Origin of the sequence: Amycolatopsis sp. NPDC049688, assembly GCF_040674975.1 — a bacterium.
GTDB lineage: Bacteria > Actinomycetota > Actinomycetes > Mycobacteriales > Pseudonocardiaceae > Amycolatopsis.
The window spans coordinates 64,350-177,443 of sequence record NZ_JBFANY010000020.1; the positions used below are offsets into that span (position 1 = coordinate 64,350).

At 71.9% G+C, this 113,094-nt stretch carries 105 protein-coding genes, 1 tRNA gene and 1 pseudogene (1 of these 107 cut by a window edge); 37 read left to right on the forward strand and 70 right to left on the reverse strand.

All coding sequences use genetic code 11. The features are described from left to right. Nucleotides 1-54: 54 nt before the first annotated feature. The gene (locus AB0J55_RS40105; protein WP_003080241.1) at nt 55-1,347 is read right to left on the reverse strand and encodes a PhoH family protein; all 1,293 of its coding nucleotides are present in this window, start codon (nt 1,345-1,347) and stop codon (nt 55-57) included. A 449-nt stretch (nt 1,348-1,796) separates the two neighbouring features. After that, nucleotides 1,797-2,573, reverse strand: coding sequence for an isoprenyl transferase (locus tag AB0J55_RS40110; RefSeq protein WP_033263568.1), 777 nt, complete (start codon nt 2,571-2,573; stop codon nt 1,797-1,799). Nucleotides 2,574-2,684: 111 nt separating this feature from the next. Between AB0J55_RS40110 and AB0J55_RS40115 the strand changes: the two genes are divergently transcribed. Further along, a complete protein-coding gene (locus tag AB0J55_RS40115) occupies nt 2,685-3,326 on the forward strand; it encodes a hemolysin III family protein (protein WP_364261669.1) in 642 nt (213 codons plus the stop codon). An 87-nt stretch (nt 3,327-3,413) separates the two neighbouring features. Here the strand turns inward: AB0J55_RS40115 and AB0J55_RS40120 are convergent, their stop codons facing one another. Continuing rightward, nucleotides 3,414-3,887, reverse strand: coding sequence for a carboxymuconolactone decarboxylase family protein (locus tag AB0J55_RS40120; protein ID WP_364261357.1), 474 nt, complete (start codon nt 3,885-3,887; stop codon nt 3,414-3,416). 305 nt (nt 3,888-4,192) lie between these two features. Here AB0J55_RS40120 and AB0J55_RS40125 point away from each other — a divergent pair, with 305 nt between their 5' ends. Continuing rightward, nucleotides 4,193-4,954 (forward strand): PRC and DUF2382 domain-containing protein, encoded by a 762-nt coding sequence (locus tag AB0J55_RS40125; protein ID WP_364261360.1) that lies wholly within the window; start codon nt 4,193-4,195, stop codon nt 4,952-4,954. A gap of 48 nt (nt 4,955-5,002) precedes the next feature. Here the strand turns inward: AB0J55_RS40125 and AB0J55_RS40130 are convergent, their stop codons facing one another. The 5 genes from AB0J55_RS40130 to AB0J55_RS40150 form a co-directional block, all read right to left on the reverse strand. Beyond that, nucleotides 5,003-5,461 (reverse strand): hypothetical protein, encoded by a 459-nt coding sequence (locus AB0J55_RS40130; protein ID WP_364261363.1) that lies wholly within the window; start codon nt 5,459-5,461, stop codon nt 5,003-5,005. 100 nt (nt 5,462-5,561) lie between these two features. Further along, nucleotides 5,562-7,451, reverse strand: a complete 1,890-nt coding sequence (locus AB0J55_RS40135; RefSeq protein ID WP_364261366.1) for an acyl-CoA dehydrogenase — start codon at nt 7,449-7,451, stop codon at nt 5,562-5,564. An 80-nt stretch (nt 7,452-7,531) separates the two neighbouring features. Next, nucleotides 7,532-8,905 carry a glycosyl hydrolase family 28 protein gene (locus AB0J55_RS40140; RefSeq protein ID WP_364261369.1) on the reverse strand — a complete coding sequence of 458 codons (1,374 nt, stop codon included), beginning with the start codon at nt 8,903-8,905 and terminating at the stop codon, nt 7,532-7,534. A gap of 233 nt (nt 8,906-9,138) precedes the next feature. Further along, nucleotides 9,139-9,696 carry a hypothetical protein gene (locus tag AB0J55_RS40145; protein WP_364261372.1) on the reverse strand — a complete coding sequence of 186 codons (558 nt, stop codon included), beginning with the start codon at nt 9,694-9,696 and terminating at the stop codon, nt 9,139-9,141. 85 nt (nt 9,697-9,781) lie between these two features. Then, nucleotides 9,782-11,749, reverse strand: coding sequence for a thioredoxin domain-containing protein (locus tag AB0J55_RS40150; RefSeq protein ID WP_364261375.1), 1,968 nt, complete (start codon nt 11,747-11,749; stop codon nt 9,782-9,784). 65 nt (nt 11,750-11,814) lie between these two features. On the opposite strand from AB0J55_RS40150, the gene AB0J55_RS40155 reads away from it, so the two are divergent. Together AB0J55_RS40155 and AB0J55_RS40160 are read left to right on the forward strand one after the other, a co-directional pair. After that, nucleotides 11,815-13,182: a 3' terminal RNA ribose 2'-O-methyltransferase Hen1 gene (locus tag AB0J55_RS40155; protein WP_364261378.1), complete on the forward strand. Its 1,368-nt coding sequence runs from the start codon at nt 11,815-11,817 to the stop codon at nt 13,180-13,182. Beyond that, nucleotides 13,179-15,671: a polynucleotide kinase-phosphatase gene (locus AB0J55_RS40160; protein ID WP_364261381.1), complete on the forward strand. Its 2,493-nt coding sequence runs from the start codon at nt 13,179-13,181 to the stop codon at nt 15,669-15,671. Before AB0J55_RS40155 ends, AB0J55_RS40160 begins: the two co-directional genes overlap by 4 nt. Before the next feature lie 66 nt (nt 15,672-15,737). On the opposite strand, the gene AB0J55_RS40165 is transcribed toward AB0J55_RS40160, so the two are convergent. Both AB0J55_RS40165 and mca read right to left on the reverse strand, forming a co-directional pair. Then, nucleotides 15,738-16,079: a hypothetical protein gene (locus AB0J55_RS40165; protein ID WP_364261384.1), complete on the reverse strand. Its 342-nt coding sequence runs from the start codon at nt 16,077-16,079 to the stop codon at nt 15,738-15,740. After that, nucleotides 16,076-16,993: a mycothiol conjugate amidase Mca gene (mca, locus tag AB0J55_RS40170; protein WP_364261387.1), complete on the reverse strand. Its 918-nt coding sequence runs from the start codon at nt 16,991-16,993 to the stop codon at nt 16,076-16,078. The genes AB0J55_RS40165 and mca overlap by 4 nt, the downstream gene beginning before the upstream one ends. A 134-nt stretch (nt 16,994-17,127) precedes the next feature. Between mca and AB0J55_RS40175 the strand changes: the two genes are divergently transcribed. The 3 genes from AB0J55_RS40175 to AB0J55_RS40185 all read left to right on the forward strand — a co-directional run bounded on the left by AB0J55_RS40175 (nt 17,128) and on the right by AB0J55_RS40185 (nt 19,136). Next, nucleotides 17,128-17,574, forward strand: coding sequence for a DUF4307 domain-containing protein (locus AB0J55_RS40175; protein ID WP_364261389.1), 447 nt, complete (start codon nt 17,128-17,130; stop codon nt 17,572-17,574). A 195-nt stretch (nt 17,575-17,769) separates the two neighbouring features. Then, nucleotides 17,770-18,273, forward strand: a complete 504-nt coding sequence (gene greA / locus AB0J55_RS40180) for a transcription elongation factor GreA (RefSeq protein WP_033263569.1) — start codon at nt 17,770-17,772, stop codon at nt 18,271-18,273. A gap of 50 nt (nt 18,274-18,323) precedes the next feature. Further along, a complete protein-coding gene (locus AB0J55_RS40185; protein ID WP_364261392.1) occupies nt 18,324-19,136 on the forward strand; it encodes an MBL fold metallo-hydrolase in 813 nt (270 codons plus the stop codon). Between the two features lie 4 nt (nt 19,137-19,140). On the opposite strand, the gene AB0J55_RS40190 is transcribed toward AB0J55_RS40185, so the two are convergent. Beyond that, entirely contained in the window at nt 19,141-19,614 is a 474-nt protein-coding gene (locus tag AB0J55_RS40190) for an Lrp/AsnC family transcriptional regulator (RefSeq protein WP_364261395.1), read from the reverse strand. A gap of 109 nt (nt 19,615-19,723) precedes the next feature. On the opposite strand from AB0J55_RS40190, the gene hppD reads away from it, so the two are divergent. From hppD to AB0J55_RS40220, 6 genes are all read left to right on the forward strand, one after another. Beyond that, nucleotides 19,724-20,923: a 4-hydroxyphenylpyruvate dioxygenase gene (gene hppD / locus AB0J55_RS40195; protein WP_364261398.1), complete on the forward strand. Its 1,200-nt coding sequence runs from the start codon at nt 19,724-19,726 to the stop codon at nt 20,921-20,923. Between the two features lie 122 nt (nt 20,924-21,045). Further along, complete coding sequence (locus tag AB0J55_RS40200) at nt 21,046-21,591, forward strand: YbaB/EbfC family nucleoid-associated protein (RefSeq protein WP_364261401.1); 546 nt, start codon at nt 21,046-21,048, stop codon at nt 21,589-21,591. 11 nt (nt 21,592-21,602) lie between these two features. Next, nucleotides 21,603-21,911 carry a type VII secretion target gene (locus tag AB0J55_RS40205; RefSeq protein ID WP_103337020.1) on the forward strand — a complete coding sequence of 103 codons (309 nt, stop codon included), beginning with the start codon at nt 21,603-21,605 and terminating at the stop codon, nt 21,909-21,911. Then, complete coding sequence (locus AB0J55_RS40210; RefSeq protein WP_364261406.1) at nt 21,911-26,584, forward strand: hypothetical protein; 4,674 nt, start codon at nt 21,911-21,913, stop codon at nt 26,582-26,584. Before AB0J55_RS40205 ends, AB0J55_RS40210 begins: the two co-directional genes overlap by 1 nt. A gap of 36 nt (nt 26,585-26,620) precedes the next feature. After that, nucleotides 26,621-28,189, forward strand: a complete 1,569-nt coding sequence (locus tag AB0J55_RS40215) for a TNT domain-containing protein (RefSeq protein WP_364261409.1) — start codon at nt 26,621-26,623, stop codon at nt 28,187-28,189. A gap of 3 nt (nt 28,190-28,192) precedes the next feature. Further along, entirely contained in the window at nt 28,193-29,026 is an 834-nt protein-coding gene (locus AB0J55_RS40220; protein ID WP_364261412.1) for a ferredoxin, read from the forward strand. Here the strand turns inward: AB0J55_RS40220 and ilvA are convergent. Then, the gene (gene ilvA / locus AB0J55_RS40225; protein ID WP_364261415.1) at nt 29,011-30,213 is read right to left on the reverse strand and encodes a threonine ammonia-lyase; all 1,203 of its coding nucleotides are present in this window, start codon (nt 30,211-30,213) and stop codon (nt 29,011-29,013) included. The genes AB0J55_RS40220 and ilvA overlap by 16 nt on opposite strands. Before the next feature lie 95 nt (nt 30,214-30,308). Here ilvA and AB0J55_RS40230 point away from each other — a divergent pair, with 95 nt between their 5' ends. Together AB0J55_RS40230 and AB0J55_RS40235 are read left to right on the forward strand one after the other, a co-directional pair. Beyond that, entirely contained in the window at nt 30,309-30,581 is a 273-nt protein-coding gene (locus tag AB0J55_RS40230; RefSeq protein WP_364261418.1) for a hypothetical protein, read from the forward strand. 81 nt (nt 30,582-30,662) lie between these two features. Further along, complete coding sequence (locus AB0J55_RS40235; protein ID WP_364261421.1) at nt 30,663-31,136, forward strand: TIGR03618 family F420-dependent PPOX class oxidoreductase; 474 nt, start codon at nt 30,663-30,665, stop codon at nt 31,134-31,136. An 8-nt stretch (nt 31,137-31,144) separates the two neighbouring features. Here AB0J55_RS40235 and AB0J55_RS40240 read toward each other — a convergent pair whose 3' ends face one another. The 7 genes from AB0J55_RS40240 to AB0J55_RS40270 all read right to left on the reverse strand — a co-directional run bounded on the left by AB0J55_RS40240 (nt 31,145) and on the right by AB0J55_RS40270 (nt 37,991). Next, entirely contained in the window at nt 31,145-32,302 is a 1,158-nt protein-coding gene (locus tag AB0J55_RS40240) for a cystathionine gamma-synthase (protein WP_364261424.1), read from the reverse strand. Nucleotides 32,303-32,352: 50 nt separating this feature from the next. Continuing rightward, nucleotides 32,353-32,781, reverse strand: a complete 429-nt coding sequence (locus tag AB0J55_RS40245) for a hypothetical protein (RefSeq protein ID WP_364261427.1) — start codon at nt 32,779-32,781, stop codon at nt 32,353-32,355. Further along, the gene (locus AB0J55_RS40250; RefSeq protein WP_364261430.1) at nt 32,782-33,234 is read right to left on the reverse strand and encodes a hypothetical protein; all 453 of its coding nucleotides are present in this window, start codon (nt 33,232-33,234) and stop codon (nt 32,782-32,784) included. 346 nt (nt 33,235-33,580) lie between these two features. Further along, the gene (locus AB0J55_RS40255; RefSeq protein ID WP_364261433.1) at nt 33,581-35,101 is read right to left on the reverse strand and encodes a hypothetical protein; all 1,521 of its coding nucleotides are present in this window, start codon (nt 35,099-35,101) and stop codon (nt 33,581-33,583) included. 128 nt (nt 35,102-35,229) lie between these two features. Next, the gene (locus tag AB0J55_RS40260; protein WP_364261436.1) at nt 35,230-36,600 is read right to left on the reverse strand and encodes a cystathionine beta-synthase; all 1,371 of its coding nucleotides are present in this window, start codon (nt 36,598-36,600) and stop codon (nt 35,230-35,232) included. Between the two features lie 228 nt (nt 36,601-36,828). Next, nucleotides 36,829-36,990 (reverse strand): hypothetical protein, encoded by a 162-nt coding sequence (locus AB0J55_RS40265; protein WP_364261439.1) that lies wholly within the window; start codon nt 36,988-36,990, stop codon nt 36,829-36,831. A gap of 53 nt (nt 36,991-37,043) precedes the next feature. After that, nucleotides 37,044-37,991: a pentapeptide repeat-containing protein gene (locus tag AB0J55_RS40270; RefSeq protein ID WP_364261442.1), complete on the reverse strand. Its 948-nt coding sequence runs from the start codon at nt 37,989-37,991 to the stop codon at nt 37,044-37,046. 113 nt (nt 37,992-38,104) lie between these two features. Between AB0J55_RS40270 and AB0J55_RS40275 the strand changes: the two genes are divergently transcribed. Then, entirely contained in the window at nt 38,105-39,325 is a 1,221-nt protein-coding gene (locus AB0J55_RS40275) for an acetyl-CoA C-acetyltransferase (RefSeq protein WP_364261445.1), read from the forward strand. Nucleotides 39,326-39,384: 59 nt separating this feature from the next. On the opposite strand, the gene AB0J55_RS40280 is transcribed toward AB0J55_RS40275, so the two are convergent. Together AB0J55_RS40280 and AB0J55_RS40285 are read right to left on the reverse strand one after the other, a co-directional pair. After that, entirely contained in the window at nt 39,385-40,140 is a 756-nt protein-coding gene (locus AB0J55_RS40280; RefSeq protein ID WP_364261448.1) for a hypothetical protein, read from the reverse strand. A gap of 155 nt (nt 40,141-40,295) precedes the next feature. Beyond that, nucleotides 40,296-41,129 (reverse strand): Bax inhibitor-1/YccA family protein, encoded by an 834-nt coding sequence (locus AB0J55_RS40285; protein WP_364261451.1) that lies wholly within the window; start codon nt 41,127-41,129, stop codon nt 40,296-40,298. A 316-nt stretch (nt 41,130-41,445) separates the two neighbouring features. Here AB0J55_RS40285 and AB0J55_RS40290 point away from each other — a divergent pair, with 316 nt between their 5' ends. From AB0J55_RS40290 to AB0J55_RS40305, 4 genes are all read left to right on the forward strand, one after another. Continuing rightward, complete coding sequence (locus AB0J55_RS40290; RefSeq protein WP_364261454.1) at nt 41,446-42,909, forward strand: hypothetical protein; 1,464 nt, start codon at nt 41,446-41,448, stop codon at nt 42,907-42,909. 4 nt (nt 42,910-42,913) lie between these two features. Next, the gene (locus AB0J55_RS40295) at nt 42,914-43,741 is read left to right on the forward strand and encodes a class F sortase (RefSeq protein WP_364261457.1); all 828 of its coding nucleotides are present in this window, start codon (nt 42,914-42,916) and stop codon (nt 43,739-43,741) included. Between the two features lie 101 nt (nt 43,742-43,842). After that, nucleotides 43,843-45,837: an SDR family oxidoreductase gene (locus AB0J55_RS40300; RefSeq protein ID WP_364261459.1), complete on the forward strand. Its 1,995-nt coding sequence runs from the start codon at nt 43,843-43,845 to the stop codon at nt 45,835-45,837. Nucleotides 45,838-45,942: 105 nt separating this feature from the next. After that, the gene (locus AB0J55_RS40305; RefSeq protein WP_364261462.1) at nt 45,943-47,343 is read left to right on the forward strand and encodes a cell division protein DivIVA; all 1,401 of its coding nucleotides are present in this window, start codon (nt 45,943-45,945) and stop codon (nt 47,341-47,343) included. A gap of 258 nt (nt 47,344-47,601) precedes the next feature. Here the strand turns inward: AB0J55_RS40305 and AB0J55_RS40310 are convergent, their stop codons facing one another. The 4 genes from AB0J55_RS40310 to AB0J55_RS40325 are packed head-to-tail and all read right to left on the reverse strand — an operon-like array spanning nt 47,602 to nt 50,113. Next, nucleotides 47,602-48,927, reverse strand: a complete 1,326-nt coding sequence (locus AB0J55_RS40310) for an amidase family protein (RefSeq protein WP_364261465.1) — start codon at nt 48,925-48,927, stop codon at nt 47,602-47,604. Between the two features lie 49 nt (nt 48,928-48,976). Beyond that, nucleotides 48,977-49,579: a response regulator transcription factor gene (locus AB0J55_RS40315; protein ID WP_004560905.1), complete on the reverse strand. Its 603-nt coding sequence runs from the start codon at nt 49,577-49,579 to the stop codon at nt 48,977-48,979. 46 nt (nt 49,580-49,625) lie between these two features. After that, entirely contained in the window at nt 49,626-49,871 is a 246-nt protein-coding gene (locus tag AB0J55_RS40320; RefSeq protein ID WP_364261468.1) for a hypothetical protein, read from the reverse strand. Further along, nucleotides 49,868-50,113 (reverse strand): WXG100 family type VII secretion target, encoded by a 246-nt coding sequence (locus AB0J55_RS40325; RefSeq protein ID WP_364261471.1) that lies wholly within the window; start codon nt 50,111-50,113, stop codon nt 49,868-49,870. The genes AB0J55_RS40320 and AB0J55_RS40325 overlap by 4 nt, the downstream gene beginning before the upstream one ends. A 221-nt stretch (nt 50,114-50,334) precedes the next feature. Between AB0J55_RS40325 and AB0J55_RS40330 the strand changes: the two genes are divergently transcribed. After that, nucleotides 50,335-53,532 (forward strand): BTAD domain-containing putative transcriptional regulator, encoded by a 3,198-nt coding sequence (locus tag AB0J55_RS40330; protein WP_364261474.1) that lies wholly within the window; start codon nt 50,335-50,337, stop codon nt 53,530-53,532. A gap of 141 nt (nt 53,533-53,673) precedes the next feature. After that, the gene (locus AB0J55_RS40335) at nt 53,674-57,303 is read left to right on the forward strand and encodes a BTAD domain-containing putative transcriptional regulator (RefSeq protein ID WP_364261477.1); all 3,630 of its coding nucleotides are present in this window, start codon (nt 53,674-53,676) and stop codon (nt 57,301-57,303) included. On the opposite strand, the gene AB0J55_RS40340 is transcribed toward AB0J55_RS40335, so the two are convergent. Genes AB0J55_RS40340 through AB0J55_RS40360 form a run of 5 tightly spaced genes read right to left on the reverse strand, consistent with a single transcriptional unit; the run spans nt 57,262 to nt 62,224 of the window. After that, on the reverse strand, nt 57,262-58,647 hold the full coding sequence (locus AB0J55_RS40340) for a GH1 family beta-glucosidase (protein ID WP_364261479.1): 1,386 nt from the start codon (nt 58,645-58,647) through the stop codon (nt 57,262-57,264). The two genes, AB0J55_RS40335 and AB0J55_RS40340, sit on opposite strands and share 42 nt — an antisense overlap. Further along, nucleotides 58,644-59,468 (reverse strand): carbohydrate ABC transporter permease, encoded by an 825-nt coding sequence (locus AB0J55_RS40345; RefSeq protein WP_364261482.1) that lies wholly within the window; start codon nt 59,466-59,468, stop codon nt 58,644-58,646. Before AB0J55_RS40345 ends, AB0J55_RS40340 begins: the two co-directional genes overlap by 4 nt. Next, a complete protein-coding gene (locus tag AB0J55_RS40350; RefSeq protein WP_364261485.1) occupies nt 59,465-60,370 on the reverse strand; it encodes a sugar ABC transporter permease in 906 nt (301 codons plus the stop codon). Before AB0J55_RS40350 ends, AB0J55_RS40345 begins: the two co-directional genes overlap by 4 nt. Before the next feature lie 6 nt (nt 60,371-60,376). Beyond that, nucleotides 60,377-61,636 carry an extracellular solute-binding protein gene (locus tag AB0J55_RS40355; RefSeq protein WP_364261488.1) on the reverse strand — a complete coding sequence of 420 codons (1,260 nt, stop codon included), beginning with the start codon at nt 61,634-61,636 and terminating at the stop codon, nt 60,377-60,379. Nucleotides 61,637-61,645: 9 nt separating this feature from the next. Further along, nucleotides 61,646-62,224 (reverse strand): LuxR C-terminal-related transcriptional regulator, encoded by a 579-nt coding sequence (locus AB0J55_RS40360; RefSeq protein ID WP_364261491.1) that lies wholly within the window; start codon nt 62,222-62,224, stop codon nt 61,646-61,648. Between the two features lie 181 nt (nt 62,225-62,405). Between AB0J55_RS40360 and AB0J55_RS40365 the strand changes: the two genes are divergently transcribed. The 3 genes from AB0J55_RS40365 (at nt 62,406) to AB0J55_RS40375 (ending at nt 65,137) form a co-directional block, all read left to right on the forward strand. Beyond that, complete coding sequence (locus tag AB0J55_RS40365; RefSeq protein WP_364261672.1) at nt 62,406-63,557, forward strand: glycoside hydrolase family 3 N-terminal domain-containing protein; 1,152 nt, start codon at nt 62,406-62,408, stop codon at nt 63,555-63,557. Nucleotides 63,558-63,815: 258 nt separating this feature from the next. Then, entirely contained in the window at nt 63,816-64,685 is an 870-nt protein-coding gene (locus AB0J55_RS40370) for an oxidoreductase (protein WP_364261494.1), read from the forward strand. A gap of 44 nt (nt 64,686-64,729) precedes the next feature. After that, nucleotides 64,730-65,137 carry a hypothetical protein gene (locus tag AB0J55_RS40375; protein ID WP_364261497.1) on the forward strand — a complete coding sequence of 136 codons (408 nt, stop codon included), beginning with the start codon at nt 64,730-64,732 and terminating at the stop codon, nt 65,135-65,137. Here AB0J55_RS40375 and AB0J55_RS40380 read toward each other — a convergent pair. Then, complete coding sequence (locus AB0J55_RS40380; RefSeq protein WP_364261500.1) at nt 65,115-66,491, reverse strand: MFS transporter; 1,377 nt, start codon at nt 66,489-66,491, stop codon at nt 65,115-65,117. The two genes, AB0J55_RS40375 and AB0J55_RS40380, sit on opposite strands and share 23 nt — an antisense overlap. A gap of 110 nt (nt 66,492-66,601) precedes the next feature. Here AB0J55_RS40380 and AB0J55_RS40385 point away from each other — a divergent pair, with 110 nt between their 5' ends. Next, nucleotides 66,602-67,555 (forward strand): AsnC family transcriptional regulator, encoded by a 954-nt coding sequence (locus AB0J55_RS40385; protein ID WP_364261503.1) that lies wholly within the window; start codon nt 66,602-66,604, stop codon nt 67,553-67,555. On the opposite strand, the gene AB0J55_RS40390 is transcribed toward AB0J55_RS40385, so the two are convergent. Next, complete coding sequence (locus tag AB0J55_RS40390; RefSeq protein WP_364261506.1) at nt 67,552-67,728, reverse strand: zf-HC2 domain-containing protein; 177 nt, start codon at nt 67,726-67,728, stop codon at nt 67,552-67,554. The genes AB0J55_RS40385 and AB0J55_RS40390 overlap by 4 nt on opposite strands. A 313-nt stretch (nt 67,729-68,041) precedes the next feature. Between AB0J55_RS40390 and AB0J55_RS40395 the strand changes: the two genes are divergently transcribed. Together AB0J55_RS40395 and AB0J55_RS40400 are read left to right on the forward strand one after the other, a co-directional pair. Next, nucleotides 68,042-68,290: a hypothetical protein gene (locus AB0J55_RS40395; RefSeq protein WP_364261509.1), complete on the forward strand. Its 249-nt coding sequence runs from the start codon at nt 68,042-68,044 to the stop codon at nt 68,288-68,290. Nucleotides 68,291-68,670: 380 nt separating this feature from the next. Further along, nucleotides 68,671-69,744, forward strand: a complete 1,074-nt coding sequence (locus AB0J55_RS40400) for a glycoside hydrolase family 19 protein (RefSeq protein ID WP_364261512.1) — start codon at nt 68,671-68,673, stop codon at nt 69,742-69,744. 51 nt (nt 69,745-69,795) lie between these two features. Here the strand turns inward: AB0J55_RS40400 and AB0J55_RS40405 are convergent, their stop codons facing one another. The 6 genes from AB0J55_RS40405 to AB0J55_RS40430 all read right to left on the reverse strand — a co-directional run bounded on the left by AB0J55_RS40405 (nt 69,796) and on the right by AB0J55_RS40430 (nt 76,419). After that, nucleotides 69,796-70,551, reverse strand: a complete 756-nt coding sequence (locus tag AB0J55_RS40405; protein ID WP_364261515.1) for an alpha/beta fold hydrolase — start codon at nt 70,549-70,551, stop codon at nt 69,796-69,798. Nucleotides 70,552-70,673: 122 nt separating this feature from the next. Continuing rightward, a complete protein-coding gene (locus AB0J55_RS40410) occupies nt 70,674-71,504 on the reverse strand; it encodes a carbohydrate-binding protein (protein WP_364261518.1) in 831 nt (276 codons plus the stop codon). Between the two features lie 78 nt (nt 71,505-71,582). Continuing rightward, nucleotides 71,583-72,410: an AraC family transcriptional regulator gene (locus AB0J55_RS40415; RefSeq protein WP_364261675.1), complete on the reverse strand. Its 828-nt coding sequence runs from the start codon at nt 72,408-72,410 to the stop codon at nt 71,583-71,585. 204 nt (nt 72,411-72,614) lie between these two features. Then, nucleotides 72,615-73,766 carry a Cys-Gln thioester bond-forming surface protein gene (locus AB0J55_RS40420; protein ID WP_364261521.1) on the reverse strand — a complete coding sequence of 384 codons (1,152 nt, stop codon included), beginning with the start codon at nt 73,764-73,766 and terminating at the stop codon, nt 72,615-72,617. A gap of 194 nt (nt 73,767-73,960) precedes the next feature. Further along, the gene (locus AB0J55_RS40425; protein WP_364261524.1) at nt 73,961-74,773 is read right to left on the reverse strand and encodes a serine hydrolase; all 813 of its coding nucleotides are present in this window, start codon (nt 74,771-74,773) and stop codon (nt 73,961-73,963) included. A 104-nt stretch (nt 74,774-74,877) separates the two neighbouring features. Continuing rightward, complete coding sequence (locus AB0J55_RS40430) at nt 74,878-76,419, reverse strand: cellulase family glycosylhydrolase (protein ID WP_364261527.1); 1,542 nt, start codon at nt 76,417-76,419, stop codon at nt 74,878-74,880. A gap of 234 nt (nt 76,420-76,653) precedes the next feature. Here AB0J55_RS40430 and AB0J55_RS40435 point away from each other — a divergent pair, with 234 nt between their 5' ends. After that, on the forward strand, nt 76,654-77,721 hold the full coding sequence (locus AB0J55_RS40435) for a HAMP domain-containing sensor histidine kinase (protein ID WP_364261530.1): 1,068 nt from the start codon (nt 76,654-76,656) through the stop codon (nt 77,719-77,721). Here AB0J55_RS40435 and AB0J55_RS40440 read toward each other — a convergent pair. Then, nucleotides 77,693-80,329 (reverse strand): LuxR C-terminal-related transcriptional regulator, encoded by a 2,637-nt coding sequence (locus tag AB0J55_RS40440; RefSeq protein ID WP_364261533.1) that lies wholly within the window; start codon nt 80,327-80,329, stop codon nt 77,693-77,695. The two genes, AB0J55_RS40435 and AB0J55_RS40440, sit on opposite strands and share 29 nt — an antisense overlap. Nucleotides 80,330-80,473: 144 nt before the next feature. Here AB0J55_RS40440 and AB0J55_RS40445 point away from each other — a divergent pair, with 144 nt between their 5' ends. Both AB0J55_RS40445 and AB0J55_RS40450 read left to right on the forward strand, forming a co-directional pair. Then, on the forward strand, nt 80,474-80,845 hold the full coding sequence (locus tag AB0J55_RS40445) for a cupin domain-containing protein (protein WP_364261536.1): 372 nt from the start codon (nt 80,474-80,476) through the stop codon (nt 80,843-80,845). Between the two features lie 25 nt (nt 80,846-80,870). Beyond that, nucleotides 80,871-81,506 (forward strand): DUF998 domain-containing protein, encoded by a 636-nt coding sequence (locus AB0J55_RS40450; RefSeq protein WP_364261539.1) that lies wholly within the window; start codon nt 80,871-80,873, stop codon nt 81,504-81,506. Here AB0J55_RS40450 and AB0J55_RS40455 read toward each other — a convergent pair. Further along, complete coding sequence (locus AB0J55_RS40455; RefSeq protein ID WP_364261542.1) at nt 81,484-82,422, reverse strand: NADP-dependent oxidoreductase; 939 nt, start codon at nt 82,420-82,422, stop codon at nt 81,484-81,486. The two genes, AB0J55_RS40450 and AB0J55_RS40455, sit on opposite strands and share 23 nt — an antisense overlap. 128 nt (nt 82,423-82,550) lie before the next feature. On the opposite strand from AB0J55_RS40455, the gene AB0J55_RS40460 reads away from it, so the two are divergent. Beyond that, nucleotides 82,551-83,054 (forward strand): MarR family transcriptional regulator, encoded by a 504-nt coding sequence (locus tag AB0J55_RS40460; protein ID WP_364261545.1) that lies wholly within the window; start codon nt 82,551-82,553, stop codon nt 83,052-83,054. Between the two features lie 38 nt (nt 83,055-83,092). Here the strand turns inward: AB0J55_RS40460 and AB0J55_RS40465 are convergent, their stop codons facing one another. From AB0J55_RS40465 to AB0J55_RS40530, 14 genes and pseudogenes are all read right to left on the reverse strand, one after another. Next, nucleotides 83,093-83,950 (reverse strand): helix-turn-helix domain-containing protein, encoded by an 858-nt coding sequence (locus tag AB0J55_RS40465; RefSeq protein ID WP_364261548.1) that lies wholly within the window; start codon nt 83,948-83,950, stop codon nt 83,093-83,095. A gap of 26 nt (nt 83,951-83,976) precedes the next feature. Continuing rightward, complete coding sequence (locus AB0J55_RS40470; RefSeq protein ID WP_364261551.1) at nt 83,977-84,642, reverse strand: OmpA family protein; 666 nt, start codon at nt 84,640-84,642, stop codon at nt 83,977-83,979. Continuing rightward, the gene (locus AB0J55_RS40475) at nt 84,639-85,151 is read right to left on the reverse strand and encodes a sigma-70 family RNA polymerase sigma factor (protein ID WP_364261554.1); all 513 of its coding nucleotides are present in this window, start codon (nt 85,149-85,151) and stop codon (nt 84,639-84,641) included. Before AB0J55_RS40475 ends, AB0J55_RS40470 begins: the two co-directional genes overlap by 4 nt. A 67-nt stretch (nt 85,152-85,218) precedes the next feature. After that, nucleotides 85,219-85,383, reverse strand: coding sequence for a hypothetical protein (locus tag AB0J55_RS40480; protein ID WP_364261557.1), 165 nt, complete (start codon nt 85,381-85,383; stop codon nt 85,219-85,221). A 126-nt stretch (nt 85,384-85,509) separates the two neighbouring features. Next, complete coding sequence (locus tag AB0J55_RS40485) at nt 85,510-86,265, reverse strand: PIG-L deacetylase family protein (RefSeq protein ID WP_364261560.1); 756 nt, start codon at nt 86,263-86,265, stop codon at nt 85,510-85,512. Nucleotides 86,266-86,308: 43 nt separating this feature from the next. Next, the gene (locus AB0J55_RS40490) at nt 86,309-86,998 is read right to left on the reverse strand and encodes a TIGR03943 family protein (RefSeq protein ID WP_364261678.1); all 690 of its coding nucleotides are present in this window, start codon (nt 86,996-86,998) and stop codon (nt 86,309-86,311) included. After that, nucleotides 86,995-87,465, reverse strand: coding sequence for a permease (locus AB0J55_RS40495; RefSeq protein WP_364261681.1), 471 nt, complete (start codon nt 87,463-87,465; stop codon nt 86,995-86,997). Before AB0J55_RS40495 ends, AB0J55_RS40490 begins: the two co-directional genes overlap by 4 nt. A 40-nt stretch (nt 87,466-87,505) precedes the next feature. Beyond that, nucleotides 87,506-87,853 (reverse strand): annotated as a pseudogene (locus tag AB0J55_RS40500) (permease); the annotation flags it as partial. Nucleotides 87,854-88,235: 382 nt separating this feature from the next. Next, nucleotides 88,236-88,382 (reverse strand): hypothetical protein, encoded by a 147-nt coding sequence (locus AB0J55_RS40505; RefSeq protein ID WP_364261563.1) that lies wholly within the window; start codon nt 88,380-88,382, stop codon nt 88,236-88,238. Between the two features lie 91 nt (nt 88,383-88,473). Then, nucleotides 88,474-88,550, reverse strand: a tRNA-Leu gene (locus AB0J55_RS40510). A gap of 93 nt (nt 88,551-88,643) precedes the next feature. Further along, on the reverse strand, nt 88,644-89,966 hold the full coding sequence (locus AB0J55_RS40515; protein WP_364261566.1) for a ricin-type beta-trefoil lectin domain protein: 1,323 nt from the start codon (nt 89,964-89,966) through the stop codon (nt 88,644-88,646). A gap of 195 nt (nt 89,967-90,161) precedes the next feature. Beyond that, nucleotides 90,162-91,496, reverse strand: coding sequence for an NAD(P)/FAD-dependent oxidoreductase (locus AB0J55_RS40520; protein ID WP_310973783.1), 1,335 nt, complete (start codon nt 91,494-91,496; stop codon nt 90,162-90,164). Between the two features lie 84 nt (nt 91,497-91,580). Beyond that, nucleotides 91,581-92,264 carry a uracil-DNA glycosylase gene (locus tag AB0J55_RS40525; RefSeq protein ID WP_364261569.1) on the reverse strand — a complete coding sequence of 228 codons (684 nt, stop codon included), beginning with the start codon at nt 92,262-92,264 and terminating at the stop codon, nt 91,581-91,583. After that, nucleotides 92,261-92,920, reverse strand: a complete 660-nt coding sequence (locus AB0J55_RS40530; RefSeq protein ID WP_364261572.1) for an endonuclease V — start codon at nt 92,918-92,920, stop codon at nt 92,261-92,263. Before AB0J55_RS40530 ends, AB0J55_RS40525 begins: the two co-directional genes overlap by 4 nt. A 48-nt stretch (nt 92,921-92,968) precedes the next feature. Between AB0J55_RS40530 and AB0J55_RS40535 the strand changes: the two genes are divergently transcribed. After that, the gene (locus AB0J55_RS40535; RefSeq protein WP_364261575.1) at nt 92,969-94,462 is read left to right on the forward strand and encodes a peptidase S10; all 1,494 of its coding nucleotides are present in this window, start codon (nt 92,969-92,971) and stop codon (nt 94,460-94,462) included. 3 nt (nt 94,463-94,465) lie between these two features. On the opposite strand, the gene AB0J55_RS40540 is transcribed toward AB0J55_RS40535, so the two are convergent. From AB0J55_RS40540 to AB0J55_RS40605, 14 genes are all read right to left on the reverse strand, one after another. Next, a complete protein-coding gene (locus AB0J55_RS40540; RefSeq protein ID WP_364261578.1) occupies nt 94,466-95,233 on the reverse strand; it encodes a hypothetical protein in 768 nt (255 codons plus the stop codon). Then, the gene (locus tag AB0J55_RS40545; protein WP_364261581.1) at nt 95,230-96,066 is read right to left on the reverse strand and encodes a hypothetical protein; all 837 of its coding nucleotides are present in this window, start codon (nt 96,064-96,066) and stop codon (nt 95,230-95,232) included. The genes AB0J55_RS40540 and AB0J55_RS40545 overlap by 4 nt, the downstream gene beginning before the upstream one ends. A 177-nt stretch (nt 96,067-96,243) precedes the next feature. Further along, nucleotides 96,244-97,965 (reverse strand): S8 family serine peptidase, encoded by a 1,722-nt coding sequence (locus AB0J55_RS40550; RefSeq protein ID WP_364261584.1) that lies wholly within the window; start codon nt 97,963-97,965, stop codon nt 96,244-96,246. Nucleotides 97,966-98,039: 74 nt separating this feature from the next. After that, nucleotides 98,040-99,038, reverse strand: coding sequence for a dipeptide ABC transporter ATP-binding protein (locus AB0J55_RS40555; protein ID WP_364261587.1), 999 nt, complete (start codon nt 99,036-99,038; stop codon nt 98,040-98,042). Further along, nucleotides 99,031-100,026, reverse strand: a complete 996-nt coding sequence (locus tag AB0J55_RS40560) for an ABC transporter ATP-binding protein (RefSeq protein WP_364261590.1) — start codon at nt 100,024-100,026, stop codon at nt 99,031-99,033. The genes AB0J55_RS40555 and AB0J55_RS40560 overlap by 8 nt, the downstream gene beginning before the upstream one ends. 5 nt (nt 100,027-100,031) lie before the next feature. Next, the gene (locus tag AB0J55_RS40565) at nt 100,032-100,985 is read right to left on the reverse strand and encodes an ABC transporter permease (protein ID WP_364261593.1); all 954 of its coding nucleotides are present in this window, start codon (nt 100,983-100,985) and stop codon (nt 100,032-100,034) included. Beyond that, nucleotides 100,978-101,907: an ABC transporter permease gene (locus tag AB0J55_RS40570; RefSeq protein ID WP_364261596.1), complete on the reverse strand. Its 930-nt coding sequence runs from the start codon at nt 101,905-101,907 to the stop codon at nt 100,978-100,980. Before AB0J55_RS40570 ends, AB0J55_RS40565 begins: the two co-directional genes overlap by 8 nt. 93 nt (nt 101,908-102,000) lie before the next feature. Continuing rightward, entirely contained in the window at nt 102,001-103,626 is a 1,626-nt protein-coding gene (locus AB0J55_RS40575; protein ID WP_364261599.1) for an ABC transporter substrate-binding protein, read from the reverse strand. Between the two features lie 265 nt (nt 103,627-103,891). After that, on the reverse strand, nt 103,892-104,845 hold the full coding sequence (locus AB0J55_RS40580; protein ID WP_364261601.1) for a Ppx/GppA phosphatase family protein: 954 nt from the start codon (nt 104,843-104,845) through the stop codon (nt 103,892-103,894). A 27-nt stretch (nt 104,846-104,872) separates the two neighbouring features. Further along, nucleotides 104,873-106,042, reverse strand: coding sequence for a lytic transglycosylase domain-containing protein (locus AB0J55_RS40585; RefSeq protein ID WP_364261604.1), 1,170 nt, complete (start codon nt 106,040-106,042; stop codon nt 104,873-104,875). Nucleotides 106,043-106,184: 142 nt separating this feature from the next. Then, nucleotides 106,185-106,694, reverse strand: coding sequence for a DUF501 domain-containing protein (locus tag AB0J55_RS40590; protein ID WP_364261607.1), 510 nt, complete (start codon nt 106,692-106,694; stop codon nt 106,185-106,187). Between the two features lie 27 nt (nt 106,695-106,721). Next, nucleotides 106,722-107,084: a septum formation initiator family protein gene (locus AB0J55_RS40595; protein WP_364261684.1), complete on the reverse strand. Its 363-nt coding sequence runs from the start codon at nt 107,082-107,084 to the stop codon at nt 106,722-106,724. A 236-nt stretch (nt 107,085-107,320) separates the two neighbouring features. Then, on the reverse strand, nt 107,321-108,607 hold the full coding sequence (gene eno / locus AB0J55_RS40600; protein WP_364261610.1) for a phosphopyruvate hydratase: 1,287 nt from the start codon (nt 108,605-108,607) through the stop codon (nt 107,321-107,323). A 64-nt stretch (nt 108,608-108,671) separates the two neighbouring features. Next, entirely contained in the window at nt 108,672-109,133 is a 462-nt protein-coding gene (locus AB0J55_RS40605; RefSeq protein WP_364261613.1) for a VOC family protein, read from the reverse strand. Between the two features lie 72 nt (nt 109,134-109,205). On the opposite strand from AB0J55_RS40605, the gene AB0J55_RS40610 reads away from it, so the two are divergent. Beyond that, complete coding sequence (locus AB0J55_RS40610; protein ID WP_364261616.1) at nt 109,206-109,610, forward strand: tetratricopeptide repeat protein; 405 nt, start codon at nt 109,206-109,208, stop codon at nt 109,608-109,610. 182 nt (nt 109,611-109,792) lie between these two features. On the opposite strand, the gene AB0J55_RS40615 is transcribed toward AB0J55_RS40610, so the two are convergent. Then, a complete protein-coding gene (locus AB0J55_RS40615) occupies nt 109,793-110,344 on the reverse strand; it encodes a TetR/AcrR family transcriptional regulator (protein ID WP_364261619.1) in 552 nt (183 codons plus the stop codon). A gap of 68 nt (nt 110,345-110,412) precedes the next feature. Here AB0J55_RS40615 and AB0J55_RS40620 point away from each other — a divergent pair, with 68 nt between their 5' ends. Next, entirely contained in the window at nt 110,413-110,727 is a 315-nt protein-coding gene (locus tag AB0J55_RS40620; protein WP_364261622.1) for an antibiotic biosynthesis monooxygenase family protein, read from the forward strand. On the opposite strand, the gene AB0J55_RS40625 is transcribed toward AB0J55_RS40620, so the two are convergent. Further along, on the reverse strand, nt 110,717-111,463 hold the full coding sequence (locus AB0J55_RS40625) for a murein transglycosylase (protein WP_364261687.1): 747 nt from the start codon (nt 111,461-111,463) through the stop codon (nt 110,717-110,719). The two genes, AB0J55_RS40620 and AB0J55_RS40625, sit on opposite strands and share 11 nt — an antisense overlap. A gap of 368 nt (nt 111,464-111,831) precedes the next feature. On the opposite strand from AB0J55_RS40625, the gene efeU reads away from it, so the two are divergent. Further along, a complete protein-coding gene (gene efeU / locus AB0J55_RS40630; protein ID WP_364261625.1) occupies nt 111,832-112,677 on the forward strand; it encodes an iron uptake transporter permease EfeU in 846 nt (281 codons plus the stop codon). After that, a protein-coding gene (efeO, locus tag AB0J55_RS40635; RefSeq protein ID WP_364261628.1) for an iron uptake system protein EfeO crosses the window boundary here: on the forward strand, nt 112,674-113,094 show its 5' end (the start). The gene runs 722 nt beyond the window's last position; only the first 421 of its 1,143 coding nucleotides appear in the window; it begins with the start codon at nt 112,674-112,676; its stop codon lies beyond the right edge, outside the window. Before efeU ends, efeO begins: the two co-directional genes overlap by 4 nt.

Here is a 113,094-nt window from a genome sequence, read left to right on the forward strand (position 1 = left end):
TGAGTGGTAAGGCGAGTTCCGACTCGCCTTACCACTCACGACCGGGCGCAGGGATCAGCCGTGGTCCTCCAGCATTTCGGTGACCAGGGCGGCGATCGGCGACCGCTCCGAGCGCGTCAGCGTGACGTGCGCGAACAGCGGGTGACCCTTCAGCTTCTCGATCACCGCCGAGACGCCGTCGTGCCGTCCGACGCGCAGGTTGTCACGCTGGGCGACGTCGTGCGTGAGCACCACCCGCGACGCCGTGCCGAGCCGCGAGAGCACCGTGAGCAGGACGTTCCGTTCCAGCGACTGCGCCTCGTCGACGATCACGAACGTGTCGTGCAGCGACCGGCCGCGGATGTGGGTCAGCGGGAGCACCTCGAGCATGCCGCGGTCGAAGACCTCGTCGAGGACGTCCTGGCTGACCAGCGCGCCGAGGGTGTCGAACACCGCCTGCGCCCATGGCTGCATCTTCTCGCTCTCGGACCCGGGCAGGTAGCCGAGGTCCTGGCCGCCGACCGCGTAGACCGGGCGGAACACCACGACCTTGCGGTGCTGACGGCGTTCCATGACGGCTTCCAGGCCGGCGCAGAGAGCGAGCGCCGACTTGCCCGTACCGGCGCGACCGCCCAGCGAGACGATCCCGACGTCGGAGTCGAGCAGCAGGTCCAGCGCGACGCGCTGCTCGGCGCTGCGGCCGTGCAGGCCGAACGCCTCGCGGTCGCCCCGGACCAGCCGGATGCGCTTGTCCGCCGTGATCCGCCCGAGCGCGCTGGAGCTGCCCGCGAGCAGCCGCAGCCCGGTGTGGCAGGGCAGCTCGGCGAGCTCGTCCATGCCCCACTCGACCGGGTCGACGGTGCTGCCGCCGAACAGCGCGTCCAGCACTTCCTGCTGGACGTCGACGTCCGCCATGCCGGTCCAGCCCGACGGCGTCACTTCCTGCGCGCGGTACTCGTCCGCCTCGAGACCGACGGCCCCGGCCTTGACCCGCAGCGGGATGTCCTTCGTCACCAGCGTGACCGCCTGGTTCTCGGCCGCGAGGTTGAGCGCGCAGGCGAGGATGCGGTGGTCGTTGGAGTCGGTCCGGAACCCGGACGGCAGCACCGACGGGTCCGAGTGGTTCAGCTCCACCTGCAGCGTGCCGCCGTGGTCCCCGATCGGGAGCGGTGCGTCGAGCCTGCCGTACTGCCGGCGCAGGTCGTCGAGCATGCGCAGGGATTCCCGGGCGAACCAGCCCAGCTCCGGGTGGTGGCGCTTCGCCTCCAGTTCACTGATGACGACCAGCGGAAGCACGACGGCGTGCTCGGCGAACCGAGTGACGGCCCACGGGTCCGAAAGGAGGACCGACGTGTCGAGCACGTACATGTGCTGCTGGGATACGGGCGCTTTCTCCGGGCCGGGAACGGCACCGGTCGAAGAGTGGCCAGAGGCCTTGCGGGGCAAACGCTGCGCAGTCACGACGGCATCTCCCTCGAGGGCGTGTGCACCTCACGCCCGCACTCGCTGGGCCGGGCACCTCCCTGGCTGGACCACTCCTCCTGACCGGGGTCAGGTGGCGCGGCCACGAGGGCCGGGTGCCGGCCCCCTCGAGCGTCTCGTGGGCGGCTGAGCCGCCCCCTCGATCACCGCCACGACCAGGGCCTCCCGCGAGGACCCGCACGGAACGCGCGCCCTCACCTCGGAAGGTACCCACGAATCCGGCGGCGCGCAGGGAGCCAACACGGTGATTCGCCAGATCGTCATCTCACCGTCGGTCGTCCGAAATCAACTCTCGGTGCGGTTCGATGCCTCTGACCAGCGGGTTTTCCGCCGCTTTACGAACCGAAGCGGCGGTGCCGCCAGGCGTAGTCACGCATGGCACGCAGGAAGTCGACCCGCCGGAACGCGGGCCAGTACGCCTCGGTGAACCAGAACTCCGAGTGCGCGGACTGCCACAGCAGGAAGCCGGAAAGCCGCTGCTCACCGGAGGTGCGGATGATGAGGTCCGGGTCCGGCTGGCCGGAGGTGTAGAGGTGCTCGGAGATGTGGTCGACGTCCAGGATCTTCGCGAGCTCCTGAATGGACGTCCCCTCGTCGGCGTGCTGGCGCAGCAGCTTGCGCACGGCGTCGGCGATCTCCTGCCGCCCGCCGTACCCGACGGCGATGTTGACCTCCATCCCGGTCCGCCCTTCGGTCCGGGCGGCGGCCTCGCTCAGGCGTTTCGCGACGTCGGCGGGCAGCAGGTCGAGCGCGCCGACGATCCGCAGCTGCCACGGCGTCCCGGGCGCGGCGAGCTCGTCGGTGACGTCGGTGATGATCTTCAGGAGCGGGGTGAGCTCGTCGGGGTCGCGGTTGAGGTTGTCGGTGGACAGCAGCCACATGGTGACGACCTCGACCTCGGCCTCCTGGCACCAGCTCAGGAAGTCCGCGATCTTCTTCGCACCGGCCCGGTGCCCGTCCGAAACGTCCGTGAAGCCCGCTTCCCGGGCCCAGCGGCGGTTGCCGTCGAGCATGATGGCGATGTGCCGCGGATGCCGGCCGGCGGCCTGCTGGATGAGGCGCCTGCCGTAGGCGCTGTACACGACGTCGGACAAGAACGAGCGAACACTCACGTCGAGTCAGCCTACGCACCTCGGTGTGAGGCGTGTGACTTGAGCACTGCCGGAGAACCTACGCTCCCGTAACCTGGAGGGGTGAGCGTGACGAAGGAACCCGAGCCGGTGGTGGACCTCCGCCCGCGGCTGCGCGGGCACATCCACTTCTGGACGTTCTTCGGCGCGGTGGCCGCGGCGGCGGTGCTGATCAGTTTGGCAGCGTCCACTGTGTCGCCTGTTGCTGCGCTGGCGACGTCGGTGTACGGGCTGACCGTGCTGGGGCTGTTCGGGGTCAGTGCGTTGTACCACCGGCGGTTCTGGAGCCCGCGGGCGTACAAGTGGATGAAACGCGCCGATCACTCGATGATCTTTTTGTTCATCGCCGGGACTTATACGCCGTTCACGTTGCTGGCGATGTCGAAGCCGACCGGGTACGTGATCTTGTCGATCGTCTGGGGCGGGGCGATCGCCGGGGTGGCTTTGAAGATGCTGTGGCCGAATGCTCCCCGGTGGCTGGGGGTGCCGATCTACATCGCCCTCGGGTGGGTTGCGGTGTTCGTCTTCCCTGAGCTGGCTTCGCATGCCGGGGTTGCCGCTCTGGTGCTGTTGTGTGTCGGCGGGTTGTTTTACACGCTGGGCGCGGTTTTTTACGCCGTGAAGTGGCCCAATCACTGGCCGGACACCTTCGGGTACCACGAGTATTTCCACGCTTGTACTGTTTTGGCCGCTGTTTCGCACTACATCGCGATCTGGCTGGCCATGTACGCCTAGGTTTCCCGGAACGGGGCCCCGCACTCTGTTCGAGTGCGGGGCCCCGGGCTACCACTCCGGGCAGTTTCACCATGAACGCGGGAAATCTCACCCGAACATCCCCGGCTGGTACTCGCCCGCCGGGTTGCGGACGATCACGTTCAGCCGGTTCCACGCGTTGATCGTCGCCACCAGGGCGATCAGCGCGCCGATCTGCTCGTCGTCGTAGTGCTTGCGGACCGCTGCCCACGTCTCGTCGGTCACGCCCGTGTGCGTGTCCGCCAAGCGGGTTCCCTCCTCCGCCAGCGCCAGCGCCGCGCGCTCCGCCTCGGTGAACACCACCGCTTCGCGCCACGCCGCCACCATCGCCAGGCGGACCGCCGTCTCGCCGGCCGCCGCCGCGTCCTTCGTGTGCATGTCCAGGCACATCCCGCAGCCGTTGATCTGGCTCGCGCGGATCTTCACCAGCTCCTGCGTCGCGTGCGGCAGCGACGACTCCTCGATCGGCCGCGACGCCGCGATCAGGCGCTTGACGAACTTGCCGGCGATCTCGTTCTCGAACATGTTGAGCCGCGCTTCCATGGTGTTCCCCTTTCATCGTCTGCTTCACCCCCTTGACGAGCCCGCCGACGGCGTTGTGACAGCCGCGCACGTGACGCCGGTCACCCGGTTCCAGGTCCACACCTTCGCGCCACGGCCGCGGCGGCCGGTCACCCGTGGGCACTGGGCTCCACCTGGGCCCCGGCCACCGCCTGACCAGCGGGGAACGCTTCAAACGCTCACGTTCAGGGGTCACCCACGGGGACACCACGACGGTTGCCGCCCGCACCGGGACGGCCGACCGTGGGCCGGACCAGGAACCGATGCGTGGAAGGAGTGCGACCGCGATGGCCAGCACCATGCAGCCGCAGGAACTCATCGACAGCGCCGTGGTCGATCCCGAAGGCAACAAGCTCGGGAAGGTCGGCAACGTCTACCTCGCCGACGCGACGCACCAGCCGGAGTGGATCACCGTCAGGACCGGGCTGTTCGGCACCAAGGAGAGCTTCGTCCCGCTCTCCGGCGCGCACACCGACCAGGACGGTGTGCACGTCCAAGTCGACAAGGAAAGCGTCTCCGACGCGCCGCGCATCGACGCCGACGGGCACCTCTCGCCCGAGGAGAGCGCCCAGCTCTACCGCCACTACGGCCTGCCGGTGCCGCGCAGCTCGGCGGACGGGCGGATGGACCGCGGCAAGAACACCGCGGGCCGGGACGCCATGGGCCGGCGGGACAAGCGCGACGACCGCAGCATGACGCGCTCCGAGGAGCGGCTGAACGTCGGGACCGAGCAGGTCGAGACCGGGCACGTGCGCCTGCGCAAGTACGTCGTCACCGAAGAGCAGCAGGTCACCGTGCCGGTGCGGCACGAGGAGGTGCGCATCGAACGGGAGCCGGTCACCCGCGGGGACGGCCGGGCGGAGATCGGCGAGGCCGAGCAGGACGTCGTCCTGCACGCCGAAAAGCCCGTGGTGCGCAAGGAAACCGTGCCGGTCGAGCGGGCGCGGCTGCGGACCGAGACGGTCACCGACGAGCAGACCGTGTCCGGCAAGGTGCGCAAGGAGCAGTTCGACGTCAGCGACGACGACCGCAAGCACCGGCGCTCCTGAAGGCTCCCGGGTGGGTGGCCGGTCCCCGATACCGGCCACCCACCCGGGTCACCCCACCTCGGGCTGCAGCCGCGGCAGGCCGGCGACCAGCTGCCGGCCCTTCTTCCGCAGCGACGGCGGGAACGGCGGCATCGACAACGTCATCGCCTGGTCCCAGCCGTGGACGTACAGCTCGAACTTCAGCAGGAAGCCGCCGCGGGGCTCGGTGATCGCCACGTGCGTCCGCGGGACGCCGAACAGCGCCTTGCCCGGGCCGCCGGTGTAGGCGTCGGCCTCGAAGAACAACAGCTGGCGATCGGTCAGCAGCAGGTAGAGCTCGCGCTGGGTGGTGATCGAGAACATCGTGCCGCCGCTCAGCACCGCGGTCGCGGCGGCGAGCGCGAAGTGCCGGCCCAGCACCTTCCGCAGCGAACCGACCTTGGCCATCGCGATCACTTCGGGCGTTTCGCCCGGTTGCATCATCGGTGCGGCGGTTTCGAGCAAGCGTCTTTCGCGGCGTGCGCCCATGGGGGTTCCTTCGGGGAGAGCGGTGCGGACGCGCAACGCTAGATGACGTGCGCGAGCCGCTTTACCGCGCCCCACCTGGGGAAACGCCCAAACCGGCCGATCAGGACACCAGCATCGGCGCGGCGAGGAACTGCTCCGGGATCGCGAAGGCGTCCACCAGCGTGCGCGCGTGCGGGCGCAGCTCCGAGCAGAGCCGGTTGACCGCCGATGTCACGGCCTTCCCGCGGGACGCCGTGAGGCGGCCGTGGCCCAGGAACCACGCCAGGTCCTCTTCGATCGCCGACAACGCGTACAGGTCGCAGACGCGCTCGAGCAGCGTCCGGGCGTCCGGGTCTTCGCAGCGCTCGACGGCCGCCGCGAACGCCTCCAGCACCAGCCGCTCGACGTGCACGCGGCCGGCGCGCAGCACGTGGTCCTGCGCCGAGTTGAACACGCCGAACGGGTCTTCGGCCGCCTTGCGCAGCCGCTTCGCCACGCCTTCGACGACGTGCTGCTCGCGGTCCTCGAACAGCCGAAGCTGCCACTCGCGGCGGAAGAAGACCTCCGAGTCGGATCCTTCGGTGAGCGACTCGAGCGCCTTGCGCACCGACGTCCGCTCCAGGAACGCGTTGACCACCTGGTCGGTGAAGAACCGGGCGGTCGCCAGCGGCGAGAGGTCCTCGAAGTCCTGCTTGTAGCTGGTCAGCAGGCCCTTCGCGACCAGCTGCAGCAGCACGGTGTTGTCGCCTTCGAACGTCGTGAAGACGTCGGTGTCGGCCTTCAGGCCCGGCAGGATGTTCTCCGCGAGGTACCCCGAGCCGCCGCACGCCTCGCGCGCGGCCTGGATCGTCGCCGTCGCGTGCCAGGTGTTGAGCGCCTTCAGTCCGGCCGCCCGCGACTCCAGCTCGCGCTGCTCCTCCTCGGGCGCCGAGGAGTCGATGTCGTGCAGCTTCGCCACGAGCTCTTCCTGCGCGAAGTGCAGCGCGTACGTCTTCGCCAGCGCCGGCAGCAGCTTCCGCTGGTGCCCGAGGTAGTCGAGGATGACGACCTCGTCGCCGTCCGGGGTCATGAACTGCCGCCGCTTCTCGCCGTAGCGGATCGCCAGGGCCAGTGCGCGTTTCGTCGCGCTCCCCGCGCTGCCGCCGACGCTCACCCGGCCGCGGATCAGCGTGCCCAGCATGGTGAAGAACCGGCGGCTGTCGCTTTCGATCGGGCTCGAGTACGTCCCGTCTTCGGCGACGTCGCCGAAGCGGTTCAGCAGGGCCTCGCGCGGAACCCGGACGTGGTCGAAGCTCAACCGTCCATTGTCGACACCGTTGAGGCCGGCCTTCGGGCCGCAGTCCTCGATGGACACTCCCGGCATCGGGGCGCCGCTCTCGTCCCGGATCGGCACCATGAACGCGTGCACGCCCCTGGACTCGCCGCCGGCGACCAGCTGCGCGAAGACGACTGCCATCCGGCCGTCGCGGGCCGCGTTGCCGATGTACTCCTTCTGTGCCATGGCGTCCGGCGTATCGATGACGAAGCCACCGTCCACGAAGGTCGCCGTGGTGCGCAGGTGCTGGACGTCGGAACCGTGGCCGTGCTCGGTCATCGCGAAGCAGCCCAGCAGGTCGAGGTCCATGATCGCGCGCAGGTACCGCTCGTGGTGCCGCTGCGTGCCGAGCAGCTGGACCGCGCCGCCGAACAGGCCCCACTGGACGCCGGCCTTCACCATCAGCGACAGGTCGCCGTAGCCGAGCATCTCGAACGACGTCACCGAGCCGCCGACGTCGCCACCGCCGCCGTACGCCGGGTCGAAGCCCAGGCCGGGCCGGTCGGTGGCGGCGAGCGCCCGCAGCTGGTCGAGCACCTGGGCGCGGTGCGCCTCGATCCCGAGGTCCACCGGGTCTTGGAACTTCGCCTCGGCCATCTGCGCGCGCACCCCGCGGCGCAGCTGCGCCCAGCGGCCGTCGAGGACGGCGGTCAGGGCGTCCGGATCCACCTTCGAGGGCACTTCGGGAACGTCCACGGCTACCTCCGGAAAGGACGAACGGCAGGCTTCCTACTCGTTGGTAGTAAGCCTGCCGCAGCCCCGCCGATCCCGCAGGTTCAGATCGGCTTCCCGTTCACCGTCACATTCGTGAAGCGGGCGTTGTCCACGTACTTCAGCGTGTTCGACGTGTCGGCCACGCCCTTAAACGTGGAGTTCGCCACGGCGAACCCGTGCACGTGGGCGTTCGAAAGCCCGCTGACGTCGAACGTCTTGCCGGCGATCTTCGTGCTCGAACAGTTGCTGATCGTGACCGGCCCGAACGACGGGACGTAGCTGCCGGTCTGGCTGTTGTAGGTAGACGTCACGTACACGAAGTTCCGCGCGAAGGTGCCGGAAACGCTGTCGAGGTTGATGTTTTCGGAGAACCCGCCACGCAGCGTGTTGGACTTCACGTACAGCGCGAACTTCGTGTCACCCTTCACGGTGAGCTTGTAGGCGTAGACGTTGCGGATCCCGCCGGTCTGCTCGCTGCCGCAGGTGATCGCGCCCCAGTTGCCGTTCATCACGCAGTTCACCACGACGAGGTTCTGGCACGGGATGTTCACCCGGCGCCCGTCGGCGTCGCGGCCGGACTTGATGGCGATGTTGTCGTCGTGCGCGCCGAGGGTGCAGTTGGCGATGACCACGTGGTCGCACGATTCCGGGTCACAGCCGTCGGTGTTGCTGTGCGCGGTGCTGGGGTCGGTGCTGACGCCGTCGACCGTGACGTTGCGGCACAGCGTCGGGTGCAGCTGCCAGAACATGGAGTTCTTCAGCGTGACGCCCTGGATCAGCACGTTCTCGCAGGCGTAGGGTTCGACGAACGCCGACCGCATGCTGTGGCCCGAGCCCGGCACGACCCGCTTCTCCGGCGGGGTTCCCTTGGCCACCAGCGTTTCCAGGTACGCCCGGTCGCTGCCCTTGTTCCACGACGACGTCGCCGCCGCGTCGAGCGTGCCGCTGCCGGTGAGGCCGATGTTCTTCTGCCCGTAGGCGTAGATCATCGGCGAGTGGTTGACGCACTCGATGCCTTCGTAGCGCGTCAGCACGTTCGGGAACTTCGAGGCGTCGCCGCTGAACTTCAGCACCGAGCCGGATTCGAGGTGCAGGTCGACGTTGCTCTTGAGCGCGATGGCCCCGGTGAGGAAGCTGCCGCCACCCGGCACGACCACGTGGCCGCCGCCGGCCGCGGCGCAGGCGTCGATCGCCTTCGCGATGGCCGCGGTGTTGTCGGTCTTGCCGTCGTTCTTCGCGCCGTAGCCGGTGATCGGGAAACTGCGGTCCGGGAAGAGGGGGATGGTCGTGTTCGCGACGATGTCGTTGGCCGCCGGCCACGGGAGCGCGGGAACATCGATGCGGGGCGCCGCCGACGCGACGGCGGGGAGCAGCGGCACCGCCGCCACCGCGAGCCCGCCCTTGATCAGCTGCCGCCGGGTGAACCTGCCGTCCATGGACACTTCCTTCACGGGGAAGACGTGGTGCGACGGCGGAACCGCGGTACGGACCGCGGGCACGACGAACTCTAGGCGCGGAAGTGGCTCCAGGTCCAGGGTTGCGTGATCGGCGAAACCGAACCCGCCGATCACGCCGCGGCGGCAGGGGCCATCACCGCAGCCCCGCCGCCGCAGCCCGGCTGCCGAGCGAACCGTGGGGTGCCGCCGAGGGGGCGGCACCCCGCCTCCGCTCAGGCCAGGTCCGGCCCCTTCGAACGCAGGTCGTCCACCTTGCTCATCGCCTCGCGCAGCTCGCCCAGCCAGCTGTCCGCGTGCTGGCCGACCAGCCGGACCGCCCACGCCAGGGCGTCCGACCGCGACCGCGCCACCCCCGCGTCCACCAACGTGTCCAGCACCAACCGCTCCGGCTGGCGCAAGCGCGTCATCACCGGGGCCGAGTGCGTCGTGAACAGCGCCGTCGTTCCGCCCAGCCGCGCACCCCAGGCCACCTTGCGCTGGTAGCGGTGCTCGGCCTGGCGGGCGATCTCGATGCGCTCGTCGCGCGTCTCCTCGCGGAACCGGCTGATGCGGCCGTCCTCGGCCGCCGCGCGGGCTGCGTCGTCCGCGTACTCCTCCGTCAGCGGCTGGAGCTCGCCCACCACGATGATCTCTTCGCGGTCGACCGTGACCTCCGGTGCGCCCGTGAACCAGCCGTCGGGCAGGCGGCCGCCGAACCAGGCCGCCGCGTCGTCCGCCGACGGGACCTCGGCCTGCTGCCAGCCCCGGCCTCCACGCCATCCTCGTCCCATGTCGCACCTCCGCGATTACATGATTACATCGCTACCGAAGCTACGCCGAAAACACGACCGCAGACACCGCGTTCTCCCAGGGCGATCAGAGCTGGGCGGCCAGCTCCTCGGCCGAGGTGACCGGGCGATCGCAGACGTAACCCCGGCAGACGTACGCCGCCGGGGCGCCGTCGACGAGGGGACGATCGGCCAGCAGCGGCACGCCCGGCGCGTCCGGCTCGCCGGCCAGCACGATGCCGCCGCCGTGCACGCCGCGGGCCGCGGCCAGCCGCAGCGACGCGTCCGCGCCCACCACCGCGACCTGCACCGGGCCCGCCTGCAGCGCCTCCGCCACCGACAGCCAGTGCCCGGCGAACCGCGGCACCCGCCCGGCCAGCACCCCGGCCCGGCGCAGCGCCTGCTCGGCCGCCTCCCGATACCGCGCCGCGCTGTCGTACCCCGCGAGCGCGGACGCTGTCAGCAGCGCCCCGGCCAGCGCGGACGCCCCCGACGGGCTCGCATTGTCGCCGGGGTCGGCCGGGCGCTGGACCAGCGTTTCGGCGTCGTCGGCCGTGTCGAAGTACGCGCCCGGGACGTCCGGGGACGCGAAGTGCGTCAGTGCCAGGTCGAGCAGCCGGGTCGCTTCGGTGAGCCACTTCGCCTCCCCCGTGGCCTGGTGCAGGGTCAGGAAGCCGTCGGCGACGCAGGCGTAGTCCTCCAGCACGCCGGCGGATTCGCCGACGACGCCGTCCCGCGAACTGCGCCGCAGTCGGCCGTCCACGACGTGCACGCGCAGCAGCAGCCCGGCCGCGGCGACCGCCCATTCGATCCACTGTGGACGATCCAGCGCCACGCCTGCCTCGGCCAGCGCCGTGATCGCCAGGCCGTTCCAGGACGCGATCACCTTGTCGTCCCGGCCCGGCTGCGGCCGCTTCGCGCGCGCCTCCAGGAGCTTGACGCGCATCGGCTCCGGCAGGTCGCCGAACAGCCGCAACGTCGACGCACCCTTCTCGAAGGTGCCTTCGGGAGTGACGCCGAACAGCTCGGCGGCGGAGTCGTCACCGAGCACCTCACGCAGCTGCGACGGCGTCCAGACGTACGTCAGGCCTTCGACACCTTCGGTGTCCGCGTCCAGCGAAGACGCGAAGCCGCCTTCGGACGTCCGCAGGCTCTCGAAGAGGAACTGCGCCGTTCCGGTGGCGACCCGCAGGGCGGTCGCCGAGCCGGTGCGCCGCCAGAGGTGAGCGTAGAAACGCAGCAGCAACGCGTTGTCGTACAACATCTTCTCAAAATGTGGCACGATCCATTCGGCGTCGACGGAGTAACGCGCGAAGCCGCCGGCCAGCTGGTCGTACAGGCCGCCGCGGGCCATCGCCTCGGCCGTCTTGTCCACAAGGGACAAGGCCACCGCGGAACCCGTGCGTTCGTGGTGGCGCAGCAGGAATTCCAGGACCATCGACGGCGGGAACTTCGGGGCGCGGCCGAACCCGCCGTTGACCGGATCCGCCTCCTGCTGGAGCTGGCCGACCGCCCCGGCGAGCACCGCTTCGTCCACAACGGACTCCTTGAGCGGCCCGCTCTGGCCGGCGAGGTGCGCCACGACCTGCTTGGCGCCGTCCAGGAGCTCGTCCGGCCGGCCCTGCCACGCCTCGGCGACGGCCGCCAGCAGCTGCCGGAACGACGGCATCCCCGGCCGCGGCGACGGCGGGTAGTAGGTGCCACAGTGGAACGGCTCGCCGTCCGGGGTCAGGAAGCAGGTCATCGGCCAGCCGCCCTGCCCGGTCATCGCCTGGGTGGCGGCCATGTACACGGCGTCGATGTCCGGCCGCTCCTCGCGGTCGACCTTGATGTTGACGAAGTGCGCGTTCATCAGGGCCGCGGTCCCGGCGTCCTCGAACGACTCGTGCGCCATGACGTGGCACCAGTGGCAGGCGGCGTAGCCGACGGAGAGCAGGATAGGCACGTTCCGCCGCCGCGCTTCGGCGAGCGCGTCGGGCCCCCACTGCCACCAATCGACCGGGTTTCCGGCGTGCTGGAGCAGGTACGGACTGGTCGCGCTGGCGAGGCGGTTCATGGATCCAGGGTCGCACCCGGGAAAACCGGGCGCGCGGTCACCGGCCGCTCCGCCACACTGATCCGGTGTTGCTGACCATCACCACGACCCGGAACCCCGCCACCGACCTGGGCTTCCTCCTGCACAAGCACCCGGAGAAGGCGCAGTCGGTCGTGCTGTCGGCCGGGACCGCGCACGTCTTCTACCCGGAGGCCGCGGCCGGCCGGTGCACCGTGGCGCTGTTCGTGGAGATCGATCCCGTCGAGCTCGTCCGCGGGGGCGGGACGTCGCTGACCCAGTACGTCAACGACCGGCCGTACGCCGGGGGCTCGTACCTCGCGGTCGCCCTGCGGGCCGCCTTCACGACGGCGCTCGCGGGCCGCTGTTCGGCGCGGCCGGAGCTGGTCGACGAGGCCTTCGACCTGGAGATCAAGCTGCCGTCGCTGTCCGCGCGCGGTGGGGCCGAGGTCGTGCACAAGCTGTTCGAGCCGCTCGGCTGGCGCGTTTCGGCGACGCCGATCCCGCTGGACCCGCAGTTCCCGCAGTGGGGCGACAGTCGCTATGTCGACTTGACGCTCACCGGCAGCCACCGGGTCGCCGACGCGCTGCGCCACCTGTACGTCCTGCTGCCCGCCCTCGACGGCGACAAGCACTACTGGGTCGGCCAGGACGAGGCCGACAAGCTGCTGCGCGCCGGCGACGGCTGGCTCGCCGGGCACCCCGAGCGGACGCTCATCACGAACCGCTACCTCGAGCGGCGCCGCCCGGTCGTCGCGTACGCGCTTTCTCGCTTGGCCGAGGCGAACGACGTCCCGGCGGAGGCCGAAGCGCTGGTCACGGAGGTGCCGGACAAGCCGGAGAGCCTCGCGTCGCAGCGTCACGGCAGCGTGCTCGCCGCGTTGCGGGCCACGGGCGCCCGGCGCGTGCTGGACCTCGGCTGCGGCTCCGGCGCACTGCTGCGCGTCCTCGAGCAGGAGCGGTCGTTCACCGAGATCGTCGGCGTCGACGTCTCGAGCAGCGCGTTGACCATCGCGGAGAAGCGGCTGAAGGACAATTCCCGCGTCACGCTGCGGCAGTCCGCCCTCACCTACGCCGATCCGGCGCTGGCCGGGTTCGACGCGGCCGTGCTCATGGAGGTCGTCGAACACGTCGACGAGGAGCGGCTGCCCGCGCTGGAACACGCCGTGTTCGGGGTCGCGGCGCCGCGCACGGTGCTCGTCACGACGCCCAACGCGGAGTACAACCGGCTGTTCGAGTTCCTGCCAACGGGGCATTTCCGGCACGCCGACCACCGGTTCGAATGGACCCGAGCCGAGTTCCGCGCCTGGGCGGACGGCGTCGCGACCCGGCGCGGCTACGACGTCCGGTACCTGCCGATCGGACCGGAGGACCAGGAATCGGGACCGCCGACCCAACTGGCGGTCTTCACCACCCAAAAGGAGGTGGCCGCGTGAAGCTGACCGTCCCCGACATGGCGCTCGTCGTGCTCGTCGGCGCTTCCGGCTCCGGCAAGTCGACGTTCGCGCGCACGCACTTCGCGCCGACGCAGGTGCTCTCCAGCGACTTCTTCCGCGGGCTCGTCGCCGACGACGAGAACGACCAGTCGGCCAGCGCCGACGCCTTCGACGCGCTGCACTACGTCGCGGCGAAGCGGCTCGCGGCCGGGCGGACGACCGTCATCGACGCGACGAACGTCCAGCGCGCGTCGCGGGCGAGCCTGGTGAAGCTGGCGAAGGAACACGACGTGCTGCCGACGGCGATCGTGCTCGACCTGCCGCTCGGCGTCTGCGTCGCGCGCAACGCCGGGCGGCCGGACCGCGACTTCGGCGACCACGTGGTCCGGCGGCAGCGCGGCGAGCTGCAGCGGTCGCTGAAGTCGCTGGAGCGCGAGGGTTTCCGGCGCGTGCACGTGCTGCGGTCCGAGGCCGAGGTGGCCGAGGCGGAGATCGTCGTCGAGCCGCTGCGCAACGACAAGCGCGAGCTGACCGGGCCGTTCGACGTGATCGGCGACGTCCACGGCTGCGCGGCCGAGCTCGAGGAGCTGCTGGCCGAGCTGGGGTACGCCGACGGCGTGCACCCGGACGGGCGGACCGCGGTGTTCGTCGGCGACCTCGTCGACCGCGGCCCGGACACCCCGGGCGTGCTGCGCCGGGTGATGGCGATGGCGTCGTCCGGCAACGCGCTGGTCGTGTGCGGGAACCACGAACAGAAGCTGGTGCGCGCGCTGCACGGGCGGAAGGTCAACGTCGCGCACGGGCTGGCCGAGTCGCTGGAGCAGCTCGGCGCCGAGAGCGAGGAGTTCCGCCGCCGGGTCCACGAGTTCTGCGACGGGCTGATCGCACACTACGTCCTCGACGGCGGCAAGCTCGTCGTCGCGCACGCGGGGCTGCCCGAGCGGTACCACGGGCGGGCGTCCGGGCGGGTGCGCAGCATGGCGCTGTACGGCGACACGACCGGCGAGACCGACGAGTACGGCCTGCCGGTGCGGCTGCCGTGGGCCCGCGACTACCGCGGCTCCGCGATGGTCCTCTACGGGCACACGCCGACGCTGGAGCCGGAGTGGGTCAACAACACGATGTGCCTCGACACCGGCGCGGTGTTCGGCGGGAAGCTGACCGCGCTGCGCTACCCGGAGCGTGAAGTCGTCTCGGTGAAGGCGCACCGGGTCTGGTACGAGCCTTCGCGCCCGCTCGATGCTTCACGGCCGTTGGGCGGGCGCGAGCCGGCGGTGCTGGAGCTGGCCGACGTCACCGGGAAGCGGATCGTGCAGACCGCGCACCACGGCCGCGTCGGCGTTTCGGCGGAGCAGTCGGCGGCGGCGCTGGAGGTGATGAGCCGGTTCGCGGTCGACCCGCGCTGGCTGGCGTACCTGCCGCCGACGATGGCGCCGTGCTCGACGTCGTCGCGGGCGGACTACCTGGAGCACCCGGAGGAGGCGTTCGCGGAGTACCGGGCGGCCGGCGTCGAAACCGTGCTGTGCGAAGAGAAGCACATGGGCTCGCGCGCCGTCGTGCTGGTCTGCCGGGACGAGGAGGTGGCGTACCGCCGCTTCGGCATCCGCGGCGGCGGCGCGGTGTACACGCGGACCGGCCGGCCGTTCTTCTCGGCCGCCCAGAACGCTTCGTTGCTGGCCGACGTCCGGACGGCGGCGGCCGGCCTGTTCGACGAGCTGGGTTCGGGCTGGCTGCTGCTCGACGCCGAGCTGCTGCCGTGGAGCGCGAAGGCCGGCTCGCTGATCGCGGACCAGTACGCGTCGGTGGGCGCGGCCGCCCAGGCGGTGCTGCCGTCCGCGGTCTCGGCGCTGACGACGGCGGCCGCGCGGGGCATCGACGTCTCGGACCTGCTGGCGCGGACGGCCATCCGTTCGTCCGCAGTGGACGCCTACCGGGCGGCGTACCGGCGCTACTGCTGGCCGACATCGGGGCTGGACGGCGTCCGGCTGGCACCGTTCCAGCTGCTGGCGTCCGAGGGGATGGCCTACCACGACCGGCCGCATGCGTGGCACCTGTCGATGTTGAAGCGGTTGCACGGACCGCGGTTCCAGCCGACCCGGACCCTCGAAGTGGACTTGACGGACACCGCGTCGATGGCACGGGGCGTCTCGTGGTGGGAGGAGCTGACGGCGGACGGCGGCGAGGGCATGGTCGTCAAGCCGGCGGGCAACCTGACGCGGGGGACGCGCGGGCTGGTCCAGCCGGGCGTGAAGGTGCGCGGGCGCGAGTACCTGCGGATCATCTACGGCCCGGACTACACGCTGCCGGAGAACCTGGAACGGCTGCGCAAGCGGGGGCTGAACCGCAAGCGCACGCTGGCGCTGCGTGAGTACGCGCTGGGGCTGGAGGCGTTGGAGCGTGTCGCGCGGGCCGAGCCGCTGTGGCGGGTGCACGAGTGCGTGTTCGCGGTGCTCGCGCTGGAGTCGGACCCGGTGGACCCGCGGCTCTGAAGCGCCCCGATGTGGCGTTCGGTGCGTTGGACGCAACCAACGCCACATGGGGGCGCTTGGGCCTGGCTAGTCGGACTTGGCCGAGGAGGCGCCGTTCGGCTGCTTCTTCTCCGGAGCCGGAGCCGGGGCCGGGGCCGGGGCGGAAGCCGGGGTCTCGGCCGCCTCGGGCTGCTCCTCGGCCGGCGGGTCGTCGAAGCTGGCCGGGACGCGCTTGAGGTGCTTGGTCATCGAGCGGACCAGGAAGGCCACCGCGATGAGGAACAGGATCAGCACCAGGAAGCCGACCGGGGAGGACTTGCCGAAGTCCTCCCCCTGCCCGCCGTTGTCGCCGTTGCCCGGCTGCTGCGCCCACACCAGGGCCGACGCGGTCACCGGGAGGGCCACGCCGGCCGGCAGCGTCAGACTCATGTGTTCACCTTCTCCTCGAGGCCGATGCCGGCGAACAGGTCGTCCTCCGGCAACGTGCTGTCGACCAGCGACTTGACCAGCTCGTACTCCTCGGTCGGCCAGGTCTCGCGCTGGATCTCCAACGGGACGAAGAACCAGCGGCTGTTCGGGTCGATCTGCGTGGCGTGCGCCTTGAGCGCCTCGTCCCGCACCTCGAAGTATTCACCGCACTCGACTCGGGTCGTCACCCGCTCCATCACATCGGCGCGATCCGGGTCCCACTTCGCCAGCCACTCGGTGTACGGCGACTCGAGCCCGGCCTCCTTCAGCGCCGCGTCGAAGGCCATCATCCGGGCCTTCGAGAAGCCGTGCATGTAGTACAGCTTCAGCGGCTGCCACGGCTCGCCGGCGTCGGGGAAGCGCTCCGGGTCCGGCGCCGCGTCCCACGCCGCCATCGTCACCTCGTGGGTGCGGATGTGGTCGGGGTGCGGGTAGCCGCCGTTCTCGTCGTAGGTGGTGATCACGTGCGGGCGGAACTCCCGGATCACGCGCACCAGCGCCTCGGTGGACTCCTCCAGCGGGACGACCGCGAACGACCCCTCGGGCACCGGCGGCAGCGGGTCGCCCTCCGGCAGGCCGGAGTCGACGAAGCCCAGCCAGCGCTGGCTCACCCCGAGGATCTTGGCCGCGCGGGCCATCTCCTCACGGCGGATCTCGGTCATGTTCGCCAGCACGTCGGGCCGGTCCATGGCCGGGTTCAGGATGCTGCCGGCTTCGCCCCCGGTGCAGGTGACGACCAGCACTTCGTGGCCCTCGGCGGCGTAGCGCGCCATCGTGGCGGCGCCCTTGCTCGACTCGTCGTCGGGGTGCGCGTGCACGGCCATCATGCGCAGGCGCGGGTTGGCGGTTTTCCTCAGCTCGTCGGCGTCCACCATGCTCCGAACGACTCCCCTTCTGCCCTTATTCCGCGACCCACCTGCGGGCCGCCCACCCAGCGGGCGGATACTCGGGTCGTACCCGCACCACCATTGTCCAGACGGGTACGACAAGAACGAGCAGGAGGCCCGGGTTGGCAGGCGGACCGGCGAAAACGGCCAGCGCCCCCGCGCTGCCCGAAGGCCGGTACGGCACCGGGCGCGCGACGGCGTCGCGGCGCTGGCGCCGCTGGCTCTTCCTGGCCATCGCCCTGCTGGTCAGCGGCCTGATCGCGTGGGTCGCGTACGTCAACCTCGGCTCGGCGCCGATCGACGCCGAGCGCATCGCGTTCAGCGCGAAACCGGGCAACGCGATGGAAATCACCCTGAACGTCACCCGAGACGACGACAGCAGGCCGGGCGTGTGCGTCGTCCGCGTCCGCGACAAGACCGGCGCCGAGAGCGGCCGCAAGGAACTCCTCATTCCCGCCGGCGCGAAGTACGACCGGATCAGCACGACGATCAAGAGCATCGGGGAACCGGTTACTGCAGACGTATTCGGCTGCTCGTACGACATACCACGCTATCTGTCAACCCCATAGCGGCCAACGGGGTGAACCGCGCGCTCAACGCCCAGGGCGCGGGGAAATAACGGGCGTCGACCTCTCGCGCCGTGATACTCTGAGCCCTCAGCACGGCCCGCGACGGGCCGTGTTTTTCCTTTATCTCAGCCACGCGGGCACCTACGCCCGCGTGGGCCGGCTTGAACACGCAAGCCTGGCAGGCCCGACGAGGAGATGGTGACCGTGAGCGACACCAAGGTGACCTGGCTCACCCAGGATGCCTACGACCGGCTCAAGCACGAGCTCGACGAAATGATCGAGAATCGTCCGGTCATCGCCGCGCGCATCAACGACAGCCGCGAAGAGGGCGACCTCAAGGAGAACGGCGGCTACCACGCCGCCCGCGAAGAACAGGGCCAGGCCGAGGCGCGCATCCGGCACCTGCAGGAGCTGCTGCGCTCGGCCAAGGTCGGCGAGGCGCCCGCGAACGACGGCACCGCCGGCCCCGGCAAGGTGCTCACCGTCCGCTACGAGGGTGACGACGAGGACGAGAAGTTCCTGCTCGCCACCCGCGAAGAGGGCGCCGAAGGCGAGCTCGACGTGTACTCCCCGGAGTCGCCGCTGGGCAAGGCCCTGCTCGGCGCCAAGGAGGGCGAGTCCCGCGAGTACGAGCTGCCCAACGGCAAGGTCCAGAAGGTGACGCTCGTCAAGGCGGTTCCGTACACCGACGAGAAGTGAGCACGGGCTAGCGTGTCCTCCCAGGATCCACATTCTGGGAGGACGAGACCGTGAGCACCGAACCGATGTGCCAGGCCTGCGGCATGCAGTACGCCGTGGCCCGCGACGACTGCCCGATCTGCGAGGACGAGCGCCAGTACGTCCCGCAGTCCGGGCAGCAGTGGACGAACCTGGCCACGCTCCGCGCGAGCGGCACGTACGCGCCGCGGATCGAGGAACAGGGCCCGGGCATCGTCGGCGTCGGCTCGAACCCCGGGTTCGCGATCGGGCAGCGCGCGCTGCTGGTGCGGGCCCGTTCCGGCAACTTCCTCTGGGACTGCGCGGCCTACCTCGACGACGCGCTGGTGGCACAGGTCCGCGAACTGGGCGGGATCACCGGCATCGCGATCAGCCACCCGCACTACTACACGACGATGGTGGAGTGGGCGCGCGCCTTCGACGTGCCGGTCTACCTGCACGAAGCCGACCAGCAGTGGATCGGGCGGCCCGACCCGGCGGTGAAGCTGTGGTCCGGCACCACGCTCGACGTGGCCGACGACCTGCGGCTGATCAACCTGGGCGTGCACTTCGACGGCGGCACGGTGCTGCACTGGCCGGACGGCGAGAACGGGCAGGGCGCGCTGCTGACCGGCGACATCGTGCAGGTCATCCCGGACCGGACGCACGTGGGCTTCATGTACAGCTACCCGAACCTGATCCCCGAGCGCCCGCACGTCGTCCGGCGCGCGGCGGAGCTGCTGGCGGGCTACCGCTTCGAGACGATCTACGGCGCGTGGTGGGACGCGATCGTGCGTTCCGACGGCTCCGAGGTCGTGCAGCGCTCGGCCAAGCGCTACCTGGCCCACGTCGCCGGCGAAGGCTGAGCCGTCAGCCCCGCGCGGTCCGCTCCAGCAGGGGGCGGACCCGCGGTGGCACCGGCGTCGACAACGCGATCGACGTCGACGTCCGCAGCACGTCCGGGACGCCGACCACCTCGTCGATCACCCGCTGCAGGTCGTCGTTGCCCCGGGCCACCATGCGGACGAACAGGTCGCCCTGGCCGGTCGTCGCGTGGACCTCGCACACCTCGTCGATCGCCGCCAGGGCCTCCGCGACCTCGGCGCGGCGGCCCTGCGCGATCTCCAGCACCGCGAACGCCGTCAGGCCGTAGCCCATCGCCGCCAGGTCGAGCTCCGGCGGGAAGCCGCCGAGGATGCCGCGCTCGGTCAGGCGGTCCAGGCGCGCCTGGACCGTGCCGCGGGCGACGCCCAGCCGGCGCGCGCACTCCAGCACCCCGAGGCGCGGTGAGTCCGTGAGCAGCAACAGCAGTCGCGCATCCAGCGCATCCAGGTTCTCGGACATGCACAGATTGTCCACGATGACCGCCGTCTCCGGGCAGACACTGGTCAGATTGTCCAGCAAAATCGGAGACCATTGCGCATCTTGACTCGAAGGGATGATCCTTCGAGGTATGACCCAGACTGCCGAACCCCAGGGTGCCCTCGACGACGTCAGCTACGACCAGCTGCGTCAGCTGGTCGGGCTCGTCGATCACGACGCCACGGCCGACCCGTTCCCGGTCAAGGCCATGGACGCGGTGGTGTTCATCGCCGGCAACGCCACCCAGACCGCCTGGTACTACCAGATCGCGTTCGGGATGCAGCTCGTCGCGTACTCCGGTCCCGAAACCGGGGTCTTCGAGCGCAAGTCCTACGTGCTGAAGTCCGGCTCGGCCCGGTTCGTCATCACCGGCGGCGTGAAGCCGGACTCGCCGCTGCTCGACCACCACCGCAAGCACGGCGACGGCGTCATCGACCTGGCGCTGGAGACCACCGACGTCGACAAGTGCGTCGAGCACGCCCGCGCGCAGGGCGCGACCATCCTCGAGGAGCCGCACGACGTCTCCGACGAGCACGGCACCGTCCGCATGGCGGCCATCGCGACCTACGGCGAAACCCGCCACTCGCTGGTCGACCGGTCGCGCTACACCGGTGTCTACCTGCCCGGCTACGAGCCGCGCGAGAGCACGGTCAAGCGGCCCGAGGGGGCGCCGAAGCGTCTGTTCCAGGCCGTCGACCACTGCGTCGGCAACGTCGAGCTCGGCAAGATGGACTACTGGGTCGACTGGTACCACCGCGTCATGGGCTTCGTGAACATGGCGGAGTTCGTCGGCGACGACATCGCGACCGAGTACTCGGCGCTGATGAGCAAGGTCGTCTCGAACGGCAACCACCGGGTGAAGTTCCCGCTGAACGAGCCGGCCGTGGCGAAGAAGAAGTCGCAGATCGACGAGTACCTCGAGTTCTACGACGGTGCCGGCTGCCAGCACATCGCGCTGGCCACCAACGACATCATCGCGACGGTGACGGCGATGCGCGCCGCCGGCGTCGAGTTCCTCGACACGCCGGACTCCTACTACGACGACCCGGAGCTGCGCGCCCGGATCGGCAACGTCCGCGTGCCGATCGAGACGCTCAAGGAGCACAGCATCCTGGTCGACCGCGACGAGGACGGCTACCTGCTGCAGATCTTCACCAAGCCGATCGGCGACCGGCCGACCGTGTTCTACGAGCTGATCGAGCGCCATGGCTCGCTCGGCTTCGGCAAGGGCAACTTCAAGGCGCTGTTCGAGGCGATCGAGCGTGAACAGGAGCGCCGCGGCAACCTCTGACCCATCTCGGCGAAGGCCACCATCGGGCACCTCCGGGTCCCCTATGGTGGCCTTTGGCGTTTCCCGGGAACCGATGGGCCCCGGGATCCGTCAGTGTGGGGAAGCAGAGAGAAGGGGCCGTGATGCCGGACAGCATCGACGCCAGCGACGCGATGATCGACAACTGGACCAAGCGGCTCGAGGAGAACGCCGCCCGGTACCAGGCGCTGGCCGATCGCATGCAGGGCCAGACGGTCACCGAGCGGTCGAAGGACGGCACCGTCCAGGTGACGATCGACTCGCGCGGGCTGCTGAAGAACCTCGTCATCGCCGAGACGGCGGCCGGGAAGCGGATGGCCGAGGTGTCGGCGCAGGTCATGCAGCTGGTGCAGCGGGCGCAGGCGCGGATCCCGGAGCTGCTGCAGCAGGCGATGACCGAGACCACCGGCACCGGCGACCAGGCCGCGGCGGAGATCGTCCGGGAGGCGCAGAGCACGTTCCCGGAGCCGCCGGCCGAGCCCGAGCCGGCGTTCCCGGAGCCCGACCGCGTCCGGCGGTTCCTGCCGGAGGACACCGAGGAGCCGCCGCGCACGCCGCCGGCCCCGCCCGCGCCGCCCGCGCAGCCGCCGCGGCGCCGCCGTCCGGTCGACGACGATGACGACGACTTCGGCGGGCCGATTCTTTCCTGAGGGGGAAACCGATGACGGATGTGGAACTCAGCACCGACCTGACGGCGCACGCGAAGCAGCTCGACGCCATCGGTGACGGGCTGCAGCAGGCCGTCGACGCGGCGAACCAGGTGAGCATGCCGACCGACGCGTACGGCATCCTCTGCCAGCCGTTCCGGATGCTGCTCGACCCGGTGGAGCAGTACGGGATCGACGCGCTCAAGGACGCCGTGCAGGCGATGACGGCGGTGTCGGGCAAGGTCCGCGAGGCCGCGGCGGCGTACCACAAGTACGAAGGCGGCGTCGCCGACGACCTGAACAAGTCCGTGGACGGTGCCTGATGCCCGAGGGGAACCCGCTCGTCGCGGAGGCCAAGAAGGACCCGGACGGGCCGGGCGCGTTCACGGCGGGCAACGGCGACTACGGCTGGGCCGGCGGCATCGGCATCGCCGAGTCGTCGATGGACGCGTTCAACGGCATCAAGGACGGCGACTGGGTTTCCGGCGGTCTCGGGATGCTTTCGCTGGCCGGGGAGATCGCCGGCGCGGCGATCGACCCGTTCGGGTACCTGATGTCGTCGGTGGCGTCGTTCCTGATGGAGCACGTGCAGCCGCTGAAGGACATGCTGGACTCGGTGGCGGGCAACCCCCCGGTGATCCAGTCCTATGCGGACACCTGGGGCAACGTCTCGAAGGCGCTCGGCGAGCGGAAAACGGACTTCGACAACGCGGTCAAGAACGGCACGACGGGCTGGACGGGGGCGGGCGCGGACGCTTATCGCGCCTTTGCCGCCGAGCATTCGGACGCATTGTCGGGCGCGGCGACCGTGGCCGGTGCGATCAGCACGGTCACGATGATCATGGGCCAGGTCGTGTCGTTCGTGCGGGAGACCGTGCGGCAGCTGATCGCGGACCTGGTCGGCAAGCTGATCGCGTGGGTGATGGAGGAGGTCTTCAGCCTCGGCTTCGGCACGCCGGTCGTGGTGGCGCAGGCGACGGCCGCGATCGCCAAGTGGGGCAAGAAGATCGGGGAGCTGCTCAAGAAGCTGACCGACACGATCCGGAAAGTGTCGCCGCTGCTGTCGAAGCTGGTGGACCTGTTCGAGAAGATCGCGAAGGTCTTCGGGAAGGTGCTGGGCAAGGTCAGCGGACTGGACGGGCTGAAGGTCAAGGAAGGCGGCTTCGTCCGGAAGATCCCGAAGGAGGGCGGCGGGGTCCATGCGCGCGCCCACGGGGAGGGCGGCTCGGGCGACGGCGGCCACGCGGACGGTGATTCGCCGAGTGCCGATCCGGCGGATTCCTCGCCGGACGGGGGTGCCGAGGCCGGTTCTCGCCGGGGGTCGGGCCGGGACGGATCGTCATCTCGCGCGGAGGACGGCCCGTCACCTGTGGGTGACGAGTCGCCGGACGGCAGTCCTTCGGCGGTTCGCTCGGGGGATGGCGGCGGGTCCGCGACACGGTCGGGGGACGGGAGTTCTTCGCCGGGGCGGGGCGGGGACGGCCCGTCGCACGTCGGCGAGAGTAATCCGGCTTCCACCGGGGATAGCTCACCGTCGCATGTCGGCGACGACAGTCCGGCGCCCACCAGGGGCGGGGACAACAGCCCGTCGCGCGTTGGCGACAACAGTCCTGCGCCGGCTAGGGGCGGGGATAACTCGCCGTCGCATGTGGGCGACAACAACCCAGCGCCTACGAGGGCTGGAGACAACACCCCGTCGCATGGTGGCGACAACAGCCCCGCCCCCACCAGGGCCGGGGACAACAGCCCGTCGCGCGTCGGCGACAGCAACCTCGCCCCCACCAGGAGCGGGGACAGCTCACCATCGCACGTCGGCGACAGCAACCCCGCCCCCACCAGGAGCGGGGATAACTCACCGTCGCATGTCAGCGACAGCAACCCCGCCCTGACCAGGAGCGGGGACAGCTCACCGTCGCACGTCGGCGACAACAGCCCTGCCCCGACCAGGAGCGGGGATAACTCGCCGTCGCACGTCGGCGACAACAACCCCGCCCCCACCAGGGCCGGGGACAGCTCACCGTCGCATGTCGGCGACAGCAGTGCGGCTCCCGCGCACTCCGGTTCGGCCGGTCGTGCCGATGGGGGTGCTCCGCCCGCCGCACGGACCGATGGGCCGGGGGCGCACTCCGGGGCCGATACGCCGAGCAGTGCCGCGCCACCGCGGGTCGATGGCTCCACCTCGGCCAGCGGGACCGCTCCCACCGCTCCGCGGACCGGTGAGCCCGGGACTTCGGTGCCGTCGCCGCGCGGTGGCGGGGACGGCCTTCCCCCGCAGGGTGGCCAGCCGGCCATGGGCGGCATGCCGCCCGGAGGTGGCGCGCCCGGCGGCGGTGGGCTCGGCGGCGGTTCGCCGCGTCCCGGCGGCGGTGGCGGCTGGACCGGCACCCCGGGCAGCCCCGGAGCCCCGCACGTCGACGCCCCGGCCCGCCCCCGCCCCGGCGGCGACCTGCCCGGCGGGCGCCCACGCACCCCCGACGCCCCGGCCCCCGCGGCCCGCGGGTTCGGCCCCGGCACCCACAGCCCGGAAACTCGCCCCGGCGGGCCCACGCCCGGCACTCGCGGACCGGAAACCCGGCCCGGCGGGCCCACGCCGGGCAGCCACGGCCCGGACACCCGCCCCAGCAGCCCCACACCCAACACCCGCGGCCCGGAGACCAGGCCAGGCAGCTCCGCACCCGCCACCCACGGCCCCGACACCCACCCCAGCAACCCCACGCCCAGCACCCAAGGCCCCGGCCACACCCACCCCGGCGATCCCCACGGCGGCGCCACCCCCGATCCCCACACCGACACCCCCCACCACCACGACAACCCACCCCCCGACCCCGACGCCCCGACCCCCCACGACCCGCTCCCCCCGGACGAGGTCAACGCCCGGCACGCCGAAAGCACCCCCTCCGGCAGCTCCTACCACGCCGGCGATCCCGACATGGGCGATCTGCCGCACCGCGTCCAACCCGATCCGGACGGCCGCTACACCGTCGACGTGCACGTCACGCCCGATGGCCACGCCCGGATCGGCGATCGCCTCTACACTCCCGAGGAATTCGCGGATGTCCTGCGCCGCAACGGGGACTACGACGGCCGGCCGATTCGGCTGATCGGGTGCGATGCGAGCTCGAACGACTTCGCGCACCGGCTTTCCCGTGAGCTCGACACCGAAGTTCTCGCGCCCAGCAAACCCGCGTGGACCGACTCGCACGGGCGAGTCTTCTCCTCCGACTACGAAATCGGACCCGATGGGCGAATGCGGCCGCGGATTCCGCCGGACGGGGAATGGAGCGTCCACCACCCCGACGGCACGACGCACGCCGCCGGGGACAGTGGGTTCGCGCCGGACACGCGGCACCACGAGCCGCACGACGTCGATGCCGATAGCGCCCGGCACCGCGGGGACGACGACACTCGCCAGCGCCAGAACCCCGCGCCGGACCACGACCCCGACGCCCCGGCGCCGCGGCACGTTCCCGAGGACCGGAACCCGCTGTCGCGGCAGCAGGAACACGACCTCACCGATCCGCAGCGGCAGGCCGAGGTCCGGCGGAACCCGCAGCACGGCACGGACTTCACCCCGACCGGCGGCGAGCACGTGCCGGTCGGGCCGGGCAGCACGCACCCGGACGCGCCGCGGCCGCCGCACGCCGGGGAGCCCTTCCCGGACGGCCAGCCGCTGCAGCCGAACCGGTCCTACCAGGTGGTCGACGCCGACGGGAACCCGCGCGGCACCTACCACACCGATGACACCGGCCGGGTCACGCACATCGACACGTCGCACCCGAACGTGCCGCCGCGGCTGGCCGACGGCAGCCCGAACCCGGCCTACCACCCCAACCCCGACGTCACCCACCCGCACCCGGACACGACCTACCGGGTGGAGATCGACGGCCACCACCAGACCTTCCACACCGACGCCGACGGCGTGCCGCACCCCTCGGTGCAGTACCACCGGCCGGACTTCGAGGGCCCGACGGTCGAGATCGACCGGAACCACCCGAACGCCCCGGGCCCGAAGCAGTCCTTCGCCGAGGGCGGGCCGTACGAACCGCACCGCCGGTACGACGTCACCGACTCCAACGGCGTCCACCGCGGCGCCTTCTACACCGACGCGAACGGCCACGTCCGGTGGGCAGAGGTCGACTCGGGCCGGATCGCCCGGACGAACCCGGACTGGCGCGGCATCGAAAACCTGCCGGGCAACCCCGAAGTCCACCTGCGGCAGCGGTTCGAGCCCGGCGGGGTGCCGAACGACTTCCACGACCCCGCCCGGTTCCAGGGCGCCCGGCAGCACGACGTCCGCCTGCCCAGCAGCAGGTCCTTTTTGGACAGCCACCCGGACCTCGAGCCGAACTCCCGGTACGTCGTGCACAGCAGCTACGGCAGCGGCCAGAACCGGTTCGAACAGATCCGGTCGGTGTACTGGACCGACGCCAACGGGAACGTCGCGGCGGTCGAAACCTTCCGGCCGCACCACCCGGACCTCAACAACCCGGCGCCCAACATGGTCTACGACGTCGACGGCGGCCGCTTCACCTACCAGACCGGCCCGCACGTCGACGGCGGCCCGTCCCAGACCGTGCACGGCCACTCGCAGCGGCCCGAGGTCGCGGACGAGTGGGAGCTCTCCCGGCGGGACGGCACGGCGCAGGGCGAGTCGGGCCGGCTCGGCGCGGGCATGGGGCTCTACGACGGCGGGCACATCGCCGGCAACCAGTTCCGCGGCCCCGGCGAGCTGATCAACATGATGTCCCAGTGGCGGCCGCAGAACCAGGGCTGGCCCAACCAGGCCGGGGCCGACCACTGGTACGCGTTCGAAACCGACCTGGCCAACCACCTCAAGAACGGGGGCACGATCGACGGCATCGACGTGTTCCCGCTGCGGCACGACGGCGAGCTGGTGCCCCACACCATCCAAGTACGGTGGGTCGAGGTCGGCGCCGACGGCAAGCCGATCGTCCACCTGCGCAGCTTCACCAACACCCCGCCCGGAGCGTCCTGATGCGACCGGCCGCGGCACCAGAAAGGACCGGCACACATGCCTCGTGACGCCTCGCAGTGGCGGGAGCAGTCGCACGAAGTGGGCAACGCCCTCGTCGACGTCGCGCCCGCGGGATGGCGGCGGATCGACCTGGTGAGCCGGGTCAACGTCGACGTCCAGGACTTCGTGCTGACCGTGCTGATGACCGACGGCAGGCAGGCGACCGTCCCGGTGCCGGACCGGGTCGTGCCCGCCGTGCGCCGCATGCGCGACGCCTACTACGTGCCGGGTGAAGGCACCTGGTTCTCGATGCGGTACATGATCGACGCGCCGGGGAGCGTCAAGACGCTGTTCAACCTGGACTGGGACCCGCACTGGGCGCCGTCGATCGACCCGGCCGGGTGGGTGCGCGACCTCGAGGCCTACCCGCGCGACCCGGAGCACATCCAGCCCTGGCTGCGCGCCCGGCTCGCCGAGGCGGGCCGGCCGGTGCCCGAGAACGCTCCGCCCGCGCGGCCGCAGCCGCCGCTGGACCCGGTGGGCCAGAACTGGTACTGGGACGCGGTCTCGAACATCGTCGCCCTGAACGCGCCGCCGGACTGGGCGCAGGTGCTGCTCACCTACCGGGCGATCGGCGGGTACACCGAGTTCCCGGTGATGGTCCGCCGGGCCACCGACGGCGGCCTGGCGCTGTGGCAGCCGCCACGGGAGGTCGCCGAGCTGCTCGCCGAGCTGCGGACGGCCATGTACGTCCCGGACCGGGGCACCTGGTTCCAGGCCGTCGCGCACGTCGCGCTCAACTCGAGCGTCGAGTACACATACACGTGGGACGACGAGCCGGCGTGGGACGGGTCCCGGCCGGTGGCCGAGTTCGCCCGTGAGCTCGCGCAGTTCCCGCGGCGGGGTGAGGCGCTGCCGGGCTGGCTCGCCGAAGCCGCCGGGGCCGCGGCGGCCCCGCCCGCTCCGGCGGATCCGGAAACGGCGGCGAAGGAAGCCCTGCGCGCGGCCGAGGACGCCGCGGCCGAGCTGGAGATCCCGTCGGCCGGCTACCGCATCGGCGAGGTCGCCGACGGCGCCTGGTGCCTGGTGCGCGAGGGCGACGGCTGGGCGGTCTTCCTGGCCCAGGGCGGCGAACGGCTCGACGCGGCGACGTTCCCGACGGCGGTGGCGGCCGTCCGCTACTTCGTGGGGCACCTCTACCTGAACCGCACGGCGTTGCGCGGCGAACTGCCCCCGGACGCCAAGCGCCCCACCGCGGACTGGCCGATCCAGCCCGTCGGCGGGGACGCGGGACTGCAGATGTACGGCGGGAAACGCCTGGTCACCCTGCCGCCGGGAACCGAGATGGACCGCTACGGCGACTCGAGCGGCAACACCGCGTACGTCGCGCGGACCGAGTGGCCCCACCGGTCGGAGCCCGACGAGGTCCAGGGGTGGGCCTACCACGTGTACCGGCTGCGCCGGCCCGTGCGGGCCGTCACCGGCACCGTCATCGCCTGGTACGACCAGCCCGGCGGCGGGACGGCGTACGTGCTGGAGCGGTCCTTCGCCGACCTGCTGGCCGACGGCGCCGCCGAGGAGATCCCGCAGGCGACCACGCGGCCGCCGTCGCCGGAACAGGGCTGAGCCATGACCACACCACCGGTGCCGCTGGGCCCGGAACAGCAGCAGCAGCTCGTCCACCGGATCGGGCACGGGCTGGCTTCGATGGCGCCGCCCGGCACGTGGCGGCAGATCCGGGCCGAATACCGGGCGGTCGGCAGGCACATCGAGGCCGACGTGGTCGTCACGGGCCAGGACGGCGTGCCCCGCCCGGTCCAGCCGCCCCCGGAGCTGCTCCAGCTCCTGGGCACGCTGCGCGCGGGCATGTACCGGCCGGGCATCGGGACCTGGCTGGGCGCGGTGCTGACCGTGGACCCCGTCCAGGGCGTCGGCGCGGACTTCGGGTCCGACCGCGAACCGCAGTGGCGGCGCACGCCGCCGCCGATCGGCTTCCAGGACGAGCTGCGTGCCTTCCCGCGCGCCGACCAGCACATCCCCGAGTGGCTGCGCCGGCGCGCCGCGGGCCCGGCGCCGTCGGAGGGGATCCGGACCCCGCGCATCCACGACGGCGTCGACGCGGCGGGCCGCCCGCTCGTCCGGCGGCCGCCGGTGCCGCCGGCCGAGGTCGAGCCGGTGCTCGCCTACCTCGACGCGGCCCCGGTGATCCTGGCGTCCCGCAGCAACGGGCCCGACGCGTTCGATCCCTCGCGCACGGACGCCGTGCCGCTGAACTTCCGCACGGACGGCGTGTGGGCGTGGCCCGGCGCGGTTGCGTACTACCTGCGTGAGCACGGTGTGCCGCCGGACCCGGACCTGCTCGCGCACCTGCGCGCCCGGCGGTTCGCCGCGCCGGCCGAGGTCGGTGCAGCGGCCAAGGACCTCGCCCTGGCCGCGATCACCGGTCCTCAGACCACGGTGTAACCCGCGTTGGTCAGCGCCACCTCGACCTCTTTGCAGTGCTCCGGGCCGCGGGTCTCCAGCGCGAGCACGACGTCGGCCTCGCCGAGGTCGAGGCTGCCGGAAATCCGCGAGTGCTCGACGTCGAGGACGTTCGCGCCCAGCTCGCTGACGCACGAGAGCACGCCGACCAGCGAGCCCGGGCGGTCCGGGACCCGCAGGTGCAGCCGCAGGTAGCGGCCGCCGGCCGTCATGCCGTGCTGGATGATCTGCAGCAGCAGCACCGGGTCGACGTTGCCGCCGGAGAGGACGGCCACCACCGGCGGCTCGAACACGCCGGGGTGCTGCAGGAGCGCGGCGACCGTTGCCGCGCCGGCCGGCTCGACCACCAGCTTCCGGCGTTCCAGGCAGAGCAGCACGGCCCGGGACAGCGACTGTTCGGTCACCGTGACGACGTCGTCGACCAGGGACTCGACGTGGGCGAAGCTGACCAGGCCGGGCTCGCCGACCGCGATGCCGTCGGCCATGGTCGAGGTCTGGCTGAGCCGCACCGGTGCGCCCGCGGCCAGCGACGGCGGGTACGCCGCGGCTTCCTCGGCCTGGACGCCGACGACCCGGACGTCCGGGCGCAGCGCCTTCACCGCCGACGCGACCCCGCCGACCAGCCCGCCGCCGCCGGTCGCGACCAGGACGGTCTTCACCCCCGGCACCTGTTCGAGGATCTCGAGGCCGACCGTGCCCTGGCCGGCGATGACGTCGGGGTGGTCGAAGGGGTGGATGAACACCGCGCCGGTCCGCTCGCCGAACTCGACGGCGGCCCGGAGCGTCTCCTCGAGGAGGGCGCCGTGGAGGTGGACCTCGGCGCCGTAACCGCGAGTGGCGGCCAGCTTCGGCAGCGGCGCCCGCAGCGGCATGAAGACGGTGGACTTGGCGCCGAGCAGCGACGACGCCAGCGCGACGCCCTGCGCGTGGTTGCCGGCGCTGGCCGCCACGACGCCCCGCTCGCGTTCGGCCTCGGTCAGGCCGTGGATACGGGTGTAGGCGCCGCGGATCTTGAACGACCCGGTCCGCTGCAGGTTTTCGCACTTCAGGTACACCGGACCGCCGTGGAGCCGGCGCAGGTCGCGCGCGTGCTCCATCGGCGTCACCCGGGTCACTCCTTTGAGGAGTTCCCGGGCGGCCTGGATCCGCTCGAGGGTGACGAGTTCCATGCGCCGGACTATGCCACTCAGGAACTCCACAGGTTGACCGGACCGAGAGCCGGGTACCCTGGGTCGCGTCAACACGCGGTAAACAAGGAGCAACCATGGCACCGGGGAACGACGCGAACACGGCCCGACGGGCTCGCGCCACCCGCTCCGCCGGCCTGCTCCCCCTGGTGATCGGCGTGGCCTCGGCGGCCGCGCTCACCGGAGCGGCGTACCTGACGGTGGACAGCGCCTCGTGCGGCGCGCCGGCCCAGTACATCCGGCACGACAGCCACGTCGAGCTGGTCGGCGGCTGTGTCGACGGTTCGAACCTGCCGGTCACCCGCGGGCCGGCCACCGGCGCCGTCGTGCACGGCAACTACAACCCCTGACCTGGTGGGTTACCCCGGTGTGCCCGGGGAACACGAAAGTGCCTTCTTCCGCGGTTCCGGCCGCTCCCCGATGATCATCGGGTGACCACCGTTTACGAGCCGGGCCGCGGTCCCGGACCCGCCCGGCCCACCGAAGAAGCGTCGAGCCGGCTGCTGAGCGCCCACAGCCTGGGTGCGCTGGCCACCGTCAACCGCGCGGGCCACCCGCACCTGTCGACCGTCGCCTACGCCTGGGATCCGGCAGAGCGCGTGGTGCGGATCGGGTCGGCCGCGGGGCGGGCGAAGGTCCGCCAGCTCGCGAACAACCCCCGTGCGTCGCTCTACGTCAGCAGCGAAGACCACCTGGCGTTCGCGGTCGCCGAGGGCGTGGCCGAAGTGTCACCGGTCAGCACGGTGCCCGGCGACGAGACCGGCCGGGCCCTGCTGGCCATGCAGGCGCCGTTCGACGACCCCGGGGACGAGGCCGCGTTCCTGCGGAACATGGTCGAGGACCGCCGCGTGGTCATCCGGCTCCGGGTGGACCGGCTCTACGGCGGCGGCCTCGACGTCGGCTGACGAACGGCTCAGTCCAGCGCGGCCAGCAGGTCCGCGACCAGGTCCCGGCCGTCCTCGATGCCGACCGAAAGGCGGAGCAGGTCGGCCGGGACCTGCAGCGTCGAGCCCGCCGTGCTGGCGTGGGTCATCTTGCCCGGGTGCTCGATCAGGGACTCGATGCCGCCGAGGGACTCCGCCAGGATGAACAGCTTCGTGCGCGAAGCCACCTCCAGGGCCGCCTGCTCGCCGTCCGCGTGGCTGAACGACACCATTCCGCCGAAGCGGCGCATCTGCTTCGCCGCCGTCTCGTGGCCCGGGTGCTCCGGCAGGCCCGGGTAGTAGACCTTCGCCACCTTCGGGTGCTTGACCAGCGCCTGCACGATCTTCTCGGCGTTGTCGCTATGCCGCTCCATGCGCAGGGCGAGGGTCTTGATGCCGCGCAGTGTCAGCCACGCGTCGAACGGGCCCGGCACCGCGCCGGCGGCGTTACGCAGGTAGAAGAACTGCTCGCGCAGCTCGTCTTCGTTCGTGATGATCGCGCCGCCGACGACGTCGGAGTGGCCGCCGAGGTACTTCGTCGTCGAGTGCAGGACGATGTCGGCCCCCAGGGCCAGGGGGTTCTGCAGGTACGGCGTGGCGAAGGTGTTGTCGACCACCAGGCGGGCGCCGGCGTCGTGCGCGACCCCGGCCAGCGCCGCGATGTCGGCGATGCCGAGCATCGGGTTGGTCGGCGACTCGCACCAGATCAGCTTGGTCTCGGGGCGGATGGCCGCGCGCACCTCGTCGAGGTCCGCCAGGTCGGCGACGGTGTGCTCGACGCCCCAGAGGCTGAGCACCTTGTCGATCAGGCGGAACGTGCCGCCGTAGGCGTCGTTGCCGAGCACGAGGTGGTCACCGGGGCGGAGGGTACTGCGCAGCACCACGTCGGAGGCCGCCATGCCGGAGGCGAAGGCCAGCGCGTGCCGGCCGCCTTCCAGCGAGGCCAGCGCCTCCTCCAGCGCCGACCGGGTCGGGTTCGCGGTGCGCGAGTACTCGTAGTCGCCCTCGCGGGTCCCGCCCACGCCGTCCTGCGCGTAGGTCGAGGTCTGGTAGATCGGCACGATGACCGCGCCGGTGCGGGGGTCGGGCTTCTGACCGGCGTGGATCGCGCGCGTCTCGAAGCCCAGTACGGAGTAGTCGTCCACCATTGGCACAGCGTACGGCGAAGCCCTGACATTCCCGTCAGGTGGGACGGATCTCAGTGCCGGGTCCACCGGCGGGTGGCCGGCAGGAGCGTGAGCACCAGGATCGCCACGAACGGCAGCGCGACGACGACCCGGCGCAGCGCCAGCTGCTCGATCCCCGTCGGCCCGCCCGCGACGAAGTAGATGCGCTGGTAGAGCAGCACGGTGCCGACGATCGGCGCGACCAGGCCGAGCACCGCGCCGATCAGCGTCAGGGCCCGGCCCAGTTCCGTGCGGACGAGCAGCAGGGTGCCACCGAGCAGGAGCACCAGGCCGACGAAGGCGTCGGTGACCTGACTGGGGATCAGCAGCGGTTCCTGGCTCAAGCCCAGCCAGCCGAACATGAAGACACCCGCCACGAACCACAGCCCGCCGAGCACGGCGAGCACTCCGGCGGCGACCGCGGTTCGCGCACCGGGCTTCGGCGGCGCCGCGACGGCCACCTACCAGCCCCGCGACGAATAGGCGCCCTGGCCGGACAGGACGGGCAGCGTGGACGTGCGGTAGCGCAGGTAGCGGAACGTCGGCGGCAGGAACGCCAGGACCAGCACGAGCACGGCCAGCGCGGCCAGGCCGACGCGGTCGGCCATCGCGAACCCGCCGTGGGTGAACATCGCGTCGGCGAACCGGGCCGGCGGCACGCCCACCGACAGCGGCTCGGTCAGCAAGGCCCCGATGGCCAGCAGCGCGCCCAGGCCGAGCAGGACCGCTCCCGCCGTCGCGCGGAACAGCGTCGCCAGCGAACCGAGCAGCAGCACGAGCCCTGCGACGACGTAGCCGGCCAGGTCCACCAGCACCCACGCCGGCAGCGCGCCGAGGCTGAATTCGGCCGGCATGTCGAGGAAGATCTTCACCGGCACGTATCCCGCGGCGACCGCGGCCGGAAATCCGAGCATCCCGGCGAGGACCGCCGTTACGCCGGATGGCCTATTCGATGAATACGAATGCGAATGCGACACCGGGTGTCCGTACGGACCGGTCACAACTCCCCCATCAGCCGAGCGCGGGACGACGGCGCTCACCCTAACCGGAATGGGGAGAAAGAAGCCGGAAACGGAACGGAATTCGGCCGGACGGCGGAACCCAAGATCATTTTTGTGCGGTAACGGCAAAAATCCTGTCACGCGATCACGGCAGAACCACTACGCCTCGCTTTTGTCCTTTTCGGACAATGGCGTACCGGGCCGTGAATGCACCGTGCCCCGGACCGAACCGGCTCCGGGGCACGAATGCTGCGTCAGGTCACCACTGCTGCTGCGGCGGCTGGCCGGGCTGGCCGAACCCGCCGCTCGGCGGGCCCTGCTGGCCCGGCGGCTGGCCCCAGCCCTGCGGCGGCTGCCCCGGCTGCTGCGGGTAGCCGTGCGGCGGCTGACCCGGCTGGCCGTAGCCGCCCGGCTGCTGCTGCGGCGGCTGGCCCGGCTGCGGGAAGCCCCCGCTCGACGGCTGCGGGAACCCGCCGCTGGACGGGTTGGGTCCGCCCGGCTGACCGTAGGCCGGCGGCTGGCCGTACCCCTGCGGCGGCTGGCCGTAGCCGCCCTGCTGCTGGCCGAACCCGCCCGGCTGCCCGGGCTGCCCCGGCTGGCCGAACCCGCCCGGCTGCTGCGGGCCACCGAAGCCCTGCGGCCCGCCGAAGCCCTGCGGCCCGCCCGGCGCGGCACCGCCGCCGCCACCGAGGCCGGTGTACTGCGCGGTGGCCGGGATGAGCGCGAGGACACCCACGATGAGGATGAGGATGCCGAAGATCAGCGGCGGGAGCCCGAGGCCGAAGGTGTCCTTCTCGGACGCCGACGCCTGCGCGAGCGTCTCGGCGTTGGGAGTGATGCCGATCTTGAGCAGCAACGCGAAGAGCGTGAGCACGGCACCGCCCGCGACGACCGCGATCGGCACGAACTTCCGGATCCCGCCCAGCCGGCCCGCCAGCGCCAGGCCGATGCCGCCGGCCAGGGAGATCAGGGCACCGAGGCAGATCATGATCACGTAGAACCAGACCGTGCCCGGGCCGACGATCCCGGCCGAGTCGAGCACCCGGTCGATCGCCTCCTGGTTCGGGGCGCGGTCGAAGATCGCCGAGTAGTCGCTCGCGTCGCCCATGTAGACGAACGAGTAGATCAGCGCGACAAGGGCGAACAGCGCGACCAGGCCCCCGGCGATGTAGCCGTGGAGCTGCCGGTTGCCCGCGGCGGCCGGGGCGCCGAACTGCGGCGGCTGACCGCCGAAGCCCGGCTGCTGCGGGCCACCGAAACCGGGGGCGCCGAAGCCCTGCGGCGGCTGGCCCGGCTGGCCGAACCCGCCCGGCTGCTGGCCGAACCCACCCGGCTGCCCGGGCTGGCCCGGCTGCCCGAACCCGCCCGGCTGCTGGCCGTAACCACCCGGCTGGCCGAACGCCGCGGCCGGGTTGTCGGCCGCGCTCGGCGGCGGGGTGTACGGGATCGCCGGCGGCTGGGAGCCCGGGGGCACCAGCTGCGTCGAGTCCGCGACCGGCGCGTCACCGCCGCCGGCCGGGTTCACCATCTGGGTCGCGTTCGCGTCGAACGGCGGCATCGCCTGGGTCGCCCCGGCCCCGCCCTCCCCCGGCCGGACGACCTGGGTCGGCTCCGGCGTCTCCCCGAACGGGGAACCGCCCTCCTGCTGGGCGGGCTGCACGACCTGGGTCGGCTCCGGGCTGCCGAACGGGTTGTCCTGCTGCGGCTGGGGGCCACTCGGCGGGCCCTGAGGTGGCTGGCCGCCACCCCACGGCTGGTTCGGTGGCTGCGGTGCACTCATGTGGGTCTTGAACCCCCTTGACGAGGACGCGAAAGTTCTGTACTCGCGCTCACGCTATCGGATCACCCGGCCGGGCGCTCGTAACGCCCCGGCCGGGTGCGCCGATCAAGGACCTTCACAGCTCCCGCTCAGCGACCGGCGAGGAAGCCCAGGAGGTCGTGCCGGGTGACGACCCCGGCGGGCTTGCCGTCGACCAGCACGAGCGCGCCGTCCGCGCCCTCGAGAGCCGTCATCGCCGCGCTCACCTGCTCGCCGCCGCCGATCGTCGGCAGCGGCGGGGACATGTGCTGCTCGAGCCGGTCGGCCAGCTGCGCCTTGCCGGTGAACAGCGCGTCGAGCAGGTCGCGCTCGTTGACGGCGCCGACGACCTCGGCGGCCATCACCGGCGGCTCCGCGCTGACCACGGGCATCTGGCTGACACCGAATTCGGAGAGGATCGCGATGGCCTCGGCGACCGTCTCGTTCGGGTGCGAGTGCACCAGCGCCGGCAGGTGACCGCTCTTCTTCGTGAGCACGTCGGCGACCGTCGCGCCGGAGGAGTCGGGCGGCAGGAAGCCGTAGGAGGACATCCAGGTGTCGTTGAACACCTTCGTCATGTACCCGCGGCCGCCGTCGGGCAGCAGCACGACCACGACGTCGTCCTCGGTGAGCCGTTCGGCCAGCTTGAGCGCGGCGGCGACGGCCATCCCGCAGGAGCCGCCGACCAGCAGGCCCTCCTCGAGCGCGAGTCGGCGGGTGATCTGGAAGGAGTCGGCGTCGGAGATCGGGATGATCTCGTCGGCGATGGTGCGGTCGTAGGTGTCCGGCCAGAAGTCCTCGCCGACGCCTTCGACCAGGTACGGCCGCCCGCTGCCGCCGGAGTAGACCGAGCCCTCCGGGTCGGCGCCGACCACCTGCACGCGGCCGTCGCTGACCTCCTTGAGGTACCTGCCGGTGCCGGAGATCGTGCCGCCGGTGCCCACGCCCGCGACGAAGTGCGTGATCTTGCCGTCGGTCTGCTTCCACAGCTCGGGGCCGGTGGAGAGGTAGTGGCTTTCGGGGTTCTGCGGGTTGGCGTACTGGTTGGGCTTCCAGGCGCCGTCGATCTCGCGGACCAGCCGGTCGGAGACGTTGTAGTAGGAGTCGGGGTGCTCGGGCGCGACCGCCGTCGGGCACACCACGACGCGGGCGCCGTACGCCTTGAGCACGTTGCGCTTGTCCTCGCTGACCTTGTCCGGGCAGACGAAGACGCACTGGTAGCCCTTGCGCTGGGCGACCATGGCCAGCCCGACCCCGGTGTTGCCGGACGTCGGCTCGACGATCGTGCCGCCGGGCCGCAGCTCACCGGAGGCTTCGGCGGCCTCGATCATGCGCAGCGCGATGCGGTCCTTGACCGAGCCACCCGGGTTCAGGTACTCGACCTTGGCCAGCACGAGCGGCTTGAGCCCCTTGGTCAACGAGTTCAGCTTGACCAGCGGGGTGTTGCCCACGAGGTCTGCGATGTGCTCTGCGTACTCCACGGCACCAGCCTACTGTGCCGATCGTTGCTGATCCGACCACAGCCACGGCCGCATGGCTTCGGAGCGCAGGTCACGCGCCGCTCGGGGGAGCGGCCTACTTTGGCCGGATCAGCAACCCGCCTACCGGCCGTGCTGTCCAGTCGTGCGCGATCGGACCCCGAGCGGACTCCGGGTGCGCGTCGGCGACGCGGGTCAGTGAGCGCGAGGTCGGGCCGTCCGGCCCGGACCTCAGGCGGCCACCAAGCCGCTCGTCCGCACCGGTACCGGCCCGAGGGCCGCTGCACACTGAGCCGTCATCCCGTCCCGGAGGTCCCGCCCGGCGTCGAAGACCGTGCGGCAGCCCGTCCGAATGGCCATGGACAGCCAGTAGGCGGCCCGCTTGGTAATCATCGCCAGTTCACCTCCTGTGGGACGTGGCGACGCTTCTCCTTGGTGCGACGATCCTATCGGTCCGCCGGTTGCCCCGGTTCATCCTTTCGTGTCAATTCCAGCCGATCGGGGCGGCCGGCGATCGGCCGTTCTTCCCAGCCCCGCGGCCAGGTCCGCGGGAAACCCCGGTCCGCTTCCGCGCCCGCGAGCCGGGCGGTGGATTTCGTGCCGAAAACCGCCGGGCCTGCGAAAACGGCGCCGTTGAAACTTTCGCCGTCGCCGCCGAAAACGGTTCCGCGGAAATCGGCGCGATCGCGGAAGGTCGCCTTGTTGAAGTCGGCTTTCGTGCGGAATTCGGTGCCGCGGAAGGACGCCAGTCCGAGAAACTCCGTGTCGTAGCAGGTGATCGATCTGATCACGCAGTGCGTGAGGGTCAGGCCGACGAGCTTCGCCCCGGAGAAGTCGAGGTCGACGTCCGGCCAGAAAGCCTCGCTCGGGTCCTCCGCCGAGCCGGGCCGCAGGTGCAGCAGCAGGATGCGCTGGGCGGTCTTGCGGACCTGCAGCTCCTCCAGGTCCTTGCCGGGGTCTTCGAACGGCATCCGCAGGTAGGCGCAGAGGACGTTGACGATGGTCTGCCGGTGCTCGGGGTACCCGGCGGCGAGCCGTTCGAGGGCGTACAGGCCGGCGAGCCGGACCGGCGCCTTGTCGCTGCCGAGCTGGTCGGCGGCCTTGCCGTAGATTTCGGTGACGCGGCGCTCGGTGGCGTCGTGGTCCTTCTGCACCAGGTCCAGCTCGGCCGAGCGCTGCCGCCGCGCGGCGAGCAGCAGGGCGGCGGCCCCGCCGGTGCCGACGACGATGTTGGCCGCGGTCTTCAGGGCGTCGAGCCGCGCCGAATCCTCCGGGCGGCCCCCACCCAGCAGCGTCAGCAGCAAGGTGGCGGCGACCGCGGCGACCACCAGCAGGCCGGCTCCCCACAGCAGGATCGTCCTGGTCCGCAGCACCCGTTCGAGGTCGTTCGGCACGTCGCCCGATCATGCCAGTAGTGGCGCAGATCGCGTTCGCCTTTGACCTCGGCGTCGTACCCGGCAGTATGGTGAGCAACTGCTTAGCTCGCGATACGAGGATGTGTCACGTCATGCCTGAAGCCGTCATCGTCTCCACCGCGCGTTCGCCGATCGGGCGCGCCAACAAGGGCTCGCTGGTCAGCATGCGGCCCGACGACCTGACCGTGCAGATGATCCAGGCGGCCCTGGCCAAGGTGCCCGAGCTGGACCCGGCGGACATCGACGACCTGATGCTGGGCTGCGGCCTGCCGGGCGGCGAGTCCGGGTTCAACATGGGCCGCGCGGTCGCCGTCGAGCTGGGTTACGACCACCTGCCCGGCTGCACCATCACCCGGTACTGCTCCTCCAGCCTGCAGACGACCCGGATGGCGTTCCACGCGATCAAGGCCGGCGAGGGCGACGTCTTCATCTCGGCCGGCGTCGAGACCGTCTCGCGGTTCGGCAAGGGCAGCTCGGACTCCTGGCCCGACACGCACAACCCGCTGTTCGCCGACGCCGAAGCCCGCACCAAGGCGACCGCGGAGTCCGGCACCGACACCTGGACCGACCCGCGCACCGAGGGGAACGTCCCGGACGTCTACATCGCGATGGGCCAGACCGCGGAGAACCTGGCCCGGCTGAAGGGCGTCACGCGCGAGGAGATGGACGAGTTCGGCGTCCGCTCCCAGAACCTGGCCGAGAAGGCCATCGCGGACGGCTTCTGGGCCAAGGACATCACCCCGGTGACGCTCCCGGACGGCACGGTCGTCTCGAAGGACGACGGCCCGCGCGCCGGCGTCACGGTCGAAGGCGTCTCGGGCCTGAAGCCGGTCTTCCGCCCGGACGGCCGCGTCACGGCGGGCAACTGCTGCCCGCTCAACGACGGCGCGGCGGCCCTGGTCGTCATGTCCGACACGAAGGCGCGCGAGCTGGGCCTGACCCCGCTGGCCCGGATCGTGTCCACCGGCGTGACCGGGCTTTCGCCGGAGATCATGGGCTACGGCCCGGTCGAGGCGTCCAAGCAGGCGCTGTCCCGAGCGGGCCTGTCGATCGGCGACATCGACCTGGTCGAGATCAACGAGGCGTTCGCGGCGCAGGTCATCCCGTCCTACCAGGACCTCGGCATCGAACTGGACCGCCTGAACGTCAACGGCGGCGCGATCGCGGTGGGCCACCCGTTCGGCATGACGGGCGCGCGGATCACCTCGACGCTGATCAACTCCCTGCAGCACCACGACAAGCAGTTCGGCCTGGAGACGATGTGCGTCGGCGGCGGCCAGGGCATGGCGATGATCGTCGAGCGCCTTTCCTGACGGCGTAACGAAAGAAGGCCCCCTCGCGCGCAGCGAGGGGGCCTTCTCGATGTCCGTGGTTATTCGTTCGTCTTGACGCACATCGTCGTCGCCGGCTCCGGGTACACCGCGACGCGAGTGGCGTCGGTTCCTTCGCAGACGTTCTTGTCGGCCTGGCCCGTGACCACCTTGACGAGCTCGCCGTCCTTGGTCGGGTCGGTGCACGGGACCTTCAGGTAGCCCTTGGTCTGCGACGTGAAGTTCGCCAGGCAGTCGCCCTGCTTCGCGTTGATCATCAGGCACAGCTTGTACGAGCTGCGGCCGCTGACCGAGTAGGTGTCGTAGCCCGCGCTGGAGCCGCCCGGGCAGTCGTCGGAGGCGCTGTCCAGCTTCTTGGCGATCTTCACGTTCGCCTTCGGGTCGTTGCAGTCGGCCTTCGCCGGGTCGTCGCCGCCCTGGGTGAACTCGGTGATGGTGAGGCAGTCACCGGCGTTCGAGGTGGCCGGCGACTTCATGAACGAGACGATCCCGATGACGACCAGCGCGATCACCACGATGGCGCCGATGCCGCCGATGATCAGGCCCTTGGCCCGCGAGCGCTTCGGCGGGGCCGGCGGCGCGGGCGGGAAGCCCGGCTGGCCCGCCGGGAACTGCCCGGGCGGGAACTGCCCCGGCGGCGGGCCGAACTGGCCGGGCTGGCCCTGCGGCGCCTGGCCGTACTGACCGGGCTGCTGCTGGCCGTACGGCTGCTGCGGCTGGCCACCCGGCGGCGGACCGTAGGGATCGGGCTGACCCACCGGCTGCTGGCCCCCGGGGGCCGGAGGGGGAACGCTCACTGTGAACCTCACACATGTGAAGAGAAGAACCGACCGGGACATCAAACACGCAGGGTGAACACGGTCGGCAGCGGGGTCCGCAAATGCACGAATTACCCACAGAAAAGGCGCCCCGCCGGTTACGGAGCGCCTTCACTGCGAGACGGTGAGCCAGGTTACTCACGCAGGTACGAGAGCAGCCGCAGGATCTCCAGGTACAGCCAGACCAGCGTCGTCATCAGGCCGAACGCCGTGTACCAGGCCCACTTCGACGGCATGCCCTCGCGGATCATCCGGTCGGCCTGGTCGAAGTCCAGCAGGAAGCTGAAGGCCGCGATGCCGATGCAGAGGATGCTGAAGGCGATGGCCAGCGGGCTGCCGTCGCGCAGCGGGTTGAAGCCGAAGAACAGCGAGCTGATCAGGTTGAACAGCATCAGGATCGCGACGCCGACGACGGCACCGACGATCCACTTGGTCAGCTTCGGCGTGACCTTGACCGCGCCGGTCTTGTAGACGACCAGCATGCCGATGAAGACGCCGACGGTGCCGATGATCGCCTGCAGCGCGATGCCGGGGTAGATCACCTCGAACACGCCGCTCAGCGCACCGAGGAACAGGCCTTCGGCCGCCGAGTACGTCAGCGTCAGTGCGCCGCTGGGCTTCTGGCGGAAGATGATCACCAGCGAGATGACGAGCCCGACGACCAGGCCGCCGATCATCGCGCCGACGAGCGCACCGGACAGCTTGCCGGTCTCGGCCAGCTGGACCTGCGCCCAGATCGCCGTGATCACCCCGAACAGCAGCGCGGTACCGAGGGACAGGCCGGTCTTGACGACGACGTCGTCGACCGTCATCGGGCGATCGCCCTCGCCGGAGGTGGCCCGGCCCGGGCCGTACCCGGGCACGCCGCCCTGGGGTTGGTTGAAGCCCACCGGGGGCCCGTACTGCCCGTACGTCTGGGTTCCGCCACTGGGCAGGTTGCGGAACGCCGGGTTGCTACTGGAACGCACCTGATCCTCCTGGATCTGCTGCTTCGTTTTTCGTGCTGCATCGGGTCCAACGACCGCCGGGGACCAGCGGTTCCCGCCGAGTAAAGACGACTTTACCCGGCGGCACCCCGCCGACCTCGATCGACACGGTAAGCGACGAAGGTCACGACCGTTCGGCGACAGCCACCCGAAGAGCGGTACACAGTTTTGCCGCCTGGCGCAACGCTCACCTGGCGTGCCCGGACAATCACCGAACGCGCGTCGGGGACTTGATCAGTCGTGTGACCTGAAGAGACGCCGTGCGATACCGCACGTGGCGACGAAGGAGCATTGACACATGGGGTGGTCAACACGCCCGCGCGCGGCCGCTCGCGCGCTCACCGGCCTCGTGGCCGCGGCCCTGCTCGGCACCCTGTCCGCGACCGCCGGCGTACCCGTCGCCTCGGCCGCGAGCCAGGAAGGCATCGGGCACCGCGTCGGCGGCCAGAACGGCGACGCCGAGGACGATGTCTGGCTGGGGTCCTACGTCGTCGGCGGGCAGCAGGTGTTCTGCGTGAGCTTCCTGCTCAAGGCGCCGGACACCGGCGAGCAGTACAAGCCCGGCGACGAGCTCCTCACCAAGTGGGGCACGAAACTGCCCGCCGACCAGGCGGCGAACATCTCGTACCTGCTGCTGCGCTACGGCGACACCGAGAATCCGGACGAGGCGACCGCGCTCGCCCACCTGCTGCACTCGTGGACCGCGGCGCCGCGCACCCCGGCCGACCTCGACCCGGGCCTGCCGCCCGCCAAGATCGCCTACGACGCTCCCGGGCACCTCGGCTTCATGCAGCAGCACCTCAAGGCCGCGGCCGACGCCGTCGAGCGGCTGGAGACCGACGCCGAAACCAACCGCGGGCCGTGGACCGCTTCGGTGACCACCCCCAAGGGCGACCAGCACCTCGGCGAAGCGGCCGACTGGACCGCGACCGTGAAGAACGCCCGGGGCAAGGGGATCCCGGGCGTCCAGGTGAAGCTGACGGCGACCGCCGCCACCCTCGACGGCGGAAAGGCGGACAACGCCGCGGGCAACGCGAGCCCGCAGGCCGCCGCGAAGGAGGTCACGCTGAAGACCGGCGCCGACGGCACCGTGACGGTGAAGCTGACCCCGACCGGCGACAAGCCGAAGCTCGCGGCCTCGCTGAAGGCGCCGGCCGACCGGCCCTACGTCCGGCTGCCGATCGACACCACCGTGCAGCGCGTGGTCTCCACCGGTGGCGAGAAGGAACTGACCGCCCAGGGGGTCGTCAACGTCGCCAAGCCCGGCAAGGTCCAGGTGACCAAGACGGACGCGGCCACCGGCCAGGGCGTCGGCGGCGCCGTGCTGCGGATCACCGGGAAGGACCGGACGTCCGCGGCGCTCGGGCAGGACGGCAAGCCGCTCACCGGGGCCGACGGCAAGCCCGCCGTCGTCACCACCGACGGCAAGACCGGGGGCGTGACGGTCGAGGGTCTCCGCGCCCCGCAGGAGATCTGCGTCGTCGAGGCGAGCCCGCCGCCGGGCTACACGAACGCCTACGACCCGCAGAACCCGCCGTCGGCCTGCGGCACCGTGAAACCGGGCGAGACGCTCGCCCTGACCGTGACGAACAAGGCCAACGAGGTCCCGCGCGCGATCCCGGCCGGCGACCAGCCGGTCGCGCTGGCGCACGGCGTGGTCGAAACCCGCTATCCCGGCGCGGGCCTGGCCGGGCTCGGCCTGCTCGTGCTGCTGGCGGCCGGGCTGATCGGCGTCGCCGCGCGGCGGGCGTCCCGGCGGTAACGGCGTGGCGCACGACACCGGCCGGCGGGACGAAGACTGGTTCGTCGACGAATGGCACCGGGGCATCGGCTGGGCCGCCCCGGACGACGAACCACCCGGCGGCGCCCCGGAACCGCCGGCCCGGAAGCGCGGCCGGGCCCGGAAGCCCGGCCGGGGCCGGCTGCTCGCCGGCTTCGCGCTCGGCGCGGCGACGGTGCTCGCGGTGCAGTTCGGCTCCACCGTGGTCCCCGCGCCGCCTCGGGCCGTCGTGACCGGCACGGCGTGGCCCGCCGCCGGTGCGGCCGCGGCCGCGGCCCCGGTGCCGCCCCCGTCCCCGGCGGCCACCTCGTCCGCGGCTCCGGCCGCGCCTGCCGCGCAGACGCCGTCCCCCGCTGCGCCGCCGTCCCCGCCGGCGCAGCGGCCGGGCACCGTCCGGCTGCCCGAGGGCGGTACGGCGACACTGGTGCGGCAGGACCTCGGCCCGGGTGGCGAGCTGCCGATCCCGGCGGACCTCGGGCAGGCCACGTGGTGGGGCGCGCCCCTCGACGCGGCGGGCGGGGCGAGCGTGTTCGCCGGCCACGTGAACTGGCGGGGCGCGACCGGGCCGTTCGCCGAGCTGTGGCGGGCCAGGATCGGCGCCGAGGTGACCATTGTGGACAGTGCGGGCACCACCTGGCGGTACCGGATCTCGCAGCTGGCCACGGTGCACAAGAGCGACCTGGCCGCCCGCGCCGACTACCTGTTCGGCCCGTCCGGCCCGCACCGGGTCGTGCTGGTGACGTGCGGCGGCCGCTGGGTCGGCGGCTCGGACGGCTACGAGGAGAACCGCGTCGTCACCGCGGACCCAGCCTAAGTTACTCGTGGGTAACATCACGTTTCGAAACGGTGGTCGCGGGCCTCGCCATGCAGCAGAATGCCCAGGGTCAGGGCTGTGGAGCGAGAGGTGAGAAGACGATGGCGACGTTTCTGGTGACCGGGGCGACCGGACTGATCGGGCGCCACTTCACCCGGCTGCTGCTCTCCCGCCCCGACGACGACCGCGTCGCGCTGGTCGTGCGCGCGTCCTCGCGGGCCAAGCTGGCCGCGCTGGTCGACCAGTGGCCGCACTCCGACCGCGTCACGCTCGTCACCGGCGACCTCGGCGAGCCGCTGCTCGGGGTGTCCGAAGCGGACCGCGAGCAGCTGCGCGGCGGCGTCGACCACATCGTGCACCTGGCCGCCCTCTACGACCTCACCGCCGACGACGAAGCCAGCGTCAAGGCCAACGTGGAGGGCACGCAGGCCGTCGTCGACCTCGCCGCGGACCTGCGCGCGGGCTGCCTGCACCACGTGTCGTCGGTGGCCGTCGCGGGCGACCACGAAGGCGTCTTCACCGAGGAGATGTTCGACGCCGGGCAGCGGCTGGTCACGCCGTACCACCGGACGAAGTTCGAAGCCGAGAAGATCGTCCGCGAGCAGGACCGGGTGCCGTGGCGGGTGTACCGGCCCGCCGTCGTCGTCGGGCACTCCGAGACCGGCGAAATGGACAAGATCGACGGCCCGTACTACCTCTTCCCCGCGATCAACCGGCTCGCCGGGCTGCCGGACGTGCTGCCGGTCGTCGGCCCCGACCTCGGCGACACCAACATCGTGCCGGTCGACTACGTCGCCAAGGCGCTGCTGGAGCTGGTGGTCAAGCCGGGGCTCGACGGGCACGCCTTCCACCTGGTCAACCCCGAGCCGCAGCCGGTCGTTTCGGTGTACAACGCCTTCGCGCGGGCCGCGGGCGCACCGACGATCACCGTCCAGCTCGGCGAGGGCATCTCGAAGCGGATCGTCGGGCTGGTCAAGCTGACCGAGCACATCCCCGGCGTCACCATCGCCCGCGACGCCGTCATGGAGCGGTTCGGCATCCCGCCGGTGCTGCTCGACACGATGGCGTTCCCGTCGGTGTTCTCCTCGGCCGAGACGCGCAAGGCACTGGCCGGCACCGTCGAGGTCCCGCGGCTGGAGGAGTACGCGCCGACGCTGTGGCGCTACTGGCGCGAGCACCTCGACCCGTTCCGCGCCCGCAAGCACGGCCCGCGCGGCGAGCTGGACGGCCGCCGCGTGATCATCACCGGCGCGTCCTCGGGCATCGGGCGGGCGACCGCGCTCAAAGTCGCCGCGGCGGGCGGCATCCCGCTGCTCGTCGCGCGGCGCCAGCACGAGCTGGAGGAGGTCCGCGACGAGATCGTCGCCGCCGGCGGCACGGCGTCGGTGTACCCGGCCGACCTCACCGACGAGGATTCGGTGCGCAAGGCCGTCGACGCGATGCTGGCCGAGCACGGCCGGATCGACATGCTGGTCAACAACGCCGGCCGGTCGATCCGCCGGTCGATCAAGCTGTCCTACGACCGGATGCACGACTACGAGCGCGCGATGGCGATCAACTACTTCGGCGCGGTCCGGCTGATCCTCGCGGTGCTGCCGCACATGTCGGAGCGGAAGTTCGGGCACATCGTGAACGTGTCGTCGATCGGCGTCCAGGGCATCGCGCCGCGCTTCTCGGCGTACGCGGCGTCGAAGGCGGCGCTGGACTACTTCTCGCGGATCGCGGCGACCGAGACGCACGGCGACGGGATCACCTTCACCACGATCCACATGCCGCTGGTGCGCACCCCGATGATCCGCCCGACCAAGATCTACGACGCGTTCCCGACGAAGTCGCCGGAGCAGGCGGCGGACATGGTGATGAAGGCGCTCGTCGAGCGGCCGAAGCACATCGGAACCCCGGCGGGGCAGGCGATCGGGCTGGCGTACACGCTCACGCCGGGCCTCACCGACGCGATCGCGTACCAGGGCTACCGGATCTTCCCGGATTCGACCGCGGCGGGCGGCTCGGGCGAACTCAAGATCGGACGTGGCGAGAAACACCTCTCGCGCGCGGCGATGGCGCTGGCCCGGCTCTCGCGTGGCTTCCACTGGTGACGCTGCGTTTTCGGGGTGAGGCCATTCCGGCGACACGGCGACACGTGTTGGTGATTCGTTAAGCCGGACGGCGGAGGCGGCGGGTGCCCGGGTACGGTCGGGCGCATGGTTCCTGAGCGCGACCCCGCCGCAACCGCCCTCAACGGCCTCCTCCCCCTCCGCCGCGAGTACACCCAGGCGTGGCACGGCTTCGACCGCAACGAGGTGCGGCAGTACCTCGACCACGTCGAAGCCCAGCTGCGCCGGGTGCTCGGCGAGCGCGACGCCGCGGTGGCGCAGGCCGCCGCCGCGACCCGCGAGGCGGAAACCGTCCGGCAGCAGGTCGCCACGCTGGAAGCCCGTGTGGAGGAGCTGCTGAAGCCGCCGGAGCGGCTCGAGGACCTCGACGAGCGGATGCAGCGGACCGTCACGCTCGCGCAGGCCCGCGCGGACGAGATCATCAAGCGCGCCGAGGCCGCCGCGGAGAAGACGTGGGCGGGCTCGACGGAGGCGTCGACGAAGCTGCGTGAGCGGTACACGAAGCTGGTCGCGGAGCTGGACAAGCAGGCCGATCTGCTGCACTCGGAGCACGAGAACGCGCTTGCCGAGACGCGCGCGGAGGTGCAGCGGCTGACCGTCGAGGCAGCCCAGCGGCGCGAACTGCTGGACACCGAGGCGGAGCGGAAGCGGCGGAAGCTGGAGCGCGAGTTCGAGGCATCGATGGCGGCCCAGAAGGCGGCGCTGGAGAAGCACGTCGCGGACCAGCGCACGGCGAGCAAGAACCAGGCCGAGCGCCGCCTCGCAGAGGCGACGGCGGAGGCGAAGCGGCGCCTCGACGAGGCCACGGCGGAGGCCAAGCGACGCTTGGACGAGGCGACGACCCAGGCGGCCCAGCGCACGACGGCGGCGCACCGGAAGGTCGAGCGGTTGGCGGAGATCCGCGAGCAGGCCCGGAAGAGCTTGGCGATGGCGGAGGACATCCTCAACCGGAGCGAGACGCAGCTGGCGGCGCTGCCGGAGGAGGCGGTGATCCCGCAGGCCTCGAGGCTGGTGGGCGGGGACGGGGACGAGTCGGCGACGACGCCGTCGGCGCCTGTGGTGCCGGTGGTGCAGTCGGCGGTGCCGAAGACGGAGGGGGCGCAGGCGCAGCCGAAGCCGGCGGGGGCGCAGCAGGCGCAGGCGGCGGGGGCGCAGCCGGGGGCGGCGCAGCCGAAGCCGGCGGGGCAGGCGAAGGCGGCGGGAGCGCAGGCGCAGCAGGCGGCGGGAGCGCAGCAGGCGGCCGGTCCGAAGCCAGCGGCGCAGCAGGCGGCCAGTCCGAAGCCAGCGGCGCAGCCGACGCAGCAGGCAGCCGCGCAGCAGGCGAAGCCGGCGCCGCAGGCCGCGAAGCCGGCGGCTCAGCAGGCGAAGCCCACTCCGGCACCGAAGCCCGGCAACGCGCCGGCGAACTCGAACGGCCCGGCAACCAAGCCGGCGAACGGCAGCGGCGCGAAGCCGCTCTCGCCCGCGGCGGGCAAGCCAAGCTCCTGAGGGGCGGCTCCTGCACCAGACCAAGCCGAGGCTTGGCCCGAACCGGCTACCGCGAGCAAGCCCCGCTCCTCGACCTGAGCCGCGCGGCTCCTGCGCCAGGCCCAAACCGAAGTTTGCCGCGAACCGACCGGGTCCCGAGCACCTCCGGGAAAGCCGTCTCGCTCGCCGAGGCGGCTTTTCCGGCTTTCCGGCCTGAGCAGCCCCCGTTTCCACGCTACCGGCGAGCACCGACAATTCCGGGCCGTCGGCAGCGGCGCTTCAGCTGCGGGCGGTCCGTGGCCAGGGGTTGGCCTTCTCCAGCTGGGCCGCCAAGCCCAGCAACAGCCTCTCCTCCCCCGGACGAGCCACCAGCTGCGCCGAGGTCGGCAACCCCGAAACCGCCGACCGGCCCATCGGGACCGTGATCGCCGGATACCCCGCGAAGTTCCACTGGCCCGTGAAGCCCGCCAAGCGCGTCGACGGCAGCACGTTCGGCAGCCAGCCCCGCTCGTGCCAGCGGCCCGCCTTCACCGGCCAGTGCGAGAGCGTCGGGGTCAGCAGGACGTCGTGCTCCCTGAAGAACTCCTCCGCGCGGGCCACCCACAGGTCACGGGTGCGGGAGCGGATCAGGCCCGCCCGCTCCACCAGCCGGCCCGCGCGGACGTGGGCCCGGGTGCGCTTCTGCAAGGCCGCGAAGTCGAAGCCGCGGGCCTGCTCCGCCGGGCCCGCCAGCCAGCGGGCCGTCATGCCTAGGACCATCGTCGCCGGGTAACGCGGGGCCGCCGGGGTCAGGGCGTGGCCCTGTGCGGCCAGTACCTCCGCCGCCGTCGAGACCGCCGCCACGAGCTCGCGAGGGACCGGTGTGTGCAGCAACGGCACCGTTGTCGACATGCCGATACGAACGCCGGACGGTGAAGACACCGAAGCCAGCTCAGGCGAGTCCGCCAGCACCGACAACAGCAGCGCCGTGTCGGCGACCGTCGTGGCCAGGGGGCCGTGGACCGACATGCCGAACCAGCCGCCTTCGCTCAGCAGCTTCGCGCTCGGCTTCAACCCGACCAGCCCGCACATCGCCGCCGGCAGGCGGACCGAGCCCATGCCGTCGGAACCGTGGGCCAGCGGGACCAGGCCCGCCGCCACCGCCGCCGCGCTGCCGCCCGATGAGCCGCCCGCCGCGTACGTCGGGTCCCAGGGGTTGCGGGCGATGCCGTCCGGGGTGTCGCTCATCGGCCAGATGCACAGCTCGGGCACCCGGGTCAGCCCGATCAGGACCGCGCCCGCCGCGCGCAGCCGCGCCGCGATCACGCCGTCCGCGGCCGCCGGTGCCGACGGTCCCGCCGAAGAACCGTGCGTTGCGGATTCGCCGGCGATCTCCGTGACGTCCTTGACCGCGACCGGCACCCCGGCCAGCGGCAGCGACGCGAGTTCCGGCCGCGCGGCGACCTCGGCGGCTTCCTTCACCGCCTCTTCGGCACGCACCCGGCGGAAGGCGCCGACCACGCCGTCCGCCGCGGCGATCCGCTCCAGCGCCTCCTCGGTCACCCGCACCGGGTCGAGCTTCCCGGCCCGGACGGACGCCGCGATCTCCACTGCCGTGAGCACCATGATCGCCGACCCTAGCCCACGAAAAGGTGACAGTGGCAAAGAAAGCGTCTCAGATTGCGCCGGCTCGCAACGCGTAGGCAACAGCGTGGGCGCGGTTGTTCAACCCGCAGCGAGTCATCAGGCCGTACAGGACGTTCTTCACGGTCCGCTCGGAGTAGCACAGCTTCGCCGCGATCTCCTCCGTCCCGAACCCCTCGGCGACCAGCCGCAGCACGTCGCACTCGCGGGCCGCGAGCCCGGACAGCGTCAGCCCGTTGGGTTCCAGGACGTCCTTGCGCATCCGCTGCACCTGCGCGAGCAGCGCGCCCTGCAGCCGCGGCGGCAGGTTCGCCGTGCCGTCACCCGCGGCGAGCACCGCCGTCACCAGCTCGGCGCCGCCCGTCTCGCGGCGCGGCAGGACCGCCACCACGCCGCACTCCAGCGCCGCCATCAGGTCGCTCTCGCGGAAGTGCTCGACCACCAGCACCACGTGGGACGCCTTGGCCGCGCGGATCTCGCCGAGGACGGCCTCGGTGACGTGGTCCTCCATCACCAGCAGCACGTCCGGCACGAGGTCGGTCAGCCGGACGTCCGGATGCGCGTCCAGCAGGCTCACCGCGCCGGCGTGCGTGATCGGGTCCGAGGCGAGGACGCTCACTTCGACGGGCTTCATGCCCGCAGTGTGGCCGGGACGTCTTCACGCCGTCCCTATTCCACCTTCACGCCCGTGAAGACAGCTCCCCGAACGCCGCCCGCGCCCGTTCCAGGCAGCCGGGCAGCCGCTCGGCGGCGCGCGCCCAGTCGCGCCGGGCACGCAGGTACTCCTCCCGCGCCTCGGGCGTCCAGCCGGCCAGTCCGGGCTCCACCCGCGTCTCCAGCTCGGCGAGCACTTCGCCCAGCTCCCCGGTGATGACGTCCATCCGGTCCAGCACCAGGCCGGCGAAACCGAAGTCGAGGCGGCTCACGGCAGCCGCGGCCGCGGCATCGGGCCGCCGGTCGTCTCCAGCAGCTCCGCCAGCCGCGAGAGGATCACGTCGTACTCCTGCTCCCAGTCGCACATCGCCTGGCCGAACCGCACCGACGCCTCGCCGCGCCACGACGCCTGCGCCATGGCCATCTCGCTGTTGACGTCGCGAAGGCGGGAGCGGGCCGCTTCGAGGGCGTACGCGAAGCTGGCGGCGGCCCGCTGCATGTCTTCGGTCGGCATGCGGAGCTCCTCTCGGGCCTCCCGAGCCTGGCGCACGACGGGTCCGGCGCGGAACCCCGGCCGCGTGCCCTTGCCCGAATGTCCGCCATCCTTGCCTGCCGGTTCACGGCTTCCGCGTATGCTCACGGCAGGCATCCGGCGCGTGACGGTTCGTCGCGCACGAAGGGAGACCGATGTCGGCGGCGGACGGCTCCGCACCGAGACTCCAGCTCCTGGGCCCCATGAAGGCTTTCCAGGGCGACACGGAGCTCGACCTCGGCTCCGCGCACCGGCGGACGGTCCTCGCCGCACTGGCGATGCACCCGAACCGCACGGTCTCGCGCGAGGAGCTGATCGACGCCGTCTGGGGCGAGGCGCCGCCGCAGAGCGCCCAGGGCTCCATCTACACCTACGTTTCCGGGCTGCGGCGCGCCCTCGAACCCGGGCGCGCCAAGGGCGAAGGCCCGCAGCTGCTCGCGTCGATCGGTTCCGGCTACTCCCTTCGCCTCGACGCCGAAGCCATCGACGTCCACCGCTTCGAAGCCCTGCGCGAGCAGGCGCAACGCCGGCAGTCGGCGGGCGACCTCCGCGGCGCACGCGAAGCGCTCGACGAGGCGCTGGGGCTCTGGCACGGCGTTCCGCTGTCGGGCCTGCCCGGGCCGTTCGCCGCCGCCCAGCGCGCGCGGCTCACCGAGGTGCGGCTGGCGACCGTCGAGCGGCGCGCCGAAGTCGTGCTGGACTCCGGCGGGCACGCCGAGCTCGTCGCCGAACTGACCGCGCTGACCCGCGAACACCCGTTCCGCGAAACGTTGCGCGGGCTGCTCATGCGGGCCCTGGTCCTGGCCGGACGGCGGACCGAGGCGATCGCGGTGTACGCCGACGTCCGCGACCGGCTCGTCGAGGCGTCGGGCACCGAACCCGGCCCGGCGCTGCGGCGGCTGCACGACGAACTGCGGCAAAGGCCCGCCGCCCCGGCGCCGGAACCGCCGCCACCGCCGCGTCCGGCGCGGTTCCCGGCCTCGGCGATGCCGGAACGCGCGGAGATCTTCGTCGGACGCGAGGCCGAACTGGCCCGGCTGCGCGAAGCCGTCGACGGTCTTGAGGCCGGCGTGGGCCGGTCGGTGTGGCTGGAAGGCGAGCCGGGCAGCGGCCGGACGGCGCTGCTCGCCGAACTGCTCGCCATGACCCGGGACCGGAACCCCGCCTTCGCCGCCGCGGACGCGCTGGACCAGCGGTTCTCCCTGCGGCCGTTGCTCGACGCGCTGGGCGTGCACCCGCGTGCCACCGACGAGCGCCGGGCCGCGCTCGCCGCGCAGTCCGGCGAGGACCCGGTCGACGGCGTGCTCGGGCTCGTCCGCGAACTGTGCGCGGAAGGGCCGCTGGTGCTGGTGGTCGACGACCTGCAGTGGGCGGACGACACGACGTTGCGCGTCTGGCGCTACCTGAGCCGGGAGACGCGGCAGCTGCCGCTGCTGCTCGTCGGCGCCTGCCGCCCGGTGCCCCGGCCGGCCCTGCTCGACGACCTGCGGGCCGAGCTCGACAACGATGACATCACCGTGCTCACGCTGCCGCCGCTGGCCGAGGCGGCCGCCCGCGAGCTGGCCACCGAGCTGGTCGGCGCACCGCCCGGGCCGGGGCTGCAGCAGCTGGTGTCCTACGCGGCCGGGAACCCGCGTTACGTCCGGGAAATCATCGAGACGCTGCTCGCGCAGGCGATGATCGTGCTCGACGGCGTCCACGCGCACCTGGACGGCAACTCGTGCCTGAGCATCCCGTCACCGCTGGGCTCGCGGATCACGCTGTACCTGAACTTCCTGTCCAGCGGGACCCGCGACACCCTGCGCTGGGCCGCGCTGCTGGGCGCGGAGTTCTCGCTGGCGGACATCGCCATCGCCACCGAACGGCCGCCGACGGCGCTGGTCGGCGCGGTGGACGAGGCGATCGCGTCGGGGGTGCTCGTCGAGTCGGGCGACCGGCTGGCGTTCCGGCACCCGCTGGTGCGCCGCGTGCTCTACGAAAAGACGCCCGCGGCGATGCGGGTCGCGCTGCACCGGCAGCTGGCCGAGGCGTTCGCCGCCGCGGGCGTGCCCGCCGACCGCGTCGCCGGGCAGCTCGCCGCCGCGCCCGCGCAGGTGGACCCGTGGGTCACCGGGTGGCTGCTGGAGCACATCGGCACGGTCGCCACCGAAACCCCGAGGGTCGCCGTGGACCTGCTGCGCCACGCCGTCACGCAGGGCACGCTGCCGCCGGACGCACGGGAGACGCTGACCGCGACGCTGGCCCGGCTGCTGTTCTGGCTCGGCCGGGAACCCGAAGCCGAGGCGCGTTCGGTGGTGGCGCGAACGTCCGACAGCAGGCGCGCGGCCGAGATGCGCTGGATCCTGGCCTACGTCTACTACCGCCGCGGCGACTTTTCCGAGGCGACCGCCGAGCTCAAGCGGACCCTCGACGACGCCGACGTCCCGGAGATGTGGCGCGGGCGGCACGAATCGCTGCTGGCCACGCTCGAGAAGCTCGGCGAAGAGACGGCGCTGGCGCCGGCCGGGCTGCACCCGCTGGACGACGCGGCGCTGGCCGTGCCGAACCTGAACAGCCTCGACGAGGCCGCCGAGCCGCTCGACGCGGCCCGGCGGATCGCCGCGACCCGCGCGGTGCCGGGCGAGATGCACCTGGCCGGCGCGGTGCACTACTACTGGCTGGGCCGCTGGCCGGCGGCGCTGGCCGAGCTGGACGCGGTGATCCGCGACGGCGCCGAGACCGCGTCCTACGTGCTGCGCAGCCCGGGCTCGGCACTGCTGGTCCACGGCGTCGGCGCGCTGATCGCCGGCCACCGCGGCGAGCCGGCCCAGGCCCGCACGCACCTCGACGCGGCCGAACGGCAGCAGTGGCCACCGGGCCTCGAGCCAGACGGCGGCGACTTCCTGCTCGCGGCGCGGGCGCTGCTGGCCGAGCAGGAGGGGAGGCCGGAGGCGGCGCTGACGGCGTTGCTGCCGCTGCTGGAGGACAACTACCCGCCGGCGGCGCGCCACCAGTGGCTGCCGGACCTGGTCCGGATCGCGCTGTCGCTCGGCGACGAGCCGCGGGTGCAGGAGGCGTTGCGCCTGCTGGAGCCCGAGGCGGAGGTCCCGCCGGCCCACGCGGCGGCGGCCGCGCACTGCCGCGGGCTGGTCGACGGCGACCCCGCCCCGGTCCTGACCGCGGCCGGCCACTACCGCGCGGCGGGACGGCTGCTGAAGGAGGCCAAGGCCACCGAGGACGCGGCGATCCTGCTGGCCGAGTCGGGCGAGCTGACGGAGGCCCGCACGGCGTTCCGGGCGGCGCTGACGGCGTACACGGGCATGGGCGCGGTGTGGGACGTCCGCCGCGCGGAGGCCCGGATGCAGCCGTTCGGCATCCGGCGGGCGCACCCGGTGCGGGCGCGGGCCGTCGCCGGGGAATGACCCGCCTCCCTCATCTCCGTCGAGTTGAACACGCAACCTCGGCGGGGGTTGTCACGTCGGTAAGGTCACCGGAGTAGTCGGTACCGAGATGTCCCTGGGGGAACGGGGTCTGGGGCAGCGCCCCAGAGGGGACGGCACGCGATGCCAGCGGATGCGGACACCGGCCTGCGGGTGGGCGTGCTCGGCCCGCTGCGGGCCTGGCGCGGGGCGGCCGAAATCGGCCTCGGCCCCGCCCGCCAGCGCGCCGTTTTCGCGGTGCTCGCGGTCAACGCCGGCCGTCCCGTTCCGCGGGCCGAGCTGATCGCCGGGGTCTGGGGTGATTCCGCGCCCGCCAGCGTCGAGGGCAGCGTGCACACCTACGTCTCGGGGCTGCGGCGGGCCCTCGAACCGGACCGGTCGCGCTGGTCGGCGGCCAGCGTCCTGGTGTCGGACCCCGCCGGGTACTCGCTGCTGCTCGGTGCGGACGCGCTCGACGCGGCCCTGTTCGAGCGGCACCGCGAACGCGCGCAGCAGCACCTCGACCGCGGGGATCCGCGGGCCGCGGTCACCGAACTCGACGCCGCCCTCGCGCTGTGGCAGGGCGAGGCGCTGTCCGGGGTTCCCGGCGGGTTCGCCGAACGGCACCGCGAATACCTCGCTGAGCTCCGGCTCGACACCCTCGAACGCCGCGCCGAAGCCCTGCTGGCCCTCGGCGGGCACCTCGACCTGGCGCCGGAGCTGGCCGTGCTGGCCGGGGAGCACCCGCTGCGGGAGTCGTTGCGGGAGTCGCTCATGCTCGCCCTCTACCGCAGCGGACGGCCCGCCGACGCCCTCGACGTCTTCCGCGACGCCCGCGCCACCCTCGTCGCGGAGCTCGGCGTCGAACCCGGGCCGGCGCTGCAGCGGCTCCAGCAGCAGATCCTCGCCCAGGACCCGGTGCTCGACGCGCCCGCGGCGCCGGTCGTCGCCGCCGGCCACCGGCTGTTCGGGCGGGAAGCCGAGACGGCCCGGCTCGCCGAGCTCGTCGCCGACGTCCGGGCCGGCCGCGGGCGGGCCGTCTGGATCGAGGGCGAGGCCGGGATCGGCAAGTCCGCGCTGCTCGCCCGGTCGCTGCCGGACGGCCCCGGCTTCCAGCGGCTCTGGGCGGCCGCCGACGAGCTGAGCACCCGGTTCCCGCTGCAGGTGGTGCTGGAGTGCCTGGCCATCGACGTGCATTCGCCCGACCCGCGGCGCGCGCGGGTGGCGGCGGAGCTCGCGGGCGAGAGCCCGGTGCGGCGAAGCTGGGGGCCGGCCGATCCGGTGCTCGGCGCCGTCGACCGGCTGCTGGCCCTGGTTGACGAGCTGTGCGCGCAGTCGCCGCAGGTGCTGGTGCTCGACGACCTGCAGTGGGCCGACGAGGCGTCCGTGCTGGTCTGGCACCGGCTCTGCGCGGCGACCCGGCAGCTGCCGCTGCTGCTGGTGGCCGCGACCCGCCCGGCGCCCGACCGCGCGGAGCTCGCCCAGCTGCGCCGCGGTGTCCAGGCGCGGGACGGGGTCGTCCTCGACCTCGCGCCGCTGACCGGCGACGACGTCGGGCGGCTGATCGAGGACCAGCTCGGGGCGCCGCCCGGGCCGGGGTTGCGCGAGCTGGCCGCCCGTGGTGCGGGAAACCCGTTGTACGTCAAGGAAATGGTCGACGTCCTGACCCGCGCCGGCGCGGTCGAGGTGAGCGGCGGCCAGGCCGACGTCGACGACCCGGCGGAGTTCGAGGCGCCGCGGTCGCTGGTCGCCGCGGTCGACCGGCGGCTGGACTTCCTGACCGCGCGGACGCAGGAAGTGCTGCGCTGGGGCGCGCTGCTGGGCATGGAGTTCGCCGTCGGCGACGTCGCCGCGGTGGTCGGCACCCGGCCGTCGGACCTGCTGGAGCCGCTGGAAGAAGCCGTGACGGCGAACGTGCTCATCGACACCGGGACGCAGCTGGCGTTCCGGCATCCCCTGCTGCGCCAGGCGCTCTACGACCGGCTGCTGGCGGGGACGCGGGCGGCGCTGCACCGGCAGGCCGCCGAAGCGCTCGCCAGGATCGGCGCGCCGGTCAAGCGCGTCGCCGAGCAGCTGGTGGCCGCACCGGCCACAGTGGACGAATGGGTGCTGGACTGGCTCGCCGGGCACCACGCCGCCGTGTCGACCCGGGCGCCGCTGATCGCCGTCGAGCTGCTGGAGCGCGCGCTGGCCGCGTGCGCCGGCACCGACCCGCGCCGGGAGACGCTGCTGGTGGCGCTGGTCAAGGTGCTGTTCCGGCTGGAACGCAGCCCGGAAGCGCTGGCGCGGCAGGCCCTCGACGTCGCCGTCGAGCCGGACGCCGTCGAGGAGATGCGGCACGTGCTCGCGGCGCTGCGGCACCGGCGTGGCGACACCGAAGGCGCCGTCGCGACCCTCGCCGCGTCGGTCGACGACCCGGCCGTGCCGGAACTCTGGCGGGTCAAGCACCGGCAGCTGCTGGCCAACTTCCGGCGCGGCGACCTGTCCGATTTGGACAGTGCGGAGAAGACGGCGCACGAGACGAAAGCCCTCGCCGGCGGCGATCCCTACCTGACCGCGCACGCGCTGCAGTCGTTGTGGCTGGTCGATTCGGTGCGCCGCGAGCACGACCGCGCGCTCGGCCACATCGACGCGGCGATCGAGGCCGTCGGCGACGAGCACGAGCTGGCCGACCTGCACCTGGACCTGCTCGACAACCGCGTGTTCACGCTGCAGAACCTCGACCGGCTGGCCGAGGCGGGCGACGCCCTGCGAGCCGCGGGCGAGGTCGCCGCGCGGCACGCGCTGCCGGTCGGGCTCCAGGTGTCGGCCGCGGTGCACCGGTACTGGGAAGGCCGTTGGGACGAGGCCCTGGTCGAGCTGGACACGGTCATCGAGGACGGCCCGGCGATCACGTTCAACGGCCTGCGCGAACCGGGCCCGGCGGCGCTGCTGCTGCACGGCGTCGCGGCCCTGATCGCCGGCCGCCGCGACGACCGGGCGCAGGCGGCGGCCCACCTCGACGCGGCGGAGGAGTACGCCCCGGCGACCGGCGCCGAGCGCGAGAGCTTCGACTTCCTGCTGGTCGCGGACGCACTGGCGGCGGAGCAGCGCGGCGACCGCGTCCGCGCGATGGCCGTCCTCGAACCGATCCTGAACCCGACGTACGCGCAGATGATGCTGCGGCACCAGTGGCTCCCGGCGTTCGTGCGGCTGGCGATGGAGCAGGACGACGTGGTCCGCGCGCGCCGGGCACTGGCGGTGTGCGAGGAGGAGGCGGCGAAGGAACGACGTCCGGCGCGGGCGCACGCGGCGGTGTCGTGGTGCCGCGGGCTGATCGAGGAGGACCCGGCCCCGGTGCTGGCCACGGCCGAGCACTTCCGCGCGGTCGGCCGCCGCCCGGAACTGGCCTCGGCCCTGGAGGACGCGGCGGTGCTGCTGGCCCGCGCGGGCCGCTTGGACGCGGCGCACGCGGCGTTCGAGGAGGCCGCCGAGCTGTACACGGCCCTAGCGGCGCGCTGGGACCTGCGGCGGGCGGAAACGCGGCTGCGCCGCCTCGGCGTCCGCCGCGGTGCGCTGTTCTCGCCGATCCGCCCCGGCCACGGCTGGGAGTCGCTGACGCCGATCGAGATCCGCATCGCGGGCCTGGTCGCGGAGGGCCGGTCGAACCCGGACATCGCGGCGGAGCTGTCGCTGCCGCGGCGGACGGTCCAGGCCCACGTGGCGCGGCTGCTGGGCAAGCTGGAGACGCCGTCACGCTCGGGCGTCGCCGACGCCGTCCGCCGGCGGCCCTAGCGCATTCGCCTTGGCGACCCGGCCCAGGTAGCGGCCGGATTCCTTGACCGTCCGCCGCTGGGTCTCGAAGTCGACGTGCACCAGGCCGAACCGCTGGGTGTAGCCCATCGCCCACTCGAAGTTGTCCAGCAACGACCACGCGAAGTACCCGCGGACGTCGACGCCGTCGCGGATCGCGTCGTGCACCGCCCGCAGGTGCTCCATGAAGTAGTTGACCCGGGCCGCGTCGTACACCCGGCCGTCGACGACGTGGTCCACAAAGGACGCGCCGTTTTCGGCCACCACCAGCGGGAGGCCGCCGGACCGGGCGTCGATCCAGCGCAGGAGCTCGGTCAGCGTGCCCGGGGCCTGCTCCCAGCCGAACGCGGTCAGCGGCCCCTGCGCGGGCAACACGTCCATCCCCCGCAACGTCGGCAGCGGGCAGTTGCTCGGCCCCTGCGGGTCCTCGAGCGGCGTGACGCGCGCCGGCGCGTAGTAGTTCACGCCCAGCCAGCCGATCGGGGCCGCGATGAGGTCGGTGTCGCCGTCCCGGACGCACTCCACGAACCGGCCGGCGGCGGCCAGCACGTCTTCCGGGTAGCCGCGGCCCAGGACCGGGTCGAGGAAGAACCGGTTGTGGATGCCGTCGAACTTCCGGGCCGCCTCGCGGTGGGCCGGGGTGTCGCCGTCCGGGATGGCCGGGGCGAAGTTCAGGGCCAGCGAGAACTCGTGGCCCGGCCGCGCCTGTTCGGTGAGCGCGCGCGTCGCCAGGCCGTGTGCGAGCAGCAGGTGGTGGGCCGCGACCAGCGCCGTGTCGTGGTCCTGGACGCCCGGCGCGTGCACGCCGCTGCCGTAGCCGAGGAAGGCCGCGCAGAACGGCTCGTTGATCGTCGTCCACTGGTTCACGCGGTCACCGAGCGCGGTGTGCACGACCGCGGCGTAGTCGGCGAACCGCGCGGCCGTGTCCCGTTCCGGCCAGCCGCCGTCGTCCTCCAGGGCCTGCGGCAGGTCCCAGTGGTAAAGCGTCAGCACCGGCACGACGTCCCGGCTCAGCAGCTCGTCGACCAGCCGGTCGTAGAAGGCGAGCCCGGCCGCGGACGTCGTCCGGCCGTCCGGCATCACCCGCGGCCACGCGACCGAGAACCGGTAGGCGTTCAGGCCGAGCTCGGCCAGCAGGCCGATGTCCTCGGGGTAGCGGTGGTAGTGGTCGCAGGCGACGGCGCCGGTCGCGCCGCCCAGCACCTTGCCGTCGGCCGCCGCGAACGTGTCCCAGATGGACGGTCCGCGACCGCCTTCGGCGACGCCGCCTTCGACCTGGTAGGACGCGGTCGCCGCGCCCCACAGGAAGCCCGTCGGGAAGGTCATACCGGTGCCCCTTTCAGGATGCCCCGCACGATGTGGCGGCCCAGCAGCAGGAACAAAGCGATGACGGGCACCACGGCGACGGTCGCGCCGGTGAGCATGAGCGCGTAGTCCGTGTAGTAGCCGCTGGCCAGCTGCGACAAGGCGACCTGCACGGTCGGCGTCTCGTTGGGGTCGAGGACCACCAGCGGCCAGAAGTAGTCGTTCCAGGTGGCCATGAACGTCAGCATCGCGAGCACCGCGGCCGGCGCGCGGAGCGCGGGCACGGCCACGTGCCAGTAGGTGCGCAGGATCGAGCAGCCGTCGACGGTCGCGGCGTCGACCAGGTCCGCGCTGATCGCGTTTTCACACGCCTGCCGCATCCAGAACACGCTGAAGGCGCTGACCAGCGCCGGCACGATCACCGCTTCGAGCCGCCCGTACCAGCCGAGGTCGCCGACGACGAGGTACAGCGGGATGACCCCGAGCTGCGCCGGCACCATGGCCGAGCCGACGACCAGCAGAAAAAGGGTGTTGCGCCCGCGGAACCGCAGCCGGGCGAAGGAGAACCCGGCGAGACTGGCGAGCACGACGTTGGCCACCGTGACGGTGCCCGCGACGATCAGCGAGTTCCCGATGGCCAGCCAGAAGTCGACGGTGTCGAAGACCCGCCGCACGTTCTCGGCGAGGTGCCCGCCCGGCAGCAGCAACGGCGACGTCTCCCCGATCGCCGAGTTGTCGCGCGTGGCGACGACGAACGACCAGTACAGCGGGAAGACCGAGGCGCCGAGCACGCCGGTCAGCAGCGCGTACACCCAGCCGCCGGGCCGGCGCCGGGCCGTCACGCCGACCTCACGAACCGGCGCACCAGCCGGTAGTTCACCAGCGCGAACAGCGCGCAGATCACGAACATCACCCACGTCAGGGCGGCCGCGTAGCCGGCGTCGAGGTGCGTGAACCCCTTCTCGTACAGGTACATCACGAGCGTCTGGAACTGGCGGTCGTTGCCACCCGTCCCGCCCGAGCCACCGGCGTCGAACAGCTGCGGCTCGGCGAACAGCTGCAGCCCGTTGACCGTGCCGGCGATGGCGGTGAAGGCCAGCGCCGGCCGGATGCCCGGCACGGTGATCGACCAGAAGGTCCGCCACCGCGAGGCGCCGTCGAGTTCCGCGGCCTCGTACAGGTCGCCGGGGACGGCCTGCATCGCCGCGAGGTAGATCAGCGCGTTGTAGCCGGTCCAGCGCCAGAGCACCATGCTCGCGACGGCGAAGTGCGAAGACCAGGTTGTCGCCTGCCAGTTGACCGGCGCCAAACCGAACCAGCCGAGGACCTCGTTGACGACCCCGAAGTCGCGGCTGAACAGCTGCCCGAACACCAGCCCGACGGCGACCACGGACACGACGTTCGGCAGCAGGATCCCGGTGCGCCACCAGGTCGCCGCGCGCAGCGGCCGGTCGAGCAGCGCCGCGATGCCCAGCGCCAGCAGGAACTCCGGGACCGCGGCGAGCAGGAAGATGCTCACGGTGTTGGCGAGGGCGTTGTAGAAGTTCGGGTCGGTGAGCAGGTCGCCGTAGTTCGCGACGCCGAAGGAACCCCGGTCGCCTTCGAGGAGGTTCCAGTCGTGCAGCGAAACCCAGGCGGTGTACAGCAACGGGAAGGCACCGAAGACGACGAACAGCGCGAAGAAGGGCGCGACGAGCAGCAACGGCGTGACCTTGCGGTCGAAGCGGGCGAGCCGGTGCTGCACGCGCGGCTACTTCAAGACGGCTTGCGCCTGCTGGACGGCTTGCGCCCAGGCCTGGTCGACGTTCTTCTCGGTCCCGTCCTCGATCCGCCCCAGCGCCCGGCCGAACTCCGGCCGGACGTCGGCGTCCCGCAGGCCGCGGTAGTTCGGCCGCAACTGGTCCGCCGAAGCGGCGAAGATGCGCCCGATCGGTGCGTCGCCGAAGTACGGGTCGGTGTGCGCGACGACCTGCGGATCCTGGTAGACGGCCGGTTCGCTGGGCAGGATGCCGTCGGAGAGGAAGAGTTTCTTCTGCTGCTCCGGGGCGGTCAGCCACCGGGCGAGCTCGTACGCCTCCTTCGGATGTTGGCTCTGTTTCGGCACGGTCAGGAACGAGCCGCCCTGGTTGCCGCTCCGGCCGGGCACGGTCGTGACGTCCCACTTGCCGCGGTTGCCGTCGCCGCCGGCTTCCTTGATCTGGCTGAGCATCCACGCCGGGCAGGCGACGGTGGCGAAGGAACCTTGTTTGATCGCCACGTTCCACGCCTGCGTGAAGGTCGTCGCCGCCGCTGTCTGCCCCTTCGCCGCGATACCGCCGGCGAGGAAGAAAGCTCCGCGGACGCTCGGGTTGCGGTCGGCGATGAAGGAGTCGTCCCGCTGTGAGAAGTAGTTCTCGGGCGACTGGTTCAGCATCGCCGTGTAGACGGTGCCGGCCGAGTCGGCGAACTTCACGCCCGGTGTCTTGGCGGCGAACTGGTCCGCCGTGGCCGCGTAGGCGTTCCAGTCCGGCATCAGCTTCGCGACCTCGTCACGGCCGGTCGGCAGGCCCGCGGCCGCGAACAGGTCACGCCGGTAGCAGAGGGCGAGGCTGCCCATGTCCGTACCGAGGCCCAGCACGAAGGCACCGTCGGTGCCCTGCGCCCACTTCCACGGCACCCACTGGTGTTCGAGATCGCGGGCGCCGTAGCCGGCGAGGTCGGCGAACTTGTCCTTCGCCTTCCGGTACTGGGGTATGTACTGCTCTTCGATCGCGACGACGTCGGCCGCGCCGTGCCCGGTGGCGAGCTGCGTCGCGAGCCCCTTGTGGTGGGTGTCGAAGTCGGTGACGCGGTTCTGCACCGTGATGTCCGGGTGCAGCTTCTCGTACTCGGCGATCAGGGGTGCGTACCCGAACTCGCCGAAGGTCGCGATGGTGAGTTTCGTCTTCCCCCCGGTGTCAGCGGGGCTGCACGCGGCGAGCGGGATCAACGCGGCGACCACGATGGCGGTCCGGCGGGCGATCGTTCGCAACAGGCTTCCTCAGATCACACCGGCCCGCACGGCGTACGCGACCGCGTGCGGCCGGTTGCGCAGGTTGAGCCGGTTGGTCATGGCGTAGATGACGTTCTTCACGGTCCGTTCCGAGTAGCAGAGCTTGCCCGCGATCTCGGCAGTGTCCCAGCCTTCGGCCATCAGGCGAAGCACATCCACCTCGCGCGGCGTCAGCGCCGCACCACCGGCCTCGCCGGCCAGGGCCGCGACCTGCTCGCGCAGCGACGACGACCGGCCCCGCGCGGCGGCGAGCACGCTCGCGGTGAGCCGGTCGAGCGCGGTCCGCGGCAGCACGGCGGAGACGTGGCACTCGGCCAGCAGGCCCACGTGCGCGGGGTCGACGTGCCCGGCGACCAGCACGATCGCGGCGGGCGACTCGGCGGCCGCGGCACGCAACGCGGCCACGGCTTCCCTGTCGACCTCCCCGACGGCGAACACCAGCACGGCAGCCTCGCCCCGGCGGGCGCGGGGCAGGACCAGCAGCTCCGGTCGGGCCTTCAGGTGGTTGATCAGCCCGGTCAGCGCGATCGGGTCGGACGCCCACGCCGCCACTCGCACCTGGTCCATCGAACCCTCCTCCGCCCACGCCGATCCCTGACAGCGTCAGTCTGCTGAGGGCGCCTTCACGAAATCTCTAAGGCGGGCGGCGCCCTTCTTCACGCCGTGAAGTTGGGCCGTCGACTACGGTCGGGGGACACACGGACGAGTGAAGGGACCGATGAACCGCCGACGTCTTGCCGCCTTCGGGGTGGCGTTCGCCATCGTGGCCGGGTGTTCGCTGGTCGTGGGCCTGCAACCGCGGACCGTGCCCGGGCTGGCTCTGCCCCTGGCCTCCACTCCACCGGCTGCTGTTCCGGCCGCTCCGGCGCCCGGGCCGTCCGTGCCCACCTCCCGGCTTGCCCGGCCGGGCGACTGCGCGGCCCTGGTGAACGGCCTCGACGTCCGCAGCCAGGTCGCCCAGCTGGTGGTCGTGGGCGTCTCCGGCGACGACCCGGCGGCCACCGTGGCCCTGGTGCGCGACCACCAGGTCGGCGGGATCTTCATCGGCGGTAACGCAACAGCGTTGTTGAAAGATCGCGCGCTCGCCGCGGTCCAGGGTGCGGCCAAGGTGCCGGTGGCGGTGTCGGTCGACGAGGAAGGCGGCCGCGTCCAGCGCATCGACGACCTCGACGGCGACCTCCCGTCGGCCCGGACGATGGCCGCCACGAAGTCGCCGGAAGAGGTGCGCGCACTGGCCGCCGAGCGCGGCCGCCAGCTGCGTACCCGCGGGGTGACGGTGGACTTCGCCCCGGACACCGACGTCACGGACGCGCCGGACGACGACGTGATCGGCGACCGGTCGTTCAGCCCGGATCCGGCGCGGGTGAAGACGTACGCGACCGCGTTCGCGGCCGGGCTGCGGGACGCGGGCGTCCAGCCGGTGCTGAAGCACTTCCCGGGCCACGGCCACGGCTCGGGCGACTCCCACAAGGGCACGGTGGTCACGCCGCCGCTCGCGCAGCTGCGGGCGGTCGACCTCGTGCCCTACCGCGGCCTGGCCGGCTACGGCCCGGTCGGGGTGATGATGGGCCACCTCGACGTGCCGGACCTCACCGGCGGGGTGCCGGCCTCCCTGTCTCCGGCCGCGTACGCCTTGCTGCGCGGCGAATTCTCCTTCACCGGGCCGGTGGTGACGGACGATCTCGGGGCGATGAAGGCGATCACGGCGCAGTATTCGCTGCCGGACGCGGTCCTGAAGGCGCTGCAGGCCGGCGCGGACCAGGCGCTGTGGTCCTCCGGGGGCCGGGTGGACGAGGTGCTCGACCGCCTGGTGAAGGCGGTGCAGAGCGGGGAGCTGCCACCGGCCCGGGTGCAGGAGTCGGTGACGCGGGTGTTGCGGGGCAAGGGTCTCTGCGGTTGAGGTCTGCACGGTGATCTCCTCCATCTGCCGAGTGCCGCGGGTTCGCGGTCACAAGAACGACGCTACCGAACAGGCGTGCGAAGATCATCGCTGAACCGGGTGAACCTCGGGCCGAGATTTCCGTTGCGGCGCAAGGGAAATCGACTGAGCAGCCCCCGAATTCCAGCCTACCGGAGAGCACCGACAAAACCGGATGGCGCGAAGACCCGGGCCGCCGCGCCTAGACTTCCGTGGAGGCACCCCGGAGCAAGGAGAAGCATGGCGAACCTCGGTGGCACGTACTCCCTCGGTGGCGAACTTCCCGTGACCCGCATGGGTTACGGCGCCATGCAGCTGGCCGGTCCCGGTGTCTGGGGGCCGCCGCGGGACCACGATGCCGCCGTTGCCGTGCTGCGGGAAGCCGTCGACCGGGGTGTCACCCACCTCGACACCAGCGACTACTACGGTCCCCACACCGTGAACGCCCTGATCAAGGAAGCCCTCCACCCCTATCCCGATTCGCTCGTCATCGTCACGAAGGTGGGGGCGCGGCGGAGCGCGGACAAGGGCTGGCCGGCCGCGCTGTCGGCCGAGGACCTCACTCAGGCCGTGCACGACAACCTGCGCAACCTCGGCGTCGACGCGCTCGACGTCGTCAACCTGCGGCTCAGCGACGCCTCGGGCGGCTACCCCGTGGCGATGTCGCTCGCCGAGCCGTTCGGGGTGCTCGCCGACCTGCGGCAGCAGGGGCTCATCCGGCACCTGGGCGTCAGCCACGTCACCGCCGCGCAGCTCGACGAAGCCAAGGCGATCGCGCCCGTCGTCTGCGTCCAGAACCAGTACAACCTGGCCCACCGCGAAAACGACGACCTGGTGGACAAGTGCGCCGCCGAAGGGATCGCCTTCGTGCCGTACTTCCCGCTCGGCGGGTTCAGCCCGCTGCAGTCGGGGCTGCTCGACGACTGCGCCGCCCGGCTCGGGGCCACGCCGATGCAGGTCGCGCTGGCCTGGCTGCTGCAGCGGTCGCCGTCGATGCTGCTGATCCCCGGCACGTCGTCGATCGCCCACCTGCGCGAGAACCTCGCCGCCGCCGAGCTCGAACTGCCCGCGGACGTTCTCGCGGATCTCGAGCGGATCGGCGCCGCCTGATCGCTACGCTGAGCGCTCGGACACCCGCGAGGACGGAGTCGAGCGTGGCGGAGTGGGGCGATCTGGTCGCGTACATCAGGCAGGCGTACCGGGTGGTGCGCGACGAGCCCGACGAGCTGCGCATCCGCCTGGTGTTCGGGGACGACCCGGACACCGAGCAGCGGGCGCAGATCGTCGTGATCGCCCGCGAGATCCTCGACCAGCGCGAGGACTGGGTCCAGATCGCCACGCCGTTCGCCCGGCACGAGGAGGTCGACCTCCTCGAGGTGCTGACCGAGGTCGGCGAGGCGATCGTGGTCGGCGGCATCGCGGTGATGGGCGAGCACGTCGTGCTCCGCCACTCGCTGCCGCTGATCAACCTCGACATCAACGAGTTCGTCGACCCCCTCGAGCTGGTCGCCGGCGCGGCCGAGCTGCTGGAACAGCAGTTCACCGGCCGCGACGACTACTGAGACGACCGGGGCGCCGCCCCGGGCCGGAGGCTCCGCCACCCGGACCCCGACGACCGGTGAGGGGCACCACGGCCACCGCGGCGGCCACGGCGAGCACGGCTCCCACGCCGAGCGCGGCGGCCGCCGTGCCGGTGCCCAGGTAGAGGCCGCCGAGGAGGGCGACCCCGAGGGTGCCGCCGAGCTGCTGCACGGCGTTGAGCAGCCCGGCGGCCGACCCCGTCTCGGCCGGCCGGACCCGGTCCAGTGCGGCGCTGAAGAACGGCACCGTGAACGTCCCCATCCCGAGGCCGCACAGGGCCAGCGCCCACGGGTACGCGCCCGCTCCCGCGGCGAGGGCGGCGAGGATGCCCGCCGTCAGCAGGGCGAGCCCGGCGAACATCACGCGTGCGCCGAACTTCGGCACCAGCCGGGCCCCGGCGACGTACGACGACACCGCGAGGCCGGCCGAGAGCGGCAGCAGCGTCAGGCCCGCGGTGCGGACGTCGGCGCCCAGGCCGAGCTGGAGCTGCATCGGCACGACCTGCATCAGGCCGGTCATCACCGCGAAGAACAGCAGCGAGCCGGCCAGCGCCGCCGGGAACCCGCGGTTCGCGAACAGGCTCGGCTCCACCAGCGGCGCGGCCGCACGGCGCTGCTGGAAGCCGAACACCACCAGGAGCGCAAGCCCGGCCGCGAGCAGGCCCCAGTTCGTCCCGGCGGGGTCGATCAGCGGGTAGACGAGCAGCCCGGCGCCCGCGACGACGAGCGCCGTGCCGACGAGGTCCAGCCGGGGCCGGGTGTCCGCCCGGTCCTCCCGCAGCAGCCGCGCGGCGGCGAGCACCGCGAGCCCGGCCGGGACGTTCACCAGGAACGCCGCCCGCCACGACACCGACTGCGTCAGCAGGCCGCCGAGCAGCGGCCCGGTGACCGCGGACAGGCCCATCACCGGTCCGATGGTGCCCAGGGCCTTCGCGCGCTCGTCGCCGTCGAAGAGGGCGCGGATCAGGCCGATGGTCTGCGGGATGATCAGCGCGGCCGCCGCTCCCTGGACCGCACGCGCCCCGATCAGCAGACCGGCGTCCGGAGCGGCGGCGCAGCCCAGCGACGCGAGCACGAAGCCCGCCACGCCGATCCGGAAGACCCTCGCCCGGCCGAGGATGTCGCCGAGCCGGCCGCCGGTGATGAGGAAGGCGGCGAACGGCAGCGTGTAGGCCGCGCTGAACCACGGGACGTCGGCGGGCGGGCCGGGGAGTGCGGCGTGGATCGCGGGCCCGGCGACCTGGACGATCGTCGCGTCGAGCAGGTTCATCGCCTCGGCGGCGAGCAGCACGGCCAGTGCGGCCCAGCGCCGCCGGTGACGCGTAATGGTGGGCACGGGGTGCCTCCTTTCGTTCGGCGCCCACCTTGACGGCGTGATCAGCGGCAGTTCCAGCTACCAGTAGTCGATCGCTGATTTGTTCCATGTTTTGCGGTTCAATGATGGATATGATTACGCTGGACGACGTCGACCGCGCCCTGATCCACGCGCTGCACATCGACGGACGGGCGCCGTTCACGAAGATCGGCGACGTCCTCGGCGTCTCGACGCAGACGGTGGCGCGGCGCTACCGCCGGCTCCGCGCGGAGGCGTCCCTCCGCGTCGTCGGCCTGCCGGACCCGCAGCGCCCCGGGCAGGCCGAGTGGATGGTCCGCCTGACCGCGACCCCGCACACCGCGCAGGACCTCGCCCACGCGCTCGCGCGCCGCGCGGACACGGCGTGGATCAAGCTGATGTCCGGCGGCACGGAGATCTGCGTGAACGTGCAGACGCCGGCGGCGAGCGACCATTCGCTGCTGCTGCGGGACATCCCGCGCACGGCGAGCGTCACGGCCGTCTCGGCACACCAGCTGCTGCACCGCTACTTCGGCGGCCCAACGGCGTGGCTCGGCCGCGCCAACTCGCTCGACGCGACGCAGATCGCGGCCCTCACCCCGGTGCACGAGGGCCCGGGCAAGCCGCTGACCGGCGACGACGCCGCGCTGATGGCGGCGCTGCAGCGCGACGGCCGGGCGGGCCTCGCCGAGCTGGCGACGGCCACGGGCTGGTCGGCGGCGACCGTCGCGCGCCGGCTGGCCGACCTCCGGGCCGGCGGAACGGTGTTCTTCGACCTGGAGATCGACCCGGCGCTGCTGGGCGCGACCACGCAGGCGCTGCTGTGGATGTCGGTGGCGCCGGCCCACCTCGACCGGGTGGCGAAGACGCTGGCCGGGCACCCGGAACTGGCGATCGTCGCGGCCACGACGGGCCCGGCCAACCTGGTGGCGCAGGCCCTCTGCCCGGACGCGGCGGCACTGCACCACTACCTGACCCACCGGCTGGGTGCCCTCGACGCCATCCGGACGCTGGAGACGGCGCCGGTGCTGCGGACCGTGAAGGCGGCGGCCTCCCGGTGGTCCTAGGGGGACTTGACGTCGACCAGGTGGTCCAGCATGCCGCGGACGGCTTCGAACTCCCGGACCTCCTGGCGGCAGTCCGGGCACGCCGCCAGGTGCCGCTCGACCCGGGCCGCGTCGGCCGCGTCGAGCAACCCCAGGCTGTACGCCCCGAGGTCGGTCCGGTCGTACCGGCCCATGGATCGCGTCTCCGTTCCGCGTCCCGCTGGGAACGCCCGCTCTGTCAGACGTCTCCAGGGTCCTGAGCCGGACGCGCCATGGGGGAGGTTCCGCGGATTTCTACCCGAACGGCCGACAACTTCGGACGGCGAACAGCCCATGTGAGTGATAACAGCCGTCACGGTACTCACCGGTCCGACCACGGAAAGCTTTTGTGCGGCGAAGTTCGCCGATTCGGCGTCATGGCTCCCGCGCTCGCTCGTCGGACTCGCGTCGGGCTGGGATTTTCCGGCTCCGGCCTGGGTGAGAAGGCGATCCGAAACGAGGAGAGCGATGACCGTACGGAGCCACCGGGCGGACGACGTCGTGGACGAGGTCGGGGTGTGGCTGGCCGGGGAGTTCGCGGGGCGGCTCCCCGCCTCGGAGATCGATCGCGTCGTCCGGACGACGCGGATCGACCTCGAAGGGAGCATCGCGCCGGAGGAGCTCGGGGAGATGCTCCACCGGCTGGGCCGGGCGAGGCTGCAGCGCATCCTGCACGTCGTCCCGGCCGCGCAGGTGCGGATCCCGCAAGCGCGGTGACGCCCCGGGCGGGCCACGCGGCTGCTTCCCGCCGCGTCGCCCGCCCCGCACCACGGCAGGTCCGCCTTCGCACCGGCTTGCTGCGGGCGCTCCGCGGAACCCGCCGCGCGCCCCACGACAACTCCACGCGCCGACCTGCCGCGGCACCCGCGCGGCCGGCGAGCGTTGCCACCGCGGCCCGGCTGTCAAACCCACTCCGGCAGGTGCAGGGGACGTTCGCGCAGAACCCTTGCCCGCCGCCCCCGGCATTCTTGACTGGACTAGACCAATCTGCTCTAGTGACCGTTGTCACGTTCGTCTCGGCCGGATGAGCACCCCCACCCCCGACACGGGCGCCTCGCGCGCCCGGATTCCGTCGTGGCCGAAGGAGTGAGCGAGTCTTGAGAAGACGTCTTGTCGCGGTCCTGTCCGCTGTCGCCGCCGTAGCCGGGCTCGTTTTCGGCGTGCCCGCCGCCACCGGGCACGCTCCGCAGGCGGCCGCCGCCGCGTGCAGTGCGCCGAACTGGGTGGCCGGGCAGTGGTACGACGTCGGCGCCGTCGTCCGCTACACCAACGGTGGCTACTACCGCGCCAAGAACGCCAACCCGGGCTACGACCCGGTCATCAGCACCTGGTACTGGGAGCCCTACAGCTGCGGCGGCTCCGATCCCGGCACCACCTGCAACTACCCGAACTGGGTGGCCGGGCAGTGGTACGACGTCGGCGCCATCGTGCGCTACACCAACGGCGGCTACTACCGCGCCAAGAACGCCAACCCGGGCTACGACCCCGTGATCAGCACCTGGTACTGGGAGCCCTACAGCTGCGGCGGCGGCACCGACCCGGGCAACCCCGGCTCGTTCGTGGTCAGCGAAGCGCAGTTCAACCAGATGTTCCCGGGCCGGAACTCCTTCTACACCTACAGCGGCCTCAGCGCGGCCCTGTCCGCGTACCCCGGCTTCGCCACCACCGGCAGCGACACGGTGAAGAAGCAGGAAGCCGCCGCGTTCCTCGCCAACGTCGACCACGAAACCGGCGGGCTCGTCTACATCGTCGAGCAGAACACGGCCAACTACCCGCACTACTGCGACTGGAACCAGCCCTACGGCTGCCCCGCCGGCCAGTCCGCCTACTACGGCCGCGGCCCCATCCAGCTGAGCTGGAACTTCAACTACAAGGCGGCCGGTGACGCGCTCGGCATCGATCTGCTCGGCAACCCCTGGCAGGTGGAGCAGAACTCGGCCGTCGCGTGGAAGACCGGGCTCTGGTACTGGAACACCCAGAGCGGCCCCGGCACGATGACCCCGCACAACGCGATGGTCAACGGCCGCGGCTTCGGCGAGACCATCCGCAGCATCAACGGCTCGATCGAGTGCAACGGCGGCAACCCGGCGCAGGTCGAGAGCCGCGTCTCGAAGTACCGCCAGATCAGCTCGATCCTCGGCGTCGACCCGGGCGCCAACCTCTACTGCTGACGCCTGACGCGGGCGGGGTGCGCCGGATCGCGGCGCACCCCGCCCGCTTGCTCAGCGGGCGAGCCGGGCGAGCCGGTCGCCGATCAGCCGGATGACCGCCCCGGCGTGGTCGTTGAGGTAGAAGTGGCCGCCCGGGTACGTCTTCAGCTCGAACTCCCCGGACGTGCGCTCGGACCACGGGCGCGTCTCGGCTTCGGTGACCTTCGGGTCGCTGTCGCCGATCAGCGCGACGATCGGGCAGCTGACATCCGGGCCGGGGCGGTAGTGGTAGAGCTCCGCCGCCTTGTAGTCGCTGCGCAGCGCCGGGAGCACCAGGCCGCGGATGTCCTCGTCGTCCAGCACCGACGTGTCCGTGCCGCCCAGGCGCTTGACCTCGGCCAGCAGCGCGTCGTCGCCCTTTTCGTGGATCCGCTCGTCGCGGACCGTCGAAGGCGCGCGGCGACCGGAAACGAACAGGGTGAGCAGGCGCGTGCCCCGCGCTTCGAGCCGCCGGGCGACCTCGAAGGCCAGGCTGGCGCCCATGCTGTGGCCGAAGAACGCCACCGGCCCGGTGGTTTCCGCGGCGAGCACGTCCGCCAGCCGGTCGGCGAGCACGAACAGGTCGTCCACCGGGGCTTCGGCGTGCCGGTCCTGGCGGCCGGGGTACTGCACGGCCAGCACCTCCACCGCGGGCGCGAGCGCCGCCGAAACCGGGTGGTAGTAGCTCGCCGATCCCCCGGCGTGCGGGAAACACACGAGCCGCGCGGCGGCCGACGGCGCCGGGTGGAAGCGCCGCACCCACTGCGAAGCGTCGAGGGAAATCGTCATGGCCCCCAATCTGGCAGGCCGCCGGGCCGTCGTCGACCCCTAACGTGCGCAGTATGGGGGCGGCAGGCCCCGGGATGCGGCCGGGGCCTGCCGGTTCTCCCTCCCTCCTCAGGCGGGACGCCTCACGCCGCCCGCCACAGCGCCGGAACGGCCGGAGGTTCCCATCCGGGCTGGGCGGTGTGCGCCTGCAGGCACACGTAGGCGCGGCCGCCGTAGGTGACCCGGGCACCCGCCGGGTACGCGGTGCCCACCGCCCAGGACGTGTCCCCGGGCGGCGTCGAGGTCGGCGCGCCGGTCGTCGACGTCGGCGGGGCCGAAGTCGGCGTCTGCGGCACGTCGAGCACGAAGTCGAACGCGGCTTCCTTCGCGGAACCGTTGTCCCGCACGGTCATCAGCAGCCGCGCGTCGAAGATCGTGTCGGTGTTGTTGCGCGGCTCACCGGGGAAGTAGAGCTGCGTGGTCAGGATCGGCCGGCCGGGTGCCTGGACCTTCACGTGGATGTGCCGCGTCCGGCCCGGGTAGAGCCCCGGCACGATCGTGGACAGCGTGAACGCGCCCTGGGCGTTGGTGTACTGGTGGCCGCGGAAGGTGTAGCCGGTGTTGTCGTACGCGCCGTTGACGTCGGCCTGCCAGAAGTCCAGCAGCGCCCGGTCGACCGGCAGGCACGCCCGTCCGAAGACGTAGCCGGTCACGGTCAGCCGGGTGCCCTGGGTACCGGGGGTGACCAGGTTGGTCCGTTCGGGCGAGTTCGGCTTGAAGTACGGCCCCTCGGTCTGCTCGATCGTCGGCTCGTCGCCGTCGTGGCACGACGGCGTGAGCTCCGGTGCGGTGCCGCCGGCGGCATTCGTGCGCGCGAGTGCCGGGCCGCCGATCAGCGCGACCGGCGCGGCGACACCCGCGGCGAGCGCGGCCTTCAGCACCGTCTTGCGGCTGAGCCTGGTTTCTTCGTCCATGCCTGCTCCTCGTGGGGAGGTCGGGGATCCCCTCGAACGTAGGCAGCGCACCCGGTGGCCGACGATGGACTGGACCGGTCAGTCGTGGTGCTTCTCGCCGCCGCGCCGGAAGTCGCCGGGGCTGAGCCCGGTCTCCCGGCGGAAGAAGCGGCAGAAGTACGCCGGATCGGCGAACCCGACGCGGCGGGCGACCTGCCGGACCGTGAGGTCGGTCCGGAGCAGGAACCGCTGGGCCTCCCGGGTCCGGGCCTCGCGCAGCAGCTGCGCGGCCGTCCGGCCGGTCGCGGCCTTCACCGCTTCGGTGAGGTGGCCCGGGGTGACACCGAGGCGTTCGGCGTGCTCGCTCACCGACCACGGTCCCGGCCCGGGGCGGCCGGCGAGCCGGACGAACTCGGCCGCCACCGCGCCGGTGGGCGCCGCCGGCGGCGGGCCCAGCAGCCGGCCCGCCCGCACGACCAGGACGTGCACCAGGGCCCGCAGCACCGACTCCGTGCCGTCACCGCCGCGGCGGTACTCCTCTTCCAAGTCGGCGATCAGCCGCGTGACACCCGCGTCGGCGTGCTCGTCCAGGTGCAGCCACGGCCGTTCGCCCAGCCGCCGCAGCAGCTCGCGGTCGGCCGGGTGGTCGAGGAGGAAGTCGTCGGTGAACAGCACGACGTGGCCGGTGAGCCCGCGCACGCCGGCCCACTGGTGCACCTGGCCCGGCGTGAGAACGCCGAGGTGCGGCGGCCGCAACGGCCAGCGCGCGGTGTCGACGACGTGCGCGCCGGTGCCGCCGGTGACGTGCACGAGCTCGTAGAAGGTGTGCCGGTGCGGGAACTCCGCGCGCGCCAGCGGCCCGAGCGCGTCGAACGTGCCGACGGCGAACGGCGGCGCGTGCGGGGCCGGCACCTCCAGGCGGTGCAGCGGCAGTTCCCCCGCCCGGGGCGGCAGGCAGGGCGTACCGGATGGAACGGTCGTACCGCGCATGGCGAAAAAGTCTAGACCAATTGACGCGCGGTTCGCCGCTTTTGCCCCGAAGATCGCAATCCGATCGTCGGGTGCGGATGCGAAAACCGGGGCCGGTCCACAATGGACCGGCCCCGGTTCGCGAGGTGCTGCGGTACTGCCTTACGCGCGGCTGCGGCGCCGGTTCAGCAGCAGCATCAGCGCGCCGCCGCCCAGCAGCAGGCCGCCGACGGTGAACGGAACCGCGGCGTCGACACCGGTGTTGGCCAGCTCGCCACCACCGGAGGGAGCGCCACCGGGGGTGGTCGGCGCGGGGGTGCTCGGGACGGCACCGGCCTCGGTCCAGGCCGCGGTCGCCTTCGCGGCCACCTGGGTCTTCTCCGAGTCGGCGACGATCAGCGACTGCGCCGGCTGCCTCGCGTAGTTCTCCGAGACGAACAGGCGGCCGGTGTCCAGCTCGCCGGTGACCTTCAGCGAGAACGAGCCGTTGCCCGGCTTGGTGGCGGCCGGGACGTCGACGAACAGCTTGCTGCCGTCCTTGACGTCCGCGGTCTTCAGCTCCTTGCCGTCGGCGTCGGTGACCTTGACGCCGTCGGGCAGCTCGGTGGTCAGCGACGTGACGTCACCGGAGGTGGCCACCTCGAACGGGCCGATCTTGGTGCCGGCCTTGCCGTCACCCTTCGGCGACGCGATGTTCAGCGTCGGCTTCGGCTGCGCGCCGAGGCCCTTGTTCTGGTCGCCGACCAGGTAGCTGTACAGCGCGGCGACGTCGGCGTTGGCCTCGGCCGGGTTGTTCTCGGCCAGCGGCTTCTGGAGGTTCAGGTTCACGCCGTCGCTGAAGTGCCACACCGCGGCCTGCGTCGCGGCGATCGCCTCGCGCTCGGAGATGCCGTCGTGGACCTTGACGCCCTGCTTGCCGAGGGCGTCCGCGAGCGCGTCCAGCTTGATGCCCGGGTAGCCGTGGTGCAGCACCCAGTTGATCTTGTCGCTGTTCTTCTTGAACGGCGAGTTCGCGGCGGGGTAGGAGTTCCACGGCCGCTCGACCATGTCGACGTCGGTGCGCATGCCGACGGTGATCTGCACGCAGTAGAGCTTGAGGGACTTGCCGTCCGAGAGCTTGAAGTCGAACAGCTTGGCGATGTAGTCGCCACCGCCGTCGAGGTTGATCCGGTAGCCGACCGTGCCCGAGTTTTCGCTGACCCGGCCGCGGGCGGCGCCGTCGTCCGCGAGCGCCGAGGGCGCGCCGACCATGACCGCGGCGGCCGCGGCGAGCACCGCGATCCCGCCACGCACGAGAGCTGACCTGACCTGCATAAATCTCCTATCCGAGCCCGAACCACACCGTTAGGGGCCGCGTGAGAGCCATCCCCGACCACGGCGGCCACTGATTCGGGTGAGTGATCACCCGGTCAAGCGACACCGGAGCTTACACAGACCCCACAGGGGCTACGCAGGGTGCCCCTCCAAACACGGATTCACCCGGGAAACCGCAGAACGGGGCACGGATGTCAGCCGCCGAAATACCCCTGGAACAGGATTTCGGCGATCCGGGTGGTGGTCTCCCGCCCGGTCTCTTCGCCGTTCTCGACGACTTTCGTGTCGTTCATCAGCGCGACGGTGTAGCGCTCCTGCGGACCCGCGAAACCGACGGAGTTCATGATCCAGGAACCGTCGTCGTTGTCGTCGGACCAGCCGTTCTTGTTCCCCGGCCGCGCGGCGGGCCCGGCACCCCAGACACCCCACTGCTGGTTGACGTCGACCGTGCGCAGCTCCCGGACGAGGTAGTCGCGGTGCTGCGGCGGCAGGCGGGTCAGGACGAAGCCGATCAGCCGGTCCAGGTCGTCCGCCGTGGTGCGGATCCAGCCCCAGTGGTGCGGGTGCCGGTCGCTGAACCGCATGCCGGTCATCCCGTACGCGGGAAACCGCGCGGCGAACTCCGCCTCGCCGCCGAACCGGGTCCACAGCGCGTGGGCGGCGTCGTCGTCGCTGGAGTGCAGCATCCGGTGCATCAGCTCACGGTCCTCGGCGGTCAGCGAGACCGCGCCCGAGTCCTGGCGCAGCAGCAGGTCGATCGCCATCGCCAGCTTCGGCGTCGAGCACGCCCAGATCAGCGTCCCGGCCGCGGGACTGCGGTGGACGGCGCCGGTCCGGCGGTCCCGCAGCACGATCCCGGTCACGCCGGGCCGGCTGTCGGCGTAGGCCTGCGCCCGCGCGATGCGCGCCCGCAGCTCCGGACCGAAACCGTCGCCACCCGGCCCCGGTCCCGGCGGCGGTCCCAGCGCGAACGCCGCCAGCAGCGCGGCGAGCACGAGCTTGCCCATGGCGTCTCCCGGTCCGAGTGGCCTGTTCCCCGGCCCAGACTGGCACGGGTGCGGCGAGCCGGCACTCGCCGCACCCGGTCAGCAGGCCGCCGGGGCGGCTCCTCTCACGGGTTGACGGTCAGCAGGTGGGCCCGGAAACCCTCGCCGTACGTCTTCGTCGGCGTGCCCGCGTAGTCCTCGATCAGCACGTTGCCACCGCTGCAGCCCCACGGGTTCCACGTCCACGCGGTGTACCCGAGGTTGTGCGCGTCCAGCCACGCCAGCACCTGGTCGACGTAGTCGTGCGCGCAGCTGTTCTGGCCGATTTCGCCGGCCTGCACCGGAACCTGCGCGGCGACCGTCCCGATCTGACTGTCCCAGCAGGACACCGTGACGCACGCGTTGAAGTTGTAGGAGTGCCAGGACGCCACGACGTTGCCCGCGGGGTCGTTCGGGCGGTAGGCCAGCCACTGGGTCAGGTCGTTGGTCCAGGTCAGGCCGGCGGTCATCACGACGTTCGTGGCGCCCGTGGCGCGCACGGCGTCCACCAGCTCCTGCATCCCCGCCACGGCGTAGCCGATCCCGGTGCAGGTGCCGCCGTCGCGCAGGCACTTCCACGCGGCGGTCGCGTCGGACCAGTTGGCGGCCGCGTCCGGGTACGGCTCGTTGAACAGGTCGAACACCACGGCGTCGTCGCCCTTGAAGGCGGTGGCGACCTGGGTCCAGAAGGTGGGCGCGTACTGCCGGTCGGGCATCGGCTTCTGGCAGGTCGCGTTGACGTCGGTGCAGGCCGAGGAGGTGCCGGTGTACTGGCCGTGCGTCCAGTGCAGATCGAGGATCGGGTTGATCCCGTTGGCCTCCAGCAGTTTCGCGTAGTCCTTGACGGCCTGCTGGTAGGCGGCGCCGCTGGGCGAGCCGGACAGGCCGAGCCAGCAGTCCTCGTTGAGCGGGATCCGCACCGCGTGGATGTTCCACGCCTTCATCGCGTCGACCGAAGCCTGGTCCACCGGGCCGCTGTCCCACATCCCCTTGCCCTGTACGCAGGCGAACTCGCCGCTGGACCGGTTGACGCCCAGCAGCCGGTAGGTCTTCCCGGCGGCGGTCAGCAGCTTGTTGCCCGAGACGTGCAGCGCGGGCGCCGGCCCGGGTGGCGGCGGTGTCGTGGTCGTGGTCGGCGTCGTGGTCGTCGGTTTCGTGATGGGGGTCGTCGCCGTGGTCGGCGGGGTCCCGGTGCACGCGGCGCCGTTGACGGCGAAGTCGGCCGGCGTGGTGTTGGTGCCGCTGTAGGAGAAGTTGGCGCCGGTGCCGACCGAACCGCCGGCCGGGATGGTGCCGTTCCAGCTCGCGTTGGTCACGGTGACCCGCTTGCCGGACTGGGTCCACGTGCCCATCCAGCCCTGCTGCAGGGTCTGGTTGCCGGTGTAGGAGTAGGTCAGCGTCCAGCCGTCGACCGCCGAGGACCCGACGTTGGCGATGCCGACGGTGACGCTGAAACCGCTTCCCCAGTCGTTGGCCGAATAGGTGACCTTGCAGGCGAACGCCGCAGCGGCCGCGCTCGGTTCATTCGCCGCCGACACGGCCGTCGTCGACGTGACGACGCACGCGGCTGCGGCCGCGAGACCCGCGACCGCCAGCACGGCAGGACGTTTTCCGGCTCTTCCCCACATCGGCACTCCCTTGTGCACACTGACGGCGGACGCGTCTGGGAGCGTTCCCAGACGCCGTGCACACGGTCGCTGCCCGGGCGCGGGGTTGTCAATCACCAACGGCTGATTGAGGCGAACAGCGTCCGGCGCGTTCCGCCAACGACCGCAGGCGGCTGCCCCGGCCGGAGGCACCGCCCGGCGGGCGGCGCCCTGACGCATACGCCCGCGATAACCCGGCCGACCTAAGCTCCGGCCATGCGCAGCGCCCGGCTCAAGCTCACCCTCAGCTACGCCGGGTTCCTCCTCCTCGCGGGCGCCGTCCTGCTCGCCGTGGTGTGGGCGTACCTGCTGCGGTACGTGCCCGACAACGACCAGGGCCTGCTGGGGATCTCCCCGAACCGCTACCTCCTGCTGCGCATGTTCACCCCCGCCGCGGCGGCCGCATTGGTTTTCCTCCTGGCGTTCGGCCTGCTGGGCGGCTGGCTCCTGGCCGGCCGGATGCTGGCGCCACTCACCCGGATCACCGACGCGGCCCGGCTGGCCGCCGGCGGGTCGCTGTCGCACCGGATCCGCCTCCGCGGCCGCCCGGCGAACGAGTTCCGCGAACTCGCCGACGTCTTCGACGCGATGCTCGAACGGCTCGAATCCCGGGTCGCCGAACAGCAGCGGTTCGCCGCGAACGCGTCCCACGAACTGCGCACCCCGCTGGCCATCTCGCAGGCCATGCTCGACGTCGCCCGCAAGGACCCGGAGTTCGACCGCGGTGAACTCGTCGAACGCCTGCACACCGTCAACGCGCGCGCGATCGACCTCACCGACGCGCTCCTGCTGCTCAGCCGCAGCGACGGCCGGAACTTCACCCGCGAGCCCGTCGACCTCTCCCTGGTCGCCGAGGAAGCCGCCGAAACCCTGCTGCCGCTGGCCGAACAGCGCGGGATCACCCTCGAGGTCACCGGCGAGCCGGCCCGGGCGTCCGGTTCCCCGGCGCTGATCCTGCGGATGGTGACGAACCTCGTCCAGAACGCGATCGTGCACAACCTCCCGTGCGGCGGCAGCATCACCGTCCACACGGAACCGCGGCGCTACGCGAGCGTGCTGCGGGTCGAGAACACCGGCGCGCCGCTCGCCCCGGAGCTGGTGCCGACCCTCGTCGAGCCGTTCCAGCGCGGTTCGGAACGCACCCGCACCGGCGCGCAGACCGGCGTCGGGCTCGGGCTGGCGATCGTGCACAGCATCGTCCGGGCCCACGACGGAATGCTGGAACTGACCCCGCGCGCGGGCGGCGGTCTCCTCGTCACGATCCGGCTGCCTGCACCGCGGTAGCCGTCACCTCGGCTTCGAAGACGGCGCCGAGCTCGGCGAACCGGTCCGCGGCTTCCTGCAGCAGCCCGGAATCGCCCTCGCGACGGGCGCGGGCGCGGGTCAGGACCGCCGCCGTCCAGCGGTTGTGAGGGGCGTGCTGCCCGGCGCGCCGGAGGTGGTGATCGACGTCGGCGCTGCCGAGCACCACGGCCAGTTCGGCGGCCAGGCCGGCGGCGTACCCGTCGAACCGGCCCGCGGCGAACCCGGCGCCCACCTCCGGGAGCAGTTCGGCCAAGCCGGCCCCGGTGTGCAGGGCCACCCGGGCCCGGACGAACGCGTCCAGCGGGGCCAGGTTCGCGGACGCGGCCGGTGTCGCCACACCGGCGACGCCGGCCGCGCGCGCCCGCCACCGGCTCATCGCCGGTTCGTCGCCGGACAGGCCCGCGGCGAGCGCGGCCGCCAGCAGCGGCACGCCGAGGGTGGCGTTGCGCGGCGGACCGTTCTCCGCCGTGACGCGCCACATTTCGCCGGCCAGCGCGAGGGCGTCGGCGAACCAGCCGGTCAGCGCCAGGGTGGTGACCAGGCCGCTGCTGCCCCAGTACGGGTGCCCGGCCAGAGCCGGATCGCCCGCGGCGCGCCGGCTCACGGAAAGCGCGTCGGACAGCGCTCCGGTGGCGACGGCGTAGGTGACCGCGGACCGGAACGCGTCCAGCACCTCCAGCGCCGCGTGCGGGTCGGTGCGATCCGCCTTCGTGACGAGCTCGACGCGTTCCTGCGTGGTGCGGTGGGCCAGGTCCGGCCGGCCGGCGAGGGCCTCGGCGGTGCACCGGGCGTCCAGCGCGGCGCTGAGCAGCAGCGGATCGCCGGCTGCCGCCGCCACGGCGTGCCCGGCAGCCTCGGCGGTGACCGTCTGCGGGCCCGGGCCGGAGTGCCAGGCCCTGGCGACGGCGACGTGCGCCGAATCTCCGGCCAGCCGGGTGGCTTCGGCGAGCATCCGGTCCAGTTCGGCGGCGGGCACCGGGTCGGTGACGAAACCGGCGCCGCGGAACCGTTCGGCCAGGACGACGGCGGTGGCCAGGCAGACCGATCGCGCGGCGGGGTCGTCCGCGGCCCGATCGGCCGCGACGAGCAGCAGGTCGTAGTGGTCGCGGGCGTGGCTGAGCAGGTGCACGCAGCTGCCCGCGCGGGCCAGCTCCGCCGCGGCGGCCGCCGGAGTCGCCGCCCGGTCCGCGGCCGTGCGCCAGTGGGCCGCCGCTTCGGCGAGGAAGCCGCGCGCGTAGGCCAGCCGGGCCAGATCCGCGGCCAGGGCGTGTTCCGGTTCCTCCGCGACGCAGGCACGCAGGTCGTCGGCGACCCGGTCGAACTCGTCGCGCCAGTCGCCGCCGAGACGTCCGGTCAGCTCCCGCGCGCGGCGGGCGGCCCAGTGCCGGTACCGGACGGTGACCTCGGCCGAGTTCTCCGGTTGCTCGCGCGCGAACCGGGCGACGCCGTCGAGGAGCGTCCAGGAAACCGGCTCGCGGTGCACGGTGACCAGTGACTTGTCGACCAGCCGCCCGAGCACGTCGGACACCGCGCCGACGGACAGGTCCGGCGACAGGGCCGCGGCGCCGTCGAGGTCGAAGCCGTGGCGGAACCGGGAAACCCGCGCCAGGACCGTGCGTTCCTCGGCGCTCAGCAGCCGGTGGCTCCACTCGATGACCGAACGCAGCGACCGGTGCCGCGGCTCGCCGCGCCCGGTGGCCAGCACGCGCAGCGGGTCGTCGGCCAGCCCGGCCCGCAGCCCCTCGAGGCCCAGCGACGCGACGCGGGCGGCGGCGAGTTCGATGTTCAGCGGCGAGCCGTTCAGCTCGCGGCAGAGCTCGGCGACCTGCGCGGGATCGGCGTCGAACGCCGGGTCGACCGCCTTCGCCCGGTCGGTGAACAGGGTCACCGCATCGCCGCCGGCGGGCAGCGGCCCGAGCTGCAGCACGGTCTCCCCCGGCACGCCGAGCCGTTCCCGGCTGGTCGTCAGCACGCTCAGCCGCGGGTTCGCGGTGGTCAGCGCGGTGATGACCGCGGCGACGTCGTCCGCGACGTGCTCGCAGTTGTCGAGGACGAGCAGGGCCCGGCCGGTCAGCTGCCCGGCGACGGCGTCGGGCAGCGGCTGCTGCGGCCGCGGCAGGACACCGAGCCCGGCGGCGACCGACTCGAGCACCGAACCCGGCCGGGCCGGCACCAGGTTGACGAAGGTCGCGCCGTCCGGGAACCCCGCGGCGGCGGCCTCGGTCGCGGCCAGGGCCAGCCGGGTCTTCCCGGCCCCGCCGGGGCCGAGGACGGTCGTCACCCGGCTTTCGCCCACCAGCCGCACGACGGCGTCCCGTTCGGCCGCCCGCCCGACGAAACCGGTGGGCGGCTGCGGCGCGCCGACCACCAGCCCGGCCGGCTCGCTCGCCGTCGCCAGGCCCGGCGCCCGCGCGGCCAGTTCCCGGCGGTCGCGGGCGCCGAGCTTGCGCAGCAGCGCGGAGACGTGGCTTTCGACGGTCCGGACCGAGACGTAGAGCCGGCCGGCGATCTCGGCGTTGGTCAGGTGATCGGCCACCGCCAGCAGGACTTCGCGCTCGCGCGGCGAGATCGTCGGCGCGGTCGGCATGGCACCGAGTATGCCGCATCGTGCCTGGTCGCCGGGTCCGTACCGGATCTCCGTGGTGGGTTCCGTGGTCACCACGGATGTCCGGGACCGGCCGTCGCCCGAGGATCACCGGCAGACCGGAACACTCCTGGAAGGGGAACTCCCATGGTGGTCATCGCGAAGGAAGACGACCTGCGCATCGGCACCGGCCGCACGGCCCGGTTCGAAGGCGAGGCCTACGGCTCCGGCGTCTCGTTCTTCCACGTGTACAACACCGAAGGCCAAGGGCCGGCCGCCCACGTGCACCCGTACTCGGAGACCTGGGTGGTGCTGGCCGGCGAGGCACTGGTCCGCACCTCCGACGGCGAGGTGACGGCGAACCAGGGCGACGTCGTGGTGGTCGGCGCGGGCACGGCGCACGCGTTCCGCGCGGTCGGGCCCGAGCCGCTGCGGATGATGTGCATCCACGCGTCGCCGCGCATCGAGCAGGACTTCCTCGACGACGCCGAAGCCGCTGAAGCCGGCGTCACCTTCTGAATCCTCTCCTCCGAAAGGACACGCCATGACCACGACCATCACCCGCCCCGCCCCGACGGCGTCCACGCGCCTGACCTGCCTGGCCGTCGCCGCCCCGCTGTGGACCACGGTCTCGCTGGCCCAGGCGGCGACCCGCGACGGCTTCGACCTGACCCGCCACCCGCTCAGCGCCCTCAGTACCGGCTCGCTGGGCTGGCTGCAGATCACCAACTTCGTCGTCGCGGGCGTGCTGATCCTGATCGGCGCGGGCAGTTTCCGCTTCGGCGGCGGAGCGCTGCCGAAACTGCTGGCGGTGTACGGCGCCGGGATGATCGCGGCGGGGATCCTCCCGCCGGATCCCGGGAACGGTTTCCCCGCCGGCACTTCCGAGGCCGGGCCGGCGGAGGTGTCGTGGCACGCGATCGGCCACATGGCAGCCGGCAGCGTCTCGTTCATCGCCCTCATCGCCGCCTGCTGCGTCCTCGGCCGCCGGTTCGCCCGGGCGGGCGACCGCCGGTCCGCGGGACTGTCGTTCGTCGCGGGCACCGCGCTGCTGGCCGGTGACCTGTGGGCGATGGCCGGCGGCGCGGCGGGTTCCCTGACGCTCGCCGCCGGCGCCATCGCGGCGATGCTCTGGGTGTCCGCCGTCGCCGCTCGCGTCAGCCGGCCGGGACGACGATGACCTTGCCGTGCACCGCGCCCTCGGCGGCCCGGGCGTGCAGCGCCGGCAGCTCGGCCAGCGGTACCCGCTCGGCGACGTCGACGTGCAGCTCGCCGCGGTCGACCTGCGCGACCAGCTTCGCCAGCTGACCGGCGTCGCTGCGGACGAACAGGTCGATCCCGCGGACGTTGCGCGCTTCGTCGCCGGGCGCGGGCATCCACACCGTCGTGTTGACCAGGACCCCGCCGGGACGCACCAGCGTCACCAGCGCGGCCAGTTCCTCCGGGGCGACCGGCGCGAGGTTGAGCACGACGTCGACCGGCTCGGTCACCGCCGTGGTCACCCCGGCGCTGGTGTGGTCGACGACCTCGTCGGCACCGGCCGACTTGACCGCGTCGCCGCTGCGGGGGCTCGCGGTGGCGATCACGTACGCGCCCGCGTTGTGCGCCAGCTGGACGGCGTAGCCGCCGACCGCGCCTCCGGCGCCGTTGACCAGCACGCGTTGCCCGGCCTGCAGCCCGGCGTGGTCGAACAGGGCCTGGTACGCGGTCAGGCCGACCAGCGGCAACGCGGCGGCGTCGGGCAGCGGAACGCTCGCGGGCGCCGGCGTCAGGACCTCGGCCGGGGCGAGGACGTACTCCGCCGCGGCACCGGGCTTGTCCATCGGCAGGAAGCCGATGACCTCGGCGCCGACCGCCAGGTGCACGCCCTCGCCGACCGCGTCGACCGTGCCGGCGACGTCGATGCCGGGCGTGTGCGGCAGCTCCACCGGGATGGGGCCGCGCATGAAGCCGCCGCGGATGTTGCCGTCGACGGAGTTGAACGACGTCGCGGCCACGCGGAGCCGGACCTGCCCGGCACCGGGGACCGGCTGCTCGACGTCTTCGTAACGCAGGACGCCGGCGTCGCCGTACTCGTGGAACCGCACTGCCTTCATCGGACTCTCTCCCATTCTTGCTTCGAATTCGAAGCATCTGCCGATGACAGTACGACTAGTTCGAATTCGAAGCAAGTGAGGTCGCTCACCTTGACAACCCTTCGAATTCGAAGCAGTAGACTGCGGTGATGGCTGACTCACCCCCGTCGCTCGACCCCGTGCAGCTCGGCGCCTACTTCGCCCTGATCGAGGTGGCCAGCCTGCTGCGGCACGCGGTCGAGCAGCAGCTGCGCGAGGCCGGCGACCTCAGCTACGTGCAGTTCCAGCTGCTGGCCCGGCTCGGGGACGCGCCGTCGGGCAGCCACCGGATGACCGACCTGGCCGACGGCGTCGTCTACAGCCGCAGCGGCCTGACCTACCAGGCCGGGCTGCTCGAAAAGGCGGGGCTGGTGGTCCGCGGCCCGTCCGCGGACGACGAGCGCAGCGTCACGGTCACCATCACCGGCGCCGGGCGCGCGCTGCTCGGCAAGGTGCTGCCCGGGCACATCGAGGTGGTCAACAGCCTGCTGCTGGAGCCGCTCTCACGAGACCAGGTCGAAGCGCTCGCGGGGCTGCTGACGCCGGTGCGGGACCACATGCGCGCGACACCGCCCCGCTCGGCCGCGCCTCGCCGCCGCAAGGACGGAGCCTGACCTCCTCTCGCCCTTGATGATCACGGTTCCCGCAGCGATCAGCCTGGGCCGGTTTGGCCCACCCTGACGACGGACGGCGCCCCGGCGGCGCGGACGACCTCTCCGAGCCGCGCGGCGTCGGCCGAGCCCGGTGCGGCGGTGAGGACGACCGCCATCAGGTCGTCGCCGGGCACGTGCAGGAGGTTGCCGTCGAGCGTGAGGTCCGTGCCGTCCGGATGCCGGAACACGGCCTGGTTTTCGTAGCCGGAGACGGTTTCCGGCGTGCGCCACAGGGTGTCGAACGGCCGGCTGGTGCTCCGCAGGTCGTCGACGAGCCCGGCGAGGGATTCGTCGCCGGGATAGCGCAGGGCGGCGTCCCGTAATCGAGCGGCGAGCATGGCCCGGAACCCGGCCGCGCCGTCGCCGGTCCGGTGGATCCCGCCGAGGGCGTTGCAGAAGGTGCGCCAGGCGACGTTCCAGTCCCGGGCGTGCTGGGCCGGCGCCCCGGCCTGCAGCGCCAGCCAGGCCCGGTTGACGGCCACGACGTTCCAGGCGGCGTCGGTCAGGAAGGCGGGGGTGTCCCCGAACCGCTCCAGCAACCGCAGCGCACCGGGCCCGGCGTCACCCGGGACCCGCCCCTCGGCGGCGGCGTACCCGGCCAGGGCACAGAGCCGTTCGTACTCGGCCCGCCCGAGGTCCAGGGCCCGGGCGAGGGCGTTGACGACTCCGGCCGAGGGCTGGCGGCGCCCCTGTTCGAGCCGCCGGACGTAGTCGGCGGAGACACCGGCCAGGTCGGCGAGTTCTTCCCGGCGCAAACCGCGGACGCGTCTGGTTCCGCCGGGGGGCAGTCCGACGGTGGCGGGGTCGGTGTTCTCGCGCAACCGGCGCACGGCCGTTCCGAGATCGTGCAGAGCCACCCGGTCAGTGTGCCCGACCGGAGGGGTCAGTCAGGCGCCACGACGTCGACCTCCACCCGGCGGCTCCGGACGTCGTCCCCGGGCGGCGACTGATCGAAACCGGCGCCCCGCACCGTCACCCGGTCTTCCGCGATGCCGAGGCTGACCAGCAGGTCGGCCACCGCCTGAGCGCGCCGGACGCTGAACGCACGAGCGGACCCGGCATCCCCGATGCGGGCGGTGTGCCCTACCACGACGATCCGGTCGCCCGGGCGGATCCGGCGCACCGCCCCGATGACGAGCTCTCTCGCTTGCGGGGTCAGTTCGGCACTGTCCGGCCGGAACAGGACCGGGAAACTGAACTTCGCCGGCCCTGGAGTTCCGGCACAGGGGCAACCGTGGGCCCCGGGGTGAGTGCCCACCGGCGAGTGTGCGCCGACCTCCGGCCTGACGGAGGGGTCGCCCGGCTGCGCCGGCAGGAAGGCGATAGCCAATACGGTCAAGCCCGATGCGGCCAGAGCGGCCCCAGTCCGCAGGCCGCTCACCCGCCACTCTGGCTGCAGGCGACCAAGCATCGCCGAGAGGACCCCGCTTACCCGGTAGCGCTTGGGGAGGTGGACCGGAACCGGCCGGCTTTCGACGGCGCGGGAGATGTCGGCCGTGAAGAGGCGGTGCTGCTCTCGCAGCATCTCGTCGAATTCGTCGTCGTTCACCGGTTTCCCTCCCATCGTCCGTCGCCGACGAATCTGCTCTGCAGCAGCTCCCGAGCCTGCTTCAGGCGTTTCTGGACCACTCTGACCGAAACTCCCGTGTACTCCGAGATTTCCTTGGTGCCGAAATCGTCCAGGTGGAGGGCGAAGACCGTCTTGAGGGATTCGGGAAGCTCGTTGACCAGCGAGACCAGCCTGCTGTGCCGTTCGACCACGTACGCGATTTCCGGGTCCTCGGCGACCGGCCGGTCGTAGGCGTCCGGCCAGGGCACCTCGTTCCGGGTCTTCCGCCACACCCGGCCGGCGTGATGCTCCGCGGCCTTGCGGGCCCACAGGTGCGGTTTCCCGATCTTGTGCCAGTTCCGGTGCACGTCCACCATCGCGCTTTGCGTCGCGTCGTCCGCGATGTGCCTCGGGAAACCGAGGTAGAGCAGGTGTGCGATGACCCGCGGCGAATGCGACCGGTAGAAGTCCTCGTAACTCGCGCGCGCGGACGATTGCTTGCCCGTCATGGATCTCCGGAGAGTGGCCGAGAGCAGTGCTGGATCGTGGCATGAGTCGGCGGACGCCGTCACCGTGTCACACCCTCCGGCGGTGACCGGACACCACGAGCGCCACCGCCAAGGCGGCGACCGCGAGGGTGACCGCCGTCGAGCCGGTGATGACGTAGATCGACCCGGAGCCGACGAAGAGCCGGTCAAGCGGCGACGATCCGTCCGGCTGTCCCTTGTTCACTCGCGTCATGCCACCCAGGGGCGGCCGGGCACTCCTCCGCGAACGGTTCGCGGCAGGTTCACTCGAAAGGCTTACCCGCGGGAGACGTGCCGACCAGGACGACCGTGAGGCCCGCCGGGACCACGCTTTCCGCGGTCAGTCCACGGCGTCGAAGTCCGGCGGCGCCTGCAGGTCGTGCGCCCGGAACAGGACGGCGTGCTCGACCCCCAGGAGCTTCCCGCTCATCGCCGCGAACTGCGGGATGAACTCGGCCGGGACGGGATGGTCCGGCAGCGCGGCCAGGTAGCCGGCGTGCGCCTCGAGCGAGGCAACACCGCGCCGCAGCGGCTCTCCGGTGACGTCGACCCCGTGGGTCGCGTTCTGGAAGCCGGGCTGGAGGTACCAGCGCGGGGAGTGCGGTTCGAGCCCCTCGTCGGTGACCTGCTCGGGGAAAACCCACCGGTTCCCGGCATCCCGGATGGCGTCGAGCGTCGCCAGCCCGGCGGCGCGGTGGTCGGCCTGGTCGAACCCGAAGCCGGTCTCGACGTCGAAGGCGGACCCGAAGACGGCGTCGGGCTTGAACCGCCGGATCTCCCGGCAGATGTCCCGGCGCAGGTCGAGGCCGTAGACGAGCACCCCGTCGGGGTGTTCGAGAACGGTCAGCTGCTCGACACCGACGACGTCGCAGGCGGCCCGCTGCTCGGCGACACGCAGCCGGGCGGTCTCCTCGGGCGGGTTCGGCATCCCGGCTTCTCCCCGGGTGAGCAGCAGGTAGGCGACCTCGATCCCGCGAGAGGTCCACCGGGCGACGGCGGCGGACATGCCGTACTCCATGTCATCGGGGTGCGCGACGACGCAGAGCACGCGGCGGAAGGTTTCCTCGGGGAGGGCAGGCAGTGTCATAGCAGGCATCCTGCCGCATTCCGGGCGCGGAGTCCGCCCATCGGCGTGCTGCTTAACCGCGACTCTCGTACGGGTCGGCCGGTGGCGGGACCGGCCGGGCCCGCTTGACGTCGAGGAACGGGATGGTGCCCCCGTTGACCGGGTCCTCGGCCTGTTGGGCGGTGTAGCTGCCGGTGACCTCGAGCCACGAGTCGGGTTGCAGCACCGGGGGTACCTGCCCGGCCAGGCCGACCTTCACGGGCTGGGCGTCCGCGGCGCAGCAGTTGAGGAGCATGCGGATCAGGTACGGCGCGCCGGAGCGGTCGAAGGCCACGAACCCGGTGATCACGACCGTCCGGCCGGCCAGCGACCGGCCGTGGTCGAAGACCGCGCGGTCGGCGTAGTCGATCACGGTGAGCGGGGCCGGATCGCCGTCCGGGAGCGGGGCGGCGATCCGCGGCGCGGTCACGGCCGTGCCGGTGCGCATCGCGCTGTAGGAGCCCAATGCCGGGGGCGCGGCGAGGACCAGCGCGAACACCGGCAGCACCAGCAGCCACGAGATCCGGGGTGCCCGGTGGCCGGCGGGACGGCGCCGCGCGTACCGGACGGTGGCGACGGCCGCGACCACCAGCACCACTCCCGCCGCCAGCACCAGCGGCCGCAGCCCGGCCTTGACGTAACGCAGGTACAGCCCGGTCACGCCGGCGTGCAGCAGGACACCGCCGACGAGGAACAGCAGGATCGCCTGCACCGTCCGGTTCACAGCAGCACCGCCCCGGTCAGCACCGCGGTCCCGGCGGCCACGACGAACGTCACCGGCGCGAACCGCGCCGCGAACCCGCGGCCGAACGTCGCCGCCTGCATGCCGAACAGCTTCAGGTCGATCATCGGGCCGACGACCAGGAACGCCAGCCGGGCCGTCGGGGAGAACTGGGTCAGGGACGACGCGACGAACGCGTCGGCCTCCGAGCAGATCGACAGCAGCACCGCGAGGACCGACAGCACCAGGACCGCCACCGCCGGGTTTCCGGCCGCGGCGTACAGCCAGCTCGACGGCACCACGGCCTTGAGGGTGGCCGCGGCCATCGCCCCGCCGACGAGGAACCCGCCCGCGTGCAGGACGTCGTGCCGCACCGACCCCCAGAACGCCTCGCCCCGGCCGCCGCCGTCCTCGTGGGCGTGGTGGGACCGCGGGCGCAGCCAGTCCGGCCGGCCGAGCCGTTGCCACAACCAGGCCCATCACGCACGACGCGGCGAGGCTCGCCGTGAACCGGGCGAAGACCATCCGCGGCTGCCCGGGGAAGGCGACCGCCGTCGCCGTCAGCACCACGGGGTTGATCGCCGGCGCGGAGAGCAGGAACGCCACGGCGGCCGACGGCGTCACGCCGCCGCGCACCAGCGCGCCGGCCACGGGCACCGACGCGCATTCGCAGCCGGGCAGGACCGCCCCGGCCAGACCGGCGACCGGAACCGCCAGCGACGGCCGTTTCGGCAGCACGCGGGTGAAGAACGACGGCGGCACGAACACCGCGAGCGCGGCCGACAGCAGCACACCGACGACCAGGAACGGCAGCGCCTGCACGACCACCGCCACGAACACCGTCAGCCAGCTCTGCATCACCGGGGTGGCCAGCAGCCGCCGGACCGGACCCTGCGCCAGGAATCCGGCCAGCAGGACAAGAGTGAGGATGAGGACGGGATCGGCGTTCCAGCCCGCCGGTCCGTCCTGATTGCGGCGTTTTTCTTCGATGGCAGTCACCAGGAGGTCTCCGTACTTCCGCTCCACACCCGCCCTGGAACACGGGCAGCGGCCCGGCCCGGTTCATTCCGCCCGGCCGCCCGACGAAGGTCGCGGGCGGTTCACGACTTTCGTCGGGCACGGCCACCAGCCGTTTCGTCCGGTTCGGGACCGGACGTGACGGCGTAGCCGATTCGCGCCACTGCATAAACAGGACACCCATGGGGCCGAACCATTCCGGCAGGATCTCTCGAGGAGTGATTCATGCGTCGTGCACCCCGAAGAGCGGCCTGCCCGCCTGCACCACCGCGAACGGCTGTTTCAAGAAGGTCAACGAAAACGGGCAGGCGAGTCCGCTCCCGGCCGCGGACAGCGGCTGGGCCGGGGAGATCTCGCTCGACGTCGACATGGTTTCGGCGATCTGCCGGTCAGGGAAAGTGGGGCGTAAGTGGGACACTAGATCTTCACTACGCCCACTCCAAGCCAGCGACCAGCGCGAATGGTGCCCCCGACGGGACTCGAACCCGCACTGAATCGATTTTAAGTCGACTGCCTCTGCCGGTTGGGCTACGGGGGCACCGCACACTCTAGGTGATCGGGGTGGCTCCTGTCCGGTAGACCTCGAAACCCCCGGCGACCACCGAAATGGCCCCCGGGGCCCCGCCGGTCGTCAGTTCAGGGTCCAGGACTGGTTTGCCGCGCCGGTGCACGTCCAGATCTGCAGTGGGGTGCCGTCGGCCGAACTCGGGCCGGTGGCGTCCAGGCACTTGCCCGAGGCCGGGTTGACCAGCTGGTTCGATGCCGTGTGCGTCCACTGCTGGGCGCCCGTACCGTTGCAGTCGTAGAGCTGGACCTTCGTCCCGTTCGCCGTGGCCGCCGCGGCCACGTCCAGGCACTTCCCCAGCGCCCGCAGCGTTCCCGCCGTCGACGTCCACTGCTGGGCGCTCGTCCCGTTGCACGTGTACAGGTCGATTGCCGTGCCGTTCGCCGTCGATGCGCCCGCCACGTCGACGCACTTGCCGCCGTAGCCGGTGATCGTGCCGCCGGCCGGTGGTGGCGGGGTGCTGCCCGAGATCGCGTTGAAGATGCGCGAGTACGCGTAGCCGGTGGCCCGGTCGTAGTCGTGGACCTCCCAGAACGACAGTTCCGCGACCCCGTTCTGCGCCGCGAACGTCTCCAGCTGCTGGGCGTCGGACTGGCTGAACTGGGCGCCGTCGTCGTTGCGGCCCGCGATCGGGGTCAGGCCCATCATCGCGTACGCCGCCGACGTCGAAATCCCGTACAGGCTCGCCAGCTGGGACGCCGACGCGCGCGCCGCCGACAGCGCGTCGGACAGGACCGGCTGGCCGTCGTAGAAGTCCATCACCATCAGGTTGACCACGCTGACCTTGACGCCCTTGTTCTTCGCGTCGCGCAGCAGGTCGAGCTCGTTCGACGGGATGCCCGACGGGTCGACCGCCAGCGTGTAGTCGACCTGGACCGCCGGGTTCTGCTGCTGCAGCGCGGCCAGCGCCGAGTTGCGGCGCTGGTTGGACGCCGTGTCGCCGAGGACGCCGCCTTCGATGTCGAAGTCCAGGCGGGGCGTGCCGTACGTGTTGACCACGTTCGCGTACGCCGCGGTGAGGCTGGCGGTGTTCGTGCAGGTCTGGGCCAGTTCGCCGCCTTCGGCGCCGCCGAACGACGGGATGACGTTGCCGCCCGCCGCCTGCAGGGCGCTGATCTGGGACTTGAACGAGCCGACGCCGGTGCCGTTCGCCTCCCACACCGGCGTGCAGCCGGACTGCGGGGTCAGGAACGCCAGCGTGAAGAACTTCGTGCCGGTGGCGCTGAGGTCGGCGGCCATATCGCCGGCGTCGGCGTCGCTGATCTGCAGGTAGGGCGCCGCGTAGTGGGCCGGGAACGCCGGCCCGGCCGCGGCGGCCTGCGGAACGGCGACGACGGCGGCGCTCAGCACCGCCGCCGTGAGGGCAGCTCTGGTACGGGGAAAGGACATGGGAGCTCCAGGGGACCGAGGGGCGGAGCGGGAGCGGACTTATTCCGCGTTGTGAAGAAAGGGTTTACCCGCCCACCGGGTCAGTTGTCCAGACCATCCCGCTCACCGGCAAACAGCCGGGCATTTCCCCGTAATAGCCCCGAAAACGCCGAAAGCCCCCGGCCGCGGGGGCCGGGGGCTTCGGGGGAAAGAGCGTCAGGACTTCGAAACGCGCGCGAACTCGTCCTTCGGGTTGTTGATCTGCCCGAGCGAGATCACCTCACGCCGGAACAGCCCGCCCAGGATCCAGTCGAACAGGATCCGGATGCGGCGGTTCCACGTCGGCATCGCCTTGAGGTGGTAGGCGCGGTGGAACAGCCAGGCCGGGAAGCCCTTGATCTTCAGGTTCAGCGCGTCGGCCACGCCCTTGTGCAGGCCGAGGCTCGCCACCGCGCCGAGGTTCTTGTGGAAGTAGTCCTTCGGCTTGCCGCCGCGCAGGACCTTGATGATGTTCTTCGCCAGCAGGCGGGCCTGCCGGACCGCGTGCTGCGCGTTCGGCGGGCAGGTCGCCGTCGGGTCCTCTTCGGTGCGCGAAAGGTCCGGGATGGCCGCGTTGTCGCCCGCGGTCCACACGTCCGGGTGACCCACGACCTGCATCGCGGCGGTCGCCTCGAGCCGGCCGCGCTTGTCGAGCGGCAGGTCAGAGTTGGCCAGCACCGGGTTGGCCTTCACGCCGGCGGTCCAGATGATCGTGTCGGTGTCGAACTCGGTGCCGTCCGAGAGCACGACGTGACCGTTCTCGAACGACTTCGCCGCGGTCGACAGGTAGACCTCGATGCCGCGCTTCTCCAGCTGCTCGACCGTGTAGACCCCGAGGGTCTCGCGGACCTCGGGCAGGATCCGGCCGGCCGCCTCGACGAGCACCCAGCGGATGTCGGAGGTCTTGATGTTCGGGTAGTAGTTCTCCACCGCGAACCGGGTCATGTCCTCGAGCTCGGCCAGCGCCTCGATGCCGGCGAACCCGCCGCCGACGACGGTGAACGTCAGCAGGCGCTTGCGCAGCTCGGGGTCGAGCGTGCTGGCCGCCTCGTCGAGCTTGGTCATGATGTGGTTGCGCAGGTAGATCGCCTCGCCGATGGTCTTGAAGGCGATGCCCTCCTCGACCAGGCCCGGGATCGGCAGGATGCGCGCGACGGCGCCGAGGGCGACGACCAGGATGTCGTAGCCGAGCTGCTCGATGTGGCCGTCGGCCGCCTCGACCGTTACGGACTTCTTCTCGTTCTCGATCTTGGTGACGCGCGCGGTCAGCACGTGGCAGCGCTTGAGCACCCGCCGCAGCGGCACGACCACGTGCCGGGGCTCGATCGCGCCGGCCGCGGCCTCCGGGAGGAACGGCGCGTAGGTCATGTGGGGCTGCGGGTCAACGACGGTCACGGAGGCCTCGTTGGCCCGGAGCATCTTCTGGAGGCCGTACGCCGTGTAGAGCCCGACGTACCCACCACCGAGGACGAGGATCCGAGTCGGTTCCGACTTCGACTTCGCAGCAGCCATGTCCTCATGGTGACACCTTCGCCGCGACCTCGCTCGGGGGCCCCATCCGGCTGTGACCAGCGTCGCTGCGGTTTCCGTAACGATTCAGTTCTGAGGTGTCACCGAGGTCGCGGCCCGGAAGACGTCCGCCACCATGGCGTGGGTCACGCGGTGTGTCTGGACATTGCGCGGCGAGACGTGATAACAGCCGAAAACGCGCAGGTCGCCGAGTTCGAGCACGGCACCGTGCGCGAACGCCGGCCGCGGCTGCGGGACCGCCCAGCCCGCCGCCTCGAGCACGGGCAGCAACGCCTGCCACCCGAACGCGCCGAGCACCACGACCGAGCGCAGTGTCGGACGTAACAGTGCCAGTTCTTCGGCGAGCCACGGACGGCAGGTGTCCCGCTCGGCCGGGGTGGGCTTGTTCTCCGGCGGGGCGCAGCGCACCGGCGAGACGAGCCGGGTGCCGTAGAGCTCCAGCCCGTCGCCGATCGCCGTCGACGTCGGCTGCGACGCGAGCCCGACCTCGTGCAGGACGCGGAAGAGGAAGTCGCCCGAGGGGTCGCCGGTGAACATGCGCCCGGTGCGGTTGGCGCCGTGGGCGGAAGGAGCGAGGCCGACGACGGCGAGGGACGCGTCCGGCGGGCCGAAGCCGGGGACCGGGCGGGACCAGTACTGCTCACCGCGGAAGGCGGCTTTGGTGCCGGCGACGCCCTCGCGCCAGGCGACCAGGCGGGGGCACGCGCGGCAGCCCGCGACCGCGGTGTCGAGCTCGGCCAGTGACCTCATCGCAGCGCCGCCCGGGACGACCGGTCGGCCTGCCGGGTGGTTTCGGGCAGCCGGTAGCGCGGGGTCAGCGCGAGGGTCAGCCGGCAGGCGTGGGCCAAGCTGATCCGGTGCCCGGCCGAGACGTACACCGGCTTGACGCCGTCCTGGGTCCGCAGCACGGCACCGACCTCCTCCCCGGCGTCGACCAACGGCACCGACATACCCCGCGAGGGCCCCGGAGAACCGTGGGTGCCGACGAACCGCGTCTTGCCGACGCCGAACGCGGGCAGCCCGGTCAGCACGCCGAGGTGGCAGGCCAGGCCGAAGCGGCGCGGGTGGGCGAGGCCGTGGCCGTCGCAGACCAGGACGTCGGGGGTGCGCTCCAGCCGGTCCAGCGCGGCCAGCAGCGGCGGCAGCTCGCGGAAGGCGAACAGGCCCGGCTCGTACGGGAAGACGGCTTTCGCGCGGTGCGTCCGCGCTTCGACCACGGTGAGCCCGGCGGTTTCGAGGGTGACGACGGCCGCGGCGATCCCGTCGCCCCCGTCGTAGGCGACGTCGAGGCCGGTGACCGTCGGCGGCAGTTCGAGGAGGTCGTCGGTGAGGTCCACCAGGCCGCGCAGCCGTTCCTGCGTGGCGAGCGCTTCCCCGACCGTCGCAGGCCAGTCCTCGGTGTGCACCAGGTCACCCTGCCACAGGAGGCCGTTCGAGCCGACTAAGTTGGGTCCATGGCGGACACCACCCCCGAAGAGGCTCCCGAGAAGAAGGCCGCGGAAAGCACCGAGATCCCGGCCGAGCCGACCGACGACATCGTCACGACCCGGCACACGCTCACCGTGAAGCGCAAGAAGCTCGCGTACACGGCGAAGGCGGGGCGGATCGTCCTCCGCAAGGAGGTCGTCAAGGACGGCAAGTCCGAGGGCTTCAAGGCGAAGGCCGAGGTGTTCGTCACCTCCTACACCCTCGACGACGCCGACCCGGGTTCGCGGCCGGTGACGTTCGCCTTCAACGGCGGCCCCGGTTCGTCGAGCATCTGGCTGCACATGGGCCTGCTCGGGCCGCGGCGGGTGCTTTCGGGCGACGTCGACGACCTGGTGCCGCCGCCGTACGGGCTGGCCGACAACCCCGAGACGCTGCTCACGCACAGCGACCTGGTGTTCATCGACCCGGTGTCGACCGGCTACTCGCGCGCCTCCGAAGGCGGCGAGACCAAGGACTTCCACGGCTTCAAGGGCGACATCGAGTCCGTCGGCGAGGTCATCCGGCTGTGGGTGTCGCGGCACCAGCGCTGGCTGTCGCCGAAGTTCCTGGCCGGCGAGTCCTACGGCACGCTGCGGGCCGCCGGGCTGGCCGCGCACCTGCAGGACCGGCACGGGCTCTACCTGAACGGCCTGCTGCTCATCTCGTCCGTGCTCGACCTGGGCACGCTGCGGTTCACCGAGGGCAACGACCTCCCCTACTCGCTGTTCGTGCCGACGTACGCGGCGATCGCGCACTACCACGGCCTGCACGGCGAGCGCCCGCTCGACGACGTCCTCGCCGACGCCGAGGACTTCGCGGCGAAGGACCTGCCGTGGGCGCTGGCGCGCGGGGCCCGGCTGTCCACTCAGGACCGGGCGGAGGCGGTGGCCACGCTGGCGTCGCTGACCGGGCTGAGCGAGTCCTATGTGGACCGGGTGAACCTGCGGATCGAGCACGTGCGGTTCTTCACCGAGCTGCTGCGCGACCGCGGCCTGGTGGTGGGCCGGATGGACGGCCGGTTCACGACGTGGGAGCCGGACGGCGGCCGCGAGCACATGAGCGACGACCCGTCGATCTCCCGCGTGGTGGGCGCCTACGCGGCGGCGTTCAACCACTACGTGCGGGCCGAGCTCGGCTACGAGAACGACCTGCCGTACGAGATCATCAGCGAGGACACGTTCAAGGCCTGGTCGTACTCGGACTTCGAGGGCCGCTCGGTGTCGGTGGTCGACTCGGTGAGCGCGGCGATGCGCGCGAACCCGCACCTGAAGGTGCACGTGGCGTTCGGCCACTACGACGGCGCGACGGCGTACTTCGCCGCCGAGCACGTGCTGGCCCACCTGCACATCCCGGAGGAACTGCGGGACAACATCGACACGGCGTACTACCCGGCGGGGCACATGATGTACGTCCACGAGCCGACCCGGGTGCAGCAGTCGAAGGACCTGGCGAAGTTCGTCAAGCGGGCGTCGAACCGCTGACTCTCACCCTGCCGCCGTGCCGTAGGCGCCCGGCGGCAGGGACCGGTACCGGCGGCTGAGACGCTCCGCGAGCAGCGGGCCGATGGCCAGGAGGACGTAGGCCACCCGCACCGGGAACCACGGGGGCATGGCCGGCCAGGTGGCGTCGAGGTCGATCCAGGCCAGCAGCGTGAGCGCCGCCGCCGGTGCGAACACCACGGCGTCGTACGCGCGCAACGCCGCGTCGACACCCAGCGATGCCGCGTCCTCGGCGATCACCGGGTCACGCAGCACCGGGCCGAGCACCAGGACCGTGCCGGCGGCTCCGATCGCCAACGCCACCGCCCAGCCCGCGGCCGCCGGGGGACTCGTCGCGAACCGGGCGGCGCACAGCACGACGCCGCCGCCGTACGTGACCAGCGCCGAGGTCAGGTACCACCAGCCCACCTGGGCGGCCGCCACCCGCCACGGGAGGCGGGCGCCCGGGGGCGCCAGCCGGGCGGCGAGGCGTTCGCGGGCCCGGACGCGGCGCCACTGCAGCAGCGGGTGCACCGTGAAGACCAGGCTGACCAGCACGAACTTGGGCGGCACCGGGACCGGCGGCAGGACGACGACCGCCCACACCAAGCCCACGAAGATGCCGTAGGCCGTGTTCGCCCGCTGGGCCTGCTCGCGGGATCCGACGCGCACCGCCAGCAGCCGCGCCGGCCACTCCACCTCGATGCCGCGCCGCGCGAGCCACGCCCTCGTCAGATTGACTTCCGCAACCGTCGGCTGGTCAGGGCCGCTCATCGGCCGTAGAACCCGGGCGGCAGCCGGCGGTACCGGCGGCGGACCAGCAGCCAGCCGGTCAGCAGCAGCCCGGCCACGGTCACCAGGTAGGCCAGCGCCCACCAGCCCAGCGTGCCCGGTGCCGCCCAGTCGACCACGAACACCGGCATCGCCAGCAGGGCGTACCCGGCGCAGGCGGCGAACCGGAGGCCGTCCTCGGCCCGCAGCACCTCGTCGACCCACCGGGACGCCTCGTCCTCCGCGATCACGGGCGCGCGGAAGGCCCGGGCGAGCGCCCAGGCGGTCGCCCCGGCGCCGGCGGCCAGCGCGAACGTGTGCAGCCCGATTTCGACGGACGGCGGGTACCAGTGCTGCCAGGCGAACTGCGGCCGCGTCAGGAACGACGCCGCGCAGAGGACCGCCCCGCCGGCGAACGTGACGGCCACCGCGGCCAGGTACCACCAGCCGACCTGCCGCGCCGCCACGCGGGGCGCGGGCGGGCTCCCGGTGCCTGCGAGACGCTCGGCGACCTGCTCGCCGGCCTGCACCTGACGCAGGCGCAGCACCTGGTACAGGGCGATGACCAGCGCGGAAACCGCGGCCCGGCCCGGCAGCTCCACCGCGTGGAACAGGGCACCGCCGAACCACCACAGGCACGCGACGAGGATCAGGTAACCCGGCAACCCGCGAGTCGCGAAGCCGCGCGCGCCGAGGCGCAGGGCGAGCAGCCGCGTCGGCAGCCACACCTGCACCCCGCGGCGGCCCAGCCAGGCCCGGGCTCGGGCCACGTCGAGCAGGGTCGGCTCGCCGGGCAGTCTCGGGTCGACCGGCAACGCCGGTTCACGCACGATCACCAGAACACCCCCCCAGTCACCTCGTTCACGCGCGCCGGGCCCCAGCGGTTGCCTCAGGTGTCGAAGAACCGTTCGAACAGCGCCACGACAACTTCGTCGAGCCGCGTCGGCTCGTGAATGCCGTGCAGCGCGGCGGAACGGCCCACCCCGGCACGGGGTGGGCCGTTTCGGCGAACGCTACTTCAGGTACTGCGATCCGCGCGTCACCGCCGCGTAGGCGTCGACTGCGCCGTGGCCGTAGAAGCCGTTGAACGACGGGTCACCCTCGCAGGTGGCCGTGAACGTCGCGTCGCGGCCCTCCTTCAGGTAGTCCACCGTGCGCGGGACCGGGCAGGCGATCTTCGCCGCCGTGCCCTCGAGGACGCGCTGGACCTTGTCCGGGTCCAGGCCGAACTCGCCGTGGGACTTCTTGCCGTACTGCGAGATGATCAGCGCCGCGACGCCGGTCGCGTGCGGGGTCGCCATCGACGTGCCCTGCAGCCACTGGTAGTAGCCGACGCGGCCGTCGGGCGCGGTCGCCTTCTTCACGCCCGCGGTCAGGCCCGCCTCGGTGATGTTGCCGTCCGCGTCGATGTTGCCCTCGGCGATGCCGACGTTCTTCGGGTACGTCGAGAGGATCTCGTTCTCGACCGTGCGGTACCACGGCGTGCCGAAGCCGTCGCGGAAGAAGCCGCCCGGCGCCGACACCGAGATCTGCTCCAAGCCGTAGTTCGAGTAGTCCGCCTTCTTCTGCGACGGCCCGAACGAGCTCACGCCGATCGTGTGGTTGCCCTCGACCGGCAGGTTCAGGCACGAGCTGTTGTCCACCGTGCGCGGGTGCGTGCTGTTCGCCGGGTAGTCCGGGCTCGTGGTGTCCGGCTGCGGCGCGCCCAGGTCGGTGTGCTGGTTGCCCAGCGCGACCACCATCGTGACGCCCTTGCGGTGCGCGTAGTTCAGCGCGCGCTGGGTCGCCTCGATGATCGTGCGCTGCTCGGCCTGCTCGGCGGGCGAGTCCGCCGGGTTCGCCGTGCAGTTGTACAGCCACGGGTCGGTGTAGAACGACATGTTGACCACGTCGATGCCCGCGTCGCCGGCGTAGGTCAGCGCGTCGACGGTCGGCTGCAGGAAGAAGTAGCCCGAGTCCTGGCCGGCGCGGATGTTCACCAGCGTCACGTTCGGCGCGACACCGGAGACGCCGAAGCCGTTGGCCGCGGCGGCGATGGTGCCGGCGACGTGCGTGCCGTGCCCGCCGTCGTCGTGGTTGACCGGGTCGACGCAGCCGCGGAACTCGCACGGGCCGTCGACCTCGACGCCGTTGACGTCGGTCGGGATGTCGCGGGTGAAGTTGCGCGAGTCGGCCTCGTCGAAGTTCGGCGCGATGTCCGGGTGCGTGCCGTCGATGCCGGTGTCGATGACGCCGACCTTGACCTGCTTGCTGCCCGGCTGCTTGGTGCGCGAGAGGTCCGAGCGGACGGACTTGAGGCCCCAGAGCTGGTCGTCCAGCGGGTCCATCCCGGCGGCCTTGGCGGCGGCCTTCTTCGAAGAGGCGGCGCCGCGGCCTTCCTTCTCGACGTTGTCGCTCTTGACCTTCTTGCCGTTCTTCGGCAGCGAGCCGATGACCTGCGACTTGGCCGCACCGAACACCGCGCGGTTCGCGGCCACGCGCTCGGTGAAGCCGGTGGCCGGCGCGCTGGCCTTGATGAGGCCGACCGCGGTGTTGGTCTCCAGGACCGTGCCGCCCGCGGCCTTGATCGCCTGCTGGGCGGTGCCGATGCTCTGGACGTCCTTGGCGAGCACGGTGAATTCGGTCGCCGGGCCGGACAGCGCGGGCTGCGCCGACGCGGCCGGGACCGCGACGGCGGACACCGCGCCGAACAGCGGCACGGCCAGCACCGCGGCCAGAAGCCTGGGTCTCTTCACGTTTCTCCTCCTCGCGGAAAGCGGTTCCTGCACCGTATAGACCGGACATAGCGCATACAACGGCAAAAAGTACGTTATGGAACAACCGACTTCTGCTCGGCGAAGTGACAAGCTGACAAGTGCCCGTCCGTCCTGGGCACCAGTTCCGGCACCTCGGTCGCGCACCGGTCCTGGGCCTTCCAGCACCGCGTGCGGAACCGGCACCCGGACGGGGGATCCAGCGGGCTCGGCACGTCGCCGGTCAGCCGGATCACCTGGCGGCGCCCGCGCACGGACGGGTCCGCCACCGGGACCGCCGACAGCAGCGCCTGGGTGTACGGGTGCGACGGCCGTTCGTAGATCTCCTCGTCGGTGCCGAGCTCGACGATCTTGCCCAGGTACATCACCGCGACCCGGTTCGACAGGTGCCGCACCACCGAAAGGTCGTGCGCGATGAAGACGTAGGACAGGCCGAACTCGCCCTGCAGCTCGCCGAGCAGGTTCATCACCTGCGCCTGGATCGAGACGTCCAAAGCGGACACCGGCTCGTCGCAGATGATCACCTTGGGCCGCAGCGCGAGTGCCCGCGCGATGCCGATGCGCTGGCGCTGGCCGCCGGAGAACTGGTGCGGGTAGCGGTTGAGGTGCTCGGGGTTGAGCCCGACCACCTCCAGCAGTTCGCGCACCTTGCCCGCCCGCGACCCCTTGGGCGCGACTTCCGAGTGGATTTCGAACGGCTCGCCGACGATGTCGCCGACGGTCATCCGCGGGTTGAGCGAGGTGTACGGGTCCTGCAGCACGATCTGGATCTCACGGCGCAGTTTCCGCAGCTCGGCCCCGCGCATGGCGAAGATGTCGCGGCCTTCGAACTTCGCGGTGCCGCCGGTCGGCTCCTCCAGCCGCATCAGGACCTGGGCGAGCGTCGACTTGCCGCAGCCGGACTCGCCGACGACGCCGAGCGTCTCGCCCGGCATCAGGTCGAACGAGACGCCGTCGACCGCCTTGACCTGGCCGATCGTCTTCTTGAACAGGATGCCGGTGCGGACCGGGAAGTACTTCTGGAGTCCGGTGACCGAGAGGATGGGGTCAGGCACGGGAGCTCACCACCTCTTCGGCGAAGTGGCACGCGCTGGTGCGGCCGAAGCCGATCGCGTGCTGCGGCGGGACGTCGACGCTGCACCGGGCTTCGGCCCGCTTGCACCGCGGGTGGAACGGGCAGCCCGGCGGGATGTGCAGCAGGCTGGGCGGCAGGCCCTTGATGGTTTCCAGGGTCTGTCCCTTGAGGTCGAGCCGGGGCAGGGAGTCCATCAGCGCGGCGGTGTACGGGTGGCCCGGCGCGCGGAACAGCTCGACGGCGTCGGCCTGCTCGACGATCCGGCCCGCGTACATCACCGCGATCCGGTCGGCGACCTCGGCGACCACCCCGAGGTCGTGGGTGATGAGCACCAGCCCCATCTTGCGCTCGGCCTGGATCTCGTGCAGCAGGTCCATGATCTGGGCCTGGACGGTGACGTCGAGGGCGGTGGTCGGCTCGTCCGCGATGAGCAGGTCCGGGTCCAGGGCCAGCGACATCGCGATCATCGCGCGCTGGCGCATGCCGCCGGAGAACTGGTGCGGGTAGTCCTTGATCCGGCGCTCCGCCGCGGGGATCCGGACGATGTCGAGAAGTTCGACCGCGCGCTTGCGCGCGTCCTTTTTGGACATACCGAGCCGGACACGCAGCTGTTCCTCGATCTGGAACCCCACGGTGAACACCGGGTTCAGCGCGGACAGCGCGTCCTGGAAGATCATCGCGATCTCGCTGCCGCGCACCTCACGGCGGCGTTCTGCGGTCGCCGTCAGCAGGTTTTCGCCGCGCCAGCGGACGGCGCCGGCGGTGATCACCCCCGGCGGCACGTCGAGGATCCCCATCACCGTCTGGGCGGTGACGCTCTTGCCGGAGCCGGATTCCCCGAGCACGGCCAGGGTTTCACCGGCGTGCACCGAGTAGCTGACGCCGTTGAGCACGTTCGCCACGCCGTCGGACGTCCGGAACTCGACGTGCAGGTCCTCGACCTCGAGGAGAAGTTCGTTGTCGGACAAGGGAGCTACCTCGACTTCGGATCGAGCGCGTCGCGGATGCCGTCACCCAGCATCACGAAGGCCAGCACGGTCAGGGTGACGAAGGCGCCGGGGAACAGCAGCATGTGCGGGTCGTTCCGGAAGTAGTCCCGCGAGTCCGCGATCAGCACGCCCCACGAAAGCACCGGCGCCCGCACGCCGATGCCGAGGTAGGCCAGGGTCGCCTCGGCCCCGATGAACGCGCCGAGCGCGATGGTGGCGTACACCAGCACCGGCGCGAGGGTGTTCGGCAGCAGGTGCCGGAAGATGATCCGCGGGGTGCTCGCGCCGAGGCCGCGGGCGGCCTTGACGTAGTCGAGCTGCTTGGCCACCAGCGTCGCCGAGCGCATGATCCGCATCGCGACCGGCCAGCTCAGCACCGCGATCGAGCAGACCACCTGCACGACGATCGTGACCGCGCCGGGGCTCGACCCCGGCGCGTTGAACGTGGTCAGGATGACGATCGCGCCGAGCACGAACGGCAGGCCGGCGAAGATGTCGCCGAAGCGCGACAGCAGGCTGTCGACGATCCGGCCGTAGTAGCCGGCGAGGATGCCGATCACCGAGCCGAAGAGCACGGTCAGCGCCGTCGAGAACACGCCGACCAGCACCGACGCCCGGGTGCCGTAGATCGTGCGGACGTAGACGTCCTGGCCCTGGTTGTCGTAGCCGAACCAGGCGTCCGCGGACGGGCCTTCGTTGGCGTGCAGCAGGTCGCTGAAGCGCGGGTCGCGCGAGGCGAACAGGCCGGGCGCGATCGCGATCAGCACGATGAACAGGATGATCACCGCCGAGGCGAGCACCGCCGGCTTGCGCCGCAGCTGGCGCCACGCGTCGCTCCACAGGCTGCGGGGTTTCTGCGGGCCGCCGGCGGAATCGTCCACACGGGACAGTTCCGCCGCGTCGGCCCCGCCGCCGCCGATCAGGTTCGGGTCAGTCATAGCGGATCCTCGGGTCGAGAACGGCGTACAGCAGGTCGACGACCAGGCTCATCAGCAGGTACACCAGCACCAGCAGGACGACCACGCCGACGACCGTCGCGCTCTCCCGGTTCTGGATGCCGCGGAAGATGAGGCCGCCGAGGCCGTTGATGTTGAACACGCCTTCGGTGACGATCGCGCCGCCCATCAGGGCGCCGAGGTCGGTGCCGAGGAAGGTGAGCACCGGGATCACCGAGTTGCGCAGCAGGTGCACGAGCACGACCCGGCTCTGCGGCTGGCCCTTCGCGATCGCCGTCCGGACGTAGTCGGCGCGGCGGTTCTCGGCGATGCTCGTTCTCGCCAGCCGGGCCACGTAAGCCATGGACAGGCTGCCGAGGGCGATGCCCGGCACGATGAGCTCGCCGACGCTCGGGTTGTCCGAGACGCTCGCTTCGATCCAGCCGAGGCCGTTGGCGCCCAGGGCCAGCTGCAGCACGATCGCGGTGACGAACACCGGCAGCGAGATCAGGAACGTGGTCGAGACCAGCACGAGGTTGTCGAGGAAACCCTTGCCGCGCAGGCCGGTCAGCACACCGGCGGTCAGCCCGATGACCGCTTCGATGATCACCGCGATCACCGCCAGGCGCAGCGTGATCGGGTAGGACGTGGCGATCAGCTCGCCGACGGACGTGCCGTTGAAGGTTTCGCCCCAGTCGCCGGTGAACAGGCTCCCGAGGTACTTGAAGTACTGGACGAAGATGTTGTCGTCGAGGTGGAACTTTTCGGTCATCTGCGCGATGTAGGCCGGCGGGCAGGCGACCTGGCCGCACTTGCCGGAGAACGGGTCGCCGGGCACGGCCCAGACCAGGACGTAGATGAGGAACGTGGTGCCGAAGAACACCGGGATCAGCTGGAGCAGCCGTCGCAGGACATAGCGGGTCATGACGAGTTCCTAGTGCGCGCCGGCCGTCGTGAGTGAGAAACACTGTTCTAACCCTGTTTCTCACTCACGACGGCGTGGTGGTGGGAGCCGCAGCTACTTCTTCAGGACCTCGATGGACGGGTAGTCCGGCATGCGGCGGAAGTCCAGGGCCGCGGACTTGAGGTTCTTCGACTTCGCCGCGACACCCTTCTCGTCCCACACCGGGATCGTCGGCAGGTCCTGCGCGATCAGGTCCTCGGCCTGCTGGTACAGCTTGACCGCGGCGTCCTTGTTCGCGGTGGCGTCCGCCTGGGCGAGGATCGCGTCGACCTTCGGGTTCGAGTACGTCGAGTCGTTCGAGGACCCACCGGTCTTGAAGATCGGGTTGAGGAAGTCCTCGATGGACGGGTAGTCCGCCGACCAGTCCGACCGGCCCATGCCGGTGAGCTTGTGGCCGGTCACGATGCTGCGCCACTGCCCGAAGTCGGTGGCGGGCACGAAGTCGCACTCGACGCCGAGGGTGTTCTTGATGCTGTTGCACGCCGCGACGAGCGGTTCCTTGCGGCCACCGTCCGCGTTGGACGCGATGGTCAGCTTGCCCTGGAAGCCCGACTTCTGGAACGCCTCCTTGGCCGCCGCCGGGTCGAAGTGGCAGAACTTGCAGACGCCTTCACGCGCGCCCGGGATACCCTGCGAGATGTAGCCGTCGGCCGGCACGTAGGTGTCGTTCATGACGGTCTTGGTGATCTGCGCGCGGTCGATCGCCATCGAGATCGCCTTGCGCAGCTCGAGGTTGTTGTACCCGGGCACGTAGTACGGGATGTTGATGGTGCTGATCCCGAGCAGGTGGCCGGTGACCAGCCGGTCGCCGAGGTCGTTCTTGTACTTCCCGCCCGCGACCGCCGACGGCGGCAGCGCCTCCATGAAGTCGAGCCGCCCGCTCAGCAGGTCCTGGTAGGCGGTCTCCTGGCTGGAGTAGATCTTGATGTCGAGGTTCTTGAACTTGACCTTGTCGTCACCCTTGTAGTCGTCGAACCGGGTGAGCTTGATGTCCTGGTTGGGCGTCCGCGAGACGAACTTCAGCGGGCCGTTGCCGATCGGGTGCTGCTCGAACGCCTTGGGGTCCTTGAAGAACGAGTCCGGCAGCGGCGCGAAGGCCTGGTAGCCGACCTTGATGTCGAAGACGGAGAACGGCGCGGTGAGCGTCACCTGGAACTCGTAGTCGCCCTTCGCGACCAGCCCGGACATCTTGTCCGTGGCCGGCTTGGCGTTCTTGTCCTCGGGGTGGACGTCGGCGTAACCCTGGATGTTCGAGTAGAAGTCGGTGTTGAGCTGGCCGTTCGGGCCGTAGGCGCCGTAGTTCCAGGCGTCGATGAAGTTGTGCGCCTTCACCTCGGTGCCGTCGTGGAACTTCCAGCCCTGCTTGATCTTGATGTCGTAGACCTTGGAGTCGGTCGTGGTGATCGAGTCCGCCATCAGGTTGAAGGGCTGCGCGTCCGCGCCCTTGAAGCCGACGAGCGTGGCGAACATCGGCTGGATCGCCTTGGTGCCGCCGAGGTCGTTGATGTTGCTCGGGACCAGCGCGTTCTGCGGTTCGGTGCCGTAGACGCTGACGGTGCCGTCCGGATCCGTCCCGCCGGCGCCGGTGGAGCTGCCCGAGCCACCGCCGCACGCGGTGAGCGCGAGCGCCAGCGAGGTCATCACCACCGTGGGTCCCCAGAGCCTGCGCGAACGACGCATGATCCCCTCCATCTCCGTCTGCCCGAAAGGTGAGACGCACGCTATCGGGGGCGGTGAAGCTGATCACAGGACTGCGGTGTTGCAAATCAGTGACGACCGTCAGGACCACCTGGTTGGAGCACAACCAAGGTAGCAAACCGGATGCTCCGGACGGACCAGCGCGGACAGCTGGTCATCGCCCGCTCACCCAGGGTTCCGTTGTGGCACAAGCCCTTTGGGGCGGCCGAACGGTCGGTCAGGCGAACGAGCGGGCGCGGGGAGCCGGTCAGGCCAGCGACAGGGCGATGCCGTCGAGGATGTCGTGTTCGCTGACCACCAGTTCCGTCGGGCCGCCGCGGGCCGCGAGCTGCTCGGCGAGGGTCTGGACCACTACCGCGCCGCCGCCGATCACGTCCACGCGGCCCGGGTGGATCACCGGGTTGGCGGCGCGGGTGGCGTGGTCGCTCTGCAGCAGGTCGGTCGCCAGGCGGTCGATGTCCGCCGGGGTCAAGGTGGACAGGTGCACGCGGTCGCTGTCGTACTCGGGCAGGCCGAGCGCGATCGCCGACAGCGTGGTCACCGTGCCGGCGACCCCCACCCACGTCTTCGCGCGGGCGACGTCGACGACGTCGAACGCCTCGGTGAGGACCTTGCCGGCCAGGTCGCGGGCCGCCGCGATCTCGTCCGCGGTCGGCGGGTCGCTCTTGAGCGCGCGCTCGGTGATGCGGACGCAGCCGATGTCGACGGACTTCGCCGCGAGCACCTCGGCCTGCCGGCCGTCCCAGGTGCCGAGGACCAGCTCGGTCGAGCCGCCGCCGACGTCGGCCACCACGAACGGGCCGTCGTCCGGGTCCTGCTCCCCGACCGCGCCGGTGAAGGACAGCCGCGCTTCCTCGTCGCCGCTGATCACTTCGGCCTCGACGCCGAGGGTTTCCCGCGTCATGCGGAAGAAGTCGTCGCGGTTCTTGGCGTCGCGAGTGGCCGAAGTGGCCACCATGCGCACCTTCTCCACGCCCTTGCGCCGGGCGGCGATCGTGTAGTCGGCCAGCGCGGCCCGGGTGCGTTCGAGCGCCTCGGGGGCCAGCTCGCCGGTGGCGTCGACGCCTTGGCCGAGCCGGACGATCCGCATCTCGCGGTGCAGGTCGCGCAGGTCGACCGTGCCGTCGTGGCGCGGCGTCAGCTCGGCGACGAGCAGGCGGATGGAGTTGGTCCCACAGTCGATCGCGGCAACACGAGGCATGCGATCACCCTAACCGGCCCGGGTGCGTCAGCTCGTAGGCGTCGGCGGCGTGGTCGTGATCAGGACGACCGACGTGGGCACCGACGTGACGATCTGCCCGCACGTCGGTTCGGGCGGCGTGGTCTTCGTCGGCGTGGTGGTGTCGCCCGTGGTGTTGGTCGGGGGCGGCACGGTCGTGAAGCTCGTGATCGTCGTCGGGTCGGCCGTCGTGGTCGTCGGCGGCTTGGTGCACGACGGCGGCTCCGGGGAGGTCGGCGGCTTCGAAGTGCCCGTCGTCGTCGGCGGCGGCGAAGAAGTGGTCGTCGGAACGGGCGGCGGCGGGATCGCCGGCGGGGGCGGGGCCGCGGCCGCGTTCGGCGCGCCGATCGGCACCGTGCTGTCCGGCACCTGCAGGATCCCGTTGCGGTAGGCGTCCGCCCAGAGGATCACCGTGTTCACGTACGTGTCGGAGTTGTTGTACCGGTAGATCGCCCCGCGCAGCTGGTCGGCCTTCGCCAGGTCGAACCCGCCGGAGCAGAGGTAGCGGCCGGTGGCCAGGGCCGCGTCGAAGATGTTGTTCGGGTCGGCCTTGCCGTCGCCGTTGCCGTCGGAGGCGTACGCCCGCCAGGTCGCCGGGATGAACTGGGTCGGGCCGACCGCGCGGTCCCACACCGGGTCCGTGTCGAGCTCGCCGTGGTCGGTGTCCGGGATCGCGGCGAACCCGCCCTGGCCGTTGAGCTGGGGGCCGAGGATCGGCTCGCGGGTGGTCCCGAAGGCGTCGACGTACCCGCCGCGCGCGTGGTTGGACTCGATCCGGCCGATGCTGGCGATCAGGGCCCAGTCGATGTGGCACGCGGGCTGCTCGCGGCCCAGGATGTCGGCGGCGTCGTGGTACGCCTTGAGCGCGGTGGCCGGGATGCCGAGCGGGCCGTCGGGCAGCTCGTAGGCCGGCAGGGGCATCGGGGTGGGCGCGCCGGGCAGGGTGCCGTCGACGGCGATCTGCTGGATGGCGGCGTGGCCGGGGTCGTAGCCCTGGCCGAGCGCGGCGTCGCGGGTGTGCTCACCGCTCCCGCCGAGCCAGCCGAGCGTGCCGCCGCCGGCGACCAGCGCCGGGATCACCGCGAGGATGCCGGTGATCAGGGGGTACGCGGTGCGGTGGCGGATCCCGAACCTCCGGGTGTAGCTCCCGACTGCGTCTGGCAGCCGCCGCACACGCATGACGCAAAGCCCTCCTGGCCGGATCGGTCGCCACCCTCGGGACACAGCCTGCCGTACCCGAGGCGAGGTTTCACCCCGTCGAAAGACCCGAATCGGGGTTTTCGCTCACCCAGACCAGTTATCTGTTCACCACGCGCGAGCGTTACGCGGCGCAGTCTCCCGAGGGCCACCCGTTGGCCTTAAGCATGGCGAGCGTCTCGTCACCGAACGGATTCACGCCCGGGCCGACGGCCAGGGCGTGGGCGACGTGCACGTGCAGGCACTTGACCCGGCCGGGCATCCCGCCCGCGGTCACCTGGTGGCCGAGCGGCTCGATCGCGTCCCGCTCGGCGAGGTACGTCTCGTGCGTGCGCTGGTACTGCGCGGCGAGCTCGGGATCGGTGGTGAGCCGCTCGGTCATCTCCTTCATGATCCCGGACGCCTCGATGGTGCCGATCATCGAGTTCAGCTTCGGGCAGGTGAGGTAGTAGAGCGTCGGGAACGGCGTCCCGTTCTCCAGCCGCGGGCTGGTCTGCACCACGGAGGGATGCCCGCTCGGGCACCGCGCGGCGATCGCGCGCAGGGCCCGCGGCGGCCGTCCGAGCTGCTCCGCGATGATCTCGCGGTCGGCGTCGGTGACGGGCTCGAACCGGTGCTGCTGCGTGCTGTTCACGCGGTCCAGGTTAGAGCGTGCCCGCAGTCACCCCGAAGAGACCTGGTTCCACAGGTTCTCGTACCAGGAGCTGCCCACGGCGGGCTGCTGCCCGGCCGGCGGGGCCGCGTCCGGGGCCTTGTCCTCCGGCAGCTGGACGATGTACGGCGTCTCGCCCGGCTTGACGTACCGCAGCCGCCGCCGGGCTTCGGCCTCGATCTGCGCCGGGTCGCTCAGCTCCGCCTTGCGGCCCTGGAGCTGAGCGACCTCCTGCTGCAGCTGTGCCTGCTGCGCCTGCTGTTCGCGGACCTCGGTCCGCTGGGAGAGGTAGGTGCGCAGGGGCACGGCGATGGTGAACGCCAGCGCGCACACCACGATCGCCACCACCGCCGCGCGGCGGGTGGTGGACATGCCGAGCACCTTCGCCGCGCCCGACGCGCGCTTCGCCGCCAAGCCCCGGCGCAGCCGGGCCCTGGTGGTCTCCGCGTCGCCGGTGCGGCGCCGCGCCGCCGTCGTGCCGTCCGTGCGGGGCGACCGGGATCCCGGGCTCCCCGCACGACCGGCCTCGGGACGGCGGGTCCGCGCGGGTCCGCCGACCCGTGCTGCCCCGCCGCCGCGGCGGCCGCGCGTCCTCCCCCGGTCCGCCATCAGGCCTCGGCGGTGAACCGCGGGAAGGCCAGCTCGCCGGCGTACCGGGCGGCGTCACCGAGGGTCTCCTCGATGCGCAGCAGCTGGTTGTACTTGGCGATCCGCTCGCCGCGGGCCGGGGCGCCGGTCTTGATCTGGCCGACGCCGGTGGCGACCGCCAGGTCCGCGATGAACGTGTCCTCGGTCTCGCCCGAGCGGTGGCTCATCATCGACTTGTAGCCGAACGACGTGGCCAGCGAGATCGCGTCGAGCGTCTCGGACAGGGTGCCGATCTGGTTGACCTTCACCAGCAGCGCGTTGGCGGCGCGGCGGGTGATGCCCTCCTCCAGGCGGTCCGGGTTGGTGACGAACAGGTCGTCGCCGACGATCTGGACCTTCTCGCCGACCTCGGCGGTCAGGGTGACCCAGCCGTCCCAGTCGTCCTCGCTCAGCGGGTCCTCGATGGACACGAGCGGGTAGTCGCGCAGCAGTTCGGCGTAGTAGGCCGACATCTGCTCGGCGCTCTTCTTGCTGCCTTCGAAGGTGTACGCGCCGTCGGCGAAGAACTCCGTCGCGGCGACGTCGAGGGCCAGCGCGACATCGCGGCCCGGGGTGTAACCGGCCTTCTCGATGGCCTGCAGGATCAGGTCGAGCGCCTCGCGGTTGTTCGCCAGGTTCGGCGCGAAGCCGCCTTCGTCGCCGAGACCGGTCGAGAGGCCGCGGCCCTTCAGCACCGACTTCAGCGAGTGGTAGACCTCGGCGCCCCAGCGCAGGGCCTCGCGGAAGGTCTCCGCGCCGATCGGCGCGATCATGAACTCCTGCACGTCGACGTTGCTGTCCGCGTGCGAACCGCCGTTGAGGATGTTCAGCATCGGCACCGGCAGCACGTGCGCGTTCGGGCCGCCCAGGTAGCGGAACAGCTCCAGCTCGGCCGACTCGGCGGCGGCCTTCGCGACGGCCAGCGAGACGCCGAGGATGGCGTTCGCGCCGAGGCGGGACTTCGCCGGCGTGCCGTCGAGGTCGACCAGCTTCTGGTCGACGATCCGCTGGTCGACGGCCTCGATGCCGACCATCTCCGGGCCGATCTCGTCGAGCACCGCGGCGACCGCGCGCTCGACGCCCTTGCCGTTGTAGCGGCCGGTGTCGCCGTCACGCAGCTCGACCGCTTCGTGCTCACCGGTCGACGCCCCCGACGGGACCGCGGCCCGCGCCAGGGTGCCGTCGTCGAGAGCCACCTCCACCTCGACCGTCGGGTTGCCGCGCGAGTCCAGAATCTCGCGCGCGCCTACCTGCTCGATGAGAGCCACGCCATGCTCCTCGGTGCGTCATTCCTGCCTGCGGTAACGCGCCCAGCCTAGCCGTCGCCGCACGTCACCCGTTGGAGGACTCACCGCCCGCGCGGACCGCCTGCCAGCCCGGCGGCAGCTCGACGGTCTCGGACGTCTGCTGCCAGAACGTCCAGCTGTTTCCCCCGAGATCGGCGACGGTGAACACCCGGGCACCGTAGGGCTGATCCTGCGGCGGCTCCAGCTCGCACTCGTCCCCGAGGGCGGCCTCGACCCGCGCGTACGTTTCGTCCACGTCGTCGACGTAGACGATGTTGAGCTGGCCGACCGGCCCGTCGACGCCCTTGGCCTGCCAGTAGTCCGGCCCGACGCCGGCGAGCTGGATCCGCGCTTCGCCCGCCCGCAGCGTCGCCTGGAACACCTCGCCGGCGCCGTCGCAGAACCGGACCTCTTCGGTGAAGCCGAAGACCCTGGTCAGCCAGGCGAGCGCCGCGGTGGCGTCGGCGTAGTACAGGTAGGGCGCCAGGCCCCGGTACGGGCTGCTCATGGCGGCACAGTCCATCACGTCCCGTTCGGAGGCGTGTGCAACCCCCTCCCCCGGGGTAACGTGGGAGTGACCATGACGGACGCCGCAGCTGCTTCGCAGCCTCCCGAGGAGTCGCGGTTCCATGCCTTCCGACTGGCCGAAGACCTGGTCGGCCGCCGTCGCCCGCTGGACGCGCTGAAGGCGTTGCAGCCCCTGCTGGAATCCGAAACGGACAAGCCGTCGGTGCACCTGCTGGCCGGGCGCGCGTACTTCCACTCCGCTCAGTTGCGGCGCGCCGAGGAGGCGTTCACCCGGGTGCTGGAGCTCGACCCGACGGACCACTACGCGCGGTTCATCCTGGGCCGGACGCTGCAGCGGCTCGGCCGGTTCGTCGAGGCGCTGGCGCAGATGCGGATGGCGTCGGCGATGAACCCGGTGCCGGAGTACCTCGAGGCGATCAGCGAGGTCAAGGCCCACATCGCGCTGCGCGAACCCTGACCAGGGCCGAACGGCCCGGGACGCCTCAGCCGTTCGGCCGACCCGGCCGGGCCCCTCGACCGATGTCCCCGGCCCCCTTCTCCGGCGAAGCTGGTTCCAGACCGAACAGGGAGGAACCACGATGTCGATCTTCGTCACGCTGGGTGCGTACGCCGGACTGCTGCTGCTGGTGCTGATGGCCGTCACACCGTTCGTCGCCGACCGCGAGCTCTGAACCCGTCCAGCAGCAGATCCGCCACCTGCGCCCCGCCGACGCCGGAGCCGGGCGGGAGCATCCGCAGCGTGCCGACGATCGCCCGCGGCAACAGGTCGGCCGGCAGATCCGCCCGCAGGACGCCGAGCTCCTGGCCGCGCTCCACCAGCCCGAGCACGGCCCGCCGCATGGCCCGGATCCCGGGCGCCTGGTGCGGCCGGGGCGCCGGGTCCGTGACGAGCAGCGGATACCGCCGCACGAGCGCGGCCATCGCGACGATCAGCTCGCGCAGGCTTGCCACCGGGTCTTCCGTGTCGTCCGGGATGACGGCGGTCGCCTCGGCCGCGGCGGCTTCGAAGATCGCGCGCCGCAGCGCGTCGCGCCCGGGGTACCGCCGGTACACGGTCAGCCGCACGACGCCCGCCTCGTCGGCGATGCGCTGGATCGTGGCCCCGGGATCCTCGGCGAGGACCCGCGCGGCGGCCAGCAGGATCCGCTCGTCGTTGGCTCGCGCGTCCGCGCGTCTCGGGCTCCGCGTCACCCGGTAAGTGTTACATCCGCGGCACTTTTTCGGCTCTAGCCTCGGCGGGGAACCGAGAGGAGCTGCCCGTGAACATCATCCCGGCCGCCGACGGCCTGCTCGCCGTCAACGTCTTCACCGTGCGCCCCGAGAACCAGCAGGCCCTCATCGACTGCATCCGCGAGGCGGCCGATCCCGCCGAACTGCCGGGCCTGCTGTCGATGCACCTGCTCCGCAGCCACGACGGCACGCGCGTGATCAACCAGATGCGCTGGACCGACCAGGCGGCACTGCGCGCCGCCACCCGCGGGAACGCCGCCATCACGGCTGCCGTGCGACGGGTCGGCGAACTCGTGGAAGGCGCCGGCCCGGACCACTACGACGTCATCGCCGTCAAGGACTGACGCTCGCCTCGGCGTAGGCGTCCGCCGCGCTGAAGACGTCCTGGCCGTACGGCAGGGCCTGGTTGTAGAACAGGATCGCCCGCCACCAGCCGGCCGGGGTACCCAGGTCGTCGCCGCCGGAACACAGGAAGCGCGCCGCCGTGAAGGCCGCGTCGTCGATGTTCTGCGGGTCCGGCGTGCCGCCGTCGCCGTTCGCGCGCTCCTGGTACTTCTTCCACGTCGACGGCAGGAACTGCATCGGGCCGATCAGGTGGTCCCACGACCTGTCGCCGTCGAGTTTGCCGCCGTCGGAATCGTGCACCGCCGCGACACCCGGGGAGCCGTCGAGCGGCGGGCCGACCACCGGCGTCGCCACCCGGCCGTCCGCGCGGATCGCCGCGAGGTCGAAGCCCGCGCGCTCGGTCTCGACGCGGCCGATGCCGGCCAGGGTCGCCCACGAGAGGTGGCACGTCGGCTTCTGGCGCTGCATCCACATTTCCGCCCGGCCGTACGCCGAGAGCACGCGCGCCGGGACGTGCGTCTTGTCCGCGACGCGGGCCGCCCACGCGTCCAGCTCGGCGCGGTCGGACACCTGCGGCCGGTCGACCGGCGCGGCGAGCCCGGCCCGCGGCGCTTCGGCGCCCGGCTGCGGCCGCTGCTCGGGGATCGCGAGCGCCGGCTGGACCGGCGGCGACGCGACCGGGGCATCCGGGTTCCGGACCCCGATGGTCACCAGGAGGACCACGCCGGTGGCCACCAGGGCCAGCGCGAGGGCGATCCGGCCGACGTACCGCCTGGGCGGGCCGCCCGAAGGCGGCGACGGAGGCGTGACGGTCGGCTGAGCGGTATCGGCCACCCGAACAGGTTACGGAGCCACTCAAGGGGGGTCCCCCAGACGCCTGACCAGGCAAGCAGACGGTAAACCCAGGCCCACTGCCTGCGAAATCACAGAATTCGTTATCGAGTCGACGCGCAGGCCCCTGACCTGCGGTTACCCTAACCTAACTTCGGATTGATGCCCGGATTGTCCGGTTGCCTCGTTTCAGTCGAGCGGGCGCCCACTGGACTTACAGGTGAGCCTTACCTAAAACCATCTCGGAAGCAGAAACTCAGGGAGGCGGACCGGTGTTGTTCTCGAGCGCGCTGATCGGGCTGCGCGAAGGCCTGGAAGCCGCGCTGGTCGTCAGCATCCTGGTGGCCTTCCTGGTGAAGACCGGGCGGCGGCACGCCCTGCGCTGGGTCTGGCCCGGCGTCGGCGCCGCGGTGCTGCTGTCGGTCGCCGTCGGCGCGGTCCTCACCTACACGACCGCCCAGCTGTCCTTCGAGCACCAGGAGCTGCTCGGCGGGAGCCTGTCGATCGTCGCCGTCGTGTTCGTGACCGCGATGATCTTCTGGATGCGCAAGGCGTCGAAGAGCATCGCCGCCGAACTGCGCGGCAAGATGGACGACGCCCTGGACGTCGGCCCGGCGGCCGTGCTGCTGCTGTCGTTCCTCGCGGTCGGGCGCGAGGGCCTGGAAACCGCGGTGTTCTTCTACTCGACCGTCCAGGCCGCGCAGTCGGACACCGTGCAGCCGCTGATCGGGTTCGCCGCCGGCATCGCGGCCGCGGTCGTGCTCGCCTGGTTGCTCTACCGGGGCGCGGTGCGGTTCAACCTGGGCAGGTTCTTCACGATCACCGGCGTCCTGCTGGTGTTCGTCGCCGCGGGCGTGCTCGGCTACGGCCTCCACGACCTGCAGGAGGCCGCGTTCCTCCCGGGCATCCACACCCTGGCCTTCGACGCGTCGGGCACGCTGCCCGAGACGTCCTGGTACGGCGCCCTGCTGAAGGGCATCTTCAACTACTCGCAGCAGACGACCGTGCTCCAGGCCATCGCCTGGGTCGCCTACGTCGCCGTCGTGCTGCCGCTGTTCCTCAAGCCCAGCAAGAAGACCGCGCCGGCACCCGCCGCCGCGGCCGCCTCGAAGGAGTGACCGTGCGCAAGACCCCCTCGCTGGCCGTACTGGCCGGCGCCGCCGTGCTGGTGACGCTGGCCGCGTGCGACAGCAAGAGCGACACCGCGGGCACCGCGGCGGGCGGCCCGATCAAGGTCGCCGCGTCCGACACCGCGTGCGAGGTCTCCGCCACGACGGCGAACGCGGGCAACCTGACCTTCGAGATCACCAACAAGGGCAGCAAGGTCACCGAGTTCTACCTCTACGCCGAGGGCGACCGGATCATGGGCGAGGTCGAGAACATCGCGCCCGGGCTGAACCGGCGGCTGATCGTCGAGGTCGCCGACGCCGGCAAGTACCAGACCGCGTGCAAGCCGGGCATGGCCGGCACCGGCATCCGCGGCGACTTCACCGTCACCGGCGGCGTCGCGAAGCAGAACGACAGCAACGCCCAGA

Bases quoted from the DNA above. Each gene is read 5' to 3' on its own strand.
- AB0J55_RS40150 (WP_364261375.1), bottom strand. From the start codon at position 11,749: ATGAACCGCCTCGCCAGCGCGACCAGTCCGTACCTGCTCCAGCACGCC.
- AB0J55_RS40310 (WP_364261465.1), bottom strand. From the start codon at position 48,927: ATGGTGCTCACGGCAGTGGAGATCGCGGCGTCCGTCCGGGCCGGGAAG.
- AB0J55_RS40585 (WP_364261604.1), bottom strand. From the start codon at position 106,042: ATGCGTGTGCGGCGGCTGCCAGACGCAGTCGGGAGCTACACCCGGAGG.
- greA (WP_033263569.1), top strand. From the start codon at position 17,770: ATGGTGACCGTGAGCGACACCAAGGTGACCTGGCTCACCCAGGATGCC.
- AB0J55_RS40290 (WP_364261454.1), top strand. From the start codon at position 41,446: ATGGGGTGGTCAACACGCCCGCGCGCGGCCGCTCGCGCGCTCACCGGC.
- AB0J55_RS40385 (WP_364261503.1), top strand. From the start codon at position 66,602: ATGATTACGCTGGACGACGTCGACCGCGCCCTGATCCACGCGCTGCAC.
- AB0J55_RS40275 (WP_364261445.1), top strand. From the start codon at position 38,105: ATGCCTGAAGCCGTCATCGTCTCCACCGCGCGTTCGCCGATCGGGCGC.
- hppD (WP_364261398.1), top strand. From the start codon at position 19,724: ATGACCCAGACTGCCGAACCCCAGGGTGCCCTCGACGACGTCAGCTAC.
- AB0J55_RS40420 (WP_364261521.1), bottom strand. From the start codon at position 73,766: ATGCAGGTCAGGTCAGCTCTCGTGCGTGGCGGGATCGCGGTGCTCGCC.
- AB0J55_RS40525 (WP_364261569.1), bottom strand. From the start codon at position 92,264: ATGAGGTCACTGGCCGAGCTCGACACCGCGGTCGCGGGCTGCCGCGCG.
- AB0J55_RS40505 (WP_364261563.1), bottom strand. From the start codon at position 88,382: ATGTCGACGTCGAGCGAGATCTCCCCGGCCCAGCCGCTGTCCGCGGCC.
- AB0J55_RS40515 (WP_364261566.1), bottom strand. From the start codon at position 89,966: ATGTCCTTTCCCCGTACCAGAGCTGCCCTCACGGCGGCGGTGCTGAGC.
- AB0J55_RS40340 (WP_364261479.1), bottom strand. From the start codon at position 58,647: ATGACCTTCCCGACGGGCTTCCTGTGGGGCGCGGCGACCGCGTCCTAC.
- AB0J55_RS40445 (WP_364261536.1), top strand. From the start codon at position 80,474: ATGGTGGTCATCGCGAAGGAAGACGACCTGCGCATCGGCACCGGCCGC.
- AB0J55_RS40425 (WP_364261524.1), bottom strand. From the start codon at position 74,773: ATGGGCAAGCTCGTGCTCGCCGCGCTGCTGGCGGCGTTCGCGCTGGGA.
- AB0J55_RS40390 (WP_364261506.1), bottom strand. From the start codon at position 67,728: ATGGGCCGGTACGACCGGACCGACCTCGGGGCGTACAGCCTGGGGTTG.
- AB0J55_RS40140 (WP_364261369.1), bottom strand. From the start codon at position 8,905: ATGGACGGCAGGTTCACCCGGCGGCAGCTGATCAAGGGCGGGCTCGCG.
- AB0J55_RS40145 (WP_364261372.1), bottom strand. From the start codon at position 9,696: ATGGGACGAGGATGGCGTGGAGGCCGGGGCTGGCAGCAGGCCGAGGTC.
- AB0J55_RS40370 (WP_364261494.1), top strand. From the start codon at position 63,816: ATGGCGAACCTCGGTGGCACGTACTCCCTCGGTGGCGAACTTCCCGTG.
- AB0J55_RS40430 (WP_364261527.1), bottom strand. From the start codon at position 76,419: ATGTGGGGAAGAGCCGGAAAACGTCCTGCCGTGCTGGCGGTCGCGGGT.
- AB0J55_RS40480 (WP_364261557.1), bottom strand. From the start codon at position 85,383: ATGACGCGAGTGAACAAGGGACAGCCGGACGGATCGTCGCCGCTTGAC.
- AB0J55_RS40535 (WP_364261575.1), top strand. From the start codon at position 92,969: ATGGCGGACACCACCCCCGAAGAGGCTCCCGAGAAGAAGGCCGCGGAA.
- AB0J55_RS40215 (WP_364261409.1), top strand. From the start codon at position 26,621: ATGCCTCGTGACGCCTCGCAGTGGCGGGAGCAGTCGCACGAAGTGGGC.
- AB0J55_RS40240 (WP_364261424.1), bottom strand. From the start codon at position 32,302: ATGGTGGACGACTACTCCGTACTGGGCTTCGAGACGCGCGCGATCCAC.
- ilvA (WP_364261415.1), bottom strand. From the start codon at position 30,213: ATGGAACTCGTCACCCTCGAGCGGATCCAGGCCGCCCGGGAACTCCTC.
- AB0J55_RS40440 (WP_364261533.1), bottom strand. From the start codon at position 80,329: ATGCCGACCGCGCCGACGATCTCGCCGCGCGAGCGCGAAGTCCTGCTG.
- AB0J55_RS40190 (WP_364261395.1), bottom strand. From the start codon at position 19,614: ATGTCCGAGAACCTGGATGCGCTGGATGCGCGACTGCTGTTGCTGCTC.
- AB0J55_RS40435 (WP_364261530.1), top strand. From the start codon at position 76,654: ATGCGCAGCGCCCGGCTCAAGCTCACCCTCAGCTACGCCGGGTTCCTC.
- AB0J55_RS40255 (WP_364261433.1), bottom strand. From the start codon at position 35,101: ATGAGTGCACCGCAGCCACCGAACCAGCCGTGGGGTGGCGGCCAGCCA.
- AB0J55_RS40105 (WP_003080241.1), bottom strand. From the start codon at position 1,347: ATGTACGTGCTCGACACGTCGGTCCTCCTTTCGGACCCGTGGGCCGTC.
- AB0J55_RS40165 (WP_364261384.1), bottom strand. From the start codon at position 16,079: ATGAGTCTGACGCTGCCGGCCGGCGTGGCCCTCCCGGTGACCGCGTCG.
- AB0J55_RS40315 (WP_004560905.1), bottom strand. From the start codon at position 49,579: ATGAAGCCCGTCGAAGTGAGCGTCCTCGCCTCGGACCCGATCACGCAC.
- AB0J55_RS40265 (WP_364261439.1), bottom strand. From the start codon at position 36,990: ATGATTACCAAGCGGGCCGCCTACTGGCTGTCCATGGCCATTCGGACG.
- AB0J55_RS40120 (WP_364261357.1), bottom strand. From the start codon at position 3,887: ATGGAAGCGCGGCTCAACATGTTCGAGAACGAGATCGCCGGCAAGTTC.
- AB0J55_RS40565 (WP_364261593.1), bottom strand. From the start codon at position 100,985: ATGACTGACCCGAACCTGATCGGCGGCGGCGGGGCCGACGCGGCGGAA.
- mca (WP_364261387.1), bottom strand. From the start codon at position 16,993: ATGGTGGACGCCGACGAGCTGAGGAAAACCGCCAACCCGCGCCTGCGC.
- AB0J55_RS40395 (WP_364261509.1), top strand. From the start codon at position 68,042: ATGACCGTACGGAGCCACCGGGCGGACGACGTCGTGGACGAGGTCGGG.
- AB0J55_RS40475 (WP_364261554.1), bottom strand. From the start codon at position 85,151: ATGACGGGCAAGCAATCGTCCGCGCGCGCGAGTTACGAGGACTTCTAC.
- AB0J55_RS40205 (WP_103337020.1), top strand. From the start codon at position 21,603: ATGACGGATGTGGAACTCAGCACCGACCTGACGGCGCACGCGAAGCAG.
- AB0J55_RS40200 (WP_364261401.1), top strand. From the start codon at position 21,046: ATGCCGGACAGCATCGACGCCAGCGACGCGATGATCGACAACTGGACC.
- AB0J55_RS40570 (WP_364261596.1), bottom strand. From the start codon at position 101,907: ATGACCCGCTATGTCCTGCGACGGCTGCTCCAGCTGATCCCGGTGTTC.
- AB0J55_RS40520 (WP_310973783.1), bottom strand. From the start codon at position 91,496: ATGGCTGCTGCGAAGTCGAAGTCGGAACCGACTCGGATCCTCGTCCTC.
- AB0J55_RS40130 (WP_364261363.1), bottom strand. From the start codon at position 5,461: ATGGGCGCACGCCGCGAAAGACGCTTGCTCGAAACCGCCGCACCGATG.
- AB0J55_RS40575 (WP_364261599.1), bottom strand. From the start codon at position 103,626: ATGCGTCGTTCGCGCAGGCTCTGGGGACCCACGGTGGTGATGACCTCG.
- AB0J55_RS40230 (WP_364261418.1), top strand. From the start codon at position 30,309: ATGGCACCGGGGAACGACGCGAACACGGCCCGACGGGCTCGCGCCACC.
- AB0J55_RS40220 (WP_364261412.1), top strand. From the start codon at position 28,193: ATGACCACACCACCGGTGCCGCTGGGCCCGGAACAGCAGCAGCAGCTC.
- AB0J55_RS40405 (WP_364261515.1), bottom strand. From the start codon at position 70,551: ATGACGATTTCCCTCGACGCTTCGCAGTGGGTGCGGCGCTTCCACCCG.
- AB0J55_RS40330 (WP_364261474.1), top strand. From the start codon at position 50,335: ATGAAGGCTTTCCAGGGCGACACGGAGCTCGACCTCGGCTCCGCGCAC.
- AB0J55_RS40305 (WP_364261462.1), top strand. From the start codon at position 45,943: ATGGTTCCTGAGCGCGACCCCGCCGCAACCGCCCTCAACGGCCTCCTC.
- AB0J55_RS40595 (WP_364261684.1), bottom strand. From the start codon at position 107,084: ATGTCCACCACCCGCCGCGCGGCGGTGGTGGCGATCGTGGTGTGCGCG.
- AB0J55_RS40455 (WP_364261542.1), bottom strand. From the start codon at position 82,422: ATGAAGGCAGTGCGGTTCCACGAGTACGGCGACGCCGGCGTCCTGCGT.
- AB0J55_RS40485 (WP_364261560.1), bottom strand. From the start codon at position 86,265: ATGCCTGCTATGACACTGCCTGCCCTCCCCGAGGAAACCTTCCGCCGC.
- AB0J55_RS40335 (WP_364261477.1), top strand. From the start codon at position 53,674: ATGCCAGCGGATGCGGACACCGGCCTGCGGGTGGGCGTGCTCGGCCCG.
- AB0J55_RS40580 (WP_364261601.1), bottom strand. From the start codon at position 104,845: ATGCCTCGTGTTGCCGCGATCGACTGTGGGACCAACTCCATCCGCCTG.
- AB0J55_RS40125 (WP_364261360.1), top strand. From the start codon at position 4,193: ATGGCCAGCACCATGCAGCCGCAGGAACTCATCGACAGCGCCGTGGTC.
- AB0J55_RS40460 (WP_364261545.1), top strand. From the start codon at position 82,551: ATGGCTGACTCACCCCCGTCGCTCGACCCCGTGCAGCTCGGCGCCTAC.
- AB0J55_RS40300 (WP_364261459.1), top strand. From the start codon at position 43,843: ATGGCGACGTTTCTGGTGACCGGGGCGACCGGACTGATCGGGCGCCAC.
- AB0J55_RS40360 (WP_364261491.1), bottom strand. From the start codon at position 62,224: ATGGACCAGGTGCGAGTGGCGGCGTGGGCGTCCGACCCGATCGCGCTG.
- AB0J55_RS40540 (WP_364261578.1), bottom strand. From the start codon at position 95,233: ATGAGCGGCCCTGACCAGCCGACGGTTGCGGAAGTCAATCTGACGAGG.
- AB0J55_RS40450 (WP_364261539.1), top strand. From the start codon at position 80,871: ATGACCACGACCATCACCCGCCCCGCCCCGACGGCGTCCACGCGCCTG.
- AB0J55_RS40210 (WP_364261406.1), top strand. From the start codon at position 21,911: ATGCCCGAGGGGAACCCGCTCGTCGCGGAGGCCAAGAAGGACCCGGAC.
- AB0J55_RS40410 (WP_364261518.1), bottom strand. From the start codon at position 71,504: ATGGACGAAGAAACCAGGCTCAGCCGCAAGACGGTGCTGAAGGCCGCG.
- AB0J55_RS40610 (WP_364261616.1), top strand. From the start codon at position 109,206: ATGACGGACGCCGCAGCTGCTTCGCAGCCTCCCGAGGAGTCGCGGTTC.
- AB0J55_RS40605 (WP_364261613.1), bottom strand. From the start codon at position 109,133: ATGAGCAGCCCGTACCGGGGCCTGGCGCCCTACCTGTACTACGCCGAC.
- AB0J55_RS40250 (WP_364261430.1), bottom strand. From the start codon at position 33,234: ATGCTCGGATTTCCGGCCGCGGTCGCCGCGGGATACGTGCCGGTGAAG.
- AB0J55_RS40325 (WP_364261471.1), bottom strand. From the start codon at position 50,113: ATGCCGACCGAAGACATGCAGCGGGCCGCCGCCAGCTTCGCGTACGCC.